113 protein-coding genes and 5 tRNA genes (1 of these 118 running past the window's edge) are annotated in these 113,755 nt (G+C 39.2%); 57 read left to right on the top strand and 61 right to left on the bottom strand.

Going from position 1 to position 113,755, the window contains the following annotated elements:
- From QZ289_RS02775 to QZ289_RS02765, 3 genes are all read right to left on the bottom strand, one after another.
- Window positions 1-1,397: cache domain-containing protein (locus QZ289_RS02775; RefSeq protein ID WP_295698945.1), on the bottom strand; the 1,397-nt coding region annotated here is incomplete at its 3' end.
- An 87-nt stretch (window positions 1,398-1,484) separates the two neighbouring features.
- Window positions 1,485-2,546: an SAM-dependent methyltransferase gene (locus QZ289_RS02770; protein WP_295698942.1), complete on the bottom strand. Its 1,062-nt coding sequence runs from the start codon at window positions 2,544-2,546 to the stop codon at window positions 1,485-1,487.
- Between the two features lie 17 nt (window positions 2,547-2,563).
- Entirely contained in the window at window positions 2,564-3,763 is a 1,200-nt protein-coding gene (locus tag QZ289_RS02765; protein ID WP_295698939.1) for an aspartate aminotransferase family protein, read from the bottom strand.
- A gap of 130 nt (window positions 3,764-3,893) precedes the next feature.
- Here QZ289_RS02765 and QZ289_RS02760 point away from each other — a divergent pair, with 130 nt between their 5' ends.
- The 4 genes from QZ289_RS02760 to QZ289_RS02745 all read left to right on the top strand — a co-directional run bounded on the left by QZ289_RS02760 (window position 3,894) and on the right by QZ289_RS02745 (window position 5,636).
- A complete protein-coding gene (locus QZ289_RS02760; RefSeq protein ID WP_295698936.1) occupies window positions 3,894-4,415 on the top strand; it encodes a hypothetical protein in 522 nt (173 codons plus the stop codon).
- A 111-nt stretch (window positions 4,416-4,526) separates the two neighbouring features.
- Window positions 4,527-4,603 (top strand) — tRNA-Met (locus QZ289_RS02755).
- 17 nt (window positions 4,604-4,620) lie between these two features.
- Window positions 4,621-4,848 carry a glycosyltransferase gene (locus tag QZ289_RS02750; protein WP_295698934.1) on the top strand — a complete coding sequence of 76 codons (228 nt, stop codon included), beginning with the start codon at window positions 4,621-4,623 and terminating at the stop codon, window positions 4,846-4,848.
- The gene (locus tag QZ289_RS02745; RefSeq protein WP_367181325.1) at window positions 4,818-5,636 is read left to right on the top strand and encodes a glycosyltransferase; all 819 of its coding nucleotides are present in this window, start codon (window positions 4,818-4,820) and stop codon (window positions 5,634-5,636) included. Before QZ289_RS02750 ends, QZ289_RS02745 begins: the two co-directional genes overlap by 31 nt.
- Before the next feature lie 265 nt (window positions 5,637-5,901).
- On the opposite strand, the gene QZ289_RS02740 is transcribed toward QZ289_RS02745, so the two are convergent.
- From QZ289_RS02740 to ruvC, 9 genes are all read right to left on the bottom strand, one after another.
- A complete protein-coding gene (locus QZ289_RS02740) occupies window positions 5,902-6,210 on the bottom strand; it encodes a hypothetical protein (protein WP_295698932.1) in 309 nt (102 codons plus the stop codon).
- A gap of 158 nt (window positions 6,211-6,368) precedes the next feature.
- A complete protein-coding gene (locus tag QZ289_RS02735; RefSeq protein WP_295698930.1) occupies window positions 6,369-6,929 on the bottom strand; it encodes a YceI family protein in 561 nt (186 codons plus the stop codon).
- Between the two features lie 489 nt (window positions 6,930-7,418).
- The gene (locus QZ289_RS02730; protein WP_295698928.1) at window positions 7,419-8,654 is read right to left on the bottom strand and encodes a type II secretion system F family protein; all 1,236 of its coding nucleotides are present in this window, start codon (window positions 8,652-8,654) and stop codon (window positions 7,419-7,421) included.
- Complete coding sequence (locus QZ289_RS02725; protein WP_295698925.1) at window positions 8,651-10,186, bottom strand: GspE/PulE family protein; 1,536 nt, start codon at window positions 10,184-10,186, stop codon at window positions 8,651-8,653. Before QZ289_RS02725 ends, QZ289_RS02730 begins: the two co-directional genes overlap by 4 nt.
- Window positions 10,186-11,874: a pilus (MSHA type) biogenesis protein MshL gene (mshL, locus tag QZ289_RS02720; protein ID WP_295698922.1), complete on the bottom strand. Its 1,689-nt coding sequence runs from the start codon at window positions 11,872-11,874 to the stop codon at window positions 10,186-10,188. The genes QZ289_RS02725 and mshL overlap by 1 nt, the downstream gene beginning before the upstream one ends.
- A 71-nt stretch (window positions 11,875-11,945) precedes the next feature.
- Window positions 11,946-12,296: a hypothetical protein gene (locus tag QZ289_RS02715; protein WP_295698919.1), complete on the bottom strand. Its 351-nt coding sequence runs from the start codon at window positions 12,294-12,296 to the stop codon at window positions 11,946-11,948.
- Entirely contained in the window at window positions 12,293-12,901 is a 609-nt protein-coding gene (locus QZ289_RS02710; protein WP_295698917.1) for a hypothetical protein, read from the bottom strand. The genes QZ289_RS02715 and QZ289_RS02710 overlap by 4 nt, the downstream gene beginning before the upstream one ends.
- Window positions 12,891-14,216: a hypothetical protein gene (locus QZ289_RS02705; RefSeq protein WP_295698915.1), complete on the bottom strand. Its 1,326-nt coding sequence runs from the start codon at window positions 14,214-14,216 to the stop codon at window positions 12,891-12,893. Before QZ289_RS02705 ends, QZ289_RS02710 begins: the two co-directional genes overlap by 11 nt.
- On the bottom strand, window positions 14,213-14,740 hold the full coding sequence (gene ruvC, locus QZ289_RS02700; RefSeq protein WP_295698913.1) for a crossover junction endodeoxyribonuclease RuvC: 528 nt from the start codon (window positions 14,738-14,740) through the stop codon (window positions 14,213-14,215). The genes QZ289_RS02705 and ruvC overlap by 4 nt, the downstream gene beginning before the upstream one ends.
- Before the next feature lie 160 nt (window positions 14,741-14,900).
- On the opposite strand from ruvC, the gene dnaA reads away from it, so the two are divergent.
- From dnaA to QZ289_RS02675, 5 genes are all read left to right on the top strand, one after another.
- Window positions 14,901-16,235 (top strand): chromosomal replication initiator protein DnaA, encoded by a 1,335-nt coding sequence (gene dnaA / locus QZ289_RS02695; protein WP_295698910.1) that lies wholly within the window; start codon window positions 14,901-14,903, stop codon window positions 16,233-16,235.
- Window positions 16,236-16,823: 588 nt separating this feature from the next.
- Window positions 16,824-17,009 carry a hypothetical protein gene (locus QZ289_RS02690; protein ID WP_295698908.1) on the top strand — a complete coding sequence of 62 codons (186 nt, stop codon included), beginning with the start codon at window positions 16,824-16,826 and terminating at the stop codon, window positions 17,007-17,009.
- A gap of 99 nt (window positions 17,010-17,108) precedes the next feature.
- Entirely contained in the window at window positions 17,109-17,429 is a 321-nt protein-coding gene (locus QZ289_RS02685; protein ID WP_295698905.1) for a hypothetical protein, read from the top strand.
- Window positions 17,404-18,159 carry an ATP-grasp fold amidoligase family protein gene (locus QZ289_RS02680; RefSeq protein WP_295698902.1) on the top strand — a complete coding sequence of 252 codons (756 nt, stop codon included), beginning with the start codon at window positions 17,404-17,406 and terminating at the stop codon, window positions 18,157-18,159. Before QZ289_RS02685 ends, QZ289_RS02680 begins: the two co-directional genes overlap by 26 nt.
- Window positions 18,156-19,469: an APC family permease gene (locus QZ289_RS02675; RefSeq protein WP_295698967.1), complete on the top strand. Its 1,314-nt coding sequence runs from the start codon at window positions 18,156-18,158 to the stop codon at window positions 19,467-19,469. Before QZ289_RS02680 ends, QZ289_RS02675 begins: the two co-directional genes overlap by 4 nt.
- 186 nt (window positions 19,470-19,655) lie before the next feature.
- On the opposite strand, the gene QZ289_RS02670 is transcribed toward QZ289_RS02675, so the two are convergent.
- From QZ289_RS02670 to mqnE, 12 genes are all read right to left on the bottom strand, one after another.
- Window positions 19,656-20,870 (bottom strand): ammonium transporter, encoded by a 1,215-nt coding sequence (locus tag QZ289_RS02670; protein WP_295698964.1) that lies wholly within the window; start codon window positions 20,868-20,870, stop codon window positions 19,656-19,658.
- Between the two features lie 118 nt (window positions 20,871-20,988).
- The gene (locus tag QZ289_RS02665) at window positions 20,989-21,336 is read right to left on the bottom strand and encodes a P-II family nitrogen regulator (RefSeq protein WP_295698900.1); all 348 of its coding nucleotides are present in this window, start codon (window positions 21,334-21,336) and stop codon (window positions 20,989-20,991) included.
- Window positions 21,337-21,618: 282 nt separating this feature from the next.
- On the bottom strand, window positions 21,619-22,215 hold the full coding sequence (locus tag QZ289_RS02660; RefSeq protein WP_295698899.1) for an FtsK/SpoIIIE domain-containing protein: 597 nt from the start codon (window positions 22,213-22,215) through the stop codon (window positions 21,619-21,621).
- On the bottom strand, window positions 22,121-23,101 hold the full coding sequence (locus tag QZ289_RS02655; protein ID WP_295698896.1) for a hypothetical protein: 981 nt from the start codon (window positions 23,099-23,101) through the stop codon (window positions 22,121-22,123). The genes QZ289_RS02660 and QZ289_RS02655 overlap by 95 nt, the downstream gene beginning before the upstream one ends.
- 9 nt (window positions 23,102-23,110) lie before the next feature.
- A complete protein-coding gene (locus tag QZ289_RS02650) occupies window positions 23,111-24,364 on the bottom strand; it encodes a hypothetical protein (RefSeq protein ID WP_295698894.1) in 1,254 nt (417 codons plus the stop codon).
- 141 nt (window positions 24,365-24,505) lie between these two features.
- Window positions 24,506-25,135, bottom strand: coding sequence for an ATP-binding protein (locus tag QZ289_RS02645; RefSeq protein ID WP_295698891.1), 630 nt, complete (start codon window positions 25,133-25,135; stop codon window positions 24,506-24,508).
- Window positions 25,136-26,881: a DNA phosphorothioation system sulfurtransferase DndC gene (dndC, locus tag QZ289_RS02640; RefSeq protein ID WP_295698889.1), complete on the bottom strand. Its 1,746-nt coding sequence runs from the start codon at window positions 26,879-26,881 to the stop codon at window positions 25,136-25,138.
- Between the two features lie 407 nt (window positions 26,882-27,288).
- On the bottom strand, window positions 27,289-28,302 hold the full coding sequence (locus QZ289_RS02635; protein ID WP_295698885.1) for a lipid A deacylase LpxR family protein: 1,014 nt from the start codon (window positions 28,300-28,302) through the stop codon (window positions 27,289-27,291).
- 22 nt (window positions 28,303-28,324) lie between these two features.
- Window positions 28,325-28,579 carry a hypothetical protein gene (locus tag QZ289_RS02630; RefSeq protein WP_295698882.1) on the bottom strand — a complete coding sequence of 85 codons (255 nt, stop codon included), beginning with the start codon at window positions 28,577-28,579 and terminating at the stop codon, window positions 28,325-28,327.
- Between the two features lie 200 nt (window positions 28,580-28,779).
- Entirely contained in the window at window positions 28,780-29,895 is a 1,116-nt protein-coding gene (locus QZ289_RS02625) for a Cj0069 family protein (RefSeq protein WP_295698879.1), read from the bottom strand.
- Between the two features lie 122 nt (window positions 29,896-30,017).
- A complete protein-coding gene (locus QZ289_RS02620; protein WP_295698877.1) occupies window positions 30,018-32,468 on the bottom strand; it encodes a heavy metal translocating P-type ATPase in 2,451 nt (816 codons plus the stop codon).
- Entirely contained in the window at window positions 32,469-33,554 is a 1,086-nt protein-coding gene (gene mqnE / locus QZ289_RS02615) for an aminofutalosine synthase MqnE (protein WP_295698874.1), read from the bottom strand. It lies immediately after the preceding gene.
- A gap of 671 nt (window positions 33,555-34,225) precedes the next feature.
- Here mqnE and QZ289_RS02610 point away from each other — a divergent pair.
- Together QZ289_RS02610 and QZ289_RS02605 are read left to right on the top strand one after the other, a co-directional pair.
- The gene (locus QZ289_RS02610; protein WP_295698873.1) at window positions 34,226-34,693 is read left to right on the top strand and encodes a type I restriction enzyme HsdR N-terminal domain-containing protein; all 468 of its coding nucleotides are present in this window, start codon (window positions 34,226-34,228) and stop codon (window positions 34,691-34,693) included.
- A 79-nt stretch (window positions 34,694-34,772) separates the two neighbouring features.
- A complete protein-coding gene (locus QZ289_RS02605; protein ID WP_295698871.1) occupies window positions 34,773-36,539 on the top strand; it encodes a DNA methyltransferase in 1,767 nt (588 codons plus the stop codon).
- Between the two features lie 174 nt (window positions 36,540-36,713).
- Here QZ289_RS02605 and QZ289_RS02600 read toward each other — a convergent pair whose 3' ends face one another.
- The 5 genes from QZ289_RS02600 to petA all read right to left on the bottom strand — a co-directional run bounded on the left by QZ289_RS02600 (window position 36,714) and on the right by petA (window position 40,122).
- Window positions 36,714-36,914 (bottom strand): hypothetical protein, encoded by a 201-nt coding sequence (locus QZ289_RS02600; RefSeq protein ID WP_295698869.1) that lies wholly within the window; start codon window positions 36,912-36,914, stop codon window positions 36,714-36,716.
- A 49-nt stretch (window positions 36,915-36,963) separates the two neighbouring features.
- Window positions 36,964-37,095 (bottom strand): hypothetical protein, encoded by a 132-nt coding sequence (locus QZ289_RS02595; RefSeq protein WP_295698867.1) that lies wholly within the window; start codon window positions 37,093-37,095, stop codon window positions 36,964-36,966.
- 170 nt (window positions 37,096-37,265) lie between these two features.
- On the bottom strand, window positions 37,266-38,372 hold the full coding sequence (locus QZ289_RS02590) for a c-type cytochrome (RefSeq protein WP_295698865.1): 1,107 nt from the start codon (window positions 38,370-38,372) through the stop codon (window positions 37,266-37,268).
- A gap of 1 nt (window position 38,373) precedes the next feature.
- Entirely contained in the window at window positions 38,374-39,603 is a 1,230-nt protein-coding gene (locus QZ289_RS02585) for a cytochrome bc complex cytochrome b subunit (RefSeq protein WP_295698863.1), read from the bottom strand.
- 9 nt (window positions 39,604-39,612) lie between these two features.
- On the bottom strand, window positions 39,613-40,122 hold the full coding sequence (gene petA / locus QZ289_RS02580) for a ubiquinol-cytochrome c reductase iron-sulfur subunit (protein ID WP_295698861.1): 510 nt from the start codon (window positions 40,120-40,122) through the stop codon (window positions 39,613-39,615).
- Window positions 40,123-40,259: 137 nt separating this feature from the next.
- Here petA and QZ289_RS02575 point away from each other — a divergent pair, with 137 nt between their 5' ends.
- From QZ289_RS02575 to QZ289_RS02560, 4 genes are all read left to right on the top strand, one after another.
- Window positions 40,260-41,093, top strand: a complete 834-nt coding sequence (locus tag QZ289_RS02575; protein WP_295698859.1) for an NAD+ synthase — start codon at window positions 40,260-40,262, stop codon at window positions 41,091-41,093.
- The gene (locus tag QZ289_RS02570) at window positions 41,080-42,030 is read left to right on the top strand and encodes a tetraacyldisaccharide 4'-kinase (RefSeq protein ID WP_295698857.1); all 951 of its coding nucleotides are present in this window, start codon (window positions 41,080-41,082) and stop codon (window positions 42,028-42,030) included. Before QZ289_RS02575 ends, QZ289_RS02570 begins: the two co-directional genes overlap by 14 nt.
- Window positions 42,027-42,482 carry a thioredoxin-dependent thiol peroxidase gene (bcp, locus tag QZ289_RS02565; RefSeq protein WP_295698854.1) on the top strand — a complete coding sequence of 152 codons (456 nt, stop codon included), beginning with the start codon at window positions 42,027-42,029 and terminating at the stop codon, window positions 42,480-42,482. The genes QZ289_RS02570 and bcp overlap by 4 nt, the downstream gene beginning before the upstream one ends.
- 320 nt (window positions 42,483-42,802) lie before the next feature.
- Window positions 42,803-43,747, top strand: a complete 945-nt coding sequence (locus tag QZ289_RS02560; protein WP_295698852.1) for an SMP-30/gluconolactonase/LRE family protein — start codon at window positions 42,803-42,805, stop codon at window positions 43,745-43,747.
- Window positions 43,748-43,927: 180 nt separating this feature from the next.
- On the opposite strand, the gene QZ289_RS02555 is transcribed toward QZ289_RS02560, so the two are convergent.
- A complete protein-coding gene (locus QZ289_RS02555) occupies window positions 43,928-46,612 on the bottom strand; it encodes a Plug domain-containing protein (protein ID WP_295698851.1) in 2,685 nt (894 codons plus the stop codon).
- A 160-nt stretch (window positions 46,613-46,772) separates the two neighbouring features.
- Here QZ289_RS02555 and QZ289_RS02550 point away from each other — a divergent pair, with 160 nt between their 5' ends.
- The 10 genes from QZ289_RS02550 to fliR all read left to right on the top strand — a co-directional run bounded on the left by QZ289_RS02550 (window position 46,773) and on the right by fliR (window position 55,801).
- Window positions 46,773-47,270, top strand: coding sequence for a flavodoxin (locus QZ289_RS02550; RefSeq protein WP_295698849.1), 498 nt, complete (start codon window positions 46,773-46,775; stop codon window positions 47,268-47,270).
- A gap of 528 nt (window positions 47,271-47,798) precedes the next feature.
- Window positions 47,799-48,635 carry a peptidyl-prolyl cis-trans isomerase gene (locus QZ289_RS02545; RefSeq protein WP_295698847.1) on the top strand — a complete coding sequence of 279 codons (837 nt, stop codon included), beginning with the start codon at window positions 47,799-47,801 and terminating at the stop codon, window positions 48,633-48,635.
- A 2-nt stretch (window positions 48,636-48,637) separates the two neighbouring features.
- Entirely contained in the window at window positions 48,638-49,717 is a 1,080-nt protein-coding gene (locus QZ289_RS02540; RefSeq protein WP_295698846.1) for a tetratricopeptide repeat protein, read from the top strand.
- Window positions 49,692-50,126 carry a ribonuclease HI gene (rnhA, locus tag QZ289_RS02535; protein ID WP_295698844.1) on the top strand — a complete coding sequence of 145 codons (435 nt, stop codon included), beginning with the start codon at window positions 49,692-49,694 and terminating at the stop codon, window positions 50,124-50,126. The genes QZ289_RS02540 and rnhA overlap by 26 nt, the downstream gene beginning before the upstream one ends.
- Window positions 50,123-50,836, top strand: coding sequence for a ribonuclease III (gene rnc, locus QZ289_RS02530; protein WP_295698842.1), 714 nt, complete (start codon window positions 50,123-50,125; stop codon window positions 50,834-50,836). Before rnhA ends, rnc begins: the two co-directional genes overlap by 4 nt.
- Complete coding sequence (gene aroC, locus QZ289_RS02525; RefSeq protein WP_295698841.1) at window positions 50,833-51,912, top strand: chorismate synthase; 1,080 nt, start codon at window positions 50,833-50,835, stop codon at window positions 51,910-51,912. The genes rnc and aroC overlap by 4 nt, the downstream gene beginning before the upstream one ends.
- 50 nt (window positions 51,913-51,962) lie before the next feature.
- Complete coding sequence (gatA, locus tag QZ289_RS02520) at window positions 51,963-53,303, top strand: Asp-tRNA(Asn)/Glu-tRNA(Gln) amidotransferase subunit GatA (protein ID WP_295698838.1); 1,341 nt, start codon at window positions 51,963-51,965, stop codon at window positions 53,301-53,303.
- 12 nt (window positions 53,304-53,315) lie between these two features.
- Entirely contained in the window at window positions 53,316-54,761 is a 1,446-nt protein-coding gene (gene guaB, locus QZ289_RS02515) for an IMP dehydrogenase (RefSeq protein WP_295698836.1), read from the top strand.
- A gap of 9 nt (window positions 54,762-54,770) precedes the next feature.
- Entirely contained in the window at window positions 54,771-55,019 is a 249-nt protein-coding gene (xseB, locus tag QZ289_RS02510) for an exodeoxyribonuclease VII small subunit (RefSeq protein ID WP_295698834.1), read from the top strand.
- 5 nt (window positions 55,020-55,024) lie between these two features.
- Window positions 55,025-55,801 carry a flagellar biosynthetic protein FliR gene (gene fliR / locus QZ289_RS02505; RefSeq protein ID WP_295698833.1) on the top strand — a complete coding sequence of 259 codons (777 nt, stop codon included), beginning with the start codon at window positions 55,025-55,027 and terminating at the stop codon, window positions 55,799-55,801.
- A gap of 8 nt (window positions 55,802-55,809) precedes the next feature.
- Here the strand turns inward: fliR and trmA are convergent, their stop codons facing one another.
- Both trmA and fliP read right to left on the bottom strand, forming a co-directional pair.
- Window positions 55,810-56,973, bottom strand: a complete 1,164-nt coding sequence (gene trmA, locus QZ289_RS02500; protein ID WP_295698831.1) for a tRNA (uridine(54)-C5)-methyltransferase TrmA — start codon at window positions 56,971-56,973, stop codon at window positions 55,810-55,812.
- An 8-nt stretch (window positions 56,974-56,981) separates the two neighbouring features.
- Entirely contained in the window at window positions 56,982-57,785 is an 804-nt protein-coding gene (gene fliP, locus QZ289_RS02495; protein ID WP_295698828.1) for a flagellar type III secretion system pore protein FliP, read from the bottom strand.
- Window positions 57,786-57,886: 101 nt separating this feature from the next.
- Here fliP and glmU point away from each other — a divergent pair, with 101 nt between their 5' ends.
- The 7 genes from glmU (at window position 57,887) to QZ289_RS02460 (ending at window position 65,088) form a co-directional block, all read left to right on the top strand.
- Entirely contained in the window at window positions 57,887-59,230 is a 1,344-nt protein-coding gene (gene glmU, locus QZ289_RS02490; RefSeq protein WP_295698825.1) for a bifunctional UDP-N-acetylglucosamine diphosphorylase/glucosamine-1-phosphate N-acetyltransferase GlmU, read from the top strand.
- 9 nt (window positions 59,231-59,239) lie between these two features.
- Complete coding sequence (thiS, locus tag QZ289_RS02485) at window positions 59,240-59,443, top strand: sulfur carrier protein ThiS (RefSeq protein WP_295698822.1); 204 nt, start codon at window positions 59,240-59,242, stop codon at window positions 59,441-59,443.
- Window positions 59,444-59,818 carry a hypothetical protein gene (locus tag QZ289_RS02480; RefSeq protein WP_295698819.1) on the top strand — a complete coding sequence of 125 codons (375 nt, stop codon included), beginning with the start codon at window positions 59,444-59,446 and terminating at the stop codon, window positions 59,816-59,818.
- 162 nt (window positions 59,819-59,980) lie between these two features.
- The gene (locus QZ289_RS02475; RefSeq protein ID WP_295698817.1) at window positions 59,981-60,751 is read left to right on the top strand and encodes a fumarate reductase cytochrome b subunit; all 771 of its coding nucleotides are present in this window, start codon (window positions 59,981-59,983) and stop codon (window positions 60,749-60,751) included.
- Window positions 60,752-62,731: a fumarate reductase flavoprotein subunit gene (locus QZ289_RS02470; RefSeq protein WP_295698815.1), complete on the top strand. Its 1,980-nt coding sequence runs from the start codon at window positions 60,752-60,754 to the stop codon at window positions 62,729-62,731.
- A complete protein-coding gene (locus tag QZ289_RS02465) occupies window positions 62,728-63,477 on the top strand; it encodes a fumarate reductase iron-sulfur subunit (protein ID WP_295698813.1) in 750 nt (249 codons plus the stop codon). The genes QZ289_RS02470 and QZ289_RS02465 overlap by 4 nt, the downstream gene beginning before the upstream one ends.
- A gap of 36 nt (window positions 63,478-63,513) precedes the next feature.
- Complete coding sequence (locus QZ289_RS02460) at window positions 63,514-65,088, top strand: phospholipase D family protein (protein WP_295698811.1); 1,575 nt, start codon at window positions 63,514-63,516, stop codon at window positions 65,086-65,088.
- A 44-nt stretch (window positions 65,089-65,132) separates the two neighbouring features.
- On the opposite strand, the gene QZ289_RS02455 is transcribed toward QZ289_RS02460, so the two are convergent.
- The 3 genes from QZ289_RS02455 to QZ289_RS02445 form a co-directional block, all read right to left on the bottom strand.
- Window positions 65,133-66,833: an ABC transporter ATP-binding protein gene (locus QZ289_RS02455; RefSeq protein WP_295698961.1), complete on the bottom strand. Its 1,701-nt coding sequence runs from the start codon at window positions 66,831-66,833 to the stop codon at window positions 65,133-65,135.
- A complete protein-coding gene (locus QZ289_RS02450) occupies window positions 66,826-67,038 on the bottom strand; it encodes a copper ion binding protein (RefSeq protein ID WP_295698809.1) in 213 nt (70 codons plus the stop codon). Before QZ289_RS02450 ends, QZ289_RS02455 begins: the two co-directional genes overlap by 8 nt.
- Before the next feature lie 696 nt (window positions 67,039-67,734).
- Window positions 67,735-68,280, bottom strand: a complete 546-nt coding sequence (locus tag QZ289_RS02445) for a phospholipase D-like domain-containing protein (RefSeq protein ID WP_295698807.1) — start codon at window positions 68,278-68,280, stop codon at window positions 67,735-67,737.
- Between the two features lie 77 nt (window positions 68,281-68,357).
- Between QZ289_RS02445 and QZ289_RS02440 the strand changes: the two genes are divergently transcribed.
- From QZ289_RS02440 to QZ289_RS02415, 6 genes are all read left to right on the top strand, one after another.
- A complete protein-coding gene (locus tag QZ289_RS02440) occupies window positions 68,358-70,205 on the top strand; it encodes a hypothetical protein (protein WP_295698805.1) in 1,848 nt (615 codons plus the stop codon).
- Window positions 70,202-70,816, top strand: coding sequence for a guanylate kinase (gene gmk, locus QZ289_RS02435; RefSeq protein WP_295698803.1), 615 nt, complete (start codon window positions 70,202-70,204; stop codon window positions 70,814-70,816). Before QZ289_RS02440 ends, gmk begins: the two co-directional genes overlap by 4 nt.
- A 75-nt stretch (window positions 70,817-70,891) precedes the next feature.
- Window positions 70,892-71,137, top strand: a complete 246-nt coding sequence (locus tag QZ289_RS02430) for a twin-arginine translocase TatA/TatE family subunit (protein WP_295698801.1) — start codon at window positions 70,892-70,894, stop codon at window positions 71,135-71,137.
- Window positions 71,137-72,732 carry an arginine--tRNA ligase gene (gene argS, locus QZ289_RS02425; RefSeq protein WP_295698799.1) on the top strand — a complete coding sequence of 532 codons (1,596 nt, stop codon included), beginning with the start codon at window positions 71,137-71,139 and terminating at the stop codon, window positions 72,730-72,732. Before QZ289_RS02430 ends, argS begins: the two co-directional genes overlap by 1 nt.
- A gap of 9 nt (window positions 72,733-72,741) precedes the next feature.
- Window positions 72,742-73,443, top strand: coding sequence for an AzlC family ABC transporter permease (locus QZ289_RS02420; protein ID WP_295698798.1), 702 nt, complete (start codon window positions 72,742-72,744; stop codon window positions 73,441-73,443).
- Window positions 73,436-73,771: a branched-chain amino acid transporter permease gene (locus tag QZ289_RS02415; protein WP_295698796.1), complete on the top strand. Its 336-nt coding sequence runs from the start codon at window positions 73,436-73,438 to the stop codon at window positions 73,769-73,771. Before QZ289_RS02420 ends, QZ289_RS02415 begins: the two co-directional genes overlap by 8 nt.
- Window positions 73,772-74,078: 307 nt before the next feature.
- On the opposite strand, the gene prfB is transcribed toward QZ289_RS02415, so the two are convergent.
- A complete protein-coding gene (prfB, locus tag QZ289_RS02410; protein WP_295698794.1) occupies window positions 74,079-75,176 on the bottom strand; it encodes a peptide chain release factor 2 in 1,098 nt (365 codons plus the stop codon).
- Between the two features lie 242 nt (window positions 75,177-75,418).
- Here prfB and QZ289_RS02405 point away from each other — a divergent pair, with 242 nt between their 5' ends.
- From QZ289_RS02405 to QZ289_RS02380, 6 genes are all read left to right on the top strand, one after another.
- On the top strand, window positions 75,419-77,113 hold the full coding sequence (locus tag QZ289_RS02405) for an acetolactate synthase large subunit (protein WP_295698792.1): 1,695 nt from the start codon (window positions 75,419-75,421) through the stop codon (window positions 77,111-77,113).
- An 18-nt stretch (window positions 77,114-77,131) separates the two neighbouring features.
- Window positions 77,132-77,614: an acetolactate synthase small subunit gene (gene ilvN, locus QZ289_RS02400; RefSeq protein WP_295698791.1), complete on the top strand. Its 483-nt coding sequence runs from the start codon at window positions 77,132-77,134 to the stop codon at window positions 77,612-77,614.
- A 26-nt stretch (window positions 77,615-77,640) separates the two neighbouring features.
- The gene (locus QZ289_RS02395; RefSeq protein WP_295698788.1) at window positions 77,641-78,444 is read left to right on the top strand and encodes a pyridoxine 5'-phosphate synthase; all 804 of its coding nucleotides are present in this window, start codon (window positions 77,641-77,643) and stop codon (window positions 78,442-78,444) included.
- On the top strand, window positions 78,432-79,358 hold the full coding sequence (gene pdxA, locus QZ289_RS02390; RefSeq protein WP_295698787.1) for a 4-hydroxythreonine-4-phosphate dehydrogenase: 927 nt from the start codon (window positions 78,432-78,434) through the stop codon (window positions 79,356-79,358). Before QZ289_RS02395 ends, pdxA begins: the two co-directional genes overlap by 13 nt.
- Before the next feature lie 219 nt (window positions 79,359-79,577).
- Window positions 79,578-81,374, top strand: a complete 1,797-nt coding sequence (gene glmS, locus QZ289_RS02385; protein WP_295698786.1) for a glutamine--fructose-6-phosphate transaminase (isomerizing) — start codon at window positions 79,578-79,580, stop codon at window positions 81,372-81,374.
- Between the two features lie 120 nt (window positions 81,375-81,494).
- Window positions 81,495-83,069, top strand: a complete 1,575-nt coding sequence (locus QZ289_RS02380) for a glycosyltransferase (protein WP_295698784.1) — start codon at window positions 81,495-81,497, stop codon at window positions 83,067-83,069.
- Between the two features lie 43 nt (window positions 83,070-83,112).
- Here QZ289_RS02380 and QZ289_RS02375 read toward each other — a convergent pair whose 3' ends face one another.
- The 5 genes from QZ289_RS02375 to QZ289_RS02355 form a co-directional block, all read right to left on the bottom strand.
- Window positions 83,113-84,180, bottom strand: coding sequence for a glycosyltransferase (locus tag QZ289_RS02375; protein ID WP_295698782.1), 1,068 nt, complete (start codon window positions 84,178-84,180; stop codon window positions 83,113-83,115).
- Window positions 84,181-84,777: 597 nt separating this feature from the next.
- Window positions 84,778-86,583, bottom strand: coding sequence for a phosphoethanolamine transferase (locus QZ289_RS02370; RefSeq protein WP_295698780.1), 1,806 nt, complete (start codon window positions 86,581-86,583; stop codon window positions 84,778-84,780).
- 187 nt (window positions 86,584-86,770) lie between these two features.
- A complete protein-coding gene (locus QZ289_RS02365; protein ID WP_295698778.1) occupies window positions 86,771-87,100 on the bottom strand; it encodes a hypothetical protein in 330 nt (109 codons plus the stop codon).
- 340 nt (window positions 87,101-87,440) lie between these two features.
- On the bottom strand, window positions 87,441-87,818 hold the full coding sequence (locus QZ289_RS02360) for a helix-turn-helix transcriptional regulator (RefSeq protein ID WP_295698776.1): 378 nt from the start codon (window positions 87,816-87,818) through the stop codon (window positions 87,441-87,443).
- Complete coding sequence (locus QZ289_RS02355) at window positions 87,796-87,930, bottom strand: hypothetical protein (RefSeq protein WP_295698774.1); 135 nt, start codon at window positions 87,928-87,930, stop codon at window positions 87,796-87,798. The genes QZ289_RS02360 and QZ289_RS02355 overlap by 23 nt, the downstream gene beginning before the upstream one ends.
- 27 nt (window positions 87,931-87,957) lie before the next feature.
- Between QZ289_RS02355 and QZ289_RS02350 the strand changes: the two genes are divergently transcribed.
- Complete coding sequence (locus QZ289_RS02350) at window positions 87,958-88,173, top strand: hypothetical protein (protein WP_295698773.1); 216 nt, start codon at window positions 87,958-87,960, stop codon at window positions 88,171-88,173.
- Between the two features lie 85 nt (window positions 88,174-88,258).
- Here the strand turns inward: QZ289_RS02350 and QZ289_RS02345 are convergent, their stop codons facing one another.
- Window positions 88,259-88,813 (bottom strand): hypothetical protein, encoded by a 555-nt coding sequence (locus tag QZ289_RS02345; RefSeq protein WP_295698771.1) that lies wholly within the window; start codon window positions 88,811-88,813, stop codon window positions 88,259-88,261.
- Between the two features lie 332 nt (window positions 88,814-89,145).
- On the bottom strand, window positions 89,146-90,174 hold the full coding sequence (gene ppk2, locus QZ289_RS02340) for a polyphosphate kinase 2 (protein WP_295698769.1): 1,029 nt from the start codon (window positions 90,172-90,174) through the stop codon (window positions 89,146-89,148).
- A 111-nt stretch (window positions 90,175-90,285) separates the two neighbouring features.
- Here ppk2 and QZ289_RS02335 point away from each other — a divergent pair, with 111 nt between their 5' ends.
- From QZ289_RS02335 to QZ289_RS02315, 5 genes are all read left to right on the top strand, one after another.
- Window positions 90,286-90,804, top strand: a complete 519-nt coding sequence (locus tag QZ289_RS02335) for a CinA family protein (protein ID WP_295698767.1) — start codon at window positions 90,286-90,288, stop codon at window positions 90,802-90,804.
- Window positions 90,805-90,902: 98 nt separating this feature from the next.
- Window positions 90,903-90,978, top strand: a tRNA-Lys gene (locus tag QZ289_RS02330).
- 14 nt (window positions 90,979-90,992) lie between these two features.
- Window positions 90,993-91,067: transfer RNA gene (locus QZ289_RS02325), tRNA-Glu, on the top strand.
- Between the two features lie 37 nt (window positions 91,068-91,104).
- Window positions 91,105-91,180 (top strand) — tRNA-Val (locus QZ289_RS02320).
- Window positions 91,181-91,233: 53 nt separating this feature from the next.
- A tRNA-Asp gene (locus QZ289_RS02315) sits at window positions 91,234-91,310 on the top strand.
- Window positions 91,311-91,663: 353 nt separating this feature from the next.
- Here QZ289_RS02315 and rpsU read toward each other — a convergent pair.
- Window positions 91,664-91,876, bottom strand: a complete 213-nt coding sequence (gene rpsU, locus QZ289_RS02310; protein WP_295698765.1) for a 30S ribosomal protein S21 — start codon at window positions 91,874-91,876, stop codon at window positions 91,664-91,666.
- Between the two features lie 268 nt (window positions 91,877-92,144).
- Between rpsU and QZ289_RS02305 the strand changes: the two genes are divergently transcribed.
- Complete coding sequence (locus tag QZ289_RS02305; RefSeq protein WP_295698763.1) at window positions 92,145-93,182, top strand: cytochrome-c peroxidase; 1,038 nt, start codon at window positions 92,145-92,147, stop codon at window positions 93,180-93,182.
- 23 nt (window positions 93,183-93,205) lie between these two features.
- Here the strand turns inward: QZ289_RS02305 and QZ289_RS02300 are convergent, their stop codons facing one another.
- From QZ289_RS02300 to QZ289_RS02260, 9 genes are read right to left on the bottom strand one after another with little or no spacing between them, the layout of a single operon-like run.
- Window positions 93,206-93,928, bottom strand: a complete 723-nt coding sequence (locus tag QZ289_RS02300; RefSeq protein WP_295698761.1) for a tetratricopeptide repeat protein — start codon at window positions 93,926-93,928, stop codon at window positions 93,206-93,208.
- Window positions 93,928-94,911 (bottom strand): tRNA-dihydrouridine synthase, encoded by a 984-nt coding sequence (locus QZ289_RS02295; RefSeq protein WP_295698958.1) that lies wholly within the window; start codon window positions 94,909-94,911, stop codon window positions 93,928-93,930. The genes QZ289_RS02300 and QZ289_RS02295 overlap by 1 nt, the downstream gene beginning before the upstream one ends.
- A gap of 3 nt (window positions 94,912-94,914) precedes the next feature.
- Window positions 94,915-96,132 carry a carboxynorspermidine decarboxylase gene (gene nspC / locus QZ289_RS02290; RefSeq protein ID WP_295698955.1) on the bottom strand — a complete coding sequence of 406 codons (1,218 nt, stop codon included), beginning with the start codon at window positions 96,130-96,132 and terminating at the stop codon, window positions 94,915-94,917.
- A gap of 1 nt (window position 96,133) precedes the next feature.
- Window positions 96,134-97,099 (bottom strand): chemotaxis protein, encoded by a 966-nt coding sequence (locus QZ289_RS02285; RefSeq protein WP_295698760.1) that lies wholly within the window; start codon window positions 97,097-97,099, stop codon window positions 96,134-96,136.
- 60 nt (window positions 97,100-97,159) lie between these two features.
- Window positions 97,160-97,888: a CDP-diacylglycerol--serine O-phosphatidyltransferase gene (pssA, locus tag QZ289_RS02280; protein WP_295698758.1), complete on the bottom strand. Its 729-nt coding sequence runs from the start codon at window positions 97,886-97,888 to the stop codon at window positions 97,160-97,162.
- Window positions 97,878-98,513, bottom strand: a complete 636-nt coding sequence (locus tag QZ289_RS02275) for a phosphatidylserine decarboxylase (RefSeq protein WP_295698756.1) — start codon at window positions 98,511-98,513, stop codon at window positions 97,878-97,880. The genes pssA and QZ289_RS02275 overlap by 11 nt, the downstream gene beginning before the upstream one ends.
- 9 nt (window positions 98,514-98,522) lie before the next feature.
- Complete coding sequence (gene ftsH / locus QZ289_RS02270; protein WP_295698754.1) at window positions 98,523-100,424, bottom strand: ATP-dependent zinc metalloprotease FtsH; 1,902 nt, start codon at window positions 100,422-100,424, stop codon at window positions 98,523-98,525.
- Window positions 100,425-100,440: 16 nt separating this feature from the next.
- On the bottom strand, window positions 100,441-101,406 hold the full coding sequence (locus QZ289_RS02265; RefSeq protein ID WP_295698752.1) for a 50S ribosomal protein L11 methyltransferase: 966 nt from the start codon (window positions 101,404-101,406) through the stop codon (window positions 100,441-100,443).
- Window positions 101,407-101,417: 11 nt separating this feature from the next.
- Window positions 101,418-101,795 (bottom strand): chemotaxis response regulator CheY, encoded by a 378-nt coding sequence (locus tag QZ289_RS02260; RefSeq protein WP_295698751.1) that lies wholly within the window; start codon window positions 101,793-101,795, stop codon window positions 101,418-101,420.
- A gap of 362 nt (window positions 101,796-102,157) precedes the next feature.
- Between QZ289_RS02260 and QZ289_RS02255 the strand changes: the two genes are divergently transcribed.
- Genes QZ289_RS02255 through QZ289_RS02245 form a run of 3 tightly spaced genes read left to right on the top strand, consistent with a single transcriptional unit; the run spans window position 102,158 to window position 103,560 of the window.
- On the top strand, window positions 102,158-102,487 hold the full coding sequence (locus QZ289_RS02255; protein ID WP_295698749.1) for a rhodanese-like domain-containing protein: 330 nt from the start codon (window positions 102,158-102,160) through the stop codon (window positions 102,485-102,487).
- Window positions 102,488-102,529: 42 nt separating this feature from the next.
- On the top strand, window positions 102,530-103,204 hold the full coding sequence (gene plsY, locus QZ289_RS02250; RefSeq protein ID WP_295698747.1) for a glycerol-3-phosphate 1-O-acyltransferase PlsY: 675 nt from the start codon (window positions 102,530-102,532) through the stop codon (window positions 103,202-103,204).
- Window positions 103,201-103,560, top strand: coding sequence for a dihydroneopterin aldolase (locus QZ289_RS02245; RefSeq protein ID WP_295698746.1), 360 nt, complete (start codon window positions 103,201-103,203; stop codon window positions 103,558-103,560). The genes plsY and QZ289_RS02245 overlap by 4 nt, the downstream gene beginning before the upstream one ends.
- Window positions 103,561-103,928: 368 nt before the next feature.
- Here QZ289_RS02245 and QZ289_RS02240 read toward each other — a convergent pair whose 3' ends face one another.
- Window positions 103,929-104,090, bottom strand: a complete 162-nt coding sequence (locus tag QZ289_RS02240; RefSeq protein WP_295698744.1) for a hypothetical protein — start codon at window positions 104,088-104,090, stop codon at window positions 103,929-103,931.
- A 66-nt stretch (window positions 104,091-104,156) separates the two neighbouring features.
- On the opposite strand from QZ289_RS02240, the gene aroQ reads away from it, so the two are divergent.
- The 3 genes from aroQ to QZ289_RS02225 are packed head-to-tail and all read left to right on the top strand — an operon-like array spanning window position 104,157 to window position 107,710.
- Complete coding sequence (gene aroQ / locus QZ289_RS02235; RefSeq protein ID WP_295698742.1) at window positions 104,157-104,636, top strand: type II 3-dehydroquinate dehydratase; 480 nt, start codon at window positions 104,157-104,159, stop codon at window positions 104,634-104,636.
- On the top strand, window positions 104,633-105,688 hold the full coding sequence (locus tag QZ289_RS02230; protein ID WP_295698740.1) for a M24 family metallopeptidase: 1,056 nt from the start codon (window positions 104,633-104,635) through the stop codon (window positions 105,686-105,688). Before aroQ ends, QZ289_RS02230 begins: the two co-directional genes overlap by 4 nt.
- 15 nt (window positions 105,689-105,703) lie before the next feature.
- Entirely contained in the window at window positions 105,704-107,710 is a 2,007-nt protein-coding gene (locus QZ289_RS02225) for a 6-hydroxymethylpterin diphosphokinase MptE-like protein (RefSeq protein WP_295698738.1), read from the top strand.
- Window positions 107,711-107,749: 39 nt separating this feature from the next.
- Here QZ289_RS02225 and QZ289_RS02220 read toward each other — a convergent pair whose 3' ends face one another.
- The 7 genes from QZ289_RS02220 to QZ289_RS02190 all read right to left on the bottom strand — a co-directional run.
- A complete protein-coding gene (locus tag QZ289_RS02220; RefSeq protein ID WP_295698737.1) occupies window positions 107,750-109,972 on the bottom strand; it encodes a cation-translocating P-type ATPase in 2,223 nt (740 codons plus the stop codon).
- A gap of 641 nt (window positions 109,973-110,613) precedes the next feature.
- Complete coding sequence (gene rplS / locus QZ289_RS02215) at window positions 110,614-110,970, bottom strand: 50S ribosomal protein L19 (protein WP_295698734.1); 357 nt, start codon at window positions 110,968-110,970, stop codon at window positions 110,614-110,616.
- A gap of 2 nt (window positions 110,971-110,972) precedes the next feature.
- Window positions 110,973-111,674, bottom strand: a complete 702-nt coding sequence (gene trmD, locus QZ289_RS02210) for a tRNA (guanosine(37)-N1)-methyltransferase TrmD (protein WP_295698732.1) — start codon at window positions 111,672-111,674, stop codon at window positions 110,973-110,975.
- 4 nt (window positions 111,675-111,678) lie between these two features.
- Window positions 111,679-112,233, bottom strand: coding sequence for a ribosome maturation factor RimM (rimM, locus tag QZ289_RS02205; RefSeq protein ID WP_295698729.1), 555 nt, complete (start codon window positions 112,231-112,233; stop codon window positions 111,679-111,681).
- Between the two features lie 7 nt (window positions 112,234-112,240).
- Entirely contained in the window at window positions 112,241-112,480 is a 240-nt protein-coding gene (locus QZ289_RS02200) for a KH domain-containing protein (RefSeq protein WP_295698726.1), read from the bottom strand.
- Between the two features lie 22 nt (window positions 112,481-112,502).
- Complete coding sequence (gene rpsP / locus QZ289_RS02195) at window positions 112,503-112,733, bottom strand: 30S ribosomal protein S16 (RefSeq protein WP_295698724.1); 231 nt, start codon at window positions 112,731-112,733, stop codon at window positions 112,503-112,505.
- Window positions 112,734-112,858: 125 nt separating this feature from the next.
- Window positions 112,859-113,755: the 3' portion of an anaerobic C4-dicarboxylate transporter gene (locus QZ289_RS02190; protein ID WP_295698723.1), read on the bottom strand. 834 nt of this gene lie beyond the right edge of the window; the window shows 897 of its 1,731 coding nt (coding positions 835-1,731); its start codon lies beyond the right edge, outside the window; the stop codon is at window positions 112,859-112,861.

Below are 113,755 nucleotides of genomic sequence, written 5' to 3'. Positions count from 1 at the left end.
GTAACAACTTCTACTCGTCCTTTTGCATCTTTTACTTCTGTGGTGAAATCTAACTTGGTGTAGGTGTCAAAGACCCTCATAAGTTCGTGCAAGTCTGTTCCCACGGTTGAAGCTAAGAGCTCTAAAAGTTCGTTGACTGAATCTTTTAAGTGGTTAAGAGAGGGGCTAGAGCAAGTAAGTTCAATGCGTTTAGTAGCGTGGCCACTTTTGGCTTCATCAATGGCTTCAAGGGACTTTTTCACAAGGGCTTGGTCTTGCTCTAAGCCGATTCTTGTTTTTTCTATATTATCATTAATGGCTTCTGCCATAACGCTAAGCTCATCTTTGCTGCTAGGACGTAAAGGCTCTGGAACACTTTCTCGTTCATAGTTAAGATACGCAAAGAAATCCATAAGAGCATTTTTGATACTCGCAATGGGCTTTGTAAAGAAACGTATAATAAAGAAGATAATAATTGTGCCTAGAGTAATGGTTACAATGGCTAAAATGATGGTGGCTATGAGGTTAAGGTTAATAAGGCGTGTGTAGTCAGACTTTTCAGCTGCGGCGACCATAGTCCAACCAAAGGGAAATTGTTTATAGAATCCAACTTTATTGATATTTTTGCCATTTTCAAGCTTAAATACATAGTCAAAAGTGCCTTCTTTATTCGTTTGTAAGGCTTCTTTCAATGCTATTTCCGCACTATTTAAAGAGCCGTTTCTCACAGATTCCATATCCTCGTGTGAGAATACTTTGCCCTGACTATCTGTTATGAATATCGCTAGTGAGGGTAATTCGGGACTGCTAAAAGACTTAAAACGTGCTTGAAATGATGAGACATCTATATCAAATGCAATAACACCAATAAACTTGCCATCTTTAATAAGCGGTGTAGTAATGGTAGAAAAACTTTGCCCTTTGTGTTTGCCCACTTTGTTTTCATATACAGGGGTAACAATATCTTTTTGTTTTTGTTTGGTTTCTACATACCAAGGGCGAGTGCGCAAATCCGCACCCTCTGTATCGCTCCATTCTGCCGAAGACTTAACAGAAGCATTTGAATCATAATCTATGATAATAGCACTGCCATCATCATCATACACAAGAGCGACTATAGGATATTTTACAAGTGAAGAAACCGCTTGAAGAAATGAACGTTGTGTGCTTATATTATTTTTACCCACAGCAAGAATATTTTCTGCTAAAGCGTGCAGATGGTGCCGCCCTTCCTCTTCCATAGTGATATAAATGCTTTTATAGCTTGATTCAAGTGTTTGTTTTTGTATCCCCTGATAAATTCCTATAACACTTTCTTTAGTTTTTTGGAAATTAAAAGCACTAATAGTTACAATAATAATACAAAAAATGCCTATAATGCTAAGAGTTAGCTTAGTACCTAATGAACGAAGTATCATATTTCCTCCTTAATTTGCTACTTAAAAAAGTAAAAAGCTTGTATTATATCGTTTTTTTTTTTTTTTTGTTAATAGCGTGCAAACGACCTATGAAACGAGCTTATAGCAAATGCCTTTAAAACGTTCGCCCATTGTGTGTAATAATGTTTTTACCTTTTGAATCTCTCTAAAATAATGTTTATAACTCTTTTGTGCGCTAAAAGATTCTAAAAGTGCTAAGAGATGCATATCCTCGATAAGCACATGCGCTTGGGATTTGCTAAAAATCTGCTTAAAACCTACATTGCTTAAAAGTAAATGCAAAAGCTCAAAATCTACATCATAGGTTATATCAGCTTGTTGATACAAAGTGCGGAAATCGCTCTTTTCTTGTAAAAAATCCGCTAAGGTAAGCACATTGTGCTGATGATAGAATCTAGGATTATAGCTAAGGGCGTTATCTATTCCATAGCTACCATAATCAAAACTCATAAAATAGCTTTGTGTGTGGCTTTTGGCAAATATGGCAAGTGATGTGAGAAAAGAATTCCACAAAGGTACAACCCCGCTAAAAGTAGATATGTTAGGAATGCGTATGTCATTTGCCTTGAGTGCGGGAGATTCTACATCTTGCCATATCCCACTCCATATATGAGAATCTTGCTTAATATAGAGCGTTTTGCCCTCGCTTAGCACTTCACAAGGGAAGCTATCAAACAATTCATTGGTAATGACAAAAAGGCTTGTTGGAATTTGTGGCTTTGGAATGGCAGTAAAATCTGTGAAGGTAGCAAAATGTATGGGGATGGAGGATTTAAGCGTGGAAAAATGCGCTTCTTGTGCTTTTGCAAGTGAAGGCAGAGGCTCTATGGTGATAAAGTTGCATTGTGGCAGGAGATACTCACTCAAGGCATCTAAAAATAGGGCAATATCGCCTAACAAATAGCCCTTATCTGCGCCAATCTCCACGATACGTAAAGGCAGGGACAATGCGCCATTTTCAACCAAAGAAAGTATATAGGTAGCAATGCCCCCACCAAAAAATCTACTTGTGCTCACAGATGTGTAGAAATCTCCCTTTGTGCCTACTCGATGGGGCGAGGTGTAGTAGCCATCTTGCCCATAGAGGCTTTGAGACATATAGGCACTAAAGGGTATGTGCTCCTGCATAGAATCTCGCCTATGCACTAGAGGCTTTTAAGCGCATTTTTCAAACGAGTAAATCCCTCATTTATCTCATCTTGGGTAATGGTAAGCGCAGGGAGGAAGCGCACCACGCCTTTGCCGGATTTTAGCACAATCACACCAGATTCTAATGCGTTTGTGATAATGTGCTCTTGTATAGCGATATCCTTAGTGTAAAGCCCACACATAAGCCCCAAGCCCACTTTATGCGTAAAAATATGGCTAAAGTGCTTCACAATATCTTCAAGCGCGTTATGAAAAGATTCTATCCTACGCTGCAATGTCCCATCTGTGTGGATATGATGTAAAATATCTAATGTCTCAAGCCCTGCTGCACAAGCAAGTGGATTCCCACCAAAGGTACTTCCGTGGTCGCCAAAGTGAAAAATATCAATAAGTGAGGTAATAACTGCACCGATAGGCACTCCACCGGCTAATCCCTTTGCTGTGGTAATGACATCAGGGGCTATGCCATATACCTTTGAGGCAAAGAGCTCTCCGCAGCGGAATATGCCCGTTTGCACCTCATCTATCATTAATAGAATCTGCTTACTTTTAAGATGTTTGCTTAGGGCTTGGATTTTATCCCTATCCATCGGGCAAACGCCCCCCTCGCCCTGCACGAGCTCTAATAGCACCGCACAAGTTGCATTATCAAGGTGATTATAAATATCATCAATATCCTTAGCATACACAAATCCATCGGGGAATGGTCCAAAATGCTCGTGCATTTTTTTTTGCCCTGTGGCTTTGAGTGAGGCTATCGTGCGTCCGTGGAAGCTAGAATCTAAAGTGATGATTTTATAGGCATTTTTGCTTTTGCCATATTTTCTAGCGATTTTAATCGCACATTCATTTGCCTCCGCACCGGAATTACAAAAGAAGGCACGCATAGGCTTTTTATCAATCATTTTATCTTGGTAGAGGCTGATAAGTCGCTCTGCTAAGGCGGCTTGATGGGGTATGTAATAGAGATTTGATGTGTGCAAAAGATTCTGTGCTTGGGTGGCGATAGCCTTTGTCAAGCGGGGATTAGCGTGTCCTACGCTGCATACGGCAATCCCCGCGCCAAAGTCGATGTATTCCTTGCCTTGTGTGTCAAAAAGCCGTGCATTCTCCCCACGCACAAATGCCACAGGGGAGCGCCCATACGTGTGAAGGATGAAAGTCTCATCAAGTTTTTGAATCTGTGCCAAATCCATTTTTCACCTCCATAGCCTTTAAATCGCGTATTGTATCCCAAAAGCATAATGTTTTAGCAATTTTTAGTGATTATGGAGCGTTTTTTGCTAGTGGCAAAAGGAAGTAAACATTTTACAAAAGGAGCGCATTTTGCGTATTGAGGGAAGCTTAGGTAGTCAAATAGCCATACCAAATACCCATCACATAAAGGGACAAGATAATACCTTAAAACACAAAGCCGATGAGATAAATAAAGACACAGAGGCAGAATCTCCCTCATCTGTGGCTACAAACGCAGCGCAAGATGAAAACAAGATAAATGATGTGCAAGAAATACAAGATATTGCACCAAGTGCTAAGATTCAAGACTTAGATGGCAATACAAATCGTATCACTTATGGTTTAAAGGTGATTGAGCTAATGAGCGATGCGGAATATCAAGCCTTTTTGTGGGCTACGCAGGATTTAAGCGAGAGTGAAAAAATCCTTATGGCACAGAGTTTGTATCGATTTACTGCCTTTTATCAAGGCAAAGATTCTAAACAGCAAGAAAATATAGATATACATAAGCTAAATGCACAAAGGGCTTTTGGGGTGGAGCATTCAATGATAGATGATTTTATCCAACGCTATAAAAATGCGTATGATAAGTTTATGCTTTCACAGGTCTAGTGTTTTTAAGGGTCGCTATTGCCAATGAATGCGTGTATAACTTGACTTTTTAGTACTTTTTGCATAGAATTATCAGCTTTATTTGCTCCATAGATTCTAAGAGATTTTAATGTCAGAGTAGCTCAGCTGGTTAGAGCGCTGGTCTCATAAGCCGGAGGTCGGGAGTTCAAGTCTCCCCTTTGACACCATCTTTAAAGGTTTCTCTATGCGCAATATACTCCCTAAGCTTTATGTTATCGTGCCTTGCTTTAATGAAGAAAATGTCATCTCTCATACTTTAGAAAAACTTTCTCAAAAATTATATATGATGATAGAATCTGCGCAGATTGCGCCTCAAAGTGCCATTGTGCTTGTCGATGATGGAAGTAGTGACAATACGTGGCAGCACATTCAGCATAGTATATCGCTATTGCCCCCCCCCCCAGTTACTTAAAAAGCAAAAAATGGAGTATTGCTTTTATTACGCTTAAGCTTTCGCGGAATTTTGGACATCAAAATGCCCTCTTAGCTGGGCTAGAATATGCAGCCCATAAATGTGATTGTGCTATTAGTATTGATTGTGATTTGCAACAAGATGAAAATATGTTTGATGAGTTTATCCGTAAATATCAAGCAGGAAGTGATATTGTGCTTGGTATCCGCAATGACCGTCATACAGATTCTCTATTTAAAAAGCAGAGTGCAAATGTGTTTTATGACTTTATGGCACTTATGGGGACAAAGGTGGTTAAAAATCACGCTGATTATCGGCTATTGAGTGCAAAAGCGCTGCAATTATTGGGGGCTTATAAAGAGAGCAATTTGTTTTTGCGGGGTGTGATTATGGATATGGGGCTAAAGATTGATAGGGTGTATTTTGATGTCAAGCCTCGCTCTATGGGAGAGAGTAAATACACATTAGCAAAAATGTGTGCTTTTGCGCTTAATGGCATTACAAGTTTTAGCGTAGCGCCTTTAAGGCTGGTGAGTGTGATAGGCTTTGTGTTTTTTATTGCTGCTTTGCTCTTCTTATGTTATGTGCTGTATGTGAAATTTTGGACACATGATGCGATTTTTGGCTGGGCTTCTACAGCGATATTGTTATGTTTTTTTAGTGGGATTCAGCTTTTGAGTTTAGGTATCATCGGGGAGTATATTGGCAAAATTTATACAGAATCTAAAAGGCGTCCAAGATATATTATTGAGGATATTAAGGTCTATGAAGGTGATAGTATGGAATAAAGCTTGGCAATGTGGGATTCAAGCAATTTATCATCAGTATATTTTAAATCTTTTTTGATGTCTGCTTCTTTAATGGCTATATAGTTCATACCAGCTTTATGAAGCACTTGAGCCTTGATGAAATCGTTTTTGCGCACTTTAGCAAATTGTTCTCTGTGCCATAATGCTTACCTCCGTGATATGCTATCACAGCCAAAGGTTTATCTTTGTGTTCTCCTCTTTTGTGTGTGATTAAAAAATCACAATAAAAATCGCCAAAATTTTTTCACGTATGTATATCTTGCTCACCTATCAAAAAGACTTTAAAAAAGACTTGAGGGTTTATGTTATAGCTTTCTTTAAAAGTTTTTGTAAGGGCATAATAAATCTTTGCTTCTTTAGCATTTATTAATTTTTTGATTGTGATTGTGTCTTCACACATATTCTCAGGACGTTTAATAGTCTTGTCTTTGGGTAACTCCACCACTTCTTTAGTTTTTATATAATTGGTCAGTCCATATACTACAAATACTATCACTACGCCTATTAAGATTACTTCCCATATATCAAATGTAAGCTGTGTGAAATGTGGCATTATAAATCATTTAGCGTAGCTTATAGGAAGCAAATTAAATTGCTACGTTATCGTAAGATTGCAAATTATAAGACAAGCTTTTTAAATGGTTTAGGTTTAATATGAGAGAAGAGGAGAAACAAGCCTAATATCCATATTAAGCTTGTTGTATTTGAAGGTTATTTCAAAGGTGCTTCAAGGGCGATTTCTACTTGAGACCAAGTCAAGCCCTCGTGGAGGTCAGACACAGCTGCTTGCAAGCTTGCACGTGCAGATTCAGCATTAAACTCGCTTAAATCAATCACACCTTTTGCCACAAGCTTTTTGCCCACTACTTCAAATTGCATAGGCACTTTATTTGTTTTACCATTCATACGCACACTTGCTAGAATCGTGCCCTTACCTTTACCCTCAATCACATCTTTAAATGTTACTTTGATAGGGTCTTTTTTGCTAAATTTATCAAAAAAGTTTTTGCGGATAGTTTCATCTCTGCCTTCATCAGCAGTATTTACTTTCATAATATCAATTGTTGCTGTGGCGTTATTGAGTTGAGATTCTAAACTTTGAGCGACATTTGGTTTGCCAAATTTAAATACTACATCGTTAAATGTGCCACCTACACCAATTTTTGTAGACGTTTTAAATGCTGTCCATTTAACCTCTGCCTTATTTGCGTCAATCACAGCCGCACACGCTAAGCTTCCTATAAGAACCATACCTGCGATAATTTTTTTCATATCGTCTCCTTTTGTGAAATATATGTGAAATACCCTCTAAGTATAGGATAAAAAAACAAATAATTTTTTCATATATCACACGCTTTTTGGCAAAATAAATAAAGTGGCAAAGTAGTAACGATTTGATGGTATTTTTGCAAAAGATAAGAAATAATAAAAGCTTCTACTTTGTTTATTGTGTAAATTAATTGCTTTTGTTTGATTCTTTTTTAATACACATTAACTTTTGTTGAAGTTTGAAATTTTTTTATGTTTTTCTTTTTTTATAAGGGGGAGAGGTTTAAAGAAATTAGCTCGCTAGATTACCCACTCACCACCCTTACGATGTTTTAAGGGGTTAGCATCTCGTGCGTTTAATTTTTATATAAGTGAGGATATACCTCACTTATATAAATAAGCACAATAGAAAATGTATAGAACTTTTGCTATTTTTTATTTTTGGTAAAACCCATTGTTTTGTCCATATCTTAAGAATATAAGTCTTGAAATTTAGCCATTGATGGCTGCACTGCTCATATCCCACATCGGCACAAATACCCCTAGTGCTAAAAATAACAAAAGGATACCCATTACAAGACTTAAAAGCGGCTCAATAAGAGAGATGAGAGAATCTATCTTTTCTTGTGCGATTTCCTCAAATCGCTTCGCGCATACTTCAAGCATTTCAGGGAGTTTGCCGCTCTGCTCCCCAGCAGCGATAAGAGCCAAAGAAATATCATCTATGACATTTTCTTGTGTGAGGGCGAGAGAGAGGCTTTTGCCATTTTTGATAGATTCTAAGACTCGAATAAATGCAGCCCTTAGGGCGAGATTATAAAGGGCATTATTACTGAGTGATAGTGCCATATCAAGCGGAGTGGCGGATTTAAGCTGTAAAAAGAGCGTAAAGGTGTATTGATAAAACATATTAAGTTTAATGATTTCACCAATGAGAGGAATATGCAAAACAAAGGCGTGGAGGGAATGTCTAAAGCTCTGCGAATGCTTATAGAATCTATATAGCATAAGCCCACCCCCGCACACAAGCACACAAAAGAGTAGCCCAAAATGTGTAAAAAAGCTTTTCAAATGGATAAGGATTCTAGTGTAGATAGGGAGATTAACTTTGAGTTCCTCAAACATCATTAAAAACTCAGGTAGCACAAATAGCACAAGCCCGATAAATGCCCCTATAATGCTTAGTAGCACGAGCGTGGGATAAAACAGGGCGCGTTTGATTTTGCGCTTATTTTTATACTCCTTGATGAGGTGATTGCTAAGCATTTTAAAGATCTCGCCTAGCTCTCCGCTCTTTTCCCCAAGGGCTATCATATTCCACGTCATATCGCCAAAGATTGCTCTATGCTCCTTAAAAGCCAAGGATAGCTTCTGTCCAAGATTCAATCGATAAGCGATTTCAAGCAATGTCCGCTTTAGGGGCGATTTTTTGGTATTTTTCGCACATACTTCAATCACTTCAAGAATAGGCAAAGACGCACTTAGCATAGTAGAGATTTGCATAAAAAGTGCGGCAATATCTTGCTTGGTGATTTTATTATCTAGTCTTAGTATCTGCAAATGGAGAAATTCAAATCCACTTAGGGCTTTGATTTCAATAGGATAGATATTGTATTTATTCAAACTCTGTTCTTTAGCATTCTCTAATGAGGTTGAAAGCAAAGTGATTTGCACGTGTTGATTGTCTTTAATGCCCTTGATTAAGTATTTTTGCGGTAGCTTTTTCATATATTACACACCCTATAAATTTCTTCAAAACTGCTCTGCCCGTTTTTGAGCAGTTCCATACCTACCTCTAGCATACTTTTAAAGCCCGTTTGTTTAAGCTTTGCGTGTATATGCGCCTTATCTTGCGGTGATTTGATATACTCACCCAATAAAGACGTATTTTGCAAACATTCTGCGACAAGCAAACGACCGCTAAAGCCCTGCATATTGCAATGCACGCAGCCACAAGGAGCGAAAAATGTGCCATCTTTTATATTATCCCATAAATGCAAAAGATGAGATTGCAAAAGCTTATTATACATTTCTTTGGCACTAAGTGGGGCTCTACAATATGGACATAATTTGCGCACAAGCCTTTGGGAAATCACTAAACGCAAACTTGAAGCAATAAGATAGCCCTGTGCGCCCATATCAAGCAACCGCTCTGCCACACTAAGCGCGTCATTCGTATGCAATGTGCTTAATACTAAATGCCCTGTGAGAGCAGCCCTTAGCGCAATATCAAGACTTTCTTTATCACGGATTTCACCTATCATTAGGACATCAGGGTCGTGCCGCAATAATGCCCTCAAAGCCTCACTAAAGCCAAAATCATATTTATTGTGGATAAGCACCTGTGTAGTAAGCTGTGTGTGATACTCGATAGGGTCTTCAAGGGTGATAATCTTTTTATCAGGGGATTTGATAGATTCTATCATTGCATAGAGTGTCGTGGATTTACCACTGCCGGTAGGTCCTGTGAGGAGGATAATGCCATTTTGTGCTTGAATATGCCCTGTGATAGTGGTTAAATGCTCTTTGGTAAATCCTAAGCCCTCAAGACTTAGATTCTGTGTCTCTTTAGCGAGGATTCTAATCACTAGCGATTCTCCGCCAAAGGCTGGGAGAATAGAGAGGCGGAAGTCAAAATGATGATTATCAAATACCCGCTTGAAACGTCCATCTTGGCTTTGACGTGTTTGCGTGATGTCTAGCTCAAATTCTAGCTTTAAGCGCGAACTCAACGCCTCGAGCACATTAGATTCTAAACTAAACAATTCTCTTAGCATACCATCTATGCGGATTCTAATACGTGCTGCCCTTTTGCCATTTGCTTCAAAAGATTCTAAATGTATATCACTTGCCTTTTGCATAATACAAGTATGCAGGATAAAATCAAGCAATGCTACTACGCTTATATCGGTATCCTTATTGTTTGTATCATTTGGGCTTTCGTGCTGCTTCAAAAGTGCGTTTTTCAATGTATTAAAGTGTTGAAAGAGATAAATATGATGGGCTTGGAGCGCAAAAGACTTTTCATCGGTGGTAAAAAATACTAAATGTGCTTGAGGATAGAGGCGCAAAATGTGCGTACGGATAAGGCTAAGGGGAGCATTAGTGTGTTTAAGGGCGATATGGATTGTTTGAGGGGATTGTGTAATATCAAAGATAAGGCATTGGTGTTTTTGGATAAACTTGTATTCAAGGGCATTGAGGCAAGATTCACTAAGCTTTAAGCTATGGAGATTGATAGGGGGGAATGACACATCCATTACATATCCTCTATGGTGGGATTTTGTGGAATATCTTGTATGGAATCTTGGCTTGGTTGGGAATTAGCTTTGGGTTGTTTATCTGCGGCTGCTTCTTGTTTGGTGGCTTCTTTAGCTTGGGTGTCTTTTAATGTATCTTTTTGGCTAAAGTCGATAATCTCATCGATGATTGTCCTATCCTTTGAGGTGATATTTGATTCAAGATTGATAATATGTGGAGATATGACAATAATCATTTCTTGGGTTTCTTTGATATTTCTCTTATAGCTAAAGAGATATTTAATCAGCGGAATATCGCCTAAAATCGGCACTTTACGGATAGTCTGCCCCTCTGTTTTGTCAATCAATCCTCCCAATATGATTTGCTCTCCATCTTTTACCTGCACGAGCGAGGAAAGCTGCTTTGTGGAGAGGTTAGGGGGCGTTTCTAGCGCGGTTGTTTGATTTTCAATCGCGATATCTTTAGTTTTGGTAATGGAGGGATTGATTTTCAAAATGATTTTACTATCTTTAATGCTTGGGGTTACATCAAGGAGGATTCCAGCAAAGACAGAGGGGAAGGCTTGGGCGTTGTTTTGTATCGAAGTGCCTTGCGTGGTGGTTTGATAGGTCGTATTTTGTGAATATCTTAGCACACTGCCTACGCTAATGATAGCAGGTTGGTTATTGAGCGTTAAAACTTTGGGATTAGAGATGGACTGCACCTTGCCATAAGTTTGCAAAAACTCGATAATGCGGTTAATGCTCACACCTTGTGAGAAAATATTAATCGCAAAGCTATTGCCTGAAGAATCTACATTCACATTGCTACTTTGAGAATCCGCGCTTGGCGGGAGAGTGGAGAGATTCCCTAATTTATAAAACTCACCCCAATCCACGCCATAGGTTTGATTATTGGTATGCTGGAGGCTAAAAATATGCACATCAATTAGCACTTGCTTTTGAATCTTCTCATTCAAATTCTTAATATAAGCCTCAATACGTCTCATCTGTGTGGGTGTGGCGGTTATAGTGAGTAGCCCGGCTGCTTTGTTGATAATAATATCCTTGCTCTTTCCCTTTAATTCTATGGGATTAGGCTGATAGCTATCGCCTGGTGCATAGGCAATAGCAGCGATTTCATTATGGAGCTCACCCCAAAAGTCAATCTCATCAATGCTATAAATCTTTGTCCCGCTTTTACCTATATTGGGATTATTTGCAGTCGCTTTGCCTATTGCCATTTTATGCGATTGGGAATCGAGTTCAAAGTTTGAAATGGCTAAGGGGGCGTTGTGTAGGCTTGTATTATAGACGGATTGGATTTGATTATCTTGTGAAAAGACAATGTCAGTGTTGCTAGAGCCTACGCGCGTGGTGGCAATATAGCTAATTTCAAAGGTTTTGGTAAGAAGCGAGCCGATTTTTAAGGTCTCATTATGCAGGTTGTAATAAAAATCATTGCTAGTAATAAGGCTATCTAAAACCTTTTTAATAGGCTTGTTTTGGATATGAATCGCCATCTTTTTGCTATCGAGCATTGCTTTGGTATTCTCTTGGAGGTAGATAATATTAAGTTGGCATTGTGTGGCAACCTCCTCGATGATTTTGCTTAGAGGGACATTGCTACGTGAGTGAATATTAATGGGTGAATCACAGGAAAAAAGTAGTATTGGTAAAAAATAAAGAATTCTAAAACACGCTTTCATATTTCCCCCTTAGTGCAGCCCAATCTTTGCATAAATTACAAGTGTAGCTGAAAAATGTAATATGCAAAGCATTATTCTGTCTCCTTATTTTGGCTCATACTTTTGCCTATGGCAAGGCTATAGCGGGTTTTACCTTTTTGTAAGACAATATGCTCTGGCTGTATATCTATAATTTTATAGTCTTGAATATATTCCCCTATATGCAGCCATTGCTCATTGATAAGGACCTTACCATTAATAATAGCAAAGAGATCTAGTGTTTCTTGGGTATGGTTTTGCTCAAAAGGATTATGCAGGTGCTGTATTTTATTTTTGATGGTGTCTTTAGAGAATGCTTCTAGGTTCGCAATAAGTGTGTGAAATGCAGAATCTAGCGCATAAAGAGATATAGCCCATAGATATATTAAGCATATATGTTTCATAAATTGAGCCTTTGGGGATTAAGGCGATTATCAATAATAAGCAGATTAAAATATATTTCCCTGCCATTAAAGGGCTTAAGACTTAAGCTATCAATGCTAAAAAAGCGATGAGATTCTATATATTCAAGCAAATTGATAAGATTATCAAAATACCCCATACCCTCGATGTTTAAGGCATCAAGCATAGGGTAGGGTGTTAAAGTAGAAAGATTAAGATGCTGTGTTTTGGCAAAGGCAATGAGCTTAGGCATAAGGGCAAAGGGGTTAAGATAATCTTCTTGGGATTGCATATATTCTTTAAGGATAGAGAGATTTTCCTCAAGCATTGTGCGTTTAGAATCCATAGATTGCGCTTGTTCTAAATGGAGTAACTTGACATTTTGGAGTGAATTTGATGAGGTGGCAAATTCCTCTAAAGTCTGTGTATGCAGTGCTTTAAGGGCGCGATTATGCTCTATTAAAGGCATATACACAAAATCAAGCATAACAAATACAATACACAAGGTAAGTGCAGCGATAAAAAAGGATTTCTCTCTTTTGCTTTTAGCGGAGAGAAGGCTCTGTATCCTAGAGTGCATAATATTAAAGTAATGTTTAAATGACATTATACACCACCACGATATGGGCATAAAAATGTGAAGATTTATTATCTGTATCAAATGTCTCTTTGATAGAATCTTGCAAAAAGGCTTTTTGTGTAGGAGTATTGAGTGTAGCAAGGAGTGTAGAGATATGAATTTGATTGGGGGCACTTATCTCAAGTAGAGCTACAAAAATATGAGGAGTAAAGTGAAAGCTTACGCCCTCATATATAAGAGGCGATTCTTGGGGTTTTAATACCTCTTGCATAAAGTCATAGCGTAGATGATAGCTCTGCTGCCACAAGGCTATATCGTGTAGATTTTTTATGAGCATATTTTGTTTGCGAGTAAGGGCTTGGAGATTTTCTTGCTCTAATGTATTATGGACAATAGATTGAGAGGCAAAGAGTGATTCACTCTTTGCATTAAGGCTTGAAATATCCTCTTGCAAATGTTGATTATAAAACATTAGGGCAAGAGGAAAGATATATAAAAATATCATTGCCACTATGCCAAAAGAGACATATAGTTTTTTGTGGGCAGAGGGCTTTGAGGCGAAATTAGGAAGATTCAAAGTTTGGTTTTGATAAAACATAGCATAATGCAGGGCTAAAGTAGCTTTTAATGTCTCAAATGTAAGGCCACGCGTATCATTGCATATCTCACTTAAGGGCTTGATAAGCAAAGTTTGTCCGTGGTGTGTTGTGGTAGATAAATCAAGGTAAGCTGCATTTTCTACTAATGCATCAGGCATAAAATAATACAAATGTGTGAAATACTGATGATAGGCTTCTTGTAAATAAGCAATATGTAAAGCGATGGATTGTAAATATGTGTTATCCGCGCCTAATTCACAATGCAGCACTTCTTTAAGCGCATTGTTTTCAAAATAGCACAGATAAGATTCTATCCATATCACTCTATTTTCTTTCATCTCAAAAGCAGCCAATGCAGAGGGTAAAAATATATCGCTTGTGATAATGGAGGCTTTGGGTGAAAAGGTGTATTTTTCATAAAAACATGTCTCATATATACATTTTTCCTCATCAAAGGAGTGTTCGCGGGGGATAAAGTAGATTTCATAAGCATAAGGGGGTTTATGCAGAGCGGATTGCTGATAGGCAAGGGAGAAGAGTAAAGAGCTGATATGGGCAGAATCTTGAGCGCTTTTAAGGGCGGCTTTTTCCACTTCAAGGCTAAGATGTGTGAAATGTGAGAGCGTAGGAGAAGCAATATCTACAGATGTGGGCTTTTGACTATCTATAATAAGGCGATTACTTGCTAATGTGTAGAGGCTTTGGCTTTGTGTATCAAAGAATTTTAGGGCTTTTACACTCATAGATTTTGCTTTATTTTGAGCTGTGGCATAGATTCTATAGAATCTATGCCACCTGTGCGGATTCGCTGGGAATGCGTGATAGCAATGGCAATGGCATCAGTAATATCAAGGGGCTTGATTTCACCCTTAATGCTTAAGATTTTTTTCACCATAAAAGCCACTTGTGTTTTGTCTGCTTTGCCATTGCCTGTGAGAGCCTTTTTTACTTGCAAGGGCGTGTATTCGGCAAAATGCCCGATGTCTTGGAGAATTTTTAAGCTCAAAGCCCCGCGGAACTGCGCGAGTTTAATCACACTTTGGGGATTATAGGCAAAGAATATATCTTCTATGGCTACCTCATCGATTGTATGTGTTTTTAGCACCAAGTCAATACCCTCGACAAATTCGACAATTTGGCTTTGCAAGTCGCGCTCTTTGATTTTAATAATCCCTGCTTCGACAAGTCTTAGAGCCTGTGGAGGCGTGAAGTGTATAATGGCATAGCCGCAATTCCTACTCCCGGGGTCAATACCTAAAATATACACGATTTAACCCATAATTTTTTTTGCATTATGATTTCCCCTCATTTTTGGAATGATAATTTCTTAGCAATTCTTGGTAATATCACTCTAAGATATTGCAAGTTTTCACATTTTATTCACGTCATCAAGCGTAATATATCGTCTATAATCTAAGGTTAATAAATTGCAGGTTGATAATATATTAAAGAAACTTAAAAATAAACTATCGCACCAAGAGTATGATTCGTATATTTCTCTTATGGAATATGATGAAAATGCCTCTAGGACAGACTTAGAGGTTTTTTATGTGCCAAATATTTTTGTAGCAAATTGGATAAAAGGTAATTATATCGACATAATCGCAGATATTTTTAAAGACGAAAATTCTAATGGTATCCGCCCAGAAATTCACATTAAAATTAAAGAGAAAAAAGGAAATGTGAAAAGTTTAAAGGTGAATAAAAGCACAAATCAGTTTCAAACCAATATCCTCTCTCTCAATCCCTTTTATTCATTTGAAAATTTTGTTGTCGGTAAATCTAATGAACACGCCTACACGATAGCAAAACTTGTAGCACAGCAGCAAGCAAGTATGTATAATCCTGTCGTATTCTATGGGCATTCCGGACTTGGCAAAACACATCTTTTAAATGCAATAGGTAATTATGTCAAGGAGCAAAATAAAAATGTCATATATGTGCCAGCTGAAGAGTTTTTAAACGAATATACAGAGAAGATTAAGCGTGGCACGATGGATGGATTCCGTGATAAGTATCGCAAGTGTGATTACCTGCTCATTGATGATGTGCAGTTTTTAGGTGGTAAAGATGGTATGCAAGAGGAGCTACTTAATACCTTTAATGCCCTTTACAACGCACAAAAGCAAATTGTGATGACAAGTGATAAGCCCCCTAAGGAGATTAAAGGTTTAGCAGATAGGCTACGTTCACGATTTGAGGGCGGGGTGATGGCAGAGATTACCAATCCAGACCTTGAGACAAAAATTTCCATCATTATGTCTAAATGCGAAATCAATCGTATCAGCCTTGATAGAGGGGTGATTGATTACATTGCTTCTAATATACACGGCAACATTCGCCAGATTGAGGGGATTCTCTCTACGATTAACTTAAATTTGAATCTCTCTCCAGAAAGCAGTGCACGTAAAGTCGCTGAAAATGTGCTCAAAAGCTATCAAAATGAAAAGCTAGAGGGTATTACATTAAATAATATCATTAAAGTAGTAAGCAAGGAGCTTAATATCAAGCCAAGTGAGATTGTATCTAAAGAGCGCAATCGTAAGATTGCCTTTGCTAGGCGCGTGGTGATTTATCTCGCTCGTGCTTTGACTATTAACTCTATGCCAATGATCGCTAAAGAGCTAGGTATGAAGGATCATAGCTCGGTGAGTAAAGCACTCAAGGCTATTGAAAGCGAAATCGCTCAAAATAACACCACAAAAAGTATTATTGAGGATCTTAAGAGCAGGATTCAGCAGAGTTTGGATAATAACGCCTAATAAAGCCAGAGGTATGAGTTTAAGCATAGTGCTAGATTTTCAAACATTGTATGAAATATGATTTTGTGCTTAAGTATAGCTTAAGCACAAAATCATCATAATACGCGTGATCTACACACTCATCTGTATTAAATTTACCTCTTTTATCGCATTCCGTATCACACAGCCCCACCCCCTAGCCACCTCTCAAATCAAAAGCAAAGAGCCTGTGCGGGATTTTGGCGAGGTTTTTACCTAGCCTAGAGAGGTGCGCGCTATGCTCTCCCTCCTCCACAAAGAGCTTTTCCAAATGAGAGCCAAAGAATCGCCCATATTTTGCAAAACCAGATCTTTGGGATTAGTATTACAGAGCTTACCGCCATGCTCCAACTGCACACTCTATGCAAGTAAAAATGCAACTCATCCTACACACTTTCCCTTGCTAGGCTGCATAACGCACATTTCTAAAGCCCAGATGGGCTGATATTTTATGCCAATCTCCCTCATCATTTTAATAAAAGAGTAAATGTATAGAATGCGGCGCGAGTGAAGGCTACAATCGCAAGGAGGGATTAGAGCAGCTTTATACACGTAGAGGGCTTTTCTCAGGTGACAAGGCATTTTGAAACCCACAGCCCGTCATTGCGAGGCAGTGGCGAAGCCACAATGAAGCAATCCATATATATGCAATCCAATAATGAGCCAAATCTCTCGCCCGCTTCATTTTACATATTGCAAGTGTGGATTAGCACTTCGTGTAAATGCGGTGCCTACATCGCAACAGCAAAGGCATAATATGATTTTCTCTTTTCATCAAATCTTATTGATTTAAGCGAAATTTTTTTAGTTTGTTTTATATTTATGCTTTTTATTTTAGAGTGTAAGGAGTGAGTGATGAGCATAAAGTCATTGATAAAAAATAATGCGATATATCAAGCATATATCCGCCCATTGCTTTTGGCATATAAGCACAAAAGAGAAAAGGCAATGAACGATGAAACATATTTTTTAAAAAGGCATAAAAAGATTTTTGGCTACAAGGCAGACTTTCGCAATCCGCATACATTTAATGAAAAAATCATTCATAGAATACTCTTTGATAGAAATCCCATTTACACCATTTTGAGTGATAAATTAAAAGCAAGAATCTATATTTCACATATCTTAAAAGATATGGCAGATTCATCGTGTGCAAGGGGGGGGGTCGTGTGCTAAAAGCATAGAATCTAAGATACAAACTCCCTCTAACCTACATCTTTTAACTTTTACCTCCCAACTTTTTGAACCCCTAGACCTCATATACGATAGCCTCTTTATGAGTAATCAATGCCTCTATCTCCCTAAGCTTTATGGCATTTATAAAACTTTTGATGCTATTGATTTTGGCATTTTGCCCCATAAATTTGTCATAAAAACCAATCACGATTGCGGCGGAGTAGTTATGGTGCAAGACAAAGAAGCCTTTTTACAAGATGGCATATCTCAAGCAAGAGATAAAATAATGTGGCATTTGCAGCATAATTACTATGAGCAATATCGCGAGTGGCATTATAAAGACATAGAGCCCCGCATTTTTGTTGAAGAACTACTAGGAGAGTGTATAGAGGACTTTAGATTCCATTGCTTTAATGGAGAGGTGGCTTTTATCCAAGTTGCTAATGCCACACATACGCGCAATGATGTATTTGACACACAATGGCAAAAACTTGATTTTATGTATCTGAATCCACCAAGTGATATACCCCCGAAGAAGCCTACCAAGTTTCATCTAATGCTTCATCTTGCCAATCTTTTATCAGCCCCTATGAATTATGTGCGCGTGGATTTGTATTGTGTAGATTCTAGGGTGTATGTAGGAGAGCTTACCTTTACCCCAAATGGAGGCACAGGAAAATTTTCCCCGCAAAGCTTTGATAGATATTTTGGCGACTTGTGGCACATATGAAAAATACCTCTGTTTTGTTTTTGTGCGTGGGGTGCATTATAGGTTGGGGAGCGTTTATCCTGCCTCAAGATTTATTTTTAAGCAAGGCGGGACTGCTTGAAAGCATTATAGGGCTAGGGCTTGTGGGTGTGGCTATTTGTATCATCGCAGCACAATATACATATCTACTTCAACGATACAAAAGGAGCGGAGGGGAATTTTATTTTACCCTTAAAGTATTGGGGCGCACACACGGCTTTATTTGTGGGTGGTTCATAAGCTTGGCGTATTTATGTATCATTCCGCTTAATGCTACAGCACTTAATGTGATGAGCCATTCCTTTGGATTCTCTGGCGATATCGTGCTTTATCATATCAATGGCAATGCGATTTATCTTTTAGATATAGTGATAAGTATGTCAAGTATCGTGTGTATCGGGATTCTTAATATATTAGGCATAAGGGCTGCATTCTTATTGCAAAAGATATTTACATTGCTTTTGTGCGGAAGCGTGGTATTATTTTTTGTCATAATGGGCATAGATTCTGCCTCTTATGAGAACTTTCTCTCATATTTTTATCAAAAAGAGATAAGCCTCTATGGCGTAATGGCGGTTTTTGCTCTCGCTCCTTGGGCGTATTTGGGGTTTGATTGTGGAGTGCAGATTATACAAGCTATTGCCTATCGCAAAGGCATATTTAATTTTTTTATTTATCTCTCCATTTGGATAGGATTTGCACTTTATGCGATGCTAATATGTATTACCGCTTTTGGCGTGGCAAGAGATGAGATAATTAATCTTGGGTGGGCTACGCACGCAAGCATAGAGGGGTATTTTAGTATTTTTGGAAGCATAGTGCTTTGCATAGGTGTATTAAGTGCACTTTTTAGTGGGATTAATGGATTTTTTATCACCACAAGCAAAATTTTTGAACGATTAAGTATAACGTGCTTTATCCCCGCGACACTTATCAAGCAAAATCGTTTTAATGTATCTTATCGGGTTGTTTATGTGATAGGATTCATATCTTGCGTGATGGTTATTTTTGGTAGAGAATCTTTGCTGTATATTGTAGATATGTCTTGCGTTGGCATTATCGTTGGATTCTTATATGTAAGTATTATATCGCTTTTGCTAAAGCAAAGAGAGAGGCAGCGCATTAGCATTTCAAGCCTTTTGGCTTTGGGTTTAAGCATTATATTTGGCCTTTTAATCTTTGTGCCATTTTCTCCAGCAGCCCTTAAGCTACCCTCTATTATCGCATTAGCAATATGGGTATTGGCAGGGATACTCCTTTTTGCAAGAGCTAGGAGGAATGCGAGTATATAGAGTGCGGAAAGATAAATTATAGGAATGGACTATTTTACTTTGTGGATGTGGAGTGGTAAGTGTATCTTAAAAATTGTAAAGTGCAAATGCAGTGGCTTAAGCCGCAAGTGGAGAAGCCCAAGCGATTTGGCTTATCCATCTTCGTAAAATATCACAAGGGCAATAGCAAAACATCATAAATCTAGCTTATCGATAGGCAATTTCTCCGTGTAGGCTTTGGTCTAAGCCATTTTCTTCTTGTGCTATATCCACGCGTAAAGGTGTGAATAGACTAATGACTTTTAAAATCGCATAGCTTACCACCGCAGATAGCGCAAAACACGCCACAATAGCGATAATTTGCACAATAAGCAATGTGAAATCCCCGCTGTAAAATAAGCCCTCTCCCGCCGCTTCCTCAAGCAGTTCTTCATTTACCGCACTTGTAGCAAAAAGCCCTGTGGCAATCCCACCCCAGATTCCCCCTACGCCGTGCAAACCAAAGGCATCAAGTGTATCATCATAGCCAAATTTTGACTTCAAAAAACTGATGGCAAAAAAGCAAATGGGCGAAGCGAGAAAGCCAATGATGATAGCCGCAAATGGGGTAACAAACCCAGCTGCAGGTGTGATAGCTACAAGCCCAGCGACAATGCCCGTGATAGAGCCTAGCAAGGTTGGTTTGCCATATTTGAGCCATTCTAAGAGCATCCACGAGAGCATTGCCCCAACAACAGAAAAATTCGTAGCGATAAAGGCATTTAAAGCTACAGAATCTACCCTTAGCGCACTGCCGCTATTAAATCCTAGCCAACCTAGCCATAGCAAAATCGCCCCGATGAATGAAAGCGGGAGCGAGTGAGGCAAAAGCCCCTGATGAAAGGTGCGTTTGCCAAGCATTAGGCAGCCTACAAGCCCAGCCACACCTGCAGCGATATGCACCACCCCACCACCAGCAAAGTCCAAAGAGCCAATGGCGACAAGCCAGCCACCACCCCACACCCAATGGGCTAATACATCATATACAAGTGTGCTCCAGCAGAGGATAAAAATCAAAAGCACTCCAAAGCGCATACGTTCAACCACCGAGCCGGTGATGATAGCCGCACCAATCACGGCAAAGAGCATTTGAAAAAATGCAAAGAGGTTTTCGGGTATGCTGCCGTGTATAGAATCTATGTTGGATAAAAAGAGATGATTGAGACTACCGATGAATAGCCCTATATCATCGCCAAATGCGAGTGTATAGCCGATAATAACCCATTGCAGGGCGATAATGGCATAGAGCATAATGCTATTTAAGGTCGTACTAAGGACATTGTGGCGATTTACCATACCTGCATAGAATAGCCCTAGAGCAGGAGTCATCAGCAAAACAAGGGCTGAAGAAGCCATAACAAAGAGCATATCAAGCGCTACAATATCATTTGTGCCCTCTGTATGTGTGCCAAATACGGTATTTGTGAATAATAAAAATATAAGAATTGCTTTCATAGTATCTCCTTTAAGTCAAAATAGTGCTGTTGCTTTATGCTCGATGTCAAATAGCGTCTTCTCCGGTTTGCCCCGTGCGAATGCGAATGACATTTGCAAGGGGGATAATGAGAATCTTGCCATCACCTGCGCTGCCTGTGTTGAGCGTTTGCTTAGCGGTAGTGATAATCTCCTCTATGCTGCTTTCTTTAGCGATGATTTCTATGCGAATCTTGGGGAGCAAATCAAAGGTTTGCTCACTCCCGCGATAGATCTCTGTCTTGCCTTTTTGCGTCCCTGCACCCATCACATTGCTTACCGTCATACCCTTAATGCCCTTTTGGGCTAGGGCGTCTTTAAGCACATTGAGCTTTTCTGCGCGTGTGATGATTTCAACTTTGAATATATTTTCCATAAATGCCTCCTTTGGTGGATTGTGGATAGATATTGTGATATTGCGAGTGAATTGTATAGCATATAAACTTATATAAATATTAGTTAAGTTTAGATTTATATATAAATTTTTTTAATTAAGTTTTATTTAAGTAATTAGAGAGTGGGAAAAGATGGGGTTAAAAAAGAGAGGAAAGCATTAAAACAAGGGCAAAATGTAAAGTTTAATGTGTCGTGCAGGCGGAATGAAGATGAAAATAAAGATTCACTAGCTATATTCATAAGCTAAGTGATGGAAAGGGCTTTAAGGAAGAAATGCTTGTATATTTCCTACTTTTACGCCTAGTATATGTTTCATTTCGCTACTGCTAACAAGCTTAATGAGCATATCACCCCTACCGGTGAGTTTCTCTGCCCCTGTCTCATCAAGGATAATTTTAGATTCTGTGCTTTTTTGCACACTTAGGGCTATACGAGAGGGAATCGTAGAACGTATTTCTCCCTCAAATGCCTTAGCGTCGGGTCTTTGTGTGGCTAGAATGAGGTGGATTCTTGACTGCCTTGCCTTTCGGCTCAATCGTGCGATATTTGCGCTAATAGCTTTATTTTTTATCAAATCATTTACTTCATCAATGATTAAAATTTTATAAGACATACTCTCATAACTCACTCCTTGTGCGTTACTTTGATAGCGCGATTCCATTTCTTCGACAAAGGATTCTATTGCTGCTTCTGCCTCGCTTGTGTCTAGAATCTCAACTTTTTCCCTCTCTCTAAATACTGCAAAATCACCCCCGCCTTTTGGGTCAATGATAGTAATTTCTGTGCTTTTGTTTTGCAATAAACAAGTGATGATATTTTGAAGGAATATCGATTTGCCACTTCCTGTTTGTCCCTCCAACAAAACAATGCACAGCTTCTACCAAGTCAAAACAAAAGGGCTTTTTGTCCCTATCCATTCCTGCAAAGATTCCAAGCTTATAATCTCCTCTTTTTATCATTTCTAAGCCTTGTGCGAATGCTCTTTCGCTAGGGTATTGCCAAAGATTTTTATCTTTTGGAATACATATATCAAAAGTCTTGCTCACACCCATACATCGCTGAATCTGCACCTTTTCTCCAAATTCTGTGTCTAAATGTTTGCAATGCCTCATAAAAGCATCAATTTTCGTAGAATCTTTTAGTTCTACTTTGATGATATAATGCCTATACGAATCTTTCTCATTCACAATATGAATAGGAATAGCAAATTTCTCAAAATATGCAACTAGGCGGTGGCTCTTGTCTCCACCTTTTTGTTGTGCTTGTTTGTTTTGTGCGATACCCACATTAGCAAGGCGAGATTCTAAAGACAGATTATCTAAACACCATTGATAGAAGCAATCGCTATTTTTGTAGCTATTGTGTATTTCATATAATCCTCTCTTTATATATTTGCTTAAAATATCTGTGTAACATTTCTCATCGCTAAAAATATTTTGCTTTTGGGCATCTAGCTCATCTTTGTGCTGCACATAAAATAACGCTCTTAAAGCTACATCAAAATCTTCTTTTTCATCTTTGCCTTTGCCTGTGATTTGCTCTAAATGATATTCCTTACCCCTATCGCCACCTAGCTTTTTATTCTCCCATAAAGGAGCATTAAGCGGTGATTTAGGCAGACTAAGTGCCTTAGCAATAGCGATACGTAAAACATAATATTTGGGCAAATCCTTTTTTTCTAAGCCTTGATTGAGGATTCTATCTATAAGAGTCTCCTCGTGATTGGTTGTGTAAAAATCTGCCATAATCTTCTCCTATAATATTTCATCTTTTGTGGCTACTTTAATGTATGCGTGGCTTCTATCGCTTTGGTTTTCAATCTTATATAATCCTGCGATATGAGGCTTAGCATATTCATATTCTCTTGTGCTTATTTCTGTATCGGTAGGCAGGATAATAGTTTGCAGATTCTGTGCGTAGTAATTTTGGATAATTCTTGCCCGATTTGCTCCATCAATCCTACCTAATGGTGTATCGATAATAAGCGGAATGTGAGCGTTAGATAACTCACTTAATGCCCAAAAGATTGCAATAGCTAAAAGCTGATTTTGTCCGCTGCTTTGAGAGCCTATGTAAATATTTTCAAATCGCTCATTTTTTAAGGTGATTTCAAATGCTTCATCAATCTCTACTCCCGCGATATTATCTTGTGTAAGGAGTTGATATTTTTGCAAGATTTTATCTTTTAGCTCTTCTTTCAAACATAAAATAAGCTTAGTTTTATATTGCCTAAGAGTCTCTTGTAGATATTCTAGAATCTGCAATTTATCTTCTATCCTTTCTAAATGTATGTGCTGCTTGAGAGATTCAACATCTCTTTGCAAGTGATTGATTGTTTCTTGTAAGTTATTCTCTTCTGCTTTTGTATCTCTCATCATTTCTTCATGATGTTTTGTATCCTGCATTAGATTTTCAATCTCTTGTTCCTTTTCCAGCTTCCTGTTTTGTGTATATTCATCGACATAAAGCTCATCAATCTCGTGTTTAATGTCGCTAAGATTATTTTTTAGTTCCTTAATAGCTGTAATATCGCTACTTAAGCTATCATTTTCAAATCGAATAAGGCTATGGCTTAGAGTAGTAATAAGTGCGGGTGTTATGTAAGAGGAGTAAGAAGCGCTTTCTGCTAGGCTTTGTGGGAGAGTATCAAGCACCTTTTCTATAATTTCTTGCAATGTATCTATATTTATATTTGAGGATTGTAGATTTTCTTCTTGCGCTTTAGATTCTATAATATTGAGAGAGTGGCTTTTAAGCTCGGGTAAAAGCCTATTATACGTATCAATATCTTGGCTTTGTCTGCTTTCTTGTATATGCTTAAGTTCATCTTTGAGTTGTGATAGAATCTTAGGATTACTATCGAAAATCACATATTTTAAGTTTTCTTCTAGATGGCTTTTGTGTGTTTGCAACTTCTCATCCAGTGTGTCTCTTTCTCTATAAAGCTTTTTTTGCGCTTCATCACTATCAGCTATAAGTTTGTCTTTTTCTTTGTGTAATTGTGCCATGCGACTTTGATTATCTTGTATGTAAGATTGTAAATCTTTTAAACGTTTGCGTGTGGATTCTAGAGTTTTCTTACCATCTGTGAGTTGCCTATTTTTAGTTTCAAATTCTGCCCTTTGTTTATCATTATCGATAGCTTGTTTTTACAACTCTTGCTTGATATTATCAATTTGCCTTATCATAAGCTCTAAAGGCTTAATGCGTAAAATCTCCTCGATTTTCTCTTTTAGATTACTCCGTAGATTCTTGCTTATCTCGCCGATTTCCTCACCATTAAAAAAGAAAAAATCCACAAAATTACTTGGCAAAATCATTACATTGATTCTCTCTTGTGCCTCCTCATCAGCAAATTTTTCATCGCCTAAACACAATGTGATACGCTCACTCACATTATCAAATACATTTTCAAATGCCCTCTTAATCACAAAATGTTTTTGGTTTATCCTGCCCCCAAGGCTAATATAAAAATTTTCTTGCATTTCATTAAGGGCATTGGTATTTAGCACACCACTATAACCCTTTTTATCACCCTTGATAAATGCTAAAGCCGAAGAAACCTCCTTGTGCTTCTTATACAAACCACTTTCTCTATTAAACTCATTTAGCCCGCTGCCACAAATGGCAATTTTGCAAGCGTTAATAAAACTCGTTTTACCAAAGCCATTATTACCATAAATACAATAGAGATTTTTGCCCTCAATGTGTTTAAACACCACTTCCACCTTTCCATAATAAGCAAAAAGATTGCAAATAGTGATTTTTTCTATAAACATTTAGCCCTCCTGCTTACTTGTCTTGTCATCAAGTAATTTGTCTATCTCTTTTTTGATTTGCACTCCTGCGCTATTGCGTCCTTTAAGGGAGCTGTTATTATAAATATCTATACAAGAGCTAATAAGGTTCTCTATTTGGGTAGTATCTATACCATTACATTTGCTTTCATTTTCGCTCACTATATGCTCTAAAATCTCCTTATGGAGTAACTTGCCTTGCTCTAAGTCTATATCTTTCATTCTGCCTACCTCCTTTGCTAATATAATGGCACTCTTATTAAAGTCAAAATCCCTATCCCACTCTTTTTGTATGGCTAGAATCTGCTCATCACTAATGAGTTGCTTTCCGCCATTTTGCATAAATACCCTTTCAGTCTCTAAAAGTCTTTGTAGTATTTCCTTGCGTTTGTGGCTTAGAAATGGTCCTAATCCTCCTACTTTATACACTGCCCTACCATCACGTTTGTAATCCGCCCTCGCATTAGCATCTTCCCTTAAACGCTTGATATAATTTCTAAAATCATTTAAGGGTTTAAGATGTTTTTCACCAGATTCTATAAAGCCCTGCAAGGACTTATCCTCATTTACCACCGTGCATACCCAGCAGCCAAATCGCGAGCCACCACAACTGCTTTGACTTAAGTCCGTGATAAATTGACACTCATCACCGCCTGCTTTTGCATAGAGACTAAACAATTCGCTATGGTCTTTTTCGCATAAGGGCTTATGAGTAGTGAGATACGCCCATACCTCATCTGTACTCCATTCTGCGATTGGCGCAAATGTCAATGTATCGGGGAAATCGTGATGTTGAGAGTAGCCATCTTCATTAAGTATGCGCTTTTGTATAGATTTTTTACGATGGCTTGATTCTGCCTTTCTTGTGCCAAGTATCAGGAGCGCTGAACCATATCTGTGAGTGATTTTAGCCACTTCAGCTTTTGCAGGAGTGATTTTTAGCCTATCAGTGCACCATCTAAAAGTGCGAGTAGGGCTTGGATAACCTTTTCCAATGAGGTTTACCCAAAAGTCATCTTTGAAGCTTGGCTTTACTTGCAAAATTTCAAAGGGAATGTGATTTTCTCTCGCATGAGTATTGATAGAATCTACAACATTATGTAAAAATGCATCGATATGAGGAGCCTCTACAAGCGTATTTGAAGCGATAGCATACGTCTGTCTTTGCTGATGTTTAGGCAAAGAGGCAAGCATTTCATACACAAGTTGCAATAAGCAAGTAGAATCTTTACCTCCACTAAAAGCGACAACCCACACACGTTTTGTGGTAAGAAAACGATGTTTTATGTTTTCTATGGTGGTCGTAATGAGATTATCCACGGGAGCGGAGGAATGTATAGAATCTACAATATCTGCTGTAATAGCTTCAAAGCCATTATCAAAGGCTTCCATAATGCCACATTGTAGATAAAAAATATCCTTGTGGGGATAAAGATGCCAAAAATCAGTATTTTTGCTAAGTTTTAACGCAAGATTCTTTGCCGCGGTAGCACTAAAACACACGATGAGAATAGGTTTTAATGCCAAAGATTTAGCGCGATGAGATGTTAGCTGGCGGGGGGGGGGGGGGGGTAAGAATAAAAGTATATCTTTCAGTGTAGGCAAATGCACAGAATCTTTTAAATGTGCGGAGGCAAAGGCGAGTTTGGAGCGAATATCAATAACACAAAAATCTCTCAAACCTTTTTCTTTTAGCATAGATAAACTTAAAGCCTTTATATTGTCCATCACATCTCTTTTTGAAAATAAATAAATGATAGATTGTAGCATTTTTTGATAAAACATCACTTTATAACAAATACTCTTTTTCATAATGAATGAAAGGCTTTAAAGTGGCTTAAGCACATCAAGTAGGAGGTTACATATTAATTGGCAAACCTATCTTAGTTGTTTATATCCTATGAAATTTATGTGCAAATTGAAAATCAGCTCGTTTGTAAAATAAAATAGAATTTTTTGAGGATAGTTTATCAACCAAAGCTAAAACTCCTTTAAAATCAAAAACCGATAGCGGAGGGATCTATCTCGTGTTGTAAGCGTTTGTTTTCTACAAAGCTTAGTTGAATCTTAGCAATAGCATTCATATCATTATAATCAAACCTTTGTTTTCTTTATCCTGCCATTATAAGCAGATTCTAAAAACTCATATCTAGCCTCAAAGAACCATAGCTATGAAACTCATCTTGCTCTTTAAATTTCTTGCTACCCCTAGTGAAGAGATAGCTAAGCGAGATATTTTTATATCCTATTGCCACTCCTAGCTCATATTCATATAGAGTGCGCTCTAAATTGAGGTGGCTTTTCACCCCTTTAAAGGTATTGCCCTCTATAAATATATCGCGCCCCACAAGAGAGCCATTCACTCCTGCTAAAGCATATATTTTTAGTCCGTTATCAACCATCACTTGAGACATTTTAGATTTATATTTTTGGATTCCAAAGTCGTTTTTTATGCCATATCCTATACGCAATCTTGCTCCAGCACTTATGGCGGTGTAAGCATTCCCTAAAAAAATCTGCCCCTGTGGCAAAATATCAGCAACATTGTCTATAAGTTTCACAGAATAAATCATTCCATAATGCAAATTCAGCAAAAACTCATTTTTTATTTGCGTATCCCAGCCACGTGAGGGATTTTTGTCAGTAAGTTTATGGACGCTATTTTGGATTTGCTCTCCTAGTGCAAGAGGACCAGCTAGCCCCATATCAATGCCAAGCTGCTCCATAAAATTTTTAGTCCTGTTAATAGAGCTAAAAGACACAATTACTGCTGCCCCATAGAGCATATCATCACTTGATGGCTTGGTGGCAGATTTATTTGCGGGGGTATAGATTTCTTGGCTAAGCGATACATTCAATCGTGCAAAAGAATGCCTAGAGAAATATGAAAATAATTTTATTTTATTCAAAAAACTATCATCAAGTTCTTTGCTTGTATAGCTTAGGTAATGTCCCGCTGTATAATATTTATCAGAACGTATGAAATCCTCGAAATAGAAGTCATTTTCGCTCACCACACTTAGTATATGATGCTTATCTTTTTTAAAATCACTTTCACAAAATGCAATAAATGGAAGCAAAAGCAACAATGCAATATGTCTTACCCTCGATATAGCAGATAAATAGATTAGCATATATTTAGGCGACATAGGCACATTTAACTCCTTTGTTTTACTCATCATATTTTACACCAACTTTAGATTCTATGCCACATATTCCTTTGTCATTGTGATAAATCGCCGCATTTACTCTTACGGGACTTAGCCCCTCCGCTCGCGTATGTGCTTGAGGTTGCAATCCGCACTTGCAAAACCTCTTAAAGTGTCGTAAAAAAAAAAGGGGGGGGGGGGGGGTGAGCGGGTAATCTAGCGAACGATATATAAGGGAGAGTGAGAGGTATATTCTCAAACCGGCTTCAAGATTCAAGCCCCTCCCCCTTATAAAAAGAAAAAGAGAAAATAAAATAGAAAATCTAAACCTTTGAGACTCACTTGATAAATAAAGAGTAGCTTTGGTTATAAGTATATCCTTTAGGGACACACGAGAGGCTTTATCTTAAGTATGCAAGACCTTTGCAGAGACTTTTAGTCTCAAATAGCAAAGGCATAATAGAAGAGAGATTAGATTTAAGACTTTGCATCTTCTACAATATTAATAATTGTGTTAGCTACGCGGCGAGCCGTTTTATCCAAAAATTCTGCAGGAGAGGTAAAGCCCACGCAAGAGCAGTTGATTTCACCTAGCACATATTTATCCTTGCCGTTTGCATCAGTATCCAAAATAAAATCCGCTGTCCAAATGAGAGGCAAGTCATAATTGCCAAGCTTTGTTTTAATCTCTGGCAAATTGTTAAGGAAGTATGTTACAAGCTCACTCCATTGCTCTGGCTTGTCATAGCGATATTTCGCACCGCTAAAGAGTGTTGCAGAGAATGCGTCCGCACCTTCAGCTGGTTTTTTATGCACAACATAGATAGGGTCTTTATAAAGCATAAGGATTCGAATCTCGCCTTCTTTAATACGAGGTAAGAATGTCATATCTACAAGCATACCATTATCGCCTTTGAGGTATTTCTCGCAAAAATCCATAAACTCGCCAAGTTTGTGCTCCTCTACGTGATTATCCACCGCTTCTGTGCAGCGAATTTCCGCATCAAGAGGCAATTCACTCACGCCTTGATATTTGCTAGGATCTTTAATTTGCACACGCCATATACCCTCACCCGTTGAGCCACGATTTTGCTTTAGCACACGTTCACCCTTTGCCAATGTTTTTGGGAAATTTTTCTTAAAGTCGTGCTCCCCACCCGCTTCCCATTTAACGCCAATTCTTTGCGCTTCTGCAGGGTCATAATATGCTAGAGTATCTGTTGGAACAAGCTCTGTATTGCGGAGCTTTGTCAAAGCATCCTTTGCTCCATAGCCTATCATCGCATCAGCGTGAGGCATACCAATCACGCCTGAGTCACAGAGTTTGCGTAGCACATCAAAATAGAGTTTTTCCTCTTTGAGATTGCCCGGATTCACACGAGACACATACGCATCAGCCGCACCCTTGACATATTCATAGATTTCATTTTTCTTTTTCTCATCTTTAAGAATCTCATCGGTGAAAAACACGACTTCCGCGCTCCAGCCGAGTTTTTTTAGATAGTCCATCATCGGCACAGTATCTTTTCTATGCCCATCTTTACCTTTATCGCTGCCGCCTACTGCCTCGAAAAACACAATATGCTTTTTCATAAATGCCTCCTGTTAAAAATTTAAATTCCCTTTGAATGTTACGTTAAAACTTCACAAGAAACCATAAAACACAAATTTTTTACTTTATTTTTTGATGATTCTAAAAGAATTTACCCATTTTATTACTTCACGCCATCAAAACGTCTCAAGCGCATAGAATTGAGCACAACAATCAGTGAGCTTAGACTCATAGATAATGCCGCAAAGAGCGGGATTACCAATCCTACCATAGCAATAGGCACACTCAAAGCATTATAGCCAATGCTTAAAGCGATATTTTGCTTAATGGTGCTATATGTCCTGTGGGCGATTTCAAAGGCATTATGCAGGGTAGTAAGCTTATCATCGAGAATTATCACATCGCTACTCAAAATAGCAATATCGCTTCCCGCGCCCATAGAAATAGCAATATCGCTTTTGCTTAAAGCCGGTGTGTCATTAATGCCATCGCCTACCATCACAAGCGTTCTTGAGGGATTTTGCTGCTTATAGGATTCTATCCATTGTGCCTTTTGCAAGGGGGAAAGTGAGGAATGAAATGCCTTAATGCCTACCTTTGCGCTCACCTCCGCCACACTCTGCTCCCTATCTCCGCTTAATAAAACACTCTCTATCCCCCGTTTATGCAAGGATTCTATCAATGCTCGTGCGTGAGGTTTAGGCTCATCATAGAGTTCAAAAATCTCATAAAGCGTGTGTGTATCGCCCTCTTGCACCCCAAAGCCAAATACCATACCCCCGCCAAGCTCTATTTGCGGCACACTAAAGCCTTTTTTGTGTAAAAAGTTAAGATTCCCTCCCACAAGTTGCAAAGTGCGGGAGTTAGAATCTACAAAAGTCGCGCTAATGCCTTGTGCGTCAAATTGTGTGAAATGCTCTAATGTAATTGCGGCAGTCCCTTTTAGCCTAGATTCTAAAAAATGCGCTATGCCTTCAGCCACCGGGTGCTTAGACAAACGCACAAAGGCAAGGAGGAGGGATTCATCATACTTACCTTGCAAATGGCATTTTTGCACTTTTGGTTCGCCAAGCGTTAGAGTGCCAGTTTTGTCAAACACTACAATGGTGGTTTTTGCAAGGCTTTCCAAGAATCTTGCCTCTTTAAATAACACATTTACAGCATAGCTCTTGCCTATCCCCACCACAGAGGCGATAGGGGTCGCTAAGGCTAAGGCACACGGACAGGCGATGATAATGACAGATATGGCAATCATAAGCGATATTTCCGCACCCACATTACCGATAAAAAACCAGCCTAGAAAGCATAGCAGGGCGAGACCTAGAATCACGCGGGAGAAGTATTGCGAGAGGCTATTGGCGAGATTTTGAATATATGGGCGGTGATTGAGCGAGGAGGAAACAAGCGCGATAATATGGCTCATAAGGCTTTGGCTAAATGCCTTAGAGGCGGTATAGAAAATTTGATGATTAAGATTCACATAGCCTGAAAGCACACTATCACCCTCTACGCATTCTAAGGGGAGAGATTCTCCGCTGATAGCTTTTGTATCAAAAAGCGCATTAGCAGAGCAAAGCACCCCATCAATAGCGATTTTCTCTCCCGCGCGGACGAGAATCTTATCGCCTATTTGCACCGCCTCAGGCGCAACCTGCCTCATCGTGCCATCATCATTGCACACTTCAACGCTTGTAGGTAGGAGGTGATTAAGCTTATCGAGGCTATCGCCGGCATTTTTCCGTGCCCTCACTTCTAAAAACTTGCCAATGAGTACAAAGGTAATAATCATACTCACAGATTCAAAGTAAGTCTCCCCGCTCCGTGTGAGCGCGGCATAGATCGAATAGCCATAAGTGAGCGTAGAGCCTACCGCCACGAGCAAATCCATACCGATAAAGCCATTTTTCAGCCCATAATAGCTTGAGCGGTAAAACACCCAGCCTGAGTAAAAAAGTGCAGGAGTGCAGAGGACAAAGGAAGCAAGATTCAAAATATCTTTTGCATCTGCTTGTATACCCAAAAAATACCCGCTGTATTGGGCGATGGCGACCCACATAATATTCATCGTGCAAAAGAGTGCCACAATCACGCGCATATAGTATTCTTTCATCTGCGCTTTATTTTGGCTTTCTTGAATCCTGCTATCATACACATATGCGCTATATCCTATGCTTTCAATCCTCTCTATAATCGCGCTTAAGCGGATTTGTGTGCTATCCCAAATTATTGTTGCCTTATTATTCGTGTAGTTAATCGCCGCGCTCTGCACGCCCTGCGTATCAAGCAAAATCTTTTCATTGAGCCACACACACGCTGCGCAGTGGATCCCACTGATGATTAAATGCACCTCATACAGCCCTGTATCATCTACTTTATGAGCGTATTTTTGCATAAAAGATTCTGTGTCAAAGTGCGCTAAATCACTCTTATGAAGCTCTGGCGGGGTGAGGGGACGACTAAGCTTATCATAAAAGCTTGTAAGGGCAGCGTCTTGGAGGAGGAAATATACATTTTCACAGCCATTGCAACAGAAATGCAGCTCCTCGCCCTTTTCATTATGCCGTGTGAAAAGCGCGGAGGGTTCGTATTCAAGCTGACAATGAGAGCAACGCATTTAGCACTCTGCTAATTCATTATACAGAGAATCCCGCTCTATGGGGATAAATCCCGCATCTTTAATTTGGCAGACTAGTTCATTTTTGCTTAAACCGCTCTTGCTTTTCGCACCTGCGGCGGATTGTATGCTTTCTAATTGTATTGTGCCATCCATATCATCAGCACCAAATTCCTGTGCGACAATGGCGAGATTTAGCCCTAAAGTCGCCCAATACGCCTTGATATGCGGGATATTATAAAGTAGGATTCGCGCTATGCTTATGGTTTTTAGAATCTCCTGTCCGCTAGGGAAGGTGCTCACATTAAGAAAGTTATTCTCACGTTGATAAAGCAGCGGGATAAAGGCATTAAATCCGCCTTGTTTTTGTGTTACCTGCTCACTTTGAGCCTGTGCATCACGCAATCGTAATATGTGGTCGATTCTATGTTCTCTCTGCTCGATATGCCCAAAGAGCATTGTTGCGTTACTCATCTTGCCCAAATTGTGCCAATATTGGTGGATTTCAAGCCATCTTTGTGAGCTTACCTTGCCCTTGCAGATGTAGGAGCGCACCTTTTCATCAAAGATTTCCGCCCCGCCTCCGGGCATAGAATCTACTCCCGCTTGAGCCATATCCTCTAGCACTCTTTTATAACCCCTTTTAGAGATTCTATCTAAATAATCCACCTCTGCGGCAGTAAGGGCTTTTAAATGAATGTGAGGTAGGGCTTTTTTGACTTCTCTAAAGAGTTCAAAATACCACTCATACGTGTAGTTGGGATTGTGGCTTGAGACGATGTGCAGCTCCTTTGCGCCATTTTCATAGGCTTTGTGTGCCAGTGAGAGAATCTCATCAATCCCCATAGAATAGGGATTAGGATTCTTACGTGAGGCAGAAAATGCGCAGAATTTGCATACATCGGCGCAAATGTTGCTTGGGTTGATGTGGCGGTTGTTATTAAAAAATACCTTTTTGCCATAGAGCTTAGTACGTATGCTTTGAGCTGCTTGGGCTAGGGTAAAAATATCATAATCATAGAGTTTGCTTAGCCCCTTTGCATCTAAATGCGCCTCCTGTGCTAAAGCCCTTTGTAGTAAGTCCATTCCTGCTCCTTGTATGAAATCTTTATAGAATCTGTGTTGATTGTCTTAACCATAAGTAATATAAAAAACGCATTCTATAATATGAAGCCTTAGAAATTCTTTTACATTGGGTTATGCACTCTATTGGGGTTAAGGCAAAATGGAGGATATTACTGAAACTTGCTTATCTCCTTTTGTGCACCACCCTTTTTGCGATTAATGCTTGATGTTTCCCCAAGCGTTTTATTATCTTTGTCTGCCTTTCCCTAAAACTTAGCCAATTAAAGCTCCCCGTAATCATAAATGCACTATTACAAATACAAATCTTAGAATGATCTTATCTATTTTAGTGAAAAAATATTGCGGATATTGGCTTTTCAATGCATCAAAAATTGCTTGTGATTTTTCATCTATGCTGACCTTATCAAAGCGATTTCTAGGCTTTAAGCCATATTTAATGATTACTTTTACCCCACGCGCAAGGGCAGATTCTATAATTTCTATATGCTAGATATTCTAAGGTTTTCAAAACTTGTAAGAATCCTACCATACTAAAGCACAGCATAGAAATGCCTTTAAGTAAAAAATGGCTATAATGCTAAGCTTAAATGCAGCATTGAGCTAAGAATATTTAGTGTTGTAGGGTATCGCAAACGATGATGTAAAGAGATGGCTTAGAAATGGGAGATAAAATGCAAACCTTTAATTTTAGCTTACTTGATAGTGCAGGTTTCAAAGAAGATTCTGTGCGAGAATTTATCATTTCTCCGCTTTTAAAGGCTTTGGGTTTTGTATTAAAAATCAAAAATGCAAACAAGCTAGAAATGGCTTTGTCTGTGCCACTTTCAAAGCCTACTATCACAGGAAGCAATGAGAAAATCACTTTTACTCGTTTTCCTGATTATGTTTTGTATTTGGATAAAAAGGCTCATTGTGTGCTAGATGCAAAAGCTCCAAGCGTAAAAGTAGATATGCAAAGCAAAGCCGAAAGACAAGCTTTTTACTATGCGATAAATGCTGAGCTCAAAGCTCCATATTATGCACTTTGTAATGGCAAAAATTTTAATCTTTTTGAGACAAATGGACAAAATTTGCTTTATGACTTTGTATGCGAGGAGCTTTTGAAAATGACTTTGACAATGACAAATTCAAGCTTTTAAAGCAAGTTTTAAGCACGGGCTTATCCTCTTTAAAGCAAGATTTACAAACACAAAGCGTAAGAGTAAAAAAGCCCGATAGTTGGTATTTAAGCAGGGAATTACCAAAGGCAATTTTAAAGCCTCAAAAGAGGAAAAAGCAAGGCATTTTGGCTGCACGGCATATTTTACGAGGCAAAGCTGGGATATAGTTACCCAAAATATCAAAAACTTCACCGATGAGGGCGATGTGGTGCTAGATAGCTTTGGAGGCAGTGGCGTTACTGCCATTGAAGCGATGATGAACAGACGATTTGGCATTCACACGGATTTAAACCCGCTTTCTATCTTTATGGTAAAAGCCCTTTCTGCAAAGGTGAATTTAGGAGAGCTTTATGAAGTGAGCGAGGAAATTTTAAGCGAATTTGAAAAATTGCGACCCAAAGATGAAAATGAGGCAAAGCAGATTCTAAAAAATGCGAAATATTATCCAAATGCAATAGATAAAGAATTTGGCGAGATTGCCACACAAAAAGAGCAAGATAAATTTTTATGGATACCTCAAAATGAAGTTTTGCCTAAGGGGAGTGATGTGGAATTTGTTTTGCAACTTTTTACAAAAAAACAAATAGCCGAACTTGCGATTTTAAGAAAGCTTATTTTTCAATACACTTTTAAGGATAGAAAGATTTTAAAAGAGCTTAGATATTCTTTAATGTTGGCATTTTATAATACTATAACAAGATGTAATCTTACCTTTCATTATGCAGATTCTGTAAAAAGTGCTGGGGATAGTGGTATATATAAATATTATCGTTACAGAATAGCTCCAAAACCAGCCTTTTTAGATATAGGAGAGCATTTTAGGGGAAAAATTCAAAGAGTGCTTAAGGGCAAAGAGGAATTAGAAAAAGAAAATGGAGGCAGATTCTATCAAAGCTATTTTGCACCCTTACAAAGAGTGATTAAGGATTTTAGCGGGGCATTAATCGCACAAAGAAGCGATGATTTAGAGCACGCAGATTCTATGTTAGACAAAACTAACGGCGAAAAAATCTTTCAAGCAGACGCTACAAATTTAAAAGAAATAGAATCTGAATCTATAGATTTTATCTACACCGACCCACCTTATGGAGCGAAGATTCCTTATTTAGACCTTAGCACAATGTGGAATGTATGGCTTGATTTACCTGTGGATAGGGATTTAAAAGAAAAAGAATGTATAGAAAAAGGCTCTTTAGAAAAAAACAGATATGATTATTATGATTTAATGAAGCAAAGCTTGAAAGAAATGTATCGTGTGCTAAAGTGGAATCGCTGGCTTGCCTTTGTTTTTCAACATCAAGACCCAAAGCTTTTTCAAATTTTAGTAGAAAGTGCTGAAAATGTCGGCTTTGAATATGTGGCTTGTATTAGCCAAGAAAACACAGGCATTGATAGTTTTAGAAAGGTGCAAAATCCTACGCGTGTACTAAAAGGACAGCTTATTATTTATTTTAAAAAGATTGACAATCCAAAAACAAGAACCAAACTAGAAGCAGGAGAGCAGAGCCTAGAGCAAATGTATAAAGATGTGGAAAAAATTATTGTAGATAATAATGGTGCAAGTTTAGAAGCAATCCACGCTCATTTAGTTAAAAATGCTATTGAGGGCGGATATTATGAGCTTATGGCTAAATTTGAAAATGTTGTTTTGCTTATCAATGAAAGATTTGATTATGACGAGCATACAAAGCTTTATCATATAAGAAGTGAAGCTAGTATTTTAAATTATACTATTCCTATTGAGGAAAGAGCAAGGTATTATATTTTGGGAGAGCTTATGAGAGCTAAAAAAGAAAATCGTTCTGTTAGTTTTGATAAATTTTAAGTATTTTACCCTTGCTTAAAAATGGAGTGCAAGCAAACGATAAAATGATAAAAGATATTTTAAATGATCTTGCGTATGAGGATAAAGACATGGGAACGTGGAGATTGAAAGAGAAAAAAGGCACACAGGGAAGTTTATTTTAGGCAGATTCTATATTTGCCACCTCATTAGCACTTAAAGTTTTAGGCTCATAATCTTTTTGAGTAGATTGGGAGTTTGCACATTATGGCTTTTAAGTGATTCTAATGCTTTATTTTTCTTATTCCATAGAATCTTCTCGATTTGATAATCGTGTGAAATCTTATATATCGTGCCTTTAGAATGTGATTTTTCAAAATCTAAAGCATTATATTTTTCAAGCTTGATAGTTGGCAAAGCCCCATCTTTATGGGCTACTTCATATTTTATTTAGCATTTTCTATCACTACTTTATCTTTGGGCTACTTTTTTGCTTATCGGCATTATTTTGTGTTATCTCATCATTTTGAGAATGTAGTTCTTTATATTCTGCTATTTTCTTTATTCTTTGGTGGTAAAAGTGTAAAAATACGCTCATCGTTATTTACTTATCTCCTTACATATTCTTTAAAATGCTGATTCTAGCATTTTGCTATGTGGATATATTTTAGAATATAGAAAATCTTTTGCTATAGAGGAGAAGCTAGATTATAATAATGTCAACAAGAAGAGGCTCTCACAAAGGAGAGCCTAGAGGGGGAGAGGGAATTAATGCACTTGGCTCCAAATGCGTCTTTTCCACAAGTATGCAAGCACGCTCATCACCGCAAAGAAAATCATCAAATACACGCCTAAATGCTCACGTTCAGCCTTTTTAGCATCGCCAATAGATTCTAAATATGCAATAACACGTTCTTGCACTTCTTGCGTCAAGCCCACACGCGGCATAGAAAGTCCCACAGGCATTACACCAAGCTCTTTAGCAAGATTGCTATAATCGTGCTCATCTTGCCAATCGCTCTTTTTATCATTGTTTGTTGGCAATGCGCCTTCTTTTTGAATGATCGCCTCTTGTATCGCCTTGTAAGATACCTTTTGAGGGTCATTAATGAAATATTCCAAATAATGCACACCCTTGCTGCGAATCACCATAGATAAATCTGGCGCAGTAGAGCCAAGATATACATTGAGGCTTTCAGGCGTAGTGTGAGAAGCCACTTTGTCATATTTTATCGTGTGGCAGCGAGAACAAGCATTGAGGAATACTGCCTTATCTGTGAGCTTTTCTTCAAGCGTAGCGATTTGCTTTTGCTTTTGTTCATTAGAGACATCAGCTTTTTCAATTGCCTCTTTTTTGGTAGCAAACTCTTCGGATTCTAACACTTGCTTTTTAAGCGCGATAGCACCTATTGACTTAAGATAAGCCACCATATCGGCTACTTCTTGATTCACATCTACATTGCCAAAGTATTGCACCATTGGGAAGTCGCCATTAGGGAACTTATGGGCAAGATGAAGTGTATTGACAGGATCAAGAATCAAGTTTGCCAAAAATTTTTCATTATAGATAGCGCCTGCCGTGGAAAGGTCAGGTGTAAAGACGGTGGCTTCTTTATTATCGCGGAAATACATTGCCATATTTCCACCTTCAATACCCACATCTTTAAGCGAGTGGCAAGAGGCACAATTAGTCTCTACAAGTGTCTTTCCACGCTCTGCATCGCCTTTGCTTACATCAATGTCTTGCAAATCTTTGAACTCAAAATCAGCCTTAGCTACTTCAGGGTGGAAAATAGAATGTGCCAATGGCTCTACACCCCAATACAGCACACCCACAATGACTACGATAATGGCTAAAATTTTTATCTCTTTCATTTTAGTGTGCTCCTTTCTTGTTTTCAATGATGGTTACAATTGGTAATGCCACAAACACAAGAAATAAGAATCCAATAGAAGCAACAAAACCAATAAAGTTATTTATCCCTTCAGGAGGAAGCTTACCAAAGATAGTAAGCACAACCATATCAATAATAAGCAGACAATACCACACAAAATAACCTGGGCGTTTATGTGCAGGAGCAACTCTAGGGCTTCTATCTAGCCAAGGCAAGAATAAAAATGCTACTTGTGCGATACCAAAAGCAATAAGCCCAAGGTCAGCACTGAAGAAAAATCCGCGTAATACCTCATAGCTCCACAAGAAATACCATTCAGGGTAAATATGAGCAGGGGTTTTGAGATTATTTGCGGGGTCAAAGTTAATAGGATCCATTGCAAAATCAAAGTGGAAGCACACTAAATAAAAGAATCCTATCATAAACAGACATACTACAAAAATATCTTTTGAAAGGAATACAGGCCAGAAAGGAATGACTTTAGATTCTTTCTTTTTGCCCTCTTCATATTTTTTTGCCTCTGCTTCATAATCAATATGCTCACCATCTTCATTATTTACGTGAGGCATTCTCAATGTATAAAAATGCAGTGCAATCACTCCAAGAATCACAATAGGCAAAAGGCATACGTGAAGCATAAAGAAACGTGTCAGTGTAGAATCTGCCACTACAAAGTTACCACGCACCCATTCCACCACATCAGGACCAATTACAGGAATACCGCCAAAAAGATTGGTAATCACAGCAGCCGCCCAATAGCTCATTTGCCCCCAAGGAAGCATATAGCCGCTAAAAGCCTCCGCAGAGAAAAGCACAAAAAGTATCATACCGCCAATCCATACCATCTCACGCCCTCTTTTAAACGAGCCATAATAAATAGCCACAAACATATGGATATAAATAATGAGGAATATCATACTTGCAGCCACTGCGTGGATATGTCGCCATAACCAGCCAAATGCCACCTCAGTCATAATTGTTTGATTCACACTATCAAAAGCTAGATTCACATCAGGCTTGTAATAGGATAAAAGAAAGAATCCAGACACCACAAGTAAAGCAAATAATGTGAGTAGCACTACACCCATCGCCCACAAGAAGTTGATGTTTTTGGGAATCCAATATTTAGTCATCATCACTTCTAAGAATTTTTTGATAGCAAGGCGTTGGTCTAGCCAATCCACCAAGCCTTCAGCTTTTTTCACTTCCATATTGTCTCCTTACGCCTTTTTTGTTTCAAAAAGGGCTTTGTATTCCTGCCCCTCTTCACCTAATACCATTTTTGTCCCATCAATCTTAAACGGCGGAATATCCATAGGACGAGGTGGTGGAGTCCCAGCCTCATTCACACCAGAAGCGTTAAATCGTCCCCCGTGGCACGCACAAGCAAATTCCTGCGTTCCTTGATTGAATCCGGGGATACAACCTAAATGGGTGCAAATTTGAATCCCTACTGTGTAAATCGCACCATTTACTTCAAAGTCTCTACCCTCTGTCTTTTGGCTACCTGCTACCTTTTTAAGAATATATACAGGCTTTCCTCTCCATTCCACCGTTTGAAGCACACCTTCTTGCAATGCGCTTAAATCAAATGTCGTGAATCCAGCCGATACAACACTAGGCAATGGGTCCCAAGAACGCTTCATAGCATACAGAGAAGCGAGTGCGCCCACAGCAGCAACGCCACCTAGAGCCATTCCTAAAAAATCGCGTCTTTTTGCGTCTTGCATCTTTTCTCCTTATCTTTTTGTTTTGTGTAGATTCTAAAAAAACTTGTTATCCTATGAAAAAAAGGCTTAAATATTGTTTATTTTTAACTATGTTATAATGTGCAACATCGAAATTTCAATCAAGTTTAAGGATACAAATGGACGCTTTTGTGCAAGAAGGCACACGATTTATACAAAAGCAATTTGAAAAACGTGGGTTCAAAAAAGCCATTTTGGGCTTAAGCGGTGGGGTGGATTCCGCGGTAGTGGCATTTTTAGCGGTTATAGCATTGGGGAGAGACAATGTCCGTGCATTGCTTATGCCCTCCCTTAGCTCGCATCATACACATTTTGATGATGCCCTCTCTTTGACACAATTTTTAGACATTGATAGTAAAATCATTCAGTTAAGCCCATTTCAAAAAAGCTTCGCACAAGAGGAGGGTATGGAGCTAGATAGATTGATGAGTAAGCTTGATAATCTGCAGAAAATGCGTATGGGGAATTTCTGCGCAAGAATGCGTATGGCATTCCTCTATGATGGTGCGAGTGCGGATAATGCCCTTGTCTTAGGTACAAGCAATAAGAGCGAGATTCTTTTAGGCTATGGGACGATTTTTGGGGATTTAGCCTGTGCGATTAATCCTATTGGCGGGCTTTATAAGACAGAAGTGTTTGCCCTCGCACAAATACTTGGAGTGCCTCAACATATCATTAGCAAAAAGCCTAGCGCGGATTTGCTTTTTAATCAAAGTGATGAAGCGGATTTAGGATACAGCTATGAATGTATTGATACCTTTTTACGCGCTCTTAGCGATATGGGCGGCATAGACACAGATATAGAATCTCGCGAGGAGATAAAAAATATTTTGTGCAAAAAGGGCTTTGAAGCTAATATGGTAGAATCCTTATGTGCGCGTGTGTGGAACAATGCCTTTAAGCGCACAATGCCTACGATATTTCATTATAGAGAATGCAATGCGGTGGATTGATAGTTATTTTTATAACCCAAATATATGGCAAAAGTGCTTAAGTATCACGCTTTTACCTGTTTCATTGCTGTATGGGATATGTGCTTTGATAAGACGTAAATGTGGAAAATTCTATGATTTTTCCCTGCCGATTGTGAGCTTGGGGAATCTCATCGTAGGGGGCAGCGGCAAAACGCCTTTTATTATCGAAACAGCAAGGCATTTTGAAAAAGTAGCAATTGTCTCAAGGGGCTATAAACGTGCTTCAAAAGGACTTGTAGTCGTGAGTGAATGGGGGGAGATTCGCGTCTCACAATTAGAATCTGGCGATGAACCATATCTCCTTGCAAGGGAGCTAAAAAACGCGAGTGTTATCGTATGCAAAGATAGAAAAAAAGCCATAGAAAAAGCCAAGCAAATGGGCGCAAAAGTCGTGTTTTTAGATGATGGATTCCGCCTTGCTTTTAAAAAGCTTAATATCGTGCTTATACCGCTTTTGAAGCCTTATTTTTCCCTCTGTCTGCCAAGCGGTATGTATCGCGAGATTCCAAGTGCCTATAAAGCGGCAGATATTCTTGTGCGCGAGGGGATAGACTATACGCGGGAGGTGGATATAGAATCTCCGAGCCAGAGAATGCTGCTTTTAACCGCTATTGCCAATCCCGCGCGACTTGATGAATTTTTGCCCGATGTGGTGGGTAAGATTACATTAAGCGACCACGCGCGATTTGACAAGGTATTTTTAGAACAAGCCATCAGTCAATACAATGCCACAAGTTTGCTTGTAACGAGCAAAGATGAGGTAAAATTGCTTGATTATGGGCTGCCTCTAAGCGTGATGAGGCTAAAACTCACAATAAAGCCTGATATTTTAGAACGTATAAGGACATATATAGAATGTTTTGATAGCCCTGTGGATTTGCAGGATTCTAAACCCAATCAAAAGGAGAGAGTATGAGATTACAAAATGGAGATAAAGCACCGTTTTTTAGATTGCCAAGTGCCGATGGAATAGAGATTGCCTTGCAAGATTTATTAAGCAAGAAGGTTGTTGTATATTTTTATCCTAAGGACAATACGCCCGGCTGCACTATTGAAGCAGAGGAGTTTAGCGCATTACTTGAAGAGTTTAGTGCGAAAAATGCCATAATCGTAGGCATTAGCCCTGATAGTCCTAAATGCCATAAAAATTTTATTGATAAAAAATCGCTCAAAGTGCTTTTGTTAAGCGATAGTGATAAAAGCGTGGCAAGCTCTTATGGTGCGTATGGCACAAAAATGATGTATGGCAAGGAAGTGCAGGGCATTATCCGCAGCACTTTTATCATCAATCAAAATGGCTTGATAGAACAAAGCTTTTATAATGTCCGCGCCAAAGGACACGCTCAAAAGGTATTAGAGAGTTTATAGGTAAATAGGCAATGGCATTTGCAAATGCACTTCTTAGATGCTTTTTTGTCTCATTTTTATAGGGGAAAGCATTGAGATTACTTAATGCCTTGTATTAGGAGAAAAAATAGAGAATCTAAACCTTAAAATTCACTTTGCATAATGTGGAGATGTGGAGTGAGAGGGTAATCTAGCAAACTGCTCTGTGTGAATGCGGCGAATACATTGCAGTAGCACAATATGTGGAGTATGTAAGTGGTTTTGCCTACAGCAGTGCAAGGGTCTAAACAGCATTTACAATATGCTAGAATCTGCATTTTGCAACTTTGACAAGGATAATAATGTATCAATTACGATTAGCCCTCTTGATGATATTTTGCGGGATTATGCAGGCAAAGGAGGTAAGCTTTAAGGTATATGATGAATCTTTTAATACCCTTATTGATACTACTAAGCAGCCTGTTGTGCTTTATGATAAGGGCATTTGGCTGGAGGGTCCCCAAGTGCTACCTAATGGCAATGTGATTGTAAGCGATGTCAAGGCAAATAAAGTCTTAGAAGTAAGGATAAATCAAGATGATGTTACTCGCTCTAAGATTCACACTTGGCTTATGCCATCGCATTTTCAAAATGGACATACCCTTGATAGAGAGGGTAGAATCATCGCTGCTTCACACGGGAAGCGGGCTATTGAGAGATTAAACACGCAGGGTAAGGCAGAGTGGGAAGTGCTTATAGATTCCTATCAAAATAAGAAATTCAATAGCCCTAATGATGTGATTGTCGATAGTGATGGCGATATTTGGTTTAGCGATCCTAAGTTTGGCTTACTCAATCCACTTGAGGGCTATAGAGGAGAAGCAGAGCAGGAGGGGGAATTTATCTATCGCTATTCATCGCATACAAAAACTATTGTGCGCCTTCGCACCCCGCTTCTTAGAACGCCCAATGGCTTAGCCTTAAGCCCTGATGAGAAGATTCTCTATATTGCTGATAGTGAGCTAGCATATAATGTGAATGATAAGGGTTTGAAGCACCAAATACTTGCATATAACATTGATAAGGATAAGACATTGCGTAAGGGCAGGGTATTTGTGGTTATAGAATCTGGATTTCCTGATGGTATTAAGGTAGATAAGCAGGGCAATGTATGGTCAAGCAGCCAGAGTGGCATACAGGTTTTTAGCCCAAAGGGGAAGGTGATAGGAGAGATTATCTTACCTCAAGTGGTGGGTAACTTTGCCTTTAGCCTTAATGATGAGGCATTAGCAACCTTGCAAAAATAAGGCCTGCGTGCTACAAAAGACAAGCAAATGCGACTTTATGTAGCTTCTCTCTCAAAAATTTATGTATTTAGTCTCAAAGTGCAATCGGGGGTTAAGAGATAGGGGAAGCATATAGGGGTTGTTTTGTTTCTCCTTATTGGTGCTTGTGAGAGGAGAGCAGAGATAGCTATTTGTCAAGTATTAATACCGATACCCCACTTCTAGCCAAAATTGCCTGCCAACTTCATAGACAGGGATAGCCGTGCTAGTAGCATAGACTAGGGTATTAGAGCCGCTGGTAGTCGTCATATTTTGTGTATTCAATACGTTGTATATATCAAGATTCATAAATAATGTATTGCCCTTATAGACATTGACATCGAAACCTATCCGCATATCCCAAGTAAAAGCACCTTGAAAGCGCATTTTGCCATATTGCTGGAGGTTGCTATAATTAGGATTATACCCCGCACTCGTGCGAGTAAGTAGCACCATTCGCTCATATCCCGCTCTATATCTAAAAAAGTTATTCCATAGCCATTTAGTTTTCCAAATATTAAAGCTATGTGTGGTATTCAGTCGCAAGGTGTAAGGACGTGTGTAGTTATCCGTAGGTCTATTGCGATATTTGATAATCTCTCCATTATAAACAATATCATTATCATCAAAATATGCTTCATCTGCAGAAAAAAGATTATAAGTGCGTTTGGTGTTCGTGTAGTCAAATGCCAATAAATAGTGATGTTTCACCCCAAAAGTCTCTAGTGGTGTGATATTATTAAGTGTGAAGGTGATGATATCGCTTTGAGAGCTGCCATCATTGGTATAGAAATTATACGTATTGCTATATCCCGCAATAGCAGGGGCATTACCACTTGAAGTGCTTCTACTTCGTCTCATTATCTCATCTTTGCCCTCTCTATGAATGTATTTCAATGTCGCATTAAAAGCCCATAGATTTTGTGTAATCCCTATCATTAGCTCATCATCATAAGGCACATTGAGTTGGCTAAATTTTGTGCTAGAAGTGCGGTTATTATTTGGAGCAAAAACCCAATCATCTGTGCTAGAAGTGCGATTATACGTTCCTGCAGTTGTAGAGAGTGCGTCATAAAGTCGATAAGAAAATAAATTGCGTCCATAGTAGCGATTTGCTCCAAAGATAAAGGTGCTTTTATATGCTCTATTGGCTGGTGTAGTGTAATTCATTGAGAATCGAGGGGCTAGAGTATGCTTATCCATATAGTTATCGCCATCTAGCCTAAGCCCAAATCGTGTATTTATCTCTCCATATTGTTGCAAATAAAGCTTTATATCATCTTCTGCAAAAATTCCATAAGAAAAGGTATTGAGTTCCAATGTCCCCTTAGGCAGATAAAGATTCACAGCATTGAAATATTGTCCGCTCCAAGAAGATTGAGCGGTGGTTATAGGAGAAGCATTGCTACAAGCATAAAGCCCCAAATTATCAGCTCCAACAGGACAATTCATATTATTTGTATTTACAGGGTTACTAAATCCATAATAGTCGGTCAATCGATTGTTTGCAAGGCTTTGATAGCTTAGCTCCCCACCTATGCGAAAAGTATGTGAAGTTTTCCATATATCTAAAGGCTCAAAAGCCATATCGCTTTTGTAGGTTAATGTATTTTGTAGTTGGTCATTATCACCATAACCGCCTTCTCCTGCCCTCCCTGCAGAATTTATCGCCCAATTTTTTTCGCTACTTGCATACCAACTAAAAAAATAACTCGCATCGCTTCGCCTTGAGTTTTGCAAACGTGAATAACCTAAGTTATTTGTCCATAGTCCTAAACTCGTATCCCATAGAGCCTTTAGCCCTGCTTGCCAACCACCGCTTTGCATAGTGTAGTAGCTATTTTTAGCAACATTATTGTAATAAGTATTAAATTGCGGTATATAGCCGATATTTGCTTCTAGAGTAAAAGATTCTGTGGGATTATAATGGGCTTTGAGGTAGTAATTATCACTTATTCTTTTTTGCTCTCTTTGAGTATTAGCTTCTGCTGATGTTATGGTTGTATTAGCAGTGGCTATGGTGGAATAGGCATTGAGTGGAATATAGCTTCTTGTCGTGGAAAATGCTCCGATTAAACCTAAATTTTTTGTTATATAGCCCTCCACACTTGCTTTGATGAGGTGCTTTGTGAAATGAGGCTGATAGTTTTCATCACTTGAAGTGGCAAAGGCAGATTCTGCATTTTCGTGGATAAAGTATCGTGTGAATTTATCACTCGTGTATTGATAGCTAATGTTTCCGTGAAAGCCATCATTGCGAGGTTTGCGGATATTTGCCTCTACCACCCCACCGGTAAACCGCCCATAGGCTGCAGAGATATTAGAATCTTGCACAGAGACAGATTCTAAAAGTGAAGTATCGATATTGAAACCTTGACTCCTGCCGCTCTTTAAAGCAGCGGGACCATTTGTTGTGCCACCTGCTGGGTCTAGATCATTATTCATATTAAATCCATCAAGCTGGAAGTTATTTTGATAGAAAAGCCCTCCGCTTATGCTAATATTTGCAGGGTCGATTTCTCCGGGTGTGGTGCTTTTTAGCTGTGCGTTATCATATTGGACATTGGGAAGGATTCTAAGTATGCTTGTGATGTCTCCATTACCGCTAGGATTAGTCTCTAACATTTCTTGATTAATAGTCTCTCCACTTTGGTAGGTTTCTAAATCAGTGGGAGCAGTTACGACAGAAGTAGAGAGTTTGACTTGTCTTTGCGTATTTTTATCGCTTTTATCTTCTATATTTCTGGGGGGAGGGGGGACTTGCGCTAATTGCGAATCCTCATCGGCATAGATTACCACTTGAGACACAAGCATAAGTAGGGATAAGTTGATAGGATTTATTTTCATTCTTTTTACCCTAAAATTAAATTTTATGAATTCTAAAGATTTAATACTTAAATAAAAATTAAAAATAATTCTTATTTTATTATAATTGACGAGAGTTTTACTTTTTATTATCTTTTTTGCTATAAGCTATCATTTCTATACTAAAAAAAGGAGACTTACAATGCAAAAAGTTGGTTTATTTTACGGAAGTGATGGTGGCACGACACAAGAAGTAGCACAGAGAATCGCCGATAAATTGGGTGATTGTGAAGTATTTGATGTGGCTAAGGCTAAAGCTGATGATATAAAAGGCTTTAGCAATCTTATTTTGGCTACACCTACTTATGGTTCAGGTGATTTGCAAGATGATTGGGATAGTTTTCTTTCAGGCTTAGATGAGGGGGTATTCGCGGGGAAAACTATCGCGCTTGTGGGCGTTGGCGACCAAGAAGTATATAGTGATACATTCTGCAATGGTATCGCTGCGATTTATCAAAAAGTATCAAAGCAAGGCAAAATCATTGGGCAAACAAGCACAGATGGCTATACTTATGATGATAGCGAAGCGGTGGTAAATGGCAAGTTCGTGGGGCTTATCATCGATGAGGTGAATCAAGAGGATTTAAGCAATGATAGAATCCAAAATTGGGTAAATACTATCAAAGGTGCTTTTGCTTAAGATTTGCTTATAACTGCGCTTTACACTTCGTGCTCTATAGTTTTCTTGGGCAGTGCAAATACCTTTTCGCATTTATGTAGCCATAAGGCAGATTCTGTAAGGACAAAATGTATTAGTTTATGGCTAAGACGTTACCTTAGAAATTTATTAGGTGAGTTTTAAAGGTTAGATTCTTATGGCTACATTATCGTGATAGAATTTTGTATATTAATTTTCTTTATCCCCACCCCCATTTTTTGTTACTCTGAGCGTTTTGTATGGCAAATATCTTATATAGTCTTATTGCTTCTAAGCCTATGCCAGAAAGCCAAGTGCCAGAGCAGATTATAAATTATGAAATAAACGACATAAACGGATAGCTATCTCCTAGAAGTTATGAATCGACAATGTAGATTTTCATTTTTGTTATTCTCAAAAAGTGAGGGCGTTTATCCAATACTTATTTAAGCTTTAAGTGGAGGATATTTAAATTGTCTTGAAGTTGCTTTGATATGGTAGAATCTCTCACCCAAATATCAAAGGATAAAAATGAAATTTGTCATTTATGGCTTTATGTTGTGTGTGTGTGTTGCTAGCATATATGCTGAAATAGTCGCTGGTGTGGCTTTACGGGTGAATGGACACGCAATTACATTATATGAGATTCAATCTTTGCAGGCACAACGTAAAATCTCTAGGCAGGCAGCTATTGACTTTCTAATTAATGAGCGATTAAAAGATGATGAAATCGAACGTTTTAAAATCAATGTAGATGATTTTAAAATTGATGAGGAAATTGCGCTAATTGCTGCAAATGCTAATCTTAGCAAAGAACGGCTTTTAAGCAAAGTAACCCGTGAGGGAATGAGCTTACAGGAATATAGGGCAGAGGTCAAAAAGCAGTTGCAAACCAAAGAACTTATGCAACGAATCCTCGCTTCTAATATCAGTATTTCAAGTGAAGAAGAGTTGCTCAAATACTATACTCATCATAAAAGTGAATTTATGGTTCCATCACAAGTAAGTGTGGTGCGTTATCTTGCACAAAATGAAGCTGATTTGGAAAAGGCGATGAGTGCGCCCAAGCAAAGTGTGCAAGGGGTGCAGAAGTTTAATGAAACTATCGCACTCTCTTCTCTCACTCCGCAAATTGCGCAAATCTTCATACATACCCCTAATAATGAATTTACCCCCGTGCTCACCACAGGAGGTAATGGCTATGTAAGTTTTTTGATAAAAGAGAGGCTAGGTGAGAAAATACTTAATTTTGAAGAAGCCAAAGGACTTGTAAGTCAAAAAATTATGGCACAAAAAGAGCAAAGTATCATAAAAGAACATTTTAATAAGATTCGCTCAAGTGCTAATATCATTACTCTAAGAGAATAGCGATGTTTTCTTATACTGACCCACTTGTTGGTATTGTTATACTTGTTAGTATTGTTGCAATAGCAATTCTGCTTGATTACTACCGCAATCGTTACAAAGAAAGACAAAAAGAAACTTCCCTTAAAAATCTTGCAAAATCCTATGAGTTTATAGGGCTTAGAGAGGGTGTAGAGGAGTTTCTTAGGCTTTCTCAAAATCCTATCCCCACCTTGCAATTTATCGCCAATGCCTATATCCAAAGTGGCGATACGCAAGAAGCTATTAAGATTTATCTAAGTATTTTGGAAAATTTAGAGCATTCTAAAGAGGGCGCTAAGTCAAAGGTTGAAATATTACAGAATCTTGGGAGTGCCTATTATGCCGCTGGATTCTTGCAAAGGGCAAAAAATATTTTTTTGGAGATTCTTAAAAATTATCCTAAAAATCCACAAGTGCTGATTTATCTGCTAAAAACCTATGAGCGTTTGAATGAGTATGAAAATGCCATTGACGCACTTGAGTGTATTGAGGAGATTTATGAAAATGATCCTTCAAGCAGAAATGAGCGGTTTTTTTATGCTATTGGGCTAAATAAGTTATATCTCCACACATTATTATTAATTAATAGCCATAATATACCTCTTGCAAGCAAGATAAGCAAATTATCTAAGATGAAAGATAAAGAACCAAAGCTTGAGAGGATTATTCTTGCATTTTTCAAAGATACCAACCACTCGCTTTTTTGGGAAGAAGTGCTAAAAAGCCACAATATAGCAAAATTGCTTGATATTTTATGGCAGTTTGAGAGGGTAGATGTGCCACTAGAATCTATCACACACAAGGAGATTGCTGATGTGTATCGTGCAAAAGGCTGGATAGTGGATAATCAAAGTTGCAGTATGTTTGAGCTAGAAAATATGAGAATCTTAAAGCAGTATTCCGCTTTGGCAGTGGATTTAGACTTTGAATATCGCTGCCATAGCTGTAAACATATCTTTCCTTTTGAAAATGCGCGATGTTCGCATTGTGGAGAATTGCTTAATAGTGATGTTCTGTGTAAAATACGAAAGATTGATAATGAAGCAAGTTACCCTATATTGTGATGGAAGCGCACTTGGGAATCCCGGCGCAGGCGGCTGGTGCGGAATTCTTTCTTTTGGGGATAAACAGAAGATTCTTACCGGCGGAGAACCTCATACGACGAATAATCGTATGGAGCTTTTAGCTGTTATAGAATCTCTTAAAGCACTCAAAGAGCCGTGCATCGTGCATTTATATAGCGATTCCCGCTATGTGTGTAATGGCATTAATGAGTGGCTCACAAAATGGGTGGCAAAGCAGTTCAAAGATGTAAAGAATCCTGATTTATGGCAAAGTTATATACAAGCTGCTATGCCCCATCAAGTCATCGCGCATTGGGTGAAAGCCCACGCGGGTGTGCCACAAAATGAGCTTTGCGATAAACTCGCTAAACAATCTGCTCAAGCATTTCTTAATAAAGGAGATATATGACCAATATAAGATTACCTAAAGATTCGTATTTGCTTGAAAATACAATTGGCTATCATTTTAAAAACAAAAGACTTTTACTTGAAGCCCTCACACATAAAAGTTGCAAAAAGCCCTATAATAATGAGCGGCTAGAATTTCTAGGTGATGCGGTGCTGGACTTGCTTGTGGGAGAATATCTATTTAAAAAATTGCCTCGTGCTAGAGAGGGAGAGCTAAGCAAGCTTCGTGCTTGTATTGTAAATGAAACGGGTTTTATGAGGCTTGCTAAATCTATTAATCTAGGTGATTTTATTTATATTTCACAAGCTGAAGAGAATAATAATGGACGAGAGAGAGATTCTATTCTCTCAAATGCGTTTGAAGCTCTTATGGGAGCTATTTATTTAGAATCTCATCTTCGATATCTTAGTAAAATTGTTTATCATCTCCTTGAATCAAACTATGCAAAAATTGATTTGCCCTCACTCTTTACAGATTATAAAACTGCCCTGCAAGAGATTACCCAAGCATTATTTCACGAAGTGCCCACTTATACGCTTATTGGTCAAAATGGTCCTGATCATAGAAAAGTCTTTGAGATTGCACTTCATATCCGTGGCATAGAATATGCACGTGAAATAGGGCATTCAAAAAAAGAAGCCCAACAAAAATGCGCACAAATTGCTTATGAAAAGATTTTACAAGAAACTCATATTAAGGAGCCTAAATGAATACCTTTGGAGTGGCATTTCGTGTAAGTACTTTTGGGGAATCTCACGGCGAGGGCATAGGCTGCGTGATTGATGGTGTGCCTGCGGGATTATACATTGATGAAGCATTTTTAGAATCTGCTATGTGTGAGCGTGCACCCGGACGCAATGCGTATAGCACACAACGTAAAGAGCCAGACAAAGTGCAGATTCTAAGCGGAGTGTTTGATGGGGTAAGCACAGGTGCACCCATAGGACTATGGATAGCCAATACTTCTAGTAAGAGCAGTGATTATGCAAATATTAAAGACATTTTCCGCCCCGGACACGCTGATTATACATATTTTAAAAAATATGGCATTAGGGATTATCGCGGTGGAGGGCGTAGCTCCGCACGTGAGAGTGCAGCGAGGGTAGCCGCAGGAGCTATCGCGCAAATGCTCCTTAAAGAATGCAATATTAAGGTAGAGAGTGGAATCTATGCTATTGGCGATATTAGTGCGACACAATATGATTTTAGCTATGCAAAGCAAAGTGATATTTTTGCATTGGATAAAACGTGTGAAACAGCACAAAAGGCATTGATTGAAAAGGCTAAAAAGATGCACAATAGCATTGGTGGAGTGGCATTTATCCGTGCAGAGGGCATTCTTGCGGGATTAGGTGAGCCGCTTTATCATCGCTTAGATGGGGCGCTAGGGGCAGCATTAATGGGGCTTAATGCTATCAAAGCGGTAGAAATTGGCGATGGGGTGCGTTCAAGTATGCAATATGGCAATGAGCATAATGATGAGATGAGCAAAGAGGGCTTTATGAGTAATCACAGCGGGGGCATTTTAGGCGGTATTAGCAATGGCAATACACTTTTGCTAAAGGCCTATTTTAAGCCCACGCCGAGCATTTTTATCCCACAACAAACGCTCGATACACAAGGTGAGGAGCAAATATGCCATATCAAAGGACGGCACGATCCTTGCGTGGCAGTGCGTGGCAGTGTAGTGGCTAAGGCGATGGTAGCGCTCGTATTAGCTGATATGCTACTTTTGCATACCACTTCGCAATTATCCTTTATCAAAAAGGTTTATGAATGTTTATAGTTGTTTAAAGCAAGAAGATTCTATAATTTTAGGCTTAATAAGGAGCGAGTATGATAACACTTAAAGAAGCGTTAAACAAAAGCGAGGGCGAACTCAAGGAGATAAAAGCCTCTCTTATACAAAAGGCAAAAGAAAAGATAGAACTTAACGCCTATATTGGCGAGATTATAGAGAGTGGTAGCGGTGTGCCTATCCTCATTAAAGATAATATTAATGTGAAAGGTTGGGAGATTACTTGTGCGAGTAAGATTCTAAAAGGCTATATTTCCCCATATAACGCACACGTAATCACGCGATTGCACGAGAATAGAATGTGTGCTTTTGGACGTGCGAATATGGACGAATTTGCAATGGGTAGCACGAGCGAATCGAGCTGCTATGGAAGGGTGAAAAATCCCCTTGACACCTCGCGAGTGCCCGGTGGCAGCAGTGGAGGAAGTGCGGCAGCTGTGGCAGCAGGGATTGCCATCGCGTCATTAGGGAGCGATACAGGAGGTTCGATCCGCCAACCAGCAGGATACTGCGGCTGTGTAGGGTTAAAGCCAAGCTATGGGCGAGTAAGCCGCTATGGTTTAGTGGCATATAGCTCAAGCCTAGACCAAATAGGACCTATCACGCAAAATATAGAAGATGCGGCATTGCTCCTTGATGCCATTAGTGGATATGACAAGAGAGATTCGACAAGTGCTAGTCTCCCGTCCCTTAATACCTTCAAAGACTTAGATTCTAATGCACGTTATAAAATCGCCGTGCTAAAAGATTTTTTAAAAGACGCTACACCACAAGTGCAAAAAGCCTATTATCAAAGCATTAAAGTCTTAGAATCTATGGGGCATAGCATTGTGGAAAAATCTATGCTTGATACGCGCTATCATATCTCTACCTATTATATTATCTGCACAGCAGAGGCAAGCTCGAATCTCGCGCGTTTTGATGGGATTCGCTATGGGAGTCGTGCTCAAGGAGATAATCTCAAAGATGTGTATTTTAATACTCGCTCGGCTTATTTTGGCGAGGAAGTCAAACGTCGTATTTTGTTAGGAAGCTTTGTTTTAAGCAGCGGATATTATGATGCTTATTATCTTAAAGCCCAGCAAGTGCGGCAAAAGATTTGTGCAGAATATGAGGGGATTCTCAATGAATGCGATGCGATTTTACTGCCTATCGCCCCTAGTGTCGCTCCTAAATTTGGCGCGTCGCATTCTCCCTTAGAGATGTATTTAAGTGATATTTATACTATTGGGGTAAATCTAGCGGGATTACCGGCATTATGTATGCCTGTAGATAAAGATGAAAATGGTTTAAGCATAGGTATGCAGCTTATTGGCGCAAAATTTAAGGAGCAGATAATCCTTAATGCTGCTTATGGATTAGAAAAAGCACTTGCTTAAAGGAGTTAAGAAATGAAAATTACGCAAAAAGCTCTTACATTTGAAGATGTCTTGCTTGTCCCTGCATATTCGCAGATATTGCCCCAAGAAGTCAATACCCAAACGATGTTAAGCAAGAATATTGCCCTTAATATTCCCCTTGTGAGTGCGGCGATGGATACAGTTACAGAATATCGCACAGCCATTGCGATGGCGCGATTAGGGGGGATTGGGATTATCCATAAAAATATGGATATTGCCTCTCAAGTCGAGCAGATTAAACGTGTGAAAAAGAGCGAAAGCGGTGTGATTGTCGATCCTATCTATATACGTGCGGATAGTACATTAGCCGATGCTAAGGCGATTACAGATAATTATAAGATTTCAGGTGTACCTGTTGTCGATGAGTATGGCAAACTCATTGGCATCTTAACAAACCGCGATGTGCGATTTGAACACGATTTGAATAAACTCGTGGGTGATTTGATGACAAAAGATTCTCTTGTAACGGCTAAGGTTGGCACGACTTTAGAAGAGGCAAAGGAGATTATGCACAAAAATAGAATCGAAAAGCTCCCTATTGTCGATGAAAACTACACGCTTAAAGGGCTTATCACCATTAAAGATATTCAAAAACGTATAGAATACCCAAACTCTTGCAAGGATAGCTTTGGGCGGCTAAAGGTGGGCGCGGCTATTGGAGTGAAGCAGTTTGAGAGGGCTGAAGCAGTCACTGATGCAGGGGCTGATGTGCTTGTGTTAGATTGTGCACACGGGCATTCTGTCAATGCGATTAAAACATTAGAAAAGATTAAATCTAAACTTGTGATTGATGTTATCGTAGGTAATGTCGTAACAGCTGAAGCTACAAGGGATTTAATCAATGCAGGAGCAGACGCGGTAAAGGTAGGCATAGGACCGGGTAGCATTTGCACTACGCGGATTGTGGCGGGTGTGGGTATGCCTCAAATTTCTGCAATTGATGCGTGCGCACAAGTGGCAAAGCAGCACAATGTACCTATTATCGCCGATGGAGGTATAAAGTATTCAGGTGATATTGCTAAAGCCATAGCCGTAGGGGCTTCAAGTGTGATGATAGGCAGCCTCATTGCTGGCACAGAAGAATCCCCAGGAGATTTAATCATCTATCAAGGCAGACAATATAAAGGTTATCGTGGTATGGGAAGTATGGGGGCGATGACAAGGGGCAGTGCGGATAGGTATTTCCAAGAAGGCACAGCACAGGATAAGCTTGTGCCTGAAGGCGTGGAGGGGCGAGTGCCATATCGAGGCAAGGTCGGCGATGTGGTGCATCAGCTCGTGGGTGGGCTGAAGTCATCAATGGGCTATCTAGGGAGTAAGGATATTCCTACATTATGGGAGAGGGCGGAATTTGTAGAGATTACTTCTGCGGGATTGAGGGAATCTCACGTGCACGATGTAGATATTACCAAAGAAGCCCCCAATTATCACGGCTAAGGAGCGGATATGCCAAATACACAAGATTCTATCTTTGATAGCACCACCACAGAGGAGCAAAGAAATGATAATACTGCCAATGGGCAGGATTTTGAAAACTTGATTGAAAAGGCAAAAGTTGTCTTAAACAAGCTAAACTCCCAAGAAATCACATTAAAAGAATTTTTAGCCCTTTATGAAAGCGGTATGCAAAGCCTAAAAAGTGCGGAGGAAATCCTAGAAAAAGCGAAGTTGCAATACCAAGAATTTAAAGAATAGCCCTTATGGAGCTTGTCGCTTACATCACAGAGCCTAATAGCGTCGCTGTATTTTTGCTACTACTCGCACGTTTTGGTGGGGTGTTTGCGTTTTTCCCTTTTTTTGATAATCAGCTTATTAGCATTAATGTTCGCGCAGCAATGGTGTTTTTTATGAGCGTGGCGTTTTTTCCCCTAGTCAATACGCAACTGCCCGATATCAGTATGGAGGAGTTTATCGTTGCAGTTTTGTTTGAAGTAATGTTAGGCTTTATGGCTTCTATTTGTTTGCAAATTGTGTTTGCTATGCTTAGTTTTGGCGGGGAGCTTATCAGCTTTACTATGGGGCTTACTATGGCGAGTGCTTATGACCCTGTGAGTGGGGCGCAAAAGCCTATCATTGCGCAACTCATTGCGATTTTAGGACTGCTTATCGCATTAAGCCTAGATTTTCATCATACGATTTTTCTTATCATCTCTCATAGCCTTAGTGCCACGCCTTTAGGGGGATTTGTCTTTGAACCAAAGAGTGTGGCATATTTTGTTAAGGCTTTTGGTAATATTTTTGCTGTGGGATTCTCTATGGCTTTCCCTGTGTTAGCCATTATTCTGCTTTCTGATGTGATTTTTGGTATGATTATGAAGACCCACCCGCAATTCAACCTTCTTGCCATAGGATTCCCTGTAAAAATCGCCATTGCTTTTGTCGTGCTGATCCTTACCATTTCTACAATTATTTATACATTCAAAAATGAGCTAAAAAATGCCTTTCTTGCGGTAGGCAAACTCTTTTTGGGGCAGTAAAGTAATCCCTATAAAAGATTTTTGCGCAAAATCACTACACATTCTCTATGATGTGTATAAGGGAATTGGTCAAAAAGCCCAAATCGCGCAATACTATGCGTTTGTAAAAGGATAGATAAATCTTGTGTGAGAGTGCTAGGATTGCACGAAATGTAGATAATGCTAGGAAAACGTTGTAAAAATGCTAAAATTGCTTTATCACCTACACCGCTGCGAGGTGGGTCGATTAGCACACACTCAATATTAAAAGATGCAATATCCACATCTTTAAGGCGAAAAAAGGCACGTTCCCCACATAAAGCTTGTATACTTTCACGCGCATTAAGCCGCACGGGGGTAATGTTTGTAATATGATTTTGTGTCATATTGTCTTTAAGCAGGGCGATAGCGGATTTTACTACTTCTGTGGCTAACACCTTTCTAAAAAATGCAGACAATATCAAAGTGAAATTCCCACTCCCACAATAAATCTCCAAAGCATCGCAAATAGGCTTAGGATAGAGTTTTTGCAGCGATGAGGCGACAAATTCAAGCATTTTAAGATTAATAAGCGGGTTTGGTTGACTAAAAGCTCCCTCTTGCTTAAAATATTGATAATGATAAGTGCCATTCAAGAGACTTAGAGATTCACATATATAAGTTTTGCCTAATACACACTTTTGATTTTTGCTGCGTCCAACGATATGCAATGGCACATTGAGTGCTTTTGTAAGCCTATATTGCGCTTTTTGTGCCGCTTCTTCCCATAGAGAATCTAAATGCTTATGATAAATGAGTGTGATAATCACCTCATCTTGCATACTGCACAGCAGATTACACGCATAAAGCTTGTGATGAAGGATTTGATTGTGTTGTAATATATCAAGCAGGAGTGGGAAGAGGCTTTGCAAAATGGGGAGTAAAATCGGGCATTGTGTAATGGGGACTTTATGGGCAGATTCTAAGGCACTCATTGCAAAGTGCATTGTGCCATTATCGTGATAAATCCGCCATTCCGCACGAGCGCGAAAGCCACTCTCTAGAGAATCAAAGCTTTCAATCCTCACATTTTGTTTATTGAGTAAGGGGTAAAATTCCTGTGTGGTTTGCGCAATTTTGCCTTCAAACTGCTGCTTATAGCTTAAGGCAGTGTTATTACACCCGCCACAAATGCCAAAATGCGCACATTCCATCTTTGCAGCTACTTAAATCCCTGCACGAGATTCCCAATGAGTAGATTCCACCCATCAACTAGCACAAATACTAGAATTTTAAAAGGGAGGGAAATCATCACTGGCGGGAGCATCATCATACCCATTGCCATAAGCACGGAGCTAATTACCATATCAATGACCAAGAAGGGCAGATAGAGTAAAAAACCTATCCAAAAGGCAGTTTTTAGCTCACTTATCATAAAGGCGGGTATTAGCACACTAAGAGGTACATCATCGACACTTTGGGGATTCTCAAGGTGGCGGATTCTAAAAAATAGCGCGAGGTCTTTCTCACGTGTGTTTTTAATCATAAAATCTTTAAATGGCACAATGGCGCGCTCAAATGCCTCATCATAGGAAATCTGCTTCTCTGTATAGGGCTTAATGCCTACTTCATAGCTTTTAGTTACTACTGGCTCCATAATAAAAAAAGTCAATACAAGCGCGAGGCTTACAAGGATTTGCGTAGGAGGAGACTGCTGTGTGCCAAGTGCGGTGCGTAAAAAAGCAAAAACAATAACAATACGTGTGAAGCTTGTCATCACAAGCACAAGGGAAGGCGCAAGCACAAGTAGAGTAATGATAAGGACGATATTAAGTGTTGTAACAAGCTCGGTAGGCTCTTGTGGTGCAGTAATAGATAAGTCTACTGAAGGCAGCACGGGATTATTAGGGAGCGATGGGACAGAGGGGATACTTGAAGGTGATGGAAGCACAGGTGTGATATTAGAGCTTGGTTCAGCTGATAAAAAACACACGCAAATGCAATATATCCATAAAAGTTTTTTCAAAATCACTCCCAAATCGAAAGAATAAAGGGCGTATTATAAAATTTTGTGTGTTAAAATTACATAAATCAAGGTTTGTATCTTGCTATGCTTAAAGGAAGTGTATGAATATATCAATAGTGATTCTTGCAGCAGGAGCTGGCACACGAATGAAGTCAAACACGCCAAAGGTGCTTCATAGAATCTGTGGCAAGGCAATGCTGTTTTATAGTATTGATGAGGCATTGTATTTAAGCGATGATGTGCATATCGTGCTTTATCACCAAGAAAACCTTATCAAAGAATCTGTGCTTAAAGCCTATAAAATAGCCTATGATGAAAAAAGGTTACATTTTCACACACAAGATCATATCAATTTTCCCGGCACAGCAGGGGCACTGATGCAAGGAGGCAGGGGCGCAGAATGCAAAAAACCCTTTTGCTACAAATATGATGAGGTGCTTATCCTTAATGGAGATATGCCTCTTATCTGCTCACATACGCTTCAAGCCCTATGTGCTAATAATGCGCCCATTGTAATGAGTGTGCTGCATTTAGACAATCCTAATGGCTATGGGCGTGTGGTGATAGAAAATAATGCTGTGCAAAAAATCATCGAACAAAAAGATGCAAATGCACGAGAGTTATTGATTAAAGATGTAAATGCGGGGGTGTATAAGATTCACAAAAGCATATTGGAGAAGTATTTAGCGCGTATTAGTAATACAAATGCACAAAAGGAATTTTACCTCACTGATGTGATTTTTTATGCCAAGCAGGATAATGTATCCATTGCCGCGTTGATAGTAGAGGAAGCAGAATTTATGGGGGTGAATTCTAAGGTGCAGTTAGCCAATGCACAAGAGGTAATGCTCACTCGCTTAAGAGATGCTGCAATGGAGCAAGGCGTGATAATGCACCTGCCTCATACCATTTATATAGAATCTCAAGTGCGATTTTATGGAGAATGTATCATCGAGCAAGGAGTGCAAATACTCGGGGAATGCGAGATTAGAGATGCTCACATTAAAGCTCATAGCGTGATTGAGCAAAGCATTATAGAATCAAGCGATATAGGGCCTCTAGCTCATATCCGCCCTAAAAGTCATATCAAAAATACGCATATTGGTAATTTTGTTGAAACTAAGGCGAGTAACCTCAATGGCGTTAAGGCAGGGCATTTAAGCTATTTGGGGGATTGTGAGATTGATAGCGGGAGCAATATTGGCGCGGGAGTGATTACCTGTAATTATGATGGCAAGGCAAAGCATAAGAGCATTATAGGCAAAAATGTATTTGTGGGAAGTGATGTGCAGCTTGTCGCCCCTGTGAAAATTGCTCAAAATACGCTTATTGGTGCAGGTAGCACGATTACAAAAGACACACAAGAGGGGGATTTGGTGCTTTCACGCACACCGCAAAAACATATCAAAAATGGCTATTTTACATTTTTTAACAAAAAACCATAAGGAGCAAGTATGAATAGCATTATCCTCAATGGCAAAGCATATCCATTAGATACAAACTGCACGATTCTAACGCTCATAGAGCATTTAGGCATAGCTCATAAGGCAATGGCAATAGCTATTAACACACAGGTGGTAAAAAAAGACTTGTGGGAAAGCTATGTGTTGCAAAATGGCGATGAAGTGGAGATTTTAGACTTTGTTGGCGGTGGGTGAATGCGGCAAATAGCGATAATATGGCTTTTTTGTGCCTTATGTATCAATATCGTATTTGCTTGCACTGGGGATTGCAAGGCTTGTCATGCAAACCTAGACTATAAAAATGATATAAGACACGCTCCTATGCTTGTGTGTAAAAGCTGTCATACAGAGGCAAAAATGGCGCAAATTGATATGGGAAGCTGTGGGGAAGACTGCTTTGCCTGTCACGATATGCGCAAGATTCAAACACCCATCCTTGCAAAAGAGCATATCGTGCTAAATAGCTGTATTCAGTGTCATACCAAACTTTCCAATTCGCCACTTAGCACCGGAGAAAATATTTTTCAAAAAGGCATAAAAAGCTTTAGCAATGGACTTTTAGCTCCTTAAGATTCTATAACATTACAATATCTGCAAAAATGAGAATAACACAGAGAAAATATAAAAAAACTTTAATCTTTATTTGCTTATAATGTAGGCTCACCTTTTTAAAATAACCACAAGATAGCCCTTGTGTTAGCTTAATAGGTCAAACTACAAACAGGAGAACATATGCGAGAGGATAAGATAATTGAGAGTTACACAGGAGTAACGCCTCAAAGAAAAAAAAGTAATGTCCCAGCAAGGCTTGATTTTTGGCAAAGTGCGACAGGATTGTTTTTGGGGCTATTCATGTTAGCTCACTTGCTTTTTGTGTCCAGCATTCTTATCAGCAAGGAAGCGATGTATAAGGTTACAAAGTTCTTCGAAGGAAGTATGATTTTTGGTGAAGCAGGTGAGCCAAGGATTGTTTCCGTAATTGTTGCCATTGTTATCATTGTGCTTGTAGCACACGCATTTTTAGCAATGAGAAAATTTCCTATTAACTACAAGCAATTCCTCGCACTCCGTGTTCATAAGGACTTAATGAAGCACGGCGATACGACATATTGGGTAATCCAAGCAGCTACAGGTTTTGCTATATTTTTCCTTGCTATGCCACATGTATTTATTATGCTTACTCAGCCAGAAAATATTGGTCCTAGTGCATCTGCATATAGATTTTATCACCAAGATTTTTATCTTCTTTACGCGCTCTTGCTTTTCGCGGTTGAGTTTCACGGCTCTATTGGGCTTTATAGGCTTTGTATTAAATGGGGTTGGTTTGAAGGTTTAGGTATAAAAACTTTGCGAGCTATTAAACTTGCTCTTACTATTTTCTGCCTTGTGCTTGGTATCGCGTCATATATTGCTTATATGCAAATTGGACACGGACTAGATAGTAGCAAAAGCATAGAAGAATACAGAATCTTAGATGAGCACACACAAGGAAAAGGAGAATAAATGAAGGTAGTATATAGTGATGCCTTAATTATTGGAGGTGGTTTGGCAGGACTTAGGGCTTCTATAGCAGCACAACAAGTAGGCTTAAACACGATTGTATTATCTCTCGTACCGGTGAAAAGAAGCCACTCTGCTGCGGCTCAAGGTGGTATGCAAGCAAGTCTAGGAAACTCTGTAAAGAGTGATGGAGACAATGAGGATTTACACTTTGCAGATACTGTGAAGGGAAGTGATTGGGGTTGTGATCAAGATGTAGCAAGAATGTTTGTTACCACAGCTCCTAAGGCGATTCGTGAGTTAGCAGGATTTGGTGTGCCCTGGACGAGAATCCAAAAGGGAGATAGACCTGCGGTAATTAATGGTGAAAAGGTAACTATTACCGAAGATGACTTTAGACACGGCTATATCCATTCACGTGACTTTGGCGGCACAAAAAAATGGCGCACTTGCTATACAGCAGACGCTACCGGACATACTATGCTTTATGCAGTGGCTAATGAAGCCTATAAGCTTGGTGTGGATATCCAAGACAGAAAAGAAGCCCTCTCACTCATTCATCAAGATGGCAAATGCTATGGTGCTGTGGTGCGGGATTTAGTAACAGGTGAGCTTTCTGCATATGTTTCTAAAGGCACTCTTCTTGCCACAGGTGGCTATGGTAGAGTGTATCGCAATACCACAAATGCCGTGATTTGTGAAGGCACAGGGGCGGCAATTGCTATGGAGACAGGTGTGGCGAAGCTTGGCAATATGGAGGCAGTGCAGTTCCACCCCACCCCGCTTGTCCCTAGCGGAATCTTACTCACTGAGGGTTGTCGTGGTGATGGTGGTGTGCTACGTGATGTTGATGGCTATCGTTTCATGCCTGATTATGAGCCAGAAAAGAAAGAATTGGCAAGTAGAGATGTGGTTTCACGAAGAATGCTTGAGCATATACGCAATGGCAAGGGTGTTAAATCCCCTTATGGCGATCATTTGTGGCTTGATATTTCTATCTTAGGACGCGCACACGTGGAGAGAAACTTGCGTGATGTGCAGGATATTTGCAAGACATTTGCTGGAATCGATCCTGCTACACCGGGTGTTTGGGCGCCCGTAAGACCAATGCAGCACTATTCTATGGGTGGTGTTCGCACAAACTATAAGGGAGAGACTCATCTCAAAGGCTTATTTGCAGCGGGTGAAGTGGCTTGCTGGGATTTGCACGGATTTAATAGACTTGGTGGAAACTCTGTGAGTGAGGCCGTGGTATCAGGTATGATTATTGGTGAATACTTTACAGAACATTGTCAAGGGGCACAAGTTGATGTGCAAACTTCCACACTTGAAAAATTTGTCCAAAAGCAACAAGATTATCTTAGTGCATTGCTCAATAGCACAGGCAATGAAGATGTCTATGTGTTAAAAAATGCGATGAAAGATATTATGGATAATGATGTAGGGATTTTCCGCGATGGCAAAAGTTTGCAAGAAGCTGTTAATAAGCTTGAAGAGCTTTATAAACGAAGTAAGAATATTCGTGTGCAAAATAAGAAAATGCACAATAACCCTGAGCTTGAAGATGCTTACCGCACACCAAAAATACTTAAAATTGCGCTATGCGTAGCAAAAGGTGCGCTTGATAGGACAGAATCTCGTGGTGCGCACACACGTGAAGATTATCCAAAACGAGATGATGCAAATTGGCTAAAACGCACTCTCACAAGCTGGGAAAACCCAAATCAAACGTTACCAACGGTAACGTATGAAGATTTGGACATTATGAAAATGGAAATCGCGCCGGGATTCCGTGGGTATGGAGCTAAGGGTATGATTATAGAGCACCCAAATAGTGCGATTCGTCAAGCTGAAATTGACAAAATCACGCAAGAAATCCAAGCTAAAGGTGGCGATAGATACGCTTTGCAAGAAGCTTTAATGCCCTTCAATCTCCAGCCAAAATTTAAAGCAAGAAATCAACGATTAGGAGACAAACAATGAGTGCAGCAACACAACAAAGAGGAAGAATACTAACTATTCGAGCATTGAAGTTTGACCCACAAAGTGCGGTCTCAAAGCCACATTTTCGCGAATACCAAATAGAAGAAGCACATTCTATGACGGTTTTTATCGCATTGGGTATGATTAGAGAGCAGCAAGACCCGGATTTAAGCTTTGACTTTGTGTGCCGTGCAGGGATTTGCGGAAGCTGCGCGATGATGATTAATGGACGCCCACGTCTTGCGTGTAAAACACTCACACAGGATTTCGCTGATGGCATTATTACACTTATGCCACTTCCTGCATTTAAGCTTATTAAAGATTTGAGCGTGAATACAGGCGAATGGTTTGCGGGTATGACAAAACGGGTAGAGAGCTGGATACATACACAGCACGCCCCTGATATTTCTAAACTTGAAATGCCTATTGAGCCTAATGTAGCCGATGAAATCTTTGAGCTTGATAGATGTATTGAATGTGGCTGTTGTATCGCAAGCTGTGCAACTAAAGTAATGAGAGATGATTTCGTAGGTGCTGCGGGTATGAATAGAATCGTGCGTTTTATGATTGATCCACACGATGAGCGAACTGATGAGGATTATTATGAACTTGTGGGTAATGATGATGGTGTATTTGGCTGTATGAGCCTTATTGCTTGCCATGATACCTGTCCTAAAGAACTCCCATTGCAAAGCAAAATCGCTTATTTGCGTCGCAAAATGGTAAGTGTAGGTTTGAAGAAATAATCTTTTGCCCCTTTTTATAGAGGGGTAGATTCTAAGATGACTTTTATGCACTTTATACATTTCATACAATCTACTTTCCTTTCATCAACGAATATCGCTCTTTTTACTCTTGTATGCCTTTTTGTTTTTGCTGGTTGTTCCTCGATTGTAGCATCGACTAAAGACATTAAAGATCCCTTAATGCTTTCCTCTAATCCCCCGCCCATCTTTGACCCGCTAACAAGTAACATTGCCGCGCCTCATATTAAAATACTTAAAAACAATCCCACACTTACAGGCGGGGTGCTTGTAAGTGATGGTGTTGATGCGTTTTTAAGCCGTGCCTACCTCGCTCGTATGGCAAAAAAAAGCATTATTTTGCAAACTTATATTTACAAAAATGATATGGCTTCTCGTATCCTTATGCACGAGATTTGGCTTGCTGCTCAAAGGGGCGTTATTATCAAATTGCTTATTGATGATAATGGACTAGATTCTGATTTTTCAGATATTATCGCCCTTGATAGCCATCCTAATATTGAAGTAAAGATTTTTAACCCTTATAAAAATCGCTCAAGGATTCTGCGCTATCCGGAAATGGTCTTTGACTTTGATAGAATCAATCATCGTATGCATAACAAACTTTTTATTGTTGATGATATAGCTCTTATTATCGGTGGGCGCAATATTGCAGATAATTATTTTGACCAAAATATTGATGTGAATTTTGTGGATACTGATGTGCTTTTTGTTGGCAAAGTAGCAAAGGATGCTAAAGACAATTTTTATGAATATTGGAATTTTCACCGCTCTATTCCCGTCTCGCTCCTGCCGCTTAAATCCTCCATTAAAAAATTTAAAGCTTCTATGGAAAAAATCAAGGCTAATCCACAATGGGAGCGATACGAAGAAGAAATACACACGCTCATAGACAAATATAATAATAAAACATTGTATTGGGGCAATGCTACATATATTGGTGATGCTCCGCAAAAAGTGCAAGATACTCAAACGCCAAAGCCTATTGCAAAGGCACTTGTGGAGATTCTAAATCGCACAAATAATAATCTCTACATCTCTGCTGCCTACCTCGTGCCGGGTAAAGAGGGTATGAAAATCTTTGAAACACTTCTTGCTTCGGGTATAGAGGTGCAGATTCTCACCAATTCTCTTGCTTCTACTGATTCACTTGTCGTATATGGCGCGTGGGAGAGGTATCGCAATGCCCTTGTGAAAGGCGGCGCACAAGTATATGAGTATCAATATTTAGGCAAGGGCAAATCAAAGCTTAGGGACAAAATCTCAAAGTCTAAGGCTTCTTTGCATAGCAAAAGTATCGTATTTGATGATACTATTACGTGGATTGGGAGCTTTAATCTTGACCCACGCTCAATTTATCTTAATACAGAATCTGTGGTGATTTTTGATAATCCACAATTTGCTAAAGCCCTTAAGGCTGATTTGATTGAAGATATGGAAGATGCGTGGAAAGTATATGAAAATCACGGAAAAACATATTGGGAGGGAGAACACGAGGGTAAAATACAAACGCTTAGCTACCCACCAGATACAAGCATTTGGACACGTATGCTTAAAGCACTCTCAAAGCTCTTGCCTGAAAATCAAATCTAAGCTTTAATCCCCACACATAAGGGCAGTAGCTAAATATACGGCCCTTATGCTTTTTGCTCTTTTTTGATGATTTGTCCCTCTCGTAAATGTATTACTTCATCGGCAAGCTCTATCGTACTGGGGCGATGGGCTACGATAATAATAATTTTATCTTTTCTTAAAGCCTTGATACTTTCCTTAATCGCCTCTTCTGTTTGTGCATCAAGGGCGGAAGTTGCTTCATCAAAGATAAGCACTTCAGGATTCTTATAAATCGCTCGTGCGATGGCGATTCTCTGTCTTTGCCCACCACTTAAATTCGTGCCAAACTCATCAAGAATCGTATGTATGCCCTCACTCATTGCTGCTACAAAATCCCAAGCGTGAGCGAGTTTGAGCGCTTCAATAGCCCTTTTTTCATCTATCTCTCCACCATAGGCTACATTATTTAAAATACTATCGCGGAAAATAAAGATTCTCTGCGTAACCACTGCCATATTATCGCGCACACTCTTTTGCGTATAGTCCTTGATAGGCTGATTGTTGATATATATCTCTCCGTTACTAGCATCATAAAGACGCAAAATAAGATTGATAATAGAGCTTTTGCCACTGCCACTTTTACCCACAAGCGCGGTAATTTTATTTTTTGCAAATGTTATACTCACACCATTAAGGGCATAGACATCTGCATTGTAATGGAAATGCACATCTTTTAAGGTAATTTCGTTAATGGGAGGATTTAGCCTCAAAGTGCCGTCGTGAATCTGCTGTTTTTGATTGAGGATTTCAAAGATTCTGTCACTTGCGACTATGGCAGATTGCATTTGCGCATAGAGATTGACTAGTCGTTTCAAAGGCGTGTAGATAAAAAAGAGTGCCCCCACAAATGAAGAAAATTGCGCCACACTTAGCTTATTTTGTGAAATATCTATGATTGCCATATACACCACGCAACCAAGCATAATAGCCCCTAAAAGCTCCATAATAGGTGTGGTTAGCTCACCCACCCGCACAGCTTTCATATTGATTTTAAAAAACTGCATATTTTGAGTATAAAAGCTTTGATACTCTACCTTCTCCCCATTACTTGCTTTAATCACCTCGACATTATTAAAAATTTCATTCAGTTTAGAAGTAATATCTGCATTTTTTTCTTGGATAGTGCGGGAGTATTTTTTGATTTTTTTGATGATGAGATTAATAGGAATCATTGCCAAAGGAATAACCACCAAACATACAAAAGCATATTTTGGACTTTGATAAATCGTAATTGCCACTAAGCCAATAATCGTAACACTCTCTCTAATAAACTCTGTGATATAGTTTGATACTGCCGAGCGGATAATGCCAATATCATTGGTAATTCGCGCGATAAGCTCCCCTCCACGCATTTTATTAAAAAATGCCATCTCAAGACTTAGCATATGAGAAAGCATTCTATCGCGCATTTGCCGCACAATATCCTGCCCGATGAGATTCATAAAATAAGCTTGTATATAAGTGCCAACAGATTTGCCAAAATACACACCCACAATCATAGATACCATAGTTAATGCCAATGAGCCATTTTGAACTAATTCATCAAAGCTAAAAAGCGGATTAGCACGAGGCGTTTTGCCCGATAGGGTATCAAGCAATGGTTCTAAGAGATAGGTAATCCCTGCCGTGCAAGCCGCCACGACAAGAGAAGCGCAAATAGCAATAGCAAAGGAAGCATAATGCCCCTTAATATAAGGAAAAAACTTTTTGAAAAAATCAAGAATTGTTCGCATTTACATCAAATCCTGCATCAAGTATCGCTTCAGTAATCATTTCTTGTGTAGCCGGAGGGCTAAATTCGACTTTCACTTGCGCTTTTTGCAAATCGACATCAATCAAGCTTACCCCCTCTATCTCTCCTACAAATTTTTCTACCTTATCCACGCACTTACCGCAGTGCATACCTCTCACTGATAGTTGTATGGTCATATTTACTCCTTGATACAAGTTATAGAATCTTCACATTATAGAATCTAAATCCTTAAGAACCAAATTTGCAAATCATAGATAAGCTCAAGTATATATGATAAAAGATTTAACCTTATTCATTGTATTAATCCTTTTTCCTTGTGGTTAGCGCTGCTGGAGTGAGTGGTATCTATCAAAGCTTTTTAAGGTTAGTCTATAAGGGGAAGGGGGCTTAGCTCCTTTTGTAAGATTTATGTAGCACTTAAACTACAATAACACAATTAGAATAAAATCTCAATTTTTACTGATATAAAATAAATCACACGAAAAAAGCCACATACCTAAAAGCTTACTAATGCTATTTCCAAGCATACATTTACCATTTACGATGAAAGGATTAGCTGACTTGCTTATGCAATTTATCACTTGCACGAAGTGTTCATAATATACACGCAGTGTTATCCACACTTGTAAAGTGAGTTCGTAGGGTTAGATTCTATTGTTGCCCTTGCTCCTGTTCTTCGTGCCGCATTTCTGCTTGTGTAAGGGGATTGCCCGAAATACAAAGCCTATTTTATTTCTTACAAAATGGCTAAATTGTGCCTTAGCACGCACCTTCAAAGTGAAAATCCATACACTAAATGTAAAAGCTATGCAAGAGTCTTGTATTTCAAGAGACAATAGCGCAAAGAAATGCTATAGCACGCAAGGATTTATTTAGAATCCTACGCAGGCATTCATCATCTTTTCATAGCTTTGCAATGCCTTTTTCACAAAAGATTGATTGGTGCTTATAAATAATGTCTCAAAATTATTTTCAAATGCATTTTTGCTCCAATTTGCCGAGCCTATAATCAATACTTGCCTATCAATAATCGCCATTTTTTGGTGCATAATGCCATAATATTGCTTATTTGCCGCACGTATACCACTTAGCAGACAAACTGAAATATTATTATATTTTGCAAGATAGCCAATCGTCGAAGTTTTATTATTCATATTGGCTTCCTTATCATAAATGATATGCACTTTCACACCTCTTTTTGCGCTATCCCGCAGGATTTTTGCAATATCATTATATGTAAAGCTATAAATGCTGATTTTTATTTCACTTTTTGCGCCCTGAAGTGCATTTTTGAGCGCATTAAAAGCTACTTTTTGCTCATAGGGTAGCATATAGAGCTTATCCTCTGCAAAATGTATCGTGTGAAGCATCCCCATAATCAAGCAAATTTTTAATATTTTGTTAAATTTTTGACGCATTTTATTCCTTTTGTAGTATCGATTTGGCTATAATTTTAGGTTACTATCACAAAAAAAGCAATAAAACGGGAGCTTCTATGAAATTTTTGCTCATTAACACCAATCAAATCGTCCAAAAGCTTGTAGAAATCACAGCTAAAAAGGCAGGCGTAGAGCTTAAGATTATTACAGAATCAAGCCAATTAAAAGATTTAAAATATGATTATGCTATCGTTGATGATGATTGTCTTTTGCTTGATAAAACTACTTATCTTGAAGCTCTCAAAGACACACGCAAATGCCTTGTTTATAATAAAGGCGCCAAACGTATTGATGGATTTGATGATTATGTGCAAAAGCCTTTTTTGCCTACAACTATCCTTGAGATTATCACCTCACAGTTAAGTTGTAATGTGCATATAGATGATGGTGCTCATAATGTATCTCATCAGGCAAGTGCTGATATTACGCTCAATACTCTTGATGATGATTTAAACAAAATCGATTCGCTTCTTGCAGATTCTGATGATTTGCTTCTGCCAAATGAAGAAAGCCCCGCTGAAGAAACCCTCACAGAATCGCTTGATATACTAGGTAATACTACAAACACTTTAGAAGAAGCAGGCACTGCTGAAAATGAGGGGCTTGATATTGAAAATTTAAGTAATGAGGTATCAAATACCTCATTAGAAGATACAGAACTTGATCTAAGCAGCCTAGATGAGCTTGATAATATAAGCGATGATATAGCATTAGATACAAACCTAGATACAAATGAGGAGACAGAAGCAAAGGAAGAGAGCACAGATGTGCTTGATTTAGAATCTTCTACAATGGAAAATATAGCCCTAGATGAAAGCTTAGATAACTTAGATGAAGAAGCATTAGAAAAAGAAACAGATGCAACAATAGATGAGGAAAAAGTAGAGAAAGATGGAGACGAGAGTTTAGATGATATTGCCTTAGATGTGGAGGATAACCAGAAATTAGAAAAAGTAGAGGATAGTCAATTAGCACCAAACAATGAGCAAAGCGAGGAAACAATGGCAGACATTACAGAATCAAGCCCTGATAATATCGAGGATATGACCGAAATGGCGCAAGATGACACCGCTCAAACAGAATCAAGTGAGAGCCTAGATGAGCTTGATAATATAAGCGATGATATAGCATTAGATACAAACCTAGATACAAATGAGGAGACAGAAGCAAAGGAAGAGAGCACAGATGTGCTTGATTTAGAATCTTCTACAATGGAAAATATAGCCCTAGATGAAAGCTTAGATAACTTAGATGAAGAAGCATTAGAAAAAGAAACAGATGCAACAATAGATGAGGAAAAAGTAGAGAAAGATGGAGACGAGAGTTTAGATGATGTGAGCGCGGATACAGAGGATATGGACATCAATAATATATTAGGACAAACCCAGCCCAATGAAGAACTTTTAGGAGATGGGGATTTCACAAATGACTTGCTCAATGATGTGGAGAGTATTCCGCTTGATGACGTCCTATCAAGTGAATCTACCAATGAACCTGTGCTTGATAAAGAGCAAATCAATGAGGTGAGCCTAGCCCTTAATGCCCTTGATAGCGCTGTGCCAAATAATGAACTAGAGGATTTTAGCTCGCTTAAAGAGCCAGAAGTTGCTTTTGCCTTAGGTGAGGAGCTTGATTTTCCCCAAGAGGAAGACATTGAAGAGCCCATTGGGGAAGAATTCGCAGATTTTGAATCCTCTCTCACAGAAGCCCAAGATGAAGCTATCGCTCCCGCACAGCCTCAAGCTCAATCTAAAGAGGCTGCCTCATCACAAGAATTTGTTAAAAACATTATCACAAATTCTGTCCAAAGTAGCATTTCTAGCCTGCAAGCTGATGATTTCAAATCTATGCTTGATGGACTAGAAGTAACCATCAACATCAGCTTTAAAGATAAAAATAAATGAATAAGGGAGCGGTGCTTATCATATCAGGACCAAGTGGCTGTGGGAAAAGCACCCTCACAAAAGCCCTAATGGAATCTATCCCCGATATATACTTTTCTATCTCCACTACCACCCGCGCTAAACGCGATGGCGAGGTCGATGGAGTGCATTATCACTTTGTGAGTAAAGAGCAGTTTTTAGCAGATATTAAACACAATGTATTTTTAGAATGGGCGGAGGTACATACAAACTTTTATGGTACCTCTTTAAAACCTGTGCAAGAAGCTCTCTCGCGAGATAAAATCGTGCTTTTTGATGTCGATGTGCAAGGACATCAAAGCATTAAAGCACATTTTGGGGACTTTGCTAAATCTATTTTCATTACCACGAAAAACAAGCAGATTCTTAAAAATCGCCTCATAGAGCGAAAAACTGATGATATGCAGATGATAGAATACCGCCTCGAAAAGGCTTATAATGAAATGCGGCATTTGCAACACTTTGATTATGTGCTGATTAATGATGATTTACAGAGCGCCACACAAGCTATTATCGCCATCACTCGCTCACTCAAATATCAGCAGATTGATAGATTTAGCGAGATTATCCACCAATGGCAGAATGAGGCTTAAGCACGATTTATATGCATTTAGCATATACTTGTACTCTTTTGATATAATACTTATATTTCTTATAAAGGAGATTCTATGACACCCCCTAGCATTTGGCAATTACTGATTGTCTTACTTATAGTTGTTTTACTTTTTGGTGCGAAAAAGATTCCCGAACTTGCTAAGGGCTTGGGCAGTGGGATTAAAAACTTTAAAAAAGCCATAAAAGAAGATGAGGAGGAAGCTGCTAATAACGATACAAATACGCAAAATGCTTCCATTAAACAAACTCAAGCAAAAGAAGAAAGTGCAAAAGAGACTACCACAAAGCAAGAGGCTTAATGTATTCACATATTAAATGCATACTTGCTAAGAGCTGTGGAATAGATGATGAGGGTGTTTCTATTGTCTTAGAGAAGCCTAAAAATAAGGATTTAGGGCATTTTGCTACGCCTCTTGCCTTCAGCTTAGCAAAAGTAAAAAAGACAAATCCTCTCCATCTAGCCCAAGACATTGCTCAAGCATTATCGCAAGATGCAGCGTTTGAAAGGGTAGAAGCCCTCAATGGATTTGTGAATCTTACACTCTCTCACGCATTCTTACATCAACAAGCAAAGCTTTATCTCACGCAACCTGTACAGAATCCAGCCTCAAAAGAGCGCATTCTCATTGAATTTGTAAGCGCGAACCCTACAGGACCGCTACATATAGGACACGCACGAGGGGCGGTATATGGGGATTGCCTCACGCGTGTAGGGCGATTTCTAGGCTATGAGATAGATACAGAATATTATATCAATGATGCGGGAGCGCAGATTGATATGCTAGGGCTTTCAATCCTCCTTGCAGCGCAAGAGCATATTTTAGGGCAGGAGGTAAGCTATCCGGAGAGCTATTATAGGGGCGAGTATATCATCGATTTAGCCAAAGAGTGCGAAAAGCACTTTGGAAAGGATATATTTAAAAGTGAAGATTCTATCCCCACATTGGCGGATTTTGGCAAGAATGCGATGCTAGAAGAGATTAAGGCAAATCTTGCATTGCTTGGTATAAGCTTTGATAACTTTGTGAGTGAAAAAGCCCTCTATACGCAATGGCAGGCCACATTAAATAGCCTCAAAGCACATCAGGGCATTTACGAGAGTGAGGGCAAAGTATGGATAGCTTCCTCTCAACTTAGCGATGAGAAAGACCGCGTTTTAGTGCGTGAAAATGGCGAACCGACCTATCTAGCTGGAGATATTATCTACCATAGAGATAAGTTTATGCGGGATTTTACGCATTATATTAATATTTGGGGTGCAGACCATCACGGCTATATTGCACGTGTGAAGGCAGCTATTCACTTTTTAGGTTATGATGAGGGCAAGCTTGAAGTGCTTTTGTCTCAAATGGTGAGTCTTCTCAAAGGCGGAGAACCTTACAAAATGAGTAAGCGCGCGGGTAATTTTATCCTTCTTAAAGATGTGGTAGCAGATATCGGGGCGGACGCTCTGCGCTTTATTTTCCTCTCTAAAAAGCCCGATACACATCTAGAATTTGATGTCAATGACCTAAACAAGCAGGATTCTAGCAATCCTGTGTATTATATCAATTATGCCAATGCGCGAATCCACACGATATTTGAAAAGGCAGGGATTGTAATGGGTGACCTACCCTTAAAAGATAACCTCAACCTCAATGATGATGCAAAGGCGCTTTTGTTTGAAGCCCTTTGTCTCCCTCAAGTGATAGAATCTAGCTTCCGCGATAGAGAGATTCAAAAAATATGCGAATATCTTAAAAGTCTCGCTGCGAGTCTGCACGGATTCTATAATGCGCATAAAATCCTGCAAACTCTACAGCAAGATGATTATCTCTATGTGCTTAAAGTTGTTAGCCATAGCCTCACGTTTGGGCTAAAGCTGCTCGGGATCAGCGCGAAAACAAAAATGTAGCAAATTTTTATGCTGCCCCCTAGCCCCTCCTGCATTATCCCTGCACTAAAAGACGCCTTCCCGCATACGATACCCATTATGCTTGGCTATGTTTTTATGGGTGCTGTGTTTGGAATCTTGCTACAAAAATCCGGCTTTAATGCACTTTGGGCGTTTGCTATGGCGATTGTTATTTATGGTGGCACGACACAATTTATCGCTGTTGGGCTTATGGCAAATGGTGTGGGGCTATGGGAGAGCTTCTTGCTTGTATCAATGATTAATGCACGTCAAATTTTTTACTCTATCAGTATGCTGGAGCGTTTTAAACAAATGGGTAAAAAATCTTACTATATGATTTATTCCTTAACCGATGAGACTTTAGCACTTTTAAATCTTAAGACACCAAAGGTGGGAGTGGATAGGCAATGGTTTGATTTCTTTATCTCGTTTTTGAATCAATGCTATTGGGTGGTGGGCTGCACTCTTTGGGCATTATTGAGTGAATATCTTCACTTTGAACCTAAGGGCTTAGAATTTGTGATGAGTGCGATTTTTGTTGTGATTTTTATCGAGCAATGGCGTAATAAGGCTATGCGCACTCCAGCACTTATTGGTATTATCATAAGCCTTGTGTGTCTATGTATCTTTGGTTCGGGGCATTTCTTGCTTCCTGCGTTGTTAGGAATCTGCATTGTGCTAAGCCTTAGGAGGAAGTCCCTTGTTGCCTGAAATCTATCATTCTATGTTGCTTGTTGCGCTCATTGGGCTAAATACCGCCTTGAGCAGATTCCTGCCATTTTGGATTTTTGCTAAATCTACTCCTGCGTATATTGTCTTTTTAGGCAAAGTGCTGCCAAGTGCGATTATTGCTATGCTGATTGTGTATTGCCTTAAGGATACGGATTTAAGCCAATATCCCTATGGGCTAAATGAGATTGTCGCCGTATGTGTGGTGGTAGGCATACATACTGCTTTTAAGATTCCCGTGCTAAACATTATCTGCGGGACTATTACTTATATGCTTCTTGTGCAAAGTGATATATTAAATCTATTGTGAGGAAAATGTAGAGATTTTGCTCAAATTTATGGTTTTTTGATACTTATTAAGCAAACCATCACTTCAAACGAATGCGGGATTCTCTTGTTTCTTTTTTATAAAGGGCGAGTAGGTAATCTGGCGAAAAGCTTAAATGCGCAAGTATTGGCTAGTGCTAAAATACAAGTTGAAATTAGCTTGGCAATATATACCTCGCTCACCCTTGTAAAAAGCAAAAAACTAAATCCTTAAAGCATATTGCTAGAAAGATTCAAAAACCTCAAAACAGGATAAATTATTATCAAATGGCACTTGAAAAAGGTTTTGTTTAAGCTTGTGTATGCTGGTGGATAAGCACAGATTCTATAAGCGCATCAATATCTCCATCAAGCACACCATTAGTATCACTTGTAGCGTAATTACTGCGTAAATCTTTGACTTGCTGATAGGGGGCAAGGACATAGGAGCGGATTTGATGTCCCCAGCCGATTTCACTTTTATCCGTAGCGCTGCTCCGCGCCATTTTCTGCATTTCTAGCTCATAGAGCTTGGATTTAAGCATTTTAATGGCAGTGGCTTTGTTTTTATGCTGACTTCTATCGTTTTGGCATTGCACGACTATGCCGGTGGGGAAATGCGTGATTCTAATAGCAGATTCTGTTTTGTTTACGTGCTGTCCTCCTGCACCGCTCGCGCGATACGTATCTATGCGAATGTCTTTATCCTCGATGTCAATTTGTATATCATCATCTAGCTCGGGACTTACCTGCACACTTGCAAAGCTCGTATGCCGCTTGGCATTGGCATCAAATGGGGAGATTCTTACCAATCTATGCACGCCATTTTCCGCCTTTGCATAGCCATAGGCATTTTCACCTTTTATAATAAACGCCGCACCCTTGATTCCCGCTTCTTCACCATCTTGCAAATCAAGTAGCTCAACTTTGAATCCTCTCCTTTCACCCCAACGCAAATACATACGATAGAGTATACTCGCCCAATCCTGCGACTCCGTCCCACCTGCACCGGGCTGAATGGTAATAATCGCATTTGAACCATCGTTCTCCCCGCTCAACATCACTTGTATTTCATTTTTTTGTATATGTTCTTGTAGGGCAGAGGCGGATTCAAAAAGTAGCTCTAATGTAGCAGAATCTGCTTCGTTTGTAGCGATTTCATAGAGTTCTTGTGCGTCATCAAGCTCTTGCTTCATTGCGTTAAAACTGCCCAAGATTCTCTCATATTTGCGCTTTTGCTTGGCTGCTTCCGCTGCTTTTTGTGCGTCTTTCCAAAAGCTCTCATCACTTTGCAAAGATTCAATCTTATCTAGCTCTGTTTGCATTGCTTGAGGATTGAGAATCTTTGCGATATTCTCGCATTTTGTGTGTAAAGTCTTTAGCAATTCACCATATTCATAAGAATCCATATCTACCCCTTAAGCTTAAAACCCACACCACAATTGTAGCACATATTGATATATCATAAAAAACCCTTGAAATTATAATCATATATTGAGGAGTTGAACCCTCGCTGTATTATTTGCAAGCATAAAATATTCTCAAAGTTTAATAATTTTTAAGAAAATAAAATTCGCAAAATCACTAAGTAGATTTTTAATAAAATTAGGTATTATGTAGCTTTTTCAACAATGAAGGATAAGGGGTTTTTATGAATCAGCTAACAGGCGCACAAATGGTGATTGAAGCCTTGCATTTAGAGGGCGTTAAAGTCATATTTGGCTATCCCGGTGGTGCCGTTTTACATATTTATGATGAAATCTACAAGCAACAATATTTTAATCATATTTTAGCGCGGCACGAGCAAGGTGCGGTGCATGCAGCCGATGGATATGCACGTAGTAGTGGAGAAGTGGGCGTGGCTATCATTACTTCAGGTCCGGGCTTTACAAACGCTATTACCGGCATCGCTACTGCCTATACAGATTCTATCCCGCTAGTAGTTATTAGCGGACAAGTGCCTATCACGCAAATTGGCACAGACGCATTTCAGGAGATTGACGCAGTGGGGATTTCACGCCCTTGCACGAAGCATAATTTCCTTGTGCGGAATATTACCGAGCTTCCTAGAATCTTGAAAGAAGCCTTTTATATCGCTAAAAGTGGGCGTCAGGGTCCAGTGCTGGTGGATATTCCAAAGGATATTACAGGCACATTAGGAGAATTTACCTATCCAAATAGTATTACATTGCAAAGTTATAAGCCCACGATTAAGGGCAATCCTCGTCAAATCAAAAAGCTTTGTGAAGCCCTTATATGCGCTAAAAAGCCGCTTTTGTATATCGGGGGCGGGGCGATTCTCTCTAATGCGGGTGAAGATGTGCGGGAGTTAGCCCATCGCACAGGGATTCCCTGTGTGGAGACACTCCTTGCTCGTGGGGTGTTAGCGCATAATGATGAGAATCTACTAGGAATGCTAGGAATGCACGGCAGCTATGCGGCGAATATGGCAGTGAGTGAGTGCGACTTGCTCGTGTGCTTGGGCGCGAGGTTTGATGATAGGGTAACAGGTAGATTAAGCGATTTTGCTAAGGGTGCGAAAATCGCGCATATTGATATTGATCCTAGCTCTATTGGCAAGATTGTAAGCGTGGATTTCCCCATAGTTGGGGATTTGAAGCATATATTAGTCGATATGATGATTGAGCTTAGTACATACAATAGTGAGCATATCGCCGAGTGGAAGGCGTATTTGCACACTTTAGCAAAGCAAAATCCGCTCACTTATACGGATAGCACAGATTCTATCAAGCCTCAATGGGTCGTGCAAAAAATCGGCGAAATGCTAGGCGATAAGGCGATAATTACCACTGATGTGGGGCAGCATCAAATGTGGGCGGCGCAATTCTATCCCTTTAGCTTCCCACGTCAATTCCTCACAAGCGGCGGACTTGGCACGATGGGCTATGGGCTACCTGCGGCACTTGGGGCAAAACTCGCCCGTGAGGATAAGCATATTATCAATATTACAGGCGATGGCTCGATTTTAATGAATATCCAAGAGCTAATGACTTGCGTGGAGTATAATATCCCCCTTGTGAGCGTGATTTTGAATAATAATTATTTAGGTATGGTGCGGCAATGGCAGAGCTTCTTTTATGATAATCGCTTCTCCCACGTAGATTTAAGTATGCAGCCTGATTTTATTAAGCTTATAGAATCTTTTGGCGGTGTGGGTTTTAGAGTAGAGTGCAAAGAGGCATTTGAAAATGCTTTAAAACAAGCCCTAGCAGCAAAAAAAGTAGCTTTTATTGAGGTGATAGTAGATAGGCACGAAGATGTGCTGCCTATGGTGCCAACGGGCGGGGCGTTGCACGAGATGATACTTCATAAAAAACAAAAATAGTTCTAAAGGGAGCAAATAATGGAAACAAAGCACAAAGAGCTTAAAAAAAGCATTTGTATTAATGTGATTAATGAGCATAGCGTCTTAGCGCGGATTTCAGGGCTTTTTTCAGCAAGGGGCTATAATATAGAATCTTTGACTACTGCACCTATCCCTAATACTAATCTCTCGCGCATTACAATTGTAACACAAGGTTCAGCCGTGGTGATAGAGCAGATTATTAAGCAGCTTCATAAGCTTATCCCTGTGGTGAGTGTGGTTTCAAACGATGATTTGCTTGAGAAAGAAGCCGTGTTAGTAAAGATTCCTTTAAGTGAGCGTTTAGCAGATATAGAAGTGCTATGCAAGGCGTATAATGGCAAAATTGTTAATGCTAATGAAAAATACATCATCGTTATTGCCACAGACAAGCCCAATGCCATTAGCCAATTTATTGCTGCGATAAAAACTTTCAACCCTAAAGAGATTATCCGCAGTGGCGTGATTGCGATGGAAAAATAATAAACGATAGAATCTAAGGAACATTTATGAGGGTAAAATTAGGTGTGAATATCGACCATATCGCTACTTTGCGCGAGGCAAGGGCAATTTATGAGCCAGATGTGCTGGAGGCAGTATTTGTGGCAAAAAATGCCGGGGCGAACCAAATCACCTTACATTTGCGCGAGGACAGGCGGCATATTCACGATAGCGATGTGAAGCGCATTGTCCAATCAAGCCCCCTGCCTGTCAATATAGAATCCGCCCTTGATGAGAAAATTATCGATTATCTTTGTGCCTTAAAGCCACATCGCATTACGCTTGTGCCGGAAAAAAGAGAGGAGATTACCACAGAGGGCGGCTTAGATATAGAAGCACATTATAATAGCATACGCGAGAGTATAAAAGCCTTTGAATCTGTAGGGATTGCAAGTGCCCTTTTTATCGACCCAAAAAAAGAATCTATTTTTTTAGCGCGTGAGCTAGGGGCAAATGCCGTAGAGCTACACACGGGCAGATATGCTAATCTGCACCTTATGGCTTATAGCAATCTCGCTCACACACATCATTGTATCGCAGATATAAATCTCCCTAGAAATGAGCTGTTTAATGAAATTCGCATTAGCCTAGAGAATATCGCTCATTGTGCGATTCTAGCGACTTCTAGCGCGGAGGTGCGCACTATGGATTGCTTTGCTGGACACGGATTAAACTATCAAAATGTTGGGGCTATTACGGCTATTCCGCATATCAGTGAGCTTAATATCGGGCATAGCATTATCGCAAGGGCAGTATTTGTAGGGCTCGAACGTGCCATCATACAGATGAGAGAAGCAATGTGTCAAAAATAGCCATTAGCATTGGTGATGTCAATGGCATAGGGCTTGAAATTGCCCTAAAAGCACATCAATATATTGCACAATGGTGTGAGCCGCTCTATTGTGTGCATAGAGATGTGTTAGAATCTGCAGGAGTACTTTTAAAATGCCCTGTATCTTTGGATATGGCTTGTGTGGGAGATTTTACATATCATTTAGAACATCTGATTGAGCCAAGTTGCATAAGCGCACAAAGCGGAAAATATAGCTATGAGAGCTTTATGCAGGGTGTGAAACTTGCTCAAAGTGGAGAGTGCGAGGCTTTAGTAACGCTCCCTATCCATAAAAAAGCGTGGCAAAAGGCAGGAATAACATATATCGGGCATACACACGCGCTTTCATCATATTTTCAAACGCAAGGCATTATGATGTTAGGCTGTCCATCGCTCTTTGTCGCACTTTTTACCGACCATATTGCCTTAAATGAAGTCAGTCAATGTGTGAATAAGGAGAGTGTGAAAGAGTTTTTATTACGTTTTGCTAGGGCAGTGAAACTGAGTGAAACTTGCTGTGTGCTGGGGCTTAATCCGCATTGTGGCGACGAGGGCGTGATGGGTAATGAGGATAGTTTCATTACTCTAGCCGTGCAGGAGGCAAATGCGGAGCTAGGCAAGGAGATATTTTTTGGTGCATATCCTGCCGATAGTGCTTTTTCGCCTTTAAATCGCGCTAGATTCCGCTATTTTGTGAGTATGTATCACGATGTGGGATTAGCTCCCCTAAAGGCACTTTATTTTGAGGAGAGCATTAATGTGAGTTTAAATCTCCCTATTTTACGCACTTCAGTAGATCACGGCGTGGCGTATGATAAGGCGTATAAGCAAGATTCTAAAGTGAGCTTACAAAGCTATCTTAACGCAGTCAAATATGCTTTAGATAGGGCTTAAATGGAGTTTGCTATGCCTTTATTCTTACTTTATGCTTATCCACCCTCGCAAATTCTATAAGGCATTTAGCTTAGATAATCCTAAGGGCATAGTCTAATATTCATAATTCCCACGATAAGAGATTTGTTTATAGCAATTTGTGCTTGTGTAAAAAGCTATGAATAATTTTATAGTAAAATGCGGAAAGTTTCGTAACTCACTCTCTAAAAAGGAAATCTTATGTGTGGAATCGTAGGCTATATTGGCAATAATGAAAAAAAGCAAATCCTTCTTAATGGTTTAAAGGAGTTAGAATATCGTGGCTATGATAGTGCGGGGATTGCCGTGCTAAGCCAAGATGAACTATATACTTTTCGTGCTGTGGGGAAAATCGAAGCTTTAGAATCAAAATGTAAAGATTTTAGCTCTAGCAATTTTGGCGTGGCTATTGGGCATACGCGCTGGGCGACACACGGCAAACCTACTGAAGCTAACGCCCACCCACATATCGCTGCCTTTAGCAATGTCGTGCATAATGGAATCATTGAAAACTACCAAGAAATCAAACAAGATTTAGAATCTAAGGGGCATTGCTTCCTTTCTCAAACTGATACAGAAGTTATCGTGCATTTGTTCGAAGAGCAGCTTAAAGATACGGCTGATTGCCTTAAAGCTTTTGAGGCGAGTATTGCCAAGCTTAAGGGGGCGTTTGCGATTTTGCTTATTACTAAAAAAGCCCCTGATTGTATTTTCTATGCGAAAAATGGCTCACCTCTTATCATTGGTAAAAGCGCGACACATACAGAGGAAATTTATTTTGTAAGCTCTGATGCACCTTTGATTGGGCTTGTGGATAAGGTCGTGTATTTAGAAGATGGTGATATGGGTGTGATGAAAATGGGTGCATTTAGCTCACTTAAAGGGGCTAAAAAGCTGGAAGGCACGAAGTCTTATGCACAAAAAGAGGGCTATCGCTACTTTATGGAAAAAGAGATTTATGAACAGCATAAAGTCCTGCTTGAAACGATGATGGGGCGCGTAAGTGAGGGGGATATAATCCTTGATGAGATAGAACCTCACTTTTTTGATGATATTACAAGCATTAGCATTTGTGCGTGTGGGACAAGCTACCACGCGGGATTAGGCGCAAAGTATCTCTTTGAGCGATTGGCAAAAATCAAAACAAATGTGCTTATTGCAAGTGAGTTTCGCTACGCACAGCCGGTAATGAATAAAAATGAGCTTTTTATTGTGATTTCTCAAAGTGGAGAGACGGCTGATACGCTAGAGGCTCTCAAACTTGCTAAGAAAAATGGCTTAAAAAGCCTTGCTATTTGCAATGTCGATAATAGCTCTATTGTGAGGGAATCTCATATTTCTTTGCTCACACGTGCTGGGATTGAAAAGGGCGTGGCAAGCACAAAAGCCTTCGCCACGCAAATAATGTTGCTGTGGATTCTAAGCGTGTATATAGGTAAGCTCCGTGGGCATATCGCGCCCGATAGCTTAAAATCGCATATTACCCAAATGATAAATGCAGCAAAAATCACAGAGGTAGATTCTCATATACACGAACATATCAAACGCTTATCTAAGCGATATTTGCACGGACACGGATTTTTCTTTATTGGACGCGATATTTTCTATCCTCTTGCGTTAGAGGGGGCATTGAAGCTTAAAGAGATTAGCTATCTCCACGCAGAGGGCTATCCTAGTGGAGAAATGAAGCACGGACCTATTGCCTTAGCTGATGCAGAGCTTTTCACCCTCGCGCTTATGCCTAGACACCTACTTTTTGATAAGATTAAGAGCAATGTAGAGGAGCTAAGTGCGCGTGATGCAACTATTTGTGCGGTGAGTAGTGAGGCAATTAAGGGTGTTGATGATATGATTTTGATTCCACATACGCAAAGCTATATGGAGGAATTTTTTGTAATGATGGTGGCATTGCAACTCTTTGCGCTAGAAATTGCCGTGCGTTTAGGCAATGATGTGGATATGCCTCGCAATTTAGCTAAAAGTGTCACGGTAGAATAGCCTTTGATTTTTGCGCTTATAGCCTTGCATAAGAGTATTGCGCCACAATTTTAGCTAAGCCATCGTAAATAAAACTTTGCTACAATATCCTCTTACAATCCCACATTAAAGTTTGCTTAAATGAAACCACTTCCCATAAGTGTAACAATCCTTGTCAAAAACGCTGAATATACGCTCAAAGAGTGCTTAGAATCTCTGCAAGGCTTTGATGATATAATCCTCCTTGATAATGGCAGCACGGATAGGACGCTTGAGATTGCAAAAGCATTTAGTAATGTGCAGATTCATCAAAGCGAGTTTATCGGCTTTGGGGCATTGAAAAACCTAGCTATAAGCTATGCTAAGCATAGTTGGATACTTAGCATTGATAGCGATGAAGTGCTAGAATCCCACACTTTTGAGATTATAGAATCAATGCAAGATTCTATGCAGGAGCATTGTATCTACGCCTTGCCACGTAAGAATCTTTACAATGGCGAGTGGATTAAGGCGTGTGGGTGGTATCCAGACTATGTGTGGCGGCTCTTTCACAAAGGATTCACAGCCTTTAATGACAATATTGTACATGAAAGCGTGATAATCCCTCAAAACGCGCAAAAAGTGCATTTGCAAAGTGGCATAAAGCACTATGCGTATCATAATATCGCGCATTTACTTGATAAATTACAGCGATACTCTAGTCTTTGGGCGGAGCAAAATATACATAAAAAATCAAGCCCATTAAAAGCCCTTATTCACGGCTTTTGGACATTCTTTCGTAATTATTTTTTCAACAAGGGTATATTGTATGGCTATAAGGGCTTTGTGATTAGTGTCTGCAATGGTTTGGGGAGTTTTTTCAAATATATGAAGCTCTATGAATTGCAACAAGATACGCCCCCCCCCCAATTATGCTCGCTTATCGTCACCACTTATAACGCTAAAGAAGCCCTCAAAATTGTCTTAGATTCTATCAAACATCTTGTCTACTTGCCTACTGAAGTGCTTATCGCCGATGATGGCAGCACTGAGGATACAAAAGCCCTTATAGAATCCTATCAAACCCATTTCCCCTGCCCTCTAAGGCATATTTGGCACGCAGATAAAGGCTTCCGCCTAAGTGCAATCCGCAATCGCGCTATAAATGCCGCACGTGGCGAGTATATCATTATCCTAGATGGCGATATGATAGTTAATCCTCATTTTGTAAAAGACCATTTACGCTATGCTAAAAGAGGTGTGTTTTTGCAAGGCTCTCGCGTGATTTTAGATGAGAAAACCACACAGGAGATTCTCACAAATAAGGCGGAGAATGCCTTTGAGAATGCCTTTAGATATGGGGGATTTAAGGCAAAACGCTCTGCTTTGCTCTCTCAAATGGTATTTGCCACTTCGCGCATTAGAGCTTGCTTTTTTGATACAAAAGACTTTATTAAGGGCATTCGCGGGTGTAATATGAGCTTTTATAAGAGTGATTGTGTGGCGATAAATGGCTTTAATGAGGCGTTTGAGGGCTGGGGGAGGGAAGATTCCGAATTTGTGGCGAGATTTTTATTTAATGGTGGGGAATTGCGGCGGCTCAAATTTGCTGGTATCGTCTATCATCTCTATCACCCTGAAAGCACCCGCACAATGCTAGAATCTAATCACAATATCTATCTTAAAACTATCGCGGCAAAAAGTCGCTTTTGCACTTTAGGGCTTAAAAAAGATTAAAAGCCTATAAGCATTCACAAAGGCGCACAAAACTTATAGGGCGCTACCCTTGCAAAAGCCCCTCTAGCTGCTTAATGCTCCTAGCCACATCAAAAGATTGAGAATGTGCCAATGCTTGAGCGGCAAACTTCTCCCTTGTATCCTTTGCATTATACATCGCTTCCATTACTTGGGCTAGGGCATAGGCATTTTTACTCTCAAAGAACATTCCGCACTCGCCTAGATTCTCATTATACAAAATCTCCTTGCTCGTGGGAATATCACTTGCGATGATGGGCTTACCTAGCACACAGGATTCTGCTAAAACTAACCCATAGCCCTCAAAATATGAAGCAAGCACCATCACATCACATATTTTCATAAAGGGATAAGGATTGCTATGGAAGCCTAGAAAGCGCACATTGCTGACATTTTGAGCCGCTAATATAGAATCTAATTCTTTTTTGTATCGCTCACCCTCACCAAGCAGCCATATCTCGTAGTTATAGCCCTTGTCTTGCAGGATTTTATTCGCCTCTAAAAGTGTGATAAGCCCCTTTTGGTATGTGAGTCTCCCTACTTGCATAAAGACAAAGTTATCCTTTTGAATATCGTGCGCGAGAGATTTTTGCATAATGCCATCTTTATCAATGGGATTATAAATCACCTCGATATGCTTATGTGAAAGCTGAGGATAAAGCTTAAGGAGGGAATCTTTGACATAATTGCTCACACAAATAATGCTATCAAGCCTGAGATATGCCTCAAGCTCGGCTTTATCGCGTTTGCCCTCTCTCATTTCATTTAGGGCAATGTGAATATAGCCTATCTTTTTGCCGCCTTGCTTTTGAGAAATATATATCGTGCTGATACCCTCCAAAAAGCCGATATTGACATCATATTGTTCTTTGATGAAATAATTAATTAATGTAGGATTGCGTAGCACACGTCTTTTCCAAAATTTATTTAAGAATCGCACTTTGCCAAAAATATGGGGAAATGTAAAAACTTTGTGGAGATGTTCCTCACACCAATGCAGATACGTATCTTGCTTTTTCTTTTCAATTAAGAATAAATCTATATCGCTTTTAGGGTTTATATCCCCCCCCCCATTTGACTTTCTCTTAGCCAATAGGATAGAAAGTCTATAAGCACTCTCTCTGCTCCGCCCCCGCCAATGCCTAGATTACAAATGAGTATTTTCATACCTGCGCTCCTTAAGATAAAATAAAGCCACATCATAAAATATCAATATTTAAAAAAAGATTATGCTAAGCAAAAGGCTTCAATCTTTTATGCCTCAAAGCTTTTGGGGTGTTTCTTTTGACTTATTGATTTTGCGTTTTTAGCGTTTGTAATAAGGGAGTGAAATTGATAGGTTTTGCTTGATATTTAGTATCTCAAAAGATATTTTTATCTTAATACTTTTAGATTCTTTATTTATTGCAAAAAGATGAAATCCTGTAAGGACAAAAAAGGTTTCCCTCTCCCTAGCCCAAAAAAGAATAAAGCCTCCGCTTTTTACCTTTACAGGATTACATCTTTTTGCAATCAGGGAGAGAGCCTCACCCTATCCACACTTGCAACATCGGCGGAGGTGAGAGGTATATCCTCGAAACTGCCCTCTTTTTTCCAGATGTTTTGCATCACGATAGCTAAGCGAGAAAGCGGATAGAAATCAACTTATAAAACCCATATTTTGAGCTCATTACATAACCTTAAAGCCCTGCTATTGTCTGCATAGCCCTTGTTCTATATAGCTTTGCTGGGATTTTAAATCCTTATCATAATCTTTGACATTGTCTTTTGCTCCCACTTTACGCGCTCTTTTGTTTAAAAATGTCTTATTGCTACTTATTATGCTCCTTTGAGGCTCATAGCCTTTCAATGTGATACCTGCTATATCAAGCAATGTGTGGATCAAATCATCGCTCATATAGCGTTGATTCTGTGCTTTTTGCAGTCTTTTATATAATGCTGGGTGCTTTTGTATAAAGGTATCGCTCACATAGATGATAAAGGGAATTTCCACCATAAAACGAGAGATTTTAGAATCACTATGCCCGATAAAATTTCTAAAATCATACACTTCCTCGCCGTGATCGCTAAAATATAGCACAAGGCTATCACTCGTAGCAAATCGCTTAATGATTTCACTTAAGATAAAATCGCCATAAAGCGTGGCATTATCATAGTGCATATTCTCCTCTATGCTGCCACCACTGATAGAATCTCCGCTATTATGCTGCGTGCAAAGCATATCCTGCTGGGTGAAATGCGCAAACTCAAGCGGATAGCGATTATAATATTTTGCGTGATTGCCCATCAAATGCAGGGCATAAAAATGCTGCTTAGAGTCTGCATAGGCTGGCTGCTTCAAGCTCTCATCAAGCAATTCTAAAATGCTCTCATCAAACTTAGTCGTGCTCATTTTGTCATTGATATTCACAAATTCCACTTCATTGGCGCGTTTAAGGATACTTGCTGCAGCATTACCAAAGAGAGATACGGGCTCTTGATTAGAAATACTAAAAGTATGATAGCCTCCTAGTTTGAAAGCATCGATGATATTAAGAGATTCATACCAAGGTTTTATTGTCTGCTTTGCTTTTGTGTTTGTAGTAGGGATTCCTTGTGAATCTTGATTAGCTAGGGTAAGGGAGAGGGAGAGGGATTCGTGAGTTTGAGCGTGAGGGGAGATAACATCATTAAAAATAAGGAGATTCTTAGGATTATTTGTTTTTAGAGTATTTAATAATGGTGTAGTAGGCAATGGATAACCATAAAGGCTAAGTTTGTTTCTTTGGGTGGATTCTCCTATGACGAGCACGATATTTTCTATATGATTTTTTGCTTTTTTGACTTGGAGTTGTGCAGAGAGGGATTCAAACTTGGCATTGAGGGTTTTGTATTCCTCCATAAAGGTATAGGTGCTATGCAGGGCGCGGTAAATCTGTCTGGTGTAGTTATAGAGCATATCGTGCCAATCTTCATTGAGTGGCTTTGTGTGTGTAAGTGCCATACTAAGGAGGATTCCAATGCTTACAATAAGCCATATAAGAATGCCCTTTATCCTCCTACGCGTTTGTTGAATAGGCTTAATACACCGCCATAGCACAGCACACACAAGAGTGAAACACACATACAGCACACATAGCCCTACACTCACATAGTTATGGAGAAATTCCGCGCTCTCCTGCGGATTAGTTTCTAATGCGACAATGACAAGATAGGAATTGAGATTAGTATCAAATGTATAGAGTAAAAATACATCAATAATAAAGCACACAAGGCTTATGCTAAATATAATCCAAGCTATTGTTTTGCCAAGAGAATGCGGAAGCAAAGAGAGAATCCAAAAGATGCAAAAATAGCTCACACAAAGTAATAACTCGCGATAAAAAAACGAGCTAAACCAGTATAAATCCCAATGTTTGGTATAGACATAATATTGCGAGCCAAGCAAAATAATGGTATTAAGTAGGATTAAAATAATGCAGATTCTTAAAAGTGTGAGATTATCTAAAAGCTTCATTAGAGTCTCCAAATAATGATTTTATTTCCATAGCACAAATAAGGCAAAGCGATTAAGATAGATTGTAGCCAAACAAACAAAAAGGCGAGTTAATTAATCAATATAAAAGAGCTTTTAGATATAAATGAGGCTATACTAATCGCTTTTTAAATTTAAGGCGGTGTTTTACCCGGATAAATCCTAAAAACTAAATCTGTTTTGTATATGTGAAAGATAAAGGCTGATGTTTTGCCAAGATAATAACACTCACATAATCTGCTGGAATATTATCACGTGTGTTCATTCCCATTAGCACATTTGCATTTTCATCAACTGATAAATGCACCATTTCCATTGCGTCATTAAGTGTATTCATCGGGCAATCAGAGTGCGTTTCAAAGCTTATTAACACACCTTTAGCCCCTTGCATAATACATTTACTAGATTCTATTGCCATACGCATTGCCTCAATGGCTGCGTTATCACCCGTGCCCTCACCAAAGCCAAAAAGTGTCGCACCTTGCCCGTCATCTAGCACAGCTTTTACATCACTCCCATCTACATTTACATCACCCTCATTTTGAGAGCTAAAAATATGTCCTAACCTCTCGTATATCTTAGCATTTTTCTCTCTTGCAACAGATTGTAAAAAATAACTAAAATTTTAGCATTCTGCCCTTAGCATATCCTTGTAAAGATATACATTTGATAATTGAGATCTACACAATTACTTTGATGAGTTTCTAAAGAGTGGCTTTATATGTTTGATTTTGCTTGTGATTGATGTGCGGCTTATTTTGCATTGGGTGATTGTAGGTAGATATAAGAAAGGTAGTGTGCTAAGAGATTTTATATCTTTTCGATAATGTGACTAAGCTCTAGTGTTTTTGCTTGTAGCCAAGAAGCGTTTTTTCGAGGGTTTCAAGGGATTTAGGGGAGATGTATTCAAGAAGTTCGATAATATGATTATATTTATTATAAAGTGGATTACGCGCATAGATTTTGCGTAAGATCCTTAGAGAATCTGCGTTGCTAAAAAGCTCCTGCTCACTTACATTTAAGGCTTCAGCGATGAAGGGTATCATATCTGCTTTGAGTTCAATATTGCCATTAAGATAGGCATAAATGCTAGAAATCGTAGGTGTCTCACCTGTTTTACTCGCACGCACACCTAAATCAATGAAGCGATTAGCAAGCTCTTTTTTTCTAAGATTTTGCTCTTTAAGTAATTCATTAATTCTGTCTATGACTTTCATTGCACTCTCTATTGCAGGTTTGAAATATTTGAGATTCTAAATCGACGTATTTATGGAGTAAAAAGAGCGAGTATATACCAATGCCTATGATTTGCTTTTCCCTAATACACATACTTTGACACCTTACGTGTGGAATAAGATGCATAACAAGATGCTATTAGATAGGGTAGATTGCATATTAGCACAAGTAGATTCCATCACACTTGCTGAAGATGTGCTAAAAAGCTTTGTAGTGCTTGGCTTGTGTGAGAGGGCAGTGGGTATCCCACAAAGATTCTATGTATATTGTGCTAATGTGGCTTCAAGCACAGGCGAAAGATGGCGCATATTTACGTTGTATGTGTGCTTCGCTTAGAGTGTGGTTTCGCCCTGAAAGTCTTGTGAAGAGATACTGCTCTATATATGTAGTGTAGGGAGGATAAAGAGATAGATTCTAGGATTTATTTTTTTAGGCGTTTTTTAGAGGCTTGTAATGGTGTCTTTAGCACCAAAATATCATCTCCATATGATTCCATAAGCCAACCACTAAATGTATGGTATCCGTGTCTATTAAGGATAAGATCGGTGATATTAAGTTCTGTAAGAGCCTTAGGCTCATTGATTTTATTAGGAATGTTTTGTGTGATGTGTTCTAGGAGAAATTTTTCTTTTCTCTCTTTAAAGAGCACTGTAAGCATAGGAAGCCGCTTTGGATTATCCTTGTCAAAAAGATGAGTTTCTGGAGGAAGAGATAGCTCTTTTATATGTGGGTTAAATGGTGTATGGAGATAAAGCTGCACTAAGGTGTGGTTGGTGTTTTTAAACTTTGCATTGCTTGCGTTATTGAAATTGAGTTGTATTGAGGGTTTATTGCCAATAAGCCTTTTGGAATCATTTTTATATAAAATTGTGAATTGATCAATAGATGGTGTTATATTTGTATGATAGCCCCAATCCCTTGTATAAGCGATACTGATTAACGTAAAGAGTATAAAAGATAAAAGCCTTGGACACATTATTAATCCTTTTGCTCTATATTGCTGTATAAATTGTAGCAATTAAAACCTGAGAATATAATATTATGTATTGATATGAAGATATTAATTACATTATATTTTTCTTTTTAGGCATAAAATGAGTTGGTAGAGATATGTTCAAATGCTTGAATTTTGCGCATTGTAAGGTATGCAGTAAGTGGTGATAGAGAGTAGGGAGTTATCTTCATAAAGGTGGCAAAATGTTTTTGGGATAATGCAAGATAATGTTAATCTTTAGAGTATTTATGCTTGATTACTGAAGTGCGGAGGTAAGCCTCATATTAATAAAGGCTTAAGGGAAGTTTTGTAGTTTAATTTTGTGTGCTTTTGGCTTTTTTGGCAAGCGTTTCTTCTGGTGTTGTAGGTTTAGCCCTGATTGTGGGTGTGCTAGGTTTTGACTTTTTGTCTTTTGTTGTACTTTCTTTGGCAGCTTTTTGTGCCTTTTTTTCTGCACGTTTGGCTTTTTTGCGCTCTTCAAGCTGTTTTTGAATCTCTTTTGTAGGATCAAGATGGGTGGATTGATATTGAGAATATGTCCATACAATGCTAGGATCAGGCAAAAGGCATACACTTGTTTGGTCTTTGCCCTCATAGTCAATTTTGCTTAGAATATCACGTGCGACATTAAGACGAGCGCGTTTTTTGTCATTGGTATTAACAATCGTCCAAGGGCAAACGTGCGTATGTGTGCGCGCAAACATCTTCTCAAACGCTTCTGTGTATTGCTCCCATAAATCTAAAGATTTGCTATCAATAGGGCTAAGTTTCCACATTCTAAGCGGGTCAGTTTTGCGGCGCAAAATTCTACGTTTTTGCTCTTCTCTCCCCACATCAAGGAAGTATTTAAAGATAATCATTCCGCTTGAAATAAGCATTTGCTCAAGATTTGATACCTGTGTAATAAATTCTTTGTATTGCTCCTGGGTGCAAAAGCCCATTACTTTTTCTACACCTGCGCGGTTATACCAGCTTCTATCATAAAAGACAATTTCCCCACCACTAGGTAAGGTGCTGATATAACGTTTAAAATACCACTCTGTTTTTTCTGCCTCTGTGGGCTTAGGCAGAGCAACAATTCTGCAGCTCCGCGGATTCATACGGCTTGTTAGGGCTTTTATCGTGCCGCCTTTACCAGCTGCATCTCGCCCTTCCATAATAATGGCAACTTTTTGATTAGTAGCTTTTACCCAATTTTGCAACTTTAAGAGTTCAATTTGTAACTTTGTGAGCTCGTGGATATAAAAATCCTCTTTCATACACCCATTTTTACGCTTATAGACATCTTTTATGTTCGCCTCATTTTCAGGTCTAATGACAATCTGCTTTTCTTGCTTTCCCATAATCCACCTCCTTTATGATGTTTTGAATATTTATTTTAAGATGAGATAGTGTAGTATTTTTTATAAAAAAAATGAAGCAAAAAGTAAGATTTACTCTCAAGGAGTTACCAAATGAAGCCAAAAGATAGCGATTTTACCATACAAATATGCCTAAAGGCGGCACTAGCAGAGGAATCTCTATATCTTTTATGCGCCAAAGGATATAAGATTGGTATCGCAGAGAGCTGCACAGGAGGACTTTTAAGCTATCATTTTACCGCACTTAGTGGGGCATCAAATGTGCTTGATGGGGCGATCATAAGCTATGCGAATACAATCAAATCTTCTTGGCTTGGTGTGAACCAAGAAGATTTGCAAATATATGGAGCAGTAAGTGAGCCTGTAGTGCGAGCGATGTGTGCGGGGATTCTTACACAAAGTGGAGCAGATGTAGCATTGGCTACAAGCGGTATTGCTGGTCCAAGTGGAGGAAGTGCGCAAAAACCTGTGGGTTGTGTATTTATCGGTGCACAGATAAAGGGCAGTGAGGCTGTGGTAATGCGCTATCAATTTGATGGCGATAGATACGCAGTGCAATCTCAGAGCTGTACAAAAGCGCTTGAGATGTTAATAGCATTGCTTAAGGCTTGACAAAAAAGAGCAAACTCACTATAATTGCACTCTTTTTTTGTCAAGTTTTCACATTACTATTTTTTGTTTGTAAAAGTTAGATAAGGCAAAACAAATATGACCCGTTAGCTCAGTTGGTAGAGCAATTCCCTTTTAAGGAATGGGCCGTTGGTTCGAATCCAACACGGGTCACCACGATAAATAAAAGTGGCTCCTTCATCTAACGGTTAGGATACCACCCTTTCACGGTGGCTACAGGGGTTCGAATCCCCTAGGGGTCACCACTTTTGTTTTGATGCTTTCTGTTCTCTTTATACTAATGGTCGCTTAGCTCAGTTGGTAGAGCGCCACCCTTACAAGGTGGATGTCACAAGTTCGAGCCTTGTAGCGACCACCACTATTGTGATAATCCGCTTAAACAATATCGCGGGTTGTAGATTCTATAATTGTGGAGCGGTAGTTCAGCCGGTTAGAATACCTGCCTGTCACGCAGGGGGTCGCGGGTTCGAGCCCCGTCCGCTCCGCCACCCCATAAACAAATGTATCAAGCCCTAGCACCTTTATAAAATTTCCTTATATGGATTTAAAATATTCTCCCAAAAAGGCTTTCAGTTTCTATGGGTTTTGCTTTACCCATTAAGTAAACTCAACACTCGATTCTTTTGTTTCTTTTTTAAGGAGGGGAATAAGAGGTAGGATAAGCTACACTTGCACATTTAAGCCCCTCCAGTTATAGAAACAAAGACATAATAGGCTAGAGATTCTATTACCTCTAAAACAATTAGTTTGAAACTAATTGTGCGTTATTTTGTTAGGGTGGGGTAAGGGGGGGGGGGAGTGTATCTAGCAATACAAAGGCTGCATTGCTAGTAGAGATTGTTTAGAGCTTAGACTCATAGCGGCGAAGCATATAAAGCCTTTTAAGCATTTTTTTCTTCGCGTTAATCTTTTGCTTTTTGCGCTTTTCTGTTTTTGATTCAAAAAATCTACGGGCACGCACTTCTGTTACTACTAAATTGCGGTCAGTCTGTTTTTTGAACTTTCTGTAAGCTTCTTCAAAAGTTTCGCTTTCTCTTACTTTGATACCGGGCATAATTTCACCTGCTTTCTTTAAATAATGTAGGGCGGTATTTTACTTAGAATTTTGTTTAAAAAACCTTAAAAGATACGTTTTTGATTTGACTTTAAAATCTTATGTGAAGCTGTATTGCTCATAAGAGATTTAGAATCTCATAATTTTGTAAAAATAATAATACAGATACACTAATAATTTTTTATATCTATTTAATAATTTTTATCTATAATTTTAAGCACAAAAATTTTATTTTTGCAGCCCAAAACAACATTTAAAGGATTTTAAGATGAAAGTTACACTACTTAAGTTGCTTATGGCATCTTCTTTGATGCTCGTATCTGTTCCGGCATTGTATGCCAAGACATTAATTGAAGAAGCAAAAAGTGCAGGATTAGCACCCTTGCCAAAGAATCAAAAAGAAATAGATAAATTTCTTAAAGAAAATAATGTTAAATCAAGTGCCTTTAGTGAAGCAAAAGCAGAGCTTGGAAAAAAACTCTATTTTGATCCACGACTTTCAAAAAGTGGTCTTATCTCTTGTAATACTTGCCATAATCTAGGATTAGGTGGTGCTGATGGGATTGCCGCTGCTGTAGGGCATAAATGGAGTCCAAATCATCAGCATTTAAATTCCCCAACTGTATATAACTCTGTATTTAATACGATACAATTTTGGGATGGGCGCGCAGGAAATTTGATTGAACAAGCCAAAGGTCCTATTGAAAATGAAGTAGAAATGGCAACACCAGCAAATCTTGCGGTCAAGAAGATTGCTTCATTACCTGAATATGTGAATGCGTTTAAAAAGACTTATGGAAAAGTAAGTTTTGAAAATATTGCTGATGCGATTGCTAACTTTGAGCGCACATTGATTACGCCTTCTCCTTTTGATAAGTTTTTAGAGGGTGATGAGAAGGCTTTAAGTAAGGAGGCGCAAGCAGGATTGAAGCTTTTTATTGATAAGGGTTGCACCGCTTGCCATACTGGAGTGAATCTTGGCGGCTCAATGCAGCCTTTTGAAGTGGCAGCAAAATATAAATTTGCGAAACTTGGAGGTTTTAAAGGAGATCAAAATGGTATGGTAAAAGCACCTACTCTAAGGAATGTAGCTGAAACTGCTCCATATTTCCACAATGGTGCGATTTGGTCGCTTAAAGATGCAATTAAGGAAATGGGAAGTATCCAGCTTGGCATTGCTATCACCGATCAAGAAGCCAAAAGTATTGAAGCATTCCTACACTCACTCACAGGTAAAAAACCTGAAGTGGTTTACCCCCAACTTCCTGCATCAAATGAGCAAACACCAAAGCCTGAACTTTACTAAAAAGCATAGCCCGCAAGGGCTGCCTACTTCAATTTATTCACATAATCACAAGCAAATTGATTTTCTAGCTTACACGCCCGATGGTAAAAATCCTTTGCCTTTGATAAATCCATCTGCACACTTAAACCTTGTTGATAGATTTCTGCACTCATTACACATGCATATAATCTTTGCTCATCGCAAGCTTTAGAATCTAGCTCTAATGCTTTATGGTTAAAAACTTGTGCCTTTGATAAGTCTTTTTTGGTATTTATTCCATAAAAATAATATGAGCCGAGCATAAAACACGCATTTTCCATATCACGCTCACACATAATGTCTAAATACTCTAAGCCTTTTTGCACATCTTTTGGCACACCTCGCCCATCAATAAGAGCCACCGCCTGTATAGCACACCATTCTATTGCGCCCTCTCTACACGCTTCTATACTATTTTCATAGCCTAATTGATAATATCGTTGTGATTGTTTAAGTTCGTTTTGAGCATTTTTACTATTTTGAGATTTAATTTCATAATAGTTGCCTAGATATAAACACGCTCCGGGGTGCTTCTTATCACAAGCATTTTTAAGGAACTTACTTGCCTCATCGCCATTTTTTACCCACATTACCACGCCTTGATAAAATTCAGCATCAGCACTACGTATCTGCTCGAGCAATGGACTTTCTTGCATTTCTTTTTCCTCTGTCCAAACATTTGTCGCCACCATAAGCATTAAAAGGCAGCATTGAAAAATACTTTTCATTAACTTGTCCTTTTGTTGAGATGGATAAGTTGGGGGAAATCCTGCGATACCATTTGATGATGTGAAAAAAACTGCTCAATCTCAGCCCTTATCACATCTACATCACTCAGGCTATTGACAAGATGGCGAAACTCACTTGCGCCCTCGTGTCCCTTAGCATACGCGTGAAGATTCTTACGAAACATAATCGCCCCACGTTCCCCATAGAATTGTATCATTTTTTCAAAATGCTCCAAAACAAGCTCTTTTTTGACAATGGGGGGAATCTCCTGCGTGCTATGCTTAATCTGCCAAAATATCCAAGGCGTAGTAAGCGCGGCTCTACCTATCATCACACCATTTGCGCCTGTGTGGGCAAGCACCTCTTGTGCTTTTTGTGCGCTATCAATCTCACCATTAGCTATCACAGGCATAGGCACATTTTGCTTAATATGCGCGATAGCATCATAATCAATCCGCTCTTTTTTATACCCATCTGCTCGTGTGCGTCCGTGTATCACTACAAAATCAGCGGATATATCTTTGAGCGCTTGGGCAATTTCATTGGGAATCTTTTTATCAAAGCCTAGCCGCAGTTTAAGGCTTGTGTAGGGCGTTTTAGCACTCTCTTTGATAAGATTTGCTATTTTTACAAGCAAGTTTAAATTCTTAAGCAATCCGCTTCCATTGCCGTGATTGGCTACTTTTGGAGCGGGACAGCCACAATTTAAGTCAATAATATCAATGCCACTTTGAGTATTGAGAATCTCCACTGCTTTTTTTACAACCTCTATTTTTGAGCCAGAAATCTGCACGCTATAAGGCTGCTCCTCTGCAGATTTTTCAATCATTTTAAGAGTTCTTGCATTACTATACACAAGGGCGTGAGAGCTTATCATCTCACTTACCGTAATATCCACGCCAAAGCCTTTAATCACACTGCGGAAAGGTAAATCCGTGTATCCTGCAAGAGGGGCTAACATCAAAAGATTCTTAAACTCTATCATTTAATTTCTCTGCTTGTAGTCCATATAATCAAAGCTTTTAAGAAGCGTGTATGCGCCTTGTGGATTAATCACGCCAAGCGAGGGTAAAGGCACTCCATTAAAGGTATTGTTTTTCACAATAGTATAATGGAGCATATCTTCAAAAATCACTCTATCGCCTACACATAAGGACGTATCAAAGCTATAATCCCCTATCACATCACCTGCAAGGCAAGTAGGACCCCCAAAACGATAGCGATATGCTCCTACCTCCACGCCTTTATCGGCTTCAAAGCCATTTTGATGAGATAGCTTTGTTACATTGGGGCGATAAGGCATTTCAAGGCAATCAGGCATATGTGCTGCGGCGCTCACATCAAGTATGGCAATAGACATTTCATTTTGCACGATGTCTATGACTTCACCTAGTAAGAATCCTACATTCCAACCCACCGCTTCGCCGGGTTCTAAAAACACTTCTGTATGATATTTTGCCTTAAAATCCTTGATAAGCGATATAAGCAAATCACAATTATAGTCTTCGCGTGTGATATGATGTCCCCCGCCAAAATTAATCCATTTTTTACCCTCTATATAGCGTTGAAAATGCCTTTCAAAATGTGGCAATGTCCGCTTTAATGCACTGCTATCTTGCTCACAATGTGTATGAAAATGTAGCCCACTAATACCTTCTAATCCATGCTCTGCCACACCCCGCTCAAATGCTTGAGGTGTGATACCTAGACGTGAGCCTTTAATGCAGGGATTATAAATAGGTGGCTCTACCTCGCTATACAGAGGATTTACACGCAAACCCACTTCAATAGGAGGGAGATTTTGTGCTTGAAGGAGTTGATTTTTTGTATCAATAAGGGGTTTAAAGCTCTGCCATTGCGCAAAGGAGTTGAAAATAATATGTGTGGCATATTGCAGAATCTGTTCCATTTCTTTATGCTTATAGGCAGGGGAAAACACGCATATATCTTTACCTTGCTCTCTCCCTCCTATTTGCTCATAGCCTAATTGCGCCTCGTATAGCCCACTCGCAGTGCTACCGCTTAATGTATTTTTAAGCCTATCAAACACACGCCAAAACGCGTAGCCTTTGAGTGCGAGGAGTATCTTTGCACCGCTATGCTTTTGGATAGAATCTAATAAGGCAAGGTTTGCATTAAGCTTTTCTTCTTCAAGGATGTATGCCGGGGTAGAAATATGAAAAAGTGTCGAGGCAAGACGCATTTTACTTGAGGGCAAATCGTCTCACTGCGGCTTCAATCTCCACAGGATTGGACTTAGAGATAAACTCATCAGCATTGAGTGAGCGCGCCATATCCTCATTGCTACTTCCACTCATAGAGGAATTTACTACAATGGGCAAATGCGCTGTAGCAGGATTAGCTTTAACTTGTTTGATAACTTCAAAACCACTTGCTTCAGGCATTTCAAGGTCTGTGATAATCATACCTATTGAGCTTAAATCTGTGGTAGGGGCAAATAGATAATCAAGCAAATGTTTGCCATTGATAAAGTCGTGATGGACTACTCCAAGTTTATTAAGGATAAGCTGCATAGTGCGTAGCACGGTGGGGCTATCATCTGCGAGCAAAATACTCTTAGTTGTTTCTACTTGAGAGATTTTAGCAATGCCCTCTTCTTTGTCTTTCTCAATCCACGGAAATACATCAAGTAGCATTTTTTCAATATCCACTACTTGCACGAGACGTCCATCAAAATATCGTGTGCGGCTTACAAGCTTGCCATTATGTCCGCCACCGCCTACACCCACACCTTGCTCTATCTCTGTCCATTTTTTATTAAGGATTCTATCTGCTTCATAGATTCTTACACCAATAGTCCAACGTGAAAATTCACAGATCATAATAATGTCTTCTTCTCCGGGTTCTCTTTTCACTCCACAATTACGCAAATCTTTGCCCTTATTGTAAGTATCATAGAAAAACCATTTACGCATATCAATAAGTGGAATAGTTAATTCACGAATGGTGATAAGCCCTTCTACGAGACTATTATTCTCGTGTGTAACAACGGTCAATGCACCATTATATTTAATCACTTCACGAATCTTAAATACATTCACAGCATATAAATCTTTGCCTTTTTCTAAACGAAAGCAAAGGAGTTGTAACTCATTATTTTTGTGAAGACTTGTTACTTGGTCAATTTTTGCCATACTCGTTTTGGACATATTCACCCCTTTAAGATTCTAAAAATAGCTTAGTTTAACACAAAATCACTAAATATAAGTTTATGCACCGTTGCTTCTTTGGTTAGATTTTGTATGAAAGCGCATTTTAATTACAATAATAATCCACCGCACAATACCATAGATGACATAGCTACTCATCAACACACATAAAGTTTCTTGCGGGCTAATATAGATAATGCCAAGCAGCAAAATAACAGCAATAAATGACTTAAAATTCCATTGTATTTTTTTAAAACTTGGATAACGGATATTGCTCACCATAAGAATACTTACAATAAAGCTTCCCCCTAGCATTAAATATTCATAATGGTATGTTTTAATGAAATCATATTTTAAATCAACAAGTATCCATAACATCACAATCACAGCTGCCGAAGGAATAGGCAAACCGATAAAAAAGTTTGGTTCAGAGATTGAAGTGATATTAAAACGTGCTAAACGCACAGCTCCAAATATAACAAATAATGCAGGAATGCTCGTGCCTAAACGTCCATAGTCTATACCTATATAAAAATAGAGTAAAAAAGCTGGGGCTACACCAAATGCTACCACATCAGCAAGAGAGTCAAACTCTACACCAAATTTACTCGCAGTATTAGTAAGTCGTGCTACTCTTCCATCAAGCCCATCTAAGATCATTGAGAGTAAAATCAGCCAGCAAGCCATCTCAAAATTTGCTTTTGATGCATAGACAACGCTTAATATGCCTAAAAAAATACTTCCAGCAGTAAAGAGATTAGGCAGAATAAAAAGTGGGTTAAACTTCATAAAAATACCCTATAACGCTTTGTAATGCCTTTACTCTATCACCTATGCTTACCTTAAGTTCTACTTCTGCGGCATTTAGCCCTTTTTGTTGAGGAATGTTAATGCGTGTCATACCAGCTTTCATAAAGCCTATGCGCTCACCTACATTTAAATCGCTAGAAGCAAAAATATGATGTGATGAGAAAAAAATAGGATAAAAATCTAGAGTGAATTTTCTGTCCTCCAAGCTTTGAAACGACATAGAGGCATTGAGCAGATTTGTTTTATCTTTAGCGCAGCACGTAAGGCTTAATCCCCTTTTTTGCTGACATTCTCCTTTGACTACATCGTATGGAGCGCGTATTACACCCACATCAATGAAGCGAGTTTCAATAAGAATGTTTATTTCTCCTTCAATGGATTGAATATCTCTTATAATCCCATCGACGGGGGAGGTAAAAGCATTGCTTTCGTTAATATTTGGGATTCTCTCTGGATTGCGAAACATAATAAGCCACAGCACAAGGAGGACAAATAACACAAAAGCACATAGATTCCAATCAAACCATAGTGTAAGCAAAAATGCTCCAAGCAATACTAATGCACCTATCCAGCCTTGTTTTGCAATGATTTGTGTGGTTGTCATAATGTCTCCTTAAGCTTCTTCCTCAATAGGGATAAGGCGAGTTGGTAAATTATGCTCTGCCTCATATTCCTGTATAATCTCTCGCACACGCGCACCATCAATTACTTCTTTGTCAAAAAGTTCGGTTACCATATTTTCAATCGCTTCTTTATAATCGCTTAAAAGTTTCTTTACGTGATTATAACGTTCATCAAGCGTATTTTTGATATGGGTATCAATTTCTTGTGCGAGTTGCTCACTAAATTCTCTCTGCGCTCCACCACCACCAAGGAAAGTATTGCGTTGCTTTTCAAGCACCATAAGCCCACTTACATCAGTCATACCATAATAGCTAATCATAGATTTTAGAATGCCTGTAGCTCGCTCTAAGTCATTGCTCGCTCCTGTGGAAATCTCTCCCAAGAAGACATCCTCAGCTGCACGTCCGCCTAAAAGCACATCGACCTCTGCCATTAGCTCGTGTTTTTGCATAAGGTAGCGATTTTCTTCAGGCGTGTGCAATGTGTATCCAAGTGCTGCCATACCACGCGGGATAATAGATACTTTATTTACTCTATCTGCACCTTTTGTCATCTCTGAAACCACAGCGTGCCCGCTCTCGTGGTAAGCAACAATCTTTTTCTCTTTAGGAGAAATGCGACGAGACTTTTTCTCTAATCCTGCAATACCCCGCTCGACTGCTTCTTTAAGATGTTTCTGGCTTACTTCTTTTTTATTTTCTCTCCCTGCTAAAAGTGCTGCCTCATTGATAATATTTGCTAAATCTGCTCCGGCAAGCCCAGCTGTGAATTTAGCAATCTCGTGTAAATCTACATCACGAGCCAAAGCTACATTTTTAATATGCACCTTGAGAATCTCCAAACGCCCTTCAAAATCAGGCTTATCCACAAGCACTTGCCTATCAAATCTCCCCGGGCGTAACAATGCAGGGTCTAGAATCTCTGGGCGGTTTGTAGCGGCTAATACAATAACCGGAGCAGATTCAGAACCAAATCCGTCCATTTCTGCCAAAAGTTGATTGAGCGTTTGCTCTCTCTCATCATTGCCACCTACCATACTTCCTGCTGCACGGCTTTTCCCAATCGCATCGATTTCGTCAATAAAAATAATGCTTGGTGCATCCTTTTTCGCCATTTCAAACAAATCTCTCACGCGACTAGCGCCTAAGCCCACAAACATTTCAATAAAGCTACTCCCACTCATAGAGAAAAATGGCACATTAGCCTCTCCTGCTACGGCTTTAGCAAGGAGTGTTTTACCCGTTCCAGGAGGTCCTACTAAAAGCACCCCTCGTGGAATCTTTGCTCCCACAGCCGCATAGCGTTCAGGGTATTTTAAGAAATCTACAATCTCTACAACCTCTTCTTTTGCTTCCGCATTACCTGCCATATCATCAAAGCGGACATTGGGCTTTTCAGCATTGACGAGCTTTTTTGCATTTCCCATACCAAAGATTCCCCCACCCATACTCTTTTGCATACGTGCAGTAAGGAACATCCACAACGCAATGATAATGAAAATAGGTAGGAGCATATTTACTAAATCGCCCAAGAAGCTTCCCTCACTAAAGCCACTATACTCGATTTTCTTTTCATCAAGCAAAGGTACAAGCCCCAAGTCAGCTACTTTTTTTGTCGTGTAGAGAATCCGCGGAGAGCTACTAGCCGAATATGCCTTAATATATGTCTGTCCAATACTTACAGAGGCAATTTCACCCCTTGAGATAAGCTCTTTTAATTCATTATATGTAATCTCTTTTGTAACGCTCCCTCCCAAAAATCTATCCGTGAGTGAATCTCCTCCACTAGGGGAAAATAGCTTAAACAAAAGCAAAGCTAGAATTACAAAAATAGCAAATGTAAGAAAAGGATTCTGCTTAAATGGCGGTTTTTTATCATTAGGATTTTCCATATTGTCCCTTTTATTATCATAAAGTTAATTTCAAGGCTACCCACTCATCTTTACAGCGAGTTTCTAGCACATTAAAATCATTAAAAGATTTTATTATATCAAATTTATATTCATCAAGTATCCCTGAAAGTATCAAAAGCCCATTTTTTCTACATTTTGCCTTCAAATCATCGTGTAAAAGATTGAGAACAAAGGGGACGATATTTGCCATTATGACATCATATTGCATAGGTGTATCTAAGGGTGATTGAGCAATGCTACCTTGCCAAAGTTTCTTAAAATTGACTTGATTTAATGTAGCGTTTTTACGACTTTCCTCAATAGCGCATTCATCAGTATCGCAGGCATAGACTTCTGCACCAAGCTTACAAGCACCAATGCTTAAAATACCACTTCCACAGCCCACATCAAGCAATGTTTTATTTTGTAAATCTATTTCGCCTAGCAATTCAAGGCACATAGCAGTGCTTGCGTGATGTCCAGAGCCAAAGGCAAGGGCAGGACTAATGATGATTTCTTTATCATTTTTGCCTTGCTTGTGGGAAGATTCTCTCCATAAAGGGCGGATATAGAATCTCCCGCATTGCACAGGCGTAATCGAATCTTTATAGGCTGCTATCCAATCGCAGTTTTGCTTCTCCTCAATATGATAGTAAAATCCTATCCGTTCATTATGTATATCTGTAAGCCAAAGGGCAAAATCCCGTAGAGATTCTATAAATGTGGGCAAATCAATATCATCTCTACCTATGCGACTAATAATTTGTGTGGGTTGCGTGCTTTGTTTAGCTTTTTGTATATCAAAACCTATGCTTTTCCAAGAATCATCATTATAAATAATCGCAAAAGGATTTGATGGGGTTATATCAAGGTATTCAATAGCATAAGAAGTTTTTTGAAGTATAAAATCGGCAAATTGCTCTACAAAGCCACTTGGGTGGATAATAATCTCCCAATATGTTTGTTTATCCAGCCCTTGCATAAAGTGGAAGCCTAGTCCTCATTGACACCTAGCACAACTTCTAATTTTTCTTTCAATACTTGAGGCGTAAATGGCTTAACGATATAGTTATTCACTCCTGCTTTAAGCGCGGTAATCACCTCCGCCTTGCCTCCTTCAGTGGTAACCATAATGATGGGGATAGATGTGTATCGCTCATCGGAACGAACTTTTTTTACTAAATCTAAACCATTCATTTCAGGCATATTCCAGTCGGTAATAAGCACTTGAATGCCTTCAGTGCTATCCATAATCTGCCACGCCTCTACGCCGTGTTCAGCTTCTAAAATATCTTCATATCCTAAACGTTGTAGGGTATTTTTTATAATCCTTCTCATTGTAGAGCTATCATCAACAACCAGCAGTTTCAAATTGTCTCCTTCTTTAATGGCTAGTCTAGAAAATTGCAATTTTAGCATATCTTTTAAACAAGTTAGATTAATCCTTGTATTTTTTTTCAAAAAATATGGATTTTAGCTTAGATTTCATCAAGAATACGACGACAAAATATTATTTAAGTAAAGATATACTTTAACTTGTGAATTAAATGAATTGAGAATCTTATTTTTTGTTTTGCTCAAACTTTGATTCTATATAATCAGCATTTTATGCAAATCTAGAGACTGAAAATAGCCTACTTATATCTTTAAATCTATGGTTGAATAATTTAATGAAAATGTCATTATCGTATCTGCGATACAATAGTATCAAATCTAAAATTAAAGGAATGTCTATGAAACTGCAAGGAAAAAACAATCTTAGTCTTGCCACACCCCTTTATGCAAAAGATTTAGATGAAAGTTTTTGTATTATTGATATGCGCTATGAGGAAGATTACAAATTGTGTCATATCAAAGATTCTTACCATCTCAATAACCCCTATGATATTTATTTTTTTATAAAAAACAATCCAGATAAAAAATGTGTGCTTGTATGCTATTCAGGGCATACTGCAAGTATCTTAGGTACAGAGCTTATAGGGGAAGGCTTAGAGAATGTATATTTCTATGATGATGAGTTTAGCACACTTACAAATACAAAACTTCAACTCATCGCCAAATAATGTTATAATCTGCGTTTTTATTATCACATACAAAGGAATGTAATGAGTGTTTTGTCTAGTTTGCTGTATATCCTTTCAAATATCAATGTGATATTTTATCTCCTTGCTTTTTTTATTGGAGGGATTCCATTTGGTTGGCTTTTGCTTAAAATATTTTACAAAACCGACATTCGTCAGTCTGGTTCGGGCAGTATAGGGGCGACTAATGTCTATCGAGCCCTAAAAGAAAGAGATGAAAAAAAAGCTAAGATTTTTTCCATTCTTACTATTGTGTTTGATGCGACAAAGGGTTTAATTGTGGTGGCTATTGCTAAAATGCTGGGTTTGAGCTATGAAACGCAATGGACTATCGCGCTTTTAGCCATTTTAGGGCATTGCTATAGCCCATTTTTAGGATTCAAGGGTGGCAAGGGCGTGGCTACAGCAATTGGTTCTGTTTTACTCCTTATTCCTCTTGAAGGTATATGTGGTCTCATTATTTGGGGGGTTGTAGGCAAGGTCTTTAAAATCTCTTCTATTTCATCGCTTGTAGGTGTGTTAAGCGGTATTATACTTACCTTTGTGCTACCTTATGTTCTGCCTTTGCCAGATAGCATTTCTATTACCGCGCAGATTCACACGCATACGCCTGTAGTGCTTATAGGATTACTTATCCTCTATACGCATATTCCTAATATCAGGCGACTTTTTAGTGGGCAGGAAAGCAAAGTATTGTGAAGGAAAGCATTACTCTGTATATTGAGAATCTCACTTGTGAGGCGATTATTGGGGTGCTACCATTTGAGCGGTACACTCCGCAAAAGCTTATTATCGAAGCTGATATTACTTATATGTATAGTCCAGCGCAAGCATTTCTTGATTACGCGCATATATGCGAAAGCATACAACAATACTTACAGAATGGGACTTATGAGCTTTTGGAATCTGCTCTTATTGACATTACTCAAAAACTCAAAACGCAATTTCCAGCGATTTGCACTCTTACACTCTGTATCAAAAAGCCCAATATCTTAGACTCTTGCATTGTGGGAGCAAGTATCACACGACATTTTAAAGATTCTTGCTCGCATTAAGATTCTAGCAAAAGACATCTTCTTACTAACGCGTAGTTGCTATATCTTCACATAGTGGCGTTATCTCGCCAATACGTGGTGTAATGAGCGTGAAGGGCAGTATCTTGTCTCTCTATTGTAGAGGGCATATAGACTTTGCAAAGGCTGCTTCCAGCTATGTGGTGCAAGGGCAAATTTGCTATTATGAATAGGCATAAACTTTTTTGCAACATAAATCAATCCCTACCCGCACGAAGCTATCGCTTTGGCAATGCTTTTATATCACTTTGAATACTTGGAATCGCCACCTTTGGCGGCAAACACGATTGCAAAAAGAAAAGACAATACAGAATCATTGCGATGCGTGTAAGATTCTATAATACCTTGTTCTATGGAATACTAGATAGGCTCATAGGGTGATTGTGTGCCTTACCACAATAGAAATGTGGTGATTGTGCGATAGAATCTTTATGTGAAGCTAACATCAATATGCCCTTAAAAGTCCAATAATCATTTTGCACCACCTTAGATTTATGATTTAGCAAAGACATAATGAAATTAACTATCTTGCCTTTATTTTGCTATAATGCCTTACATCACAATCACAAAGGGGTAATATGAAAATTTTAGTGATTCAAGGACCAAATCTTAATATTCTAGGACATCGTGAGCCACATATCTATGGGCATTTTACATTAGAGCAGATTCATAAAAACCTATCCAATCAGGCAAAGCAAAATGGCACAGAATTAGAGTTTTTTCAAAGCAATTTTGAAGGCGAGATTATCGATAAATTGCAAGAGTGTATCGGTGGAGAATACGCAGGAGTAATTATTAATCCCGCAGCATTTACGCATACTTCTATTGCGATTGCTGATGCAATTGCAAGCTGCGGTGTGCCTGTGATTGAAGTGCATATTAGCAATATCCACGCACGTGAGGAATTTCGTGCAAAAAGCTATACAGGTGCAGCGAGTGCAGGAGTAATTACGGGCTTTGGTGCATTTGGCTATCATTTGGCATTGATTGGAATCTTGCAAATTGTTAATGAAGTGCAAGCCCTCAAGGCACAGCAGGCACAAAGCAAAAAAACATGAAAAAAGTAACTCCCCCACATACCTACCTCATATTTGATGAAAACGCACAATATTATGAATGTGGCTTTAGCTGCGATAATGCGTTAATCTTGCGGGTGGGAGAAGAGTGCTATTTTATTACAGATTCCCGCTATACCCTTGAGGCAAAGCAGCATTCCTATGCAAGTGAAGTAATAGAATCTACAGATTTTATTCAAAGCACACAGGCGATATTGCAAAAGTTGCGAGTAAAAAATATTATTTTTAACCCCCGAGAACTAAATCTAGCCTTTTATGATCGTCTTAAACTAGCCCTTGATAAGATTGATTGCGCCCTAGAGCCTAGAGATAACTTCCATCAGCTTTTGCGTATCAAAAAAACGCCCAAAGAAATTGCCCTTGTCGCTAAAAGTCAAAAGCTCAACAAAAAAGCTTTCAAGCATTTTGCAAAATATATAGGCAAGATGTTTAAAAAATCTCCTAGTGAAAAGCAGCTTCATTACCAAGCTATGCAGTTTTTAAGTTGTTTTGGGGAGTATGATTTAAGCTTTGAACCAATTGTAGGTATTAATGCCAATGGCGCAAAGCCCCACGCTCTGCCTAGCCCTAAGTGTTTTTTGACTAAAAATGATATATTGCTTTTTGATGCGGGGATTAAATATAAGCGATATTGTTCGGATATGACGCGCACAGCGGCGATAAGAGACGAGGTGCATTTCAGTAAAAAACAGTATTTTAAAGATAAATTTATGCAAAAAATCTATGATATTGTGCTAAAGGCACAAGAAGAGACTATCGCTAAGGTGAGGAGCGGTATGAGTGGCAAGGAGATTGATAGCATTGCACGAGATGTGATTGAAAAAAGTGGCTATGGGGCATATTTTATCCACAGCACAGGACACGGCGTAGGGCTTGATATACACGAACTCCCGCGCATATCGCGTTTGAGTGATGATATTATCGAAGATGATATGATTTTTTCTATTGAGCCGGGCATTTATCTGCCTAATGAATTTGGCGTGAGAATCGAGGATTTAGTCGTTATGAAAAATGGTCGCCCAGAGGTGTTGTAATGCTATGGATATGTTATGAGTGAGCTACAAGATTCTAGGCATTCTATGGGTTTATTGCAGATTTGCCAGAGTGGCGAATTAGGACTTTTAGAGTCTTATACAGCTAAGCGATACGCGCTTAATATGGATTTTTTCTCCTTGCTTAACACAAAGCTTTTTAATGCCTTGAAAGCCCCCATTAAGCAATACAATCTCTATTTACATAATCACAATATCAATATCATTGATGTGCTTTCTAAGAGCTTTGTATATCCCACAAGAGCAACAGATGGAGCACTTAAGCACACTATGTTAGAGCAAAATCTTGCCCTAGCGGAAAATCCGCTCAATAATCCCGCCTACACAATTTACACAAATAATCTAGCTCTTCATAAGCTTGATGAGGAGAGCCTCCCGCTTACTGCAAGTGCTTGTAATCCTATGATTGATATGATGCTAAATGACTTTGGCGGGGCTAATCGCTTTCATCTGCCTACATATTTTTTGCCTAATATGACGATTTTTGGGCTTCTTGGGGGTATGTTTTTACAATTTTTGCTTGAAAAGGGCTATTTTTTTCATTCACTTTTACTTTTTGAAGAAGATATGGATTTGTTTAGAATCTCACTCTATTTTGTGGATTATCCGCTTTTATTTGAGCGGGTGAATGAACACTCCTGCTATCTTTTTGTGAAAGATTTGTTAAACAAGGAATTTGTGCAGCATTATTTTACGCATAAGCGTATTACAAATAACTTCTTGCGCTTGGAGCTATGCTTGTATGATAGCCCTAAGCTACAAAACGCACAAGAGCAGGTAGCGCAAAGCTATGCGGTCAATGCACGTGGTTGGGGGAGCTTTGATGATGAGATGATAGGGGTGAAAAATACCTTTATGAATCTTGGGAAGCAAGAGAGGCTTTCCTATCCTATTTTGAATCTTCCCAATCGCGTGAATGCCCCTATTTGTGTGGTGGGTAATGGCTCGAGTTTAGACCATTTGCTACCCTTTATTAAGCAAAATGCGCACAATATGATTATTTTTAGCTGTGGTACGGCTTTAAAACCGCTTAAAAATGCGGGAATTAACCCTGATTTTCAAATAGAAATTGAACGCATAGCCTATCTCAAAGATGTTTTAGAATCTGCGCCATTAAGCGATACCACGCTTTTATGCGGCAATATGGTGCAGCCTAGCGCGATAAGTCTTGCTAAAGAGGCTTATATGTTTATGCGTGGGGGAAGTGCAAGTGCGTATTTTAATGCTGCAAAAAGTGTGATTGAGTTTGCCGCGCCTTATGTGGGGAACGCGGGATTTGCTCTAGCGTGTTTATTGAGCGATGAGGTGATTATTTGCGGACTTGATTGCGGCTATATTAAGGGCAAAGCAAAACACGCGCAAGGCTCATACTATAGGGAAGAAGAAAGCACAATACCCAAAAACGCCTATAAAGTACAGGGCAATGGAGAGTATGAAGTATATGCAGATGCGCTATTTAGTCTATCAAGTGCGATGATGACTAAGGCGATAAATGTTTTTAAGCCTAAACTTGTAATGAATCTTGGTAGTGGAGCATATATCCGCTGCACACATGCGGTAAGTATAGATGACTTCACGCTCCGTGATATTGATAAGCATAAATATATAGCCGAGCTTAAAGGCTATATGTGTGCGGATAGGAATGCTGTGTTTAAGCATAAGGGATTTTATGAAGATGAAGTCAATGCCTATAAGGAGGCGATATTGGGGGCTTTACGTCAGGGTGTGGAGGGAAGAAATGGAATCGTGTCAAACAAACGTGAGCTATTTACGCGTATTGATAGCATTCACGCTCTCTGCCTTAAGCAATCCGCACGGCTGCCATTTGTAGGCATACTCTTTGAGGGGAGTATCTCCCACATACTGCATACGATGATGGTATGTGCGCTTCATATTCCTAATGATGATATTGCGCTTTTTTATGCGCGATGTGTGGAATTAGCAGAATCTGCACTTAATAAAATGGTAATGAGCTACAAAATGCTACGTATCGGGGCTAGGTAATTTATCCAAACGTATGTAAGATTCTGTAAGCACCCAGCATTATAGAATCTTAAATCGCCTTAATCGCGCTGCATTGAACACCACACTAATGCTAGAGAGGCTCATTGCCAATGCGCAAAACATCGGGTGCAGAAATATCCCAAATCCACCTAGCGTGCCCATTGCTAAAGGGATAAAAGCGACATTATAGCAAAAGGCAAAAACAAGATTGCTCTTTATATTCGCAATACTCGCCCTTGCCAACGCGTATGCGTTATAGACGCTCATCACTTTATGATTATAGATTACTATATCCGCGCTTTGCATAGCTATATCGTGTGGGGAGCTAAAGGCTGCTGATGTGTGCGCAAGGGCAAGGGCTGGAGCGTCATTAATACCATCGCCCACCATAAGCACCTTATGCTGCTTTGCTTTTTCTTTAAGAATACGCATTTTATCCTGCGGCATTGCCTTAGCAAATATGTTAGTAATTCTAAGCGCTTGAGCGATTCTTTGTGTATTGGCGGCATTATCCCCGCTAATGAGGGTAGATTCTATACCCTTAGCCCTAAAATGCGCTATTGTCAATGCTGCATCGGGCTTCACATAATCCTGTAAAGAAAATTCCGCAAGGAGACAATCATTTGTAGCAAGGTAGAAAGTAATTTTGTCTGCCCGTGTGTGAAGCTGACTATGTAAGTGCGGCGCGATTATCCCAAGAGTACCAAGCATATAGGAAGTGTTGTTGATAGTGGCTTTAATGCCTTGCCCTAGGATACTTTGCACCTCACTTATGGGATAGAGGGTTGCGTTTTGGCTTAAAGGGTGCGTTTGAAAGGCTTGTGCGATGATATGTGTGCTCGTAGATTCTAGAGTATAAGCTAGATTAAAAATCTCCTGCTCACTCTTTGATGTATCATATATACGAATCTGCTCTATGCTTAAGCCTTGCGTGAGTGTGCCGGTTTTATCAAAAGCAATATGTGTAATTTCACTCAAAGTTTGCAAACTCTTAGCATCCTTAAAAAACACGCCCATTTTGTTTGAAACACTTTGTGCGTGGAGAATCGCCATTGGCGTGGCAAGTCCCAACGCACAAGGGCAGGAAATCACAAGCGTAGCGATAAAGATATTCAAGGCAAATTCAAAATCCCGCATACCCCACCAAAACGCCCCCGCAGCTAAAGCTAGACATATCACAAGCGGCACAAATACCCCCGCTACCTTATCTGCAAGTGAAGCGATAGGGGCTTTGCTCTCTTGGGCTTTTTCCACGAGATGGAGAATCTGTGCCAGAGCGGATTGCTTGGCATTTTTCTCTGCACGGACATACAGCACACCATCAAGGTTAATGCTTCCTGAAAAGAGCACATCGTTAGGACGCGCTAAAATAGGGAGAGACTCGCCATTAATCGCGGCAGTATCGAGGCTACTCTCCCCCTCTATTACCACGCAATCCACCATAATCATCTCTCCGGGCAGAATCTTTAGTATATCCCCTGCCTTCACATCTTGAGTAAGGATGCTCTCACAGGGTGCATTTGAAAGTGAGTGAGATTCATTTAAGCACACTTTTTGCAAGTTCTTTTGATTGAGTTTTAGTAGTAAAGAAGCACTATCAAGCGCATCTTTTTTGGAGTTATTCTCAATGTTTTTTCCCACCAGCACAAGGGTGATAATCACGCATACGCTATCAAAATATGTATGAGTTTCTATCCCAAATAGCCCTTGCAGACTATATATAAACGCACTGCTTGTCCCAATGGCAATGAGTGAATCCATATTAGGATTACGTATAAAAAGGGCTTTAAACCCGCGCAAGTAAAACCCTCTGCCAATGTGCATAACCACAAGCGTGAAAAACAGCATAGTAGGGTAGCTCACACTAAAAGGGATATGCCATAAATGCAACATCTCTCCCCAAGAGAGCAAAAGCACTATGAATGTAGAATAAATGCTTAGAGTAAGCCTCCTGCGTGTGTTTAAGAATCGCGCGTCTAAAAATTCTATAAAATCATTGAGTTTGATAAAAATATTGTGCGTAGGATTTGGGGTGTGTGGAGAATCTGTATCGCCTAAATGCGGTTCATAGCCCATCTTGCGTATAATGGCGAAAATCTCCTCAAGGCTTGTTTGGCTTTCATCATAGCAGATATGCGCCTTTTTACTGATAAGATGCACATCTATGCTGTGGCAAAAGCTTTTACGTTTCAATGCGCGTTCAATCCCACTTGAACACGCCTGACAAGTCATTTGTTCGATATAAAATGAAGCCTCTTTCATTAGCAATCCTTTCATTGAAATTATAACGATTACGGCATATATTTGTAAATATACATATAGGGGGGTATATGTATATTATCTTATGAATTTGTTATCTAGTACATCGTTTTTACTCATAGAATCTTGATAAAACGTATAGATATTTGTCGAATGAAAGATTAAAAATATTTTTATTTTAATGTTTGATGTTGGCTGCAATAAGATAAAATCCCTACAAAAATAGAATATCCCTTTCTCTAGCAAAGGTTTTATTTACCATTGAGAGGAGAGCAAACAAACAATCTAGTCAATAGAGAAAAATGCGATTATTCTTTCCTCTTTTGCCTAAGAATATACCCCACTGCTTAATTCCTCTGCACTATAAAGAAAAGTGAAGATTAAAGCTATCCTTTGCCAAAGGGAATGTATGAGGAAAATAAGCAATGAACTATCCTCTATTTTGAGAGAAAAGTGGATAGCTTTTTACTTTTTTGCAGAATCTCCTACATCATATATTTTTGTGCTTGTAATTTATAAAAGAAAGATTTAAATGACACAAAGCAGGAAAATATGCTCTGTATCTATCTGCTTTGCAGATACTTTGCTCATTTTCTATGGGGTAAAACTATGTGGTGTGTAGTGCAAGGGTGAATAATAGGGAGCTACTTGCGTAATTCTTTAATACGAGCAGCCTTGCCTTTTCTTGTGCGCAGGTAGTAGAGTTTAGCTCGTCTCACACGTCCTATACGTAATACCTCTATGCTTTCTAAACTTGCGCTATAAAGGGGAAATGTCTTTTCCACACCGATGTTATTTGCACCGATTTTTCTTGTTGTGAAAGTTCTATCCACGCCATTGCCACGAATAGCGATACATACACCCTCAAAATATTGCACCCTGCTTTTATCGCCTTCTTGAATCTTAATCCCTAGTTTTAGAGTGTCCCCTGCCTTAAATTGTGGCACTTGCTTATCGCCAATTTGCATATCATTAAAGCTTTGTATATAACGATTTCTCATAACTATTCCTTTCTATTCCCACGCTTTAGAGATGTTTGATATGTTTGATACAAATCTGGTCTAAAATACTTTGTCTTACATATCGCCAAGCGTTTTTTTAAGCCGCTGATTTTACTATGATTTCCCTTTAAATACACTGAAGGCACGGCGGAAAATGATGTGTTATGAATCTTTGCAAAATTAGGTGCTTCAAGCAGATTTTCCCCGAAGCTCTCACCCTGTAGAGATTGAGCATTCCCCAGCACCCCATCAATAAATCTTGAAATGCTATCACATAGCATAAGCGCGGGTAATTCCCCGCCCGTGAGGATAAAATCCCCTATGCTAAAAACTTCATTAGCATATTCCTCAATCACACGTTCATCAAAGCCCTCATATCGCCCACATACAAGACTTATGTGCTCTTTATGGCTTAAACGTGCGGCGTCATTGTGATTAAAAGGCTTCCCACAAGGACTTAAAAAAATGATATGTGATTGTTTGAGTGGTGCTAATGCTTTACTTAAAACATCAGCTCTCATCACCTGCCCCGCACCCCCGCTTATAGGAGGTTCATCGACTTTTTTATATTTATCAAGGGCGTAATCACGGATATTGATACATTCTATTTCAATGTAACCATTTTGTATGGCTCGTTTGAGTATGGAATCACTAAAGTAAGATTCTATCAGTGCAGGGAAAAGACTCAAAAAAGAAAATTTCATTATCTTAGCTTTCTTCAAGGAGTGCTAGGGCATTGCGCGTTATCACACCTTGAGGAGAGAGAGATAGCACAAATTGTGCGATATTAGGGATAAGAAATTGTTTGCTTAATCCCTTACTTACAAGCATAGAATCTGTGGCTATGATGAGATAATCCAATGTGCCGATACGTTCAATATCTGTGATCACTCCGAGTTTCATATTACTCTCTCCTAGCGTATCACAGACGCTCACGCCTATCATCTCCTGCCATAGATATTCCCTCTCTTGCAATCTACACATCACCCTGCTCTCCTCAAGGGTAGAGTATAGCTCACAGTTCACAAGCTTACTTGCACTCTCACGTGAGGTATAGCCCTCAAAACGTACAAGATTTTGTGTAGCATTGTATGAATGGATGCAAAGTGTCTCAAATGTAGCAGTATGAAATGTGGCTTTAGGAGTAAAAATAGCAGGGAAATCGCTTATAATGAAGAGTTTTAAATCTCCTTTAATGCCAACGACCCGCCCGATTTTAGCGACTAAAAGAAGAGAGGATTGCTTTTTTGGCTCTTTGGGCATTTAGATTCTAATGGGCTTGCACGGCGATTCTATAACTTCTACCATTTTTGGCTTTTGTGCTAGAGATAAAAGTTTTGAGTGAACCTACCATCTTGCCATCTCGCCCTATGAGTCGTCCCACATCTTGTGAATCAGCAAGGATAAGAATCTCACGAGTATTATCTTCTGCATCTTGTATTTGTATATCTATTGCCTCAGGTTTATTAGCAATTTTTTTTGCATATTCTCTAATAAAATCTTCAACCATAATTACTTCTTTATTGTTTTAGTTATTTTGCAGTGAGTTTTGCCACCCTTTCGCTCATCTTTGCACCTACGCTTTTCCAATACTCCAAACGTGTAGTATCATACTTTACAAGTGCTGGCTCTACCAAAGGATTGTAATATCCTAAAGATTCTATCCAGCCGCCATCGCGCTTTTTGCGAGAATCTGTTACAACAATGCGATAAAAAGGTTTTTTCTTGCGTCCCATTTTAGTAAGTCTAATTACTGTTGCCATCTCATCTCCTTAAGTTTTGACTTTTTAAGTAGCGCATTATAGTGTGTTTTGCTTAAAGCATAATTTAATTTTGATTCCCAAGTAATGCATATTGTCCTTGGCTGATTCAAAATAACTTAAATCTTTTAAGCAAAAAATGGAGCGATTATAAAGCCTAGAGCCACAGAGAAGCTAATAGCAAGTATTCCGGGCAAAATAAAGCTATGATTAAACACATATTTGCCAATACGTGTAGAGCCTGTATCGTCCATTTGCACTGCACCAAGTAGGGTAGGATAAGTGGGCAAAACAAAGAGGGCGGAGACAGCTGCAAAACTCGCTACGATAATATATGCAGAATCTGTATTAGCCGCAGTGATTCCAAGTGCGCCAATTACCACAGGCATAATCGCCTTAGCTGTTGCCGCTTGTGAGTAAAGCAGCATACTTGCAAAAAATAATGCTATGGCTAAAAGTGCAGGATAATCCTCTACTAGAGCTCCAGCTAAATCTCCAATTTGTTCTTTGTAGCCGCCTACAAAGGTATTGCCAAGCCACGCTACACCCAGCACACATATGCAAGCCGTCATTCCTGCTTTAAAAGTGCTTTGTTCAAAGAGTTTGCTACTCTCAATTTTGCAGAACATCGTAATTAATGTCGCAATCAGCAGCATAAAGCTCATTATTGCACCATCGCGAGGCAATCGCACAGGGTCAATGTAGCTTTTTACCATTGCACTAAGATTTGCTACTATGCCGTCTTTTTGCGCCCAGTCAGCAAGGATAGAATCCACATTTTGCTTTAAGTCTGCAAGGCTAGATTCTAAACTCTCAAGGGCTTTTTGATTTGCATCATTTGCAATCGTATAAAGCGCACTCTTTGCTTCTTTAAATGGGAAAGTCGCCGCTAGATTTGCCTCACCCTTTGCCACACTCGCTTTAATCACACTTTTAGAATCCATATAAGCTTTTTTCAAAGATTCTAAACTCGGTGCAACTGCATTAAATTCCTCTTTGTTCAAATTTTCCTTTGCTTCTTTTAC

This window comes from uncultured Helicobacter sp. (assembly GCF_910577135.1).
In the GTDB taxonomy this organism is placed as follows: domain Bacteria; phylum Campylobacterota; class Campylobacteria; order Campylobacterales; family Helicobacteraceae; genus Helicobacter_C; species Helicobacter_C mastomyrinus.
Note: the sequence above shows the minus strand (reverse complement) of the source record. Positions and strands in the feature narration are given on the sequence as shown.

Bases quoted from the DNA above. Each gene is read 5' to 3' on its own strand.
- QZ289_RS02770 (WP_295698942.1), bottom strand. From the start codon at position 2,546: ATGCAGGAGCACATACCCTTTAGTGCCTATATGTCTCAAAGCCTCTAT.
- QZ289_RS02765 (WP_295698939.1), bottom strand. From the start codon at position 3,763: ATGGATTTGGCACAGATTCAAAAACTTGATGAGACTTTCATCCTTCAC.
- QZ289_RS02750 (WP_295698934.1), top strand. From the start codon at position 4,621: ATGCGCAATATACTCCCTAAGCTTTATGTTATCGTGCCTTGCTTTAAT.
- QZ289_RS02740 (WP_295698932.1), bottom strand. From the start codon at position 6,210: ATGCCACATTTCACACAGCTTACATTTGATATATGGGAAGTAATCTTA.
- QZ289_RS02735 (WP_295698930.1), bottom strand. From the start codon at position 6,929: ATGAAAAAAATTATCGCAGGTATGGTTCTTATAGGAAGCTTAGCGTGT.
- QZ289_RS02730 (WP_295698928.1), bottom strand. From the start codon at position 8,654: ATGAAAAAGCTACCGCAAAAATACTTAATCAAGGGCATTAAAGACAAT.
- QZ289_RS02725 (WP_295698925.1), bottom strand. From the start codon at position 10,186: ATGGATGTGTCATTCCCCCCTATCAATCTCCATAGCTTAAAGCTTAGT.
- mshL (WP_295698922.1), bottom strand. From the start codon at position 11,874: ATGAAAGCGTGTTTTAGAATTCTTTATTTTTTACCAATACTACTTTTT.
- QZ289_RS02715 (WP_295698919.1), bottom strand. From the start codon at position 12,296: ATGAAACATATATGCTTAATATATCTATGGGCTATATCTCTTTATGCG.
- QZ289_RS02710 (WP_295698917.1), bottom strand. From the start codon at position 12,901: ATGTCATTTAAACATTACTTTAATATTATGCACTCTAGGATACAGAGC.
- QZ289_RS02705 (WP_295698915.1), bottom strand. From the start codon at position 14,216: ATGAGTGTAAAAGCCCTAAAATTCTTTGATACACAAAGCCAAAGCCTC.
- QZ289_RS02685 (WP_295698905.1), top strand. From the start codon at position 17,109: ATGAGCATAAAGTCATTGATAAAAAATAATGCGATATATCAAGCATAT.
- QZ289_RS02675 (WP_295698967.1), top strand. From the start codon at position 18,156: ATGAAAAATACCTCTGTTTTGTTTTTGTGCGTGGGGTGCATTATAGGT.
- QZ289_RS02665 (WP_295698900.1), bottom strand. From the start codon at position 21,336: ATGGAAAATATATTCAAAGTTGAAATCATCACACGCGCAGAAAAGCTC.
- QZ289_RS02655 (WP_295698896.1), bottom strand. From the start codon at position 23,101: ATGGCAGATTTTTACACAACCAATCACGAGGAGACTCTTATAGATAGA.
- QZ289_RS02650 (WP_295698894.1), bottom strand. From the start codon at position 24,364: ATGGCACAATTACACAAAGAAAAAGACAAACTTATAGCTGATAGTGAT.
- QZ289_RS02645 (WP_295698891.1), bottom strand. From the start codon at position 25,135: ATGTTTATAGAAAAAATCACTATTTGCAATCTTTTTGCTTATTATGGA.
- dndC (WP_295698889.1), bottom strand. From the start codon at position 26,881: ATGGACAATATAAAGGCTTTAAGTTTATCTATGCTAAAAGAAAAAGGT.
- QZ289_RS02635 (WP_295698885.1), bottom strand. From the start codon at position 28,302: ATGTCGCCTAAATATATGCTAATCTATTTATCTGCTATATCGAGGGTA.
- QZ289_RS02625 (WP_295698879.1), bottom strand. From the start codon at position 29,895: ATGAAAAAGCATATTGTGTTTTTCGAGGCAGTAGGCGGCAGCGATAAA.
- QZ289_RS02620 (WP_295698877.1), bottom strand. From the start codon at position 32,468: ATGCGTTGCTCTCATTGTCAGCTTGAATACGAACCCTCCGCGCTTTTC.
- mqnE (WP_295698874.1), bottom strand. From the start codon at position 33,554: ATGGACTTACTACAAAGGGCTTTAGCACAGGAGGCGCATTTAGATGCA.
- QZ289_RS02610 (WP_295698873.1), top strand. From the start codon at position 34,226: ATGCAAACCTTTAATTTTAGCTTACTTGATAGTGCAGGTTTCAAAGAA.
- QZ289_RS02595 (WP_295698867.1), bottom strand. From the start codon at position 37,095: ATGAGCGTATTTTTACACTTTTACCACCAAAGAATAAAGAAAATAGCA.
- QZ289_RS02590 (WP_295698865.1), bottom strand. From the start codon at position 38,372: ATGAAAGAGATAAAAATTTTAGCCATTATCGTAGTCATTGTGGGTGTG.
- QZ289_RS02585 (WP_295698863.1), bottom strand. From the start codon at position 39,603: ATGGAAGTGAAAAAAGCTGAAGGCTTGGTGGATTGGCTAGACCAACGC.
- petA (WP_295698861.1), bottom strand. From the start codon at position 40,122: ATGCAAGACGCAAAAAGACGCGATTTTTTAGGAATGGCTCTAGGTGGC.
- QZ289_RS02575 (WP_295698859.1), top strand. From the start codon at position 40,260: ATGGACGCTTTTGTGCAAGAAGGCACACGATTTATACAAAAGCAATTT.
- QZ289_RS02570 (WP_295698857.1), top strand. From the start codon at position 41,080: ATGCGGTGGATTGATAGTTATTTTTATAACCCAAATATATGGCAAAAG.
- bcp (WP_295698854.1), top strand. From the start codon at position 42,027: ATGAGATTACAAAATGGAGATAAAGCACCGTTTTTTAGATTGCCAAGT.
- QZ289_RS02560 (WP_295698852.1), top strand. From the start codon at position 42,803: ATGTATCAATTACGATTAGCCCTCTTGATGATATTTTGCGGGATTATG.
- QZ289_RS02555 (WP_295698851.1), bottom strand. From the start codon at position 46,612: ATGAAAATAAATCCTATCAACTTATCCCTACTTATGCTTGTGTCTCAA.
- QZ289_RS02550 (WP_295698849.1), top strand. From the start codon at position 46,773: ATGCAAAAAGTTGGTTTATTTTACGGAAGTGATGGTGGCACGACACAA.
- QZ289_RS02545 (WP_295698847.1), top strand. From the start codon at position 47,799: ATGAAATTTGTCATTTATGGCTTTATGTTGTGTGTGTGTGTTGCTAGC.
- QZ289_RS02540 (WP_295698846.1), top strand. From the start codon at position 48,638: ATGTTTTCTTATACTGACCCACTTGTTGGTATTGTTATACTTGTTAGT.
- rnhA (WP_295698844.1), top strand. From the start codon at position 49,692: ATGAAGCAAGTTACCCTATATTGTGATGGAAGCGCACTTGGGAATCCC.
- rnc (WP_295698842.1), top strand. From the start codon at position 50,123: ATGACCAATATAAGATTACCTAAAGATTCGTATTTGCTTGAAAATACA.
- aroC (WP_295698841.1), top strand. From the start codon at position 50,833: ATGAATACCTTTGGAGTGGCATTTCGTGTAAGTACTTTTGGGGAATCT.
- gatA (WP_295698838.1), top strand. From the start codon at position 51,963: ATGATAACACTTAAAGAAGCGTTAAACAAAAGCGAGGGCGAACTCAAG.
- guaB (WP_295698836.1), top strand. From the start codon at position 53,316: ATGAAAATTACGCAAAAAGCTCTTACATTTGAAGATGTCTTGCTTGTC.
- xseB (WP_295698834.1), top strand. From the start codon at position 54,771: ATGCCAAATACACAAGATTCTATCTTTGATAGCACCACCACAGAGGAG.
- fliR (WP_295698833.1), top strand. From the start codon at position 55,025: ATGGAGCTTGTCGCTTACATCACAGAGCCTAATAGCGTCGCTGTATTT.
- trmA (WP_295698831.1), bottom strand. From the start codon at position 56,973: ATGGAATGTGCGCATTTTGGCATTTGTGGCGGGTGTAATAACACTGCC.
- glmU (WP_295698825.1), top strand. From the start codon at position 57,887: ATGAATATATCAATAGTGATTCTTGCAGCAGGAGCTGGCACACGAATG.
- thiS (WP_295698822.1), top strand. From the start codon at position 59,240: ATGAATAGCATTATCCTCAATGGCAAAGCATATCCATTAGATACAAAC.
- QZ289_RS02480 (WP_295698819.1), top strand. From the start codon at position 59,444: ATGCGGCAAATAGCGATAATATGGCTTTTTTGTGCCTTATGTATCAAT.
- QZ289_RS02475 (WP_295698817.1), top strand. From the start codon at position 59,981: ATGCGAGAGGATAAGATAATTGAGAGTTACACAGGAGTAACGCCTCAA.
- QZ289_RS02470 (WP_295698815.1), top strand. From the start codon at position 60,752: ATGAAGGTAGTATATAGTGATGCCTTAATTATTGGAGGTGGTTTGGCA.
- QZ289_RS02465 (WP_295698813.1), top strand. From the start codon at position 62,728: ATGAGTGCAGCAACACAACAAAGAGGAAGAATACTAACTATTCGAGCA.
- QZ289_RS02460 (WP_295698811.1), top strand. From the start codon at position 63,514: ATGACTTTTATGCACTTTATACATTTCATACAATCTACTTTCCTTTCA.
- QZ289_RS02450 (WP_295698809.1), bottom strand. From the start codon at position 67,038: ATGACCATACAACTATCAGTGAGAGGTATGCACTGCGGTAAGTGCGTG.
- QZ289_RS02445 (WP_295698807.1), bottom strand. From the start codon at position 68,280: ATGCGTCAAAAATTTAACAAAATATTAAAAATTTGCTTGATTATGGGG.
- QZ289_RS02440 (WP_295698805.1), top strand. From the start codon at position 68,358: ATGAAATTTTTGCTCATTAACACCAATCAAATCGTCCAAAAGCTTGTA.
- gmk (WP_295698803.1), top strand. From the start codon at position 70,202: ATGAATAAGGGAGCGGTGCTTATCATATCAGGACCAAGTGGCTGTGGG.
- QZ289_RS02430 (WP_295698801.1), top strand. From the start codon at position 70,892: ATGACACCCCCTAGCATTTGGCAATTACTGATTGTCTTACTTATAGTT.
- argS (WP_295698799.1), top strand. From the start codon at position 71,137: ATGTATTCACATATTAAATGCATACTTGCTAAGAGCTGTGGAATAGAT.
- QZ289_RS02420 (WP_295698798.1), top strand. From the start codon at position 72,742: ATGCTGCCCCCTAGCCCCTCCTGCATTATCCCTGCACTAAAAGACGCC.
- prfB (WP_295698794.1), bottom strand. From the start codon at position 75,176: ATGGATTCTTATGAATATGGTGAATTGCTAAAGACTTTACACACAAAA.
- QZ289_RS02405 (WP_295698792.1), top strand. From the start codon at position 75,419: ATGAATCAGCTAACAGGCGCACAAATGGTGATTGAAGCCTTGCATTTA.
- ilvN (WP_295698791.1), top strand. From the start codon at position 77,132: ATGGAAACAAAGCACAAAGAGCTTAAAAAAAGCATTTGTATTAATGTG.
- QZ289_RS02395 (WP_295698788.1), top strand. From the start codon at position 77,641: ATGAGGGTAAAATTAGGTGTGAATATCGACCATATCGCTACTTTGCGC.
- glmS (WP_295698786.1), top strand. From the start codon at position 79,578: ATGTGTGGAATCGTAGGCTATATTGGCAATAATGAAAAAAAGCAAATC.
- QZ289_RS02380 (WP_295698784.1), top strand. From the start codon at position 81,495: ATGAAACCACTTCCCATAAGTGTAACAATCCTTGTCAAAAACGCTGAA.
- QZ289_RS02370 (WP_295698780.1), bottom strand. From the start codon at position 86,583: ATGAAGCTTTTAGATAATCTCACACTTTTAAGAATCTGCATTATTTTA.
- QZ289_RS02360 (WP_295698776.1), bottom strand. From the start codon at position 87,818: ATGAAAGTCATAGACAGAATTAATGAATTACTTAAAGAGCAAAATCTT.
- QZ289_RS02355 (WP_295698774.1), bottom strand. From the start codon at position 87,930: ATGTGTATTAGGGAAAAGCAAATCATAGGCATTGGTATATACTCGCTC.
- QZ289_RS02350 (WP_295698773.1), top strand. From the start codon at position 87,958: ATGCATAACAAGATGCTATTAGATAGGGTAGATTGCATATTAGCACAA.
- QZ289_RS02345 (WP_295698771.1), bottom strand. From the start codon at position 88,813: ATGTGTCCAAGGCTTTTATCTTTTATACTCTTTACGTTAATCAGTATC.
- ppk2 (WP_295698769.1), bottom strand. From the start codon at position 90,174: ATGGGAAAGCAAGAAAAGCAGATTGTCATTAGACCTGAAAATGAGGCG.
- QZ289_RS02335 (WP_295698767.1), top strand. From the start codon at position 90,286: ATGAAGCCAAAAGATAGCGATTTTACCATACAAATATGCCTAAAGGCG.
- rpsU (WP_295698765.1), bottom strand. From the start codon at position 91,876: ATGCCCGGTATCAAAGTAAGAGAAAGCGAAACTTTTGAAGAAGCTTAC.
- QZ289_RS02305 (WP_295698763.1), top strand. From the start codon at position 92,145: ATGAAAGTTACACTACTTAAGTTGCTTATGGCATCTTCTTTGATGCTC.
- QZ289_RS02300 (WP_295698761.1), bottom strand. From the start codon at position 93,928: ATGAAAAGTATTTTTCAATGCTGCCTTTTAATGCTTATGGTGGCGACA.
- nspC (WP_295698955.1), bottom strand. From the start codon at position 96,132: ATGCGTCTTGCCTCGACACTTTTTCATATTTCTACCCCGGCATACATC.
- QZ289_RS02285 (WP_295698760.1), bottom strand. From the start codon at position 97,099: ATGTCCAAAACGAGTATGGCAAAAATTGACCAAGTAACAAGTCTTCAC.
- pssA (WP_295698758.1), bottom strand. From the start codon at position 97,888: ATGAAGTTTAACCCACTTTTTATTCTGCCTAATCTCTTTACTGCTGGA.
- QZ289_RS02275 (WP_295698756.1), bottom strand. From the start codon at position 98,513: ATGACAACCACACAAATCATTGCAAAACAAGGCTGGATAGGTGCATTA.
- ftsH (WP_295698754.1), bottom strand. From the start codon at position 100,424: ATGGAAAATCCTAATGATAAAAAACCGCCATTTAAGCAGAATCCTTTT.
- QZ289_RS02265 (WP_295698752.1), bottom strand. From the start codon at position 101,406: ATGCAAGGGCTGGATAAACAAACATATTGGGAGATTATTATCCACCCA.
- QZ289_RS02255 (WP_295698749.1), top strand. From the start codon at position 102,158: ATGAAACTGCAAGGAAAAAACAATCTTAGTCTTGCCACACCCCTTTAT.
- plsY (WP_295698747.1), top strand. From the start codon at position 102,530: ATGAGTGTTTTGTCTAGTTTGCTGTATATCCTTTCAAATATCAATGTG.
- QZ289_RS02240 (WP_295698744.1), bottom strand. From the start codon at position 104,090: ATGTCTTTGCTAAATCATAAATCTAAGGTGGTGCAAAATGATTATTGG.
- aroQ (WP_295698742.1), top strand. From the start codon at position 104,157: ATGAAAATTTTAGTGATTCAAGGACCAAATCTTAATATTCTAGGACAT.
- QZ289_RS02230 (WP_295698740.1), top strand. From the start codon at position 104,633: ATGAAAAAAGTAACTCCCCCACATACCTACCTCATATTTGATGAAAAC.
- QZ289_RS02225 (WP_295698738.1), top strand. From the start codon at position 105,704: ATGAGTGAGCTACAAGATTCTAGGCATTCTATGGGTTTATTGCAGATT.
- QZ289_RS02220 (WP_295698737.1), bottom strand. From the start codon at position 109,972: ATGAAAGAGGCTTCATTTTATATCGAACAAATGACTTGTCAGGCGTGT.
- rplS (WP_295698734.1), bottom strand. From the start codon at position 110,970: ATGAGAAATCGTTATATACAAAGCTTTAATGATATGCAAATTGGCGAT.
- trmD (WP_295698732.1), bottom strand. From the start codon at position 111,674: ATGAAATTTTCTTTTTTGAGTCTTTTCCCTGCACTGATAGAATCTTAC.
- rimM (WP_295698729.1), bottom strand. From the start codon at position 112,233: ATGCCCAAAGAGCCAAAAAAGCAATCCTCTCTTCTTTTAGTCGCTAAA.
- QZ289_RS02200 (WP_295698726.1), bottom strand. From the start codon at position 112,480: ATGGTTGAAGATTTTATTAGAGAATATGCAAAAAAAATTGCTAATAAA.
- rpsP (WP_295698724.1), bottom strand. From the start codon at position 112,733: ATGGCAACAGTAATTAGACTTACTAAAATGGGACGCAAGAAAAAACCT.